Origin of the sequence: Bartonella sp. HY406 (genome assembly GCF_025449315.1) — a bacterium.
Lineage (GTDB): Bacteria > Pseudomonadota > Alphaproteobacteria > Rhizobiales > Rhizobiaceae > HY038.
Map to the genome: position 1 here is coordinate 288,357 of NZ_CP104893.1, position 115,343 is coordinate 403,699.

General features: G+C 40.6%; 95 protein-coding genes, 1 tRNA gene and 2 pseudogenes (2 of these 98 cut by a window edge). 50 read left to right on the top strand and 48 right to left on the bottom strand.

Annotated elements, in window-relative coordinates:
• The 7 genes and pseudogenes from N6B01_RS01135 to N6B01_RS01165 all read right to left on the bottom strand — a co-directional run.
• Nucleotides 1–321, bottom strand: partial view of a methionine ABC transporter ATP-binding protein gene (locus N6B01_RS01135; protein WP_262079519.1) — the 5' end (the start) only. Its footprint begins 714 nt before the window's first position; the window shows 321 of its 1,035 coding nt (coding positions 1–321); the start codon lies at nucleotides 319–321; its stop codon lies off the left edge, out of view.
• The gene (locus tag N6B01_RS01140) at nucleotides 321–1,142 is read right to left on the bottom strand and encodes a MetQ/NlpA family ABC transporter substrate-binding protein (protein WP_371739674.1); all 822 of its coding nucleotides are present in this window, start codon (nucleotides 1,140–1,142) and stop codon (nucleotides 321–323) included. Before N6B01_RS01140 ends, N6B01_RS01135 begins: the two co-directional genes overlap by 1 nt.
• A gap of 256 nt (nucleotides 1,143–1,398) precedes the next feature.
• Entirely contained in the window at nucleotides 1,399–1,776 is a 378-nt protein-coding gene (locus N6B01_RS01145) for a DUF6867 family protein (protein ID WP_262079520.1), read from the bottom strand.
• Nucleotides 1,777–1,839: 63 nt separating this feature from the next.
• On the bottom strand, nucleotides 1,840–2,589 hold the full coding sequence (locus tag N6B01_RS01150) for an ABC transporter ATP-binding protein (RefSeq protein ID WP_262079521.1): 750 nt from the start codon (nucleotides 2,587–2,589) through the stop codon (nucleotides 1,840–1,842).
• A 29-nt stretch (nucleotides 2,590–2,618) separates the two neighbouring features.
• Nucleotides 2,619–3,527 (bottom strand): annotated as a pseudogene (locus N6B01_RS01155) (ABC transporter ATP-binding protein); the annotation flags it as partial.
• Between the two features lie 14 nt (nucleotides 3,528–3,541).
• On the bottom strand, nucleotides 3,542–5,146 hold the full coding sequence (locus N6B01_RS15195; protein WP_410007219.1) for an ABC transporter permease subunit: 1,605 nt from the start codon (nucleotides 5,144–5,146) through the stop codon (nucleotides 3,542–3,544).
• 1 nt (nucleotide 5,147) lies between these two features.
• Entirely contained in the window at nucleotides 5,148–6,062 is a 915-nt protein-coding gene (locus tag N6B01_RS01165) for a branched-chain amino acid ABC transporter permease (RefSeq protein ID WP_262080534.1), read from the bottom strand.
• Nucleotides 6,063–6,457: 395 nt separating this feature from the next.
• Between N6B01_RS01165 and N6B01_RS01170 the strand changes: the two genes are divergently transcribed.
• Both N6B01_RS01170 and N6B01_RS01175 read left to right on the top strand, forming a co-directional pair.
• Nucleotides 6,458–6,748: a hypothetical protein gene (locus tag N6B01_RS01170; RefSeq protein ID WP_182418519.1), complete on the top strand. Its 291-nt coding sequence runs from the start codon at nucleotides 6,458–6,460 to the stop codon at nucleotides 6,746–6,748.
• A 288-nt stretch (nucleotides 6,749–7,036) separates the two neighbouring features.
• Nucleotides 7,037–7,318 carry a DUF6694 family lipoprotein gene (locus N6B01_RS01175; protein WP_182418520.1) on the top strand — a complete coding sequence of 94 codons (282 nt, stop codon included), beginning with the start codon at nucleotides 7,037–7,039 and terminating at the stop codon, nucleotides 7,316–7,318.
• 134 nt (nucleotides 7,319–7,452) lie between these two features.
• Here the strand turns inward: N6B01_RS01175 and N6B01_RS01180 are convergent, their stop codons facing one another.
• Nucleotides 7,453–9,501, bottom strand: coding sequence for a M3 family metallopeptidase (locus tag N6B01_RS01180; RefSeq protein ID WP_262079523.1), 2,049 nt, complete (start codon nucleotides 9,499–9,501; stop codon nucleotides 7,453–7,455).
• A 342-nt stretch (nucleotides 9,502–9,843) separates the two neighbouring features.
• Here N6B01_RS01180 and mgtE point away from each other — a divergent pair, with 342 nt between their 5' ends.
• Nucleotides 9,844–11,223 carry a magnesium transporter gene (gene mgtE / locus N6B01_RS01185; protein WP_246708101.1) on the top strand — a complete coding sequence of 460 codons (1,380 nt, stop codon included), beginning with the start codon at nucleotides 9,844–9,846 and terminating at the stop codon, nucleotides 11,221–11,223.
• A gap of 77 nt (nucleotides 11,224–11,300) precedes the next feature.
• Here the strand turns inward: mgtE and N6B01_RS01190 are convergent, their stop codons facing one another.
• The 4 genes from N6B01_RS01190 to N6B01_RS01205 form a co-directional block, all read right to left on the bottom strand.
• Complete coding sequence (locus tag N6B01_RS01190; RefSeq protein ID WP_262079524.1) at nucleotides 11,301–12,122, bottom strand: ankyrin repeat domain-containing protein; 822 nt, start codon at nucleotides 12,120–12,122, stop codon at nucleotides 11,301–11,303.
• Between the two features lie 100 nt (nucleotides 12,123–12,222).
• Nucleotides 12,223–13,371 carry a hypothetical protein gene (locus N6B01_RS01195; protein ID WP_262079525.1) on the bottom strand — a complete coding sequence of 383 codons (1,149 nt, stop codon included), beginning with the start codon at nucleotides 13,369–13,371 and terminating at the stop codon, nucleotides 12,223–12,225.
• Between the two features lie 203 nt (nucleotides 13,372–13,574).
• The gene (gene pyk / locus N6B01_RS01200) at nucleotides 13,575–15,005 is read right to left on the bottom strand and encodes a pyruvate kinase (protein WP_182418524.1); all 1,431 of its coding nucleotides are present in this window, start codon (nucleotides 15,003–15,005) and stop codon (nucleotides 13,575–13,577) included.
• Nucleotides 15,002–15,469: a DUF1036 domain-containing protein gene (locus N6B01_RS01205; RefSeq protein WP_182418525.1), complete on the bottom strand. Its 468-nt coding sequence runs from the start codon at nucleotides 15,467–15,469 to the stop codon at nucleotides 15,002–15,004. The genes pyk and N6B01_RS01205 overlap by 4 nt, the downstream gene beginning before the upstream one ends.
• 1,285 nt (nucleotides 15,470–16,754) lie before the next feature.
• Between N6B01_RS01205 and efeU the strand changes: the two genes are divergently transcribed.
• The 4 genes from efeU to efeO (N6B01_RS01225) all read left to right on the top strand — a co-directional run bounded on the left by efeU (nucleotide 16,755) and on the right by efeO (N6B01_RS01225) (nucleotide 21,382).
• Nucleotides 16,755–17,594 carry an iron uptake transporter permease EfeU gene (gene efeU, locus N6B01_RS01210; RefSeq protein WP_262079526.1) on the top strand — a complete coding sequence of 280 codons (840 nt, stop codon included), beginning with the start codon at nucleotides 16,755–16,757 and terminating at the stop codon, nucleotides 17,592–17,594.
• An 87-nt stretch (nucleotides 17,595–17,681) separates the two neighbouring features.
• On the top strand, nucleotides 17,682–18,842 hold the full coding sequence (gene efeO, locus N6B01_RS01215; protein ID WP_262079528.1) for an iron uptake system protein EfeO: 1,161 nt from the start codon (nucleotides 17,682–17,684) through the stop codon (nucleotides 18,840–18,842).
• Nucleotides 18,843–18,973: 131 nt separating this feature from the next.
• Nucleotides 18,974–20,293, top strand: coding sequence for an iron uptake transporter deferrochelatase/peroxidase subunit (gene efeB / locus N6B01_RS01220; protein ID WP_262079530.1), 1,320 nt, complete (start codon nucleotides 18,974–18,976; stop codon nucleotides 20,291–20,293).
• Nucleotides 20,294–20,536: 243 nt separating this feature from the next.
• The gene (gene efeO, locus N6B01_RS01225; RefSeq protein WP_410007220.1) at nucleotides 20,537–21,382 is read left to right on the top strand and encodes an iron uptake system protein EfeO; all 846 of its coding nucleotides are present in this window, start codon (nucleotides 20,537–20,539) and stop codon (nucleotides 21,380–21,382) included.
• 96 nt (nucleotides 21,383–21,478) lie between these two features.
• Here efeO (N6B01_RS01225) and N6B01_RS01230 read toward each other — a convergent pair whose 3' ends face one another.
• The 4 genes from N6B01_RS01230 to grxC form a co-directional block, all read right to left on the bottom strand.
• Entirely contained in the window at nucleotides 21,479–21,787 is a 309-nt protein-coding gene (locus N6B01_RS01230; protein WP_262079532.1) for a hypothetical protein, read from the bottom strand.
• 41 nt (nucleotides 21,788–21,828) lie between these two features.
• Entirely contained in the window at nucleotides 21,829–22,701 is an 873-nt protein-coding gene (locus N6B01_RS01235) for a 3-hydroxybutyryl-CoA dehydrogenase (RefSeq protein WP_182418530.1), read from the bottom strand.
• 100 nt (nucleotides 22,702–22,801) lie between these two features.
• Nucleotides 22,802–23,230: a DUF1178 family protein gene (locus N6B01_RS01240; RefSeq protein ID WP_182418531.1), complete on the bottom strand. Its 429-nt coding sequence runs from the start codon at nucleotides 23,228–23,230 to the stop codon at nucleotides 22,802–22,804.
• A gap of 3 nt (nucleotides 23,231–23,233) precedes the next feature.
• Nucleotides 23,234–23,503, bottom strand: a complete 270-nt coding sequence (gene grxC / locus N6B01_RS01245; protein WP_262079534.1) for a glutaredoxin 3 — start codon at nucleotides 23,501–23,503, stop codon at nucleotides 23,234–23,236.
• Nucleotides 23,504–23,844: 341 nt separating this feature from the next.
• Between grxC and N6B01_RS01250 the strand changes: the two genes are divergently transcribed.
• From N6B01_RS01250 to N6B01_RS01260, 3 genes are all read left to right on the top strand, one after another.
• Nucleotides 23,845–25,014, top strand: coding sequence for a phosphoserine transaminase (locus N6B01_RS01250; RefSeq protein WP_262079536.1), 1,170 nt, complete (start codon nucleotides 23,845–23,847; stop codon nucleotides 25,012–25,014).
• Nucleotides 25,015–25,241: 227 nt separating this feature from the next.
• On the top strand, nucleotides 25,242–26,846 hold the full coding sequence (gene serA / locus N6B01_RS01255; protein ID WP_262079538.1) for a phosphoglycerate dehydrogenase: 1,605 nt from the start codon (nucleotides 25,242–25,244) through the stop codon (nucleotides 26,844–26,846).
• Nucleotides 26,846–27,343 carry a GNAT family N-acetyltransferase gene (locus N6B01_RS01260; protein ID WP_182418535.1) on the top strand — a complete coding sequence of 166 codons (498 nt, stop codon included), beginning with the start codon at nucleotides 26,846–26,848 and terminating at the stop codon, nucleotides 27,341–27,343. Before serA ends, N6B01_RS01260 begins: the two co-directional genes overlap by 1 nt.
• Nucleotides 27,344–27,459: 116 nt before the next feature.
• Here N6B01_RS01260 and N6B01_RS01265 read toward each other — a convergent pair whose 3' ends face one another.
• A complete protein-coding gene (locus tag N6B01_RS01265) occupies nucleotides 27,460–28,767 on the bottom strand; it encodes an MFS transporter (RefSeq protein ID WP_182418536.1) in 1,308 nt (435 codons plus the stop codon).
• A 200-nt stretch (nucleotides 28,768–28,967) separates the two neighbouring features.
• On the opposite strand from N6B01_RS01265, the gene N6B01_RS01270 reads away from it, so the two are divergent.
• Nucleotides 28,968–29,180, top strand: a complete 213-nt coding sequence (locus N6B01_RS01270) for a heavy-metal-associated domain-containing protein (protein ID WP_262079541.1) — start codon at nucleotides 28,968–28,970, stop codon at nucleotides 29,178–29,180.
• 442 nt (nucleotides 29,181–29,622) lie between these two features.
• Here N6B01_RS01270 and N6B01_RS01275 read toward each other — a convergent pair whose 3' ends face one another.
• Complete coding sequence (locus tag N6B01_RS01275) at nucleotides 29,623–30,126, bottom strand: hypothetical protein (RefSeq protein ID WP_262079543.1); 504 nt, start codon at nucleotides 30,124–30,126, stop codon at nucleotides 29,623–29,625.
• 691 nt (nucleotides 30,127–30,817) lie between these two features.
• Here N6B01_RS01275 and N6B01_RS01280 point away from each other — a divergent pair.
• Nucleotides 30,818–31,324 carry a tyrosine-type recombinase/integrase gene (locus tag N6B01_RS01280; protein ID WP_410007245.1) on the top strand — a complete coding sequence of 169 codons (507 nt, stop codon included), beginning with the start codon at nucleotides 30,818–30,820 and terminating at the stop codon, nucleotides 31,322–31,324.
• A gap of 69 nt (nucleotides 31,325–31,393) precedes the next feature.
• Here N6B01_RS01280 and N6B01_RS01285 read toward each other — a convergent pair.
• The 3 genes from N6B01_RS01285 to N6B01_RS01295 form a co-directional block, all read right to left on the bottom strand.
• Nucleotides 31,394–31,469, bottom strand: a tRNA-Phe gene (locus N6B01_RS01285).
• 207 nt (nucleotides 31,470–31,676) lie between these two features.
• Entirely contained in the window at nucleotides 31,677–32,678 is a 1,002-nt protein-coding gene (locus tag N6B01_RS01290) for a sensor histidine kinase (protein WP_262079544.1), read from the bottom strand.
• A gap of 270 nt (nucleotides 32,679–32,948) precedes the next feature.
• On the bottom strand, nucleotides 32,949–33,740 hold the full coding sequence (locus N6B01_RS01295; RefSeq protein WP_262079545.1) for a response regulator: 792 nt from the start codon (nucleotides 33,738–33,740) through the stop codon (nucleotides 32,949–32,951).
• 237 nt (nucleotides 33,741–33,977) lie between these two features.
• On the opposite strand from N6B01_RS01295, the gene N6B01_RS01300 reads away from it, so the two are divergent.
• Both N6B01_RS01300 and N6B01_RS01305 read left to right on the top strand, forming a co-directional pair.
• The gene (locus N6B01_RS01300; RefSeq protein ID WP_182418550.1) at nucleotides 33,978–34,184 is read left to right on the top strand and encodes a NepR family anti-sigma factor; all 207 of its coding nucleotides are present in this window, start codon (nucleotides 33,978–33,980) and stop codon (nucleotides 34,182–34,184) included.
• A gap of 1 nt (nucleotide 34,185) precedes the next feature.
• Nucleotides 34,186–34,740: an RNA polymerase sigma factor gene (locus tag N6B01_RS01305; RefSeq protein ID WP_182418551.1), complete on the top strand. Its 555-nt coding sequence runs from the start codon at nucleotides 34,186–34,188 to the stop codon at nucleotides 34,738–34,740.
• A gap of 256 nt (nucleotides 34,741–34,996) precedes the next feature.
• Here N6B01_RS01305 and yacG read toward each other — a convergent pair whose 3' ends face one another.
• Together yacG and N6B01_RS01315 are read right to left on the bottom strand one after the other, a co-directional pair.
• A complete protein-coding gene (gene yacG, locus N6B01_RS01310; protein ID WP_262079548.1) occupies nucleotides 34,997–35,197 on the bottom strand; it encodes a DNA gyrase inhibitor YacG in 201 nt (66 codons plus the stop codon).
• A 231-nt stretch (nucleotides 35,198–35,428) separates the two neighbouring features.
• On the bottom strand, nucleotides 35,429–36,442 hold the full coding sequence (locus N6B01_RS01315) for an HWE histidine kinase domain-containing protein (RefSeq protein WP_262079550.1): 1,014 nt from the start codon (nucleotides 36,440–36,442) through the stop codon (nucleotides 35,429–35,431).
• Nucleotides 36,443–36,916: 474 nt separating this feature from the next.
• Between N6B01_RS01315 and N6B01_RS01320 the strand changes: the two genes are divergently transcribed.
• Both N6B01_RS01320 and N6B01_RS01325 read left to right on the top strand, forming a co-directional pair.
• Nucleotides 36,917–37,873, top strand: coding sequence for a PAS domain-containing protein (locus tag N6B01_RS01320; protein WP_262079552.1), 957 nt, complete (start codon nucleotides 36,917–36,919; stop codon nucleotides 37,871–37,873).
• A gap of 451 nt (nucleotides 37,874–38,324) precedes the next feature.
• Nucleotides 38,325–39,296: a PAS domain-containing protein gene (locus tag N6B01_RS01325; RefSeq protein WP_262079553.1), complete on the top strand. Its 972-nt coding sequence runs from the start codon at nucleotides 38,325–38,327 to the stop codon at nucleotides 39,294–39,296.
• A 211-nt stretch (nucleotides 39,297–39,507) separates the two neighbouring features.
• Here N6B01_RS01325 and N6B01_RS01330 read toward each other — a convergent pair whose 3' ends face one another.
• The 3 genes from N6B01_RS01330 to N6B01_RS01340 form a co-directional block, all read right to left on the bottom strand.
• Nucleotides 39,508–40,539 carry an aspartate-semialdehyde dehydrogenase gene (locus N6B01_RS01330; protein ID WP_262079554.1) on the bottom strand — a complete coding sequence of 344 codons (1,032 nt, stop codon included), beginning with the start codon at nucleotides 40,537–40,539 and terminating at the stop codon, nucleotides 39,508–39,510.
• A 399-nt stretch (nucleotides 40,540–40,938) separates the two neighbouring features.
• A complete protein-coding gene (purH, locus tag N6B01_RS01335) occupies nucleotides 40,939–42,555 on the bottom strand; it encodes a bifunctional phosphoribosylaminoimidazolecarboxamide formyltransferase/IMP cyclohydrolase (protein WP_182418557.1) in 1,617 nt (538 codons plus the stop codon).
• Between the two features lie 114 nt (nucleotides 42,556–42,669).
• Nucleotides 42,670–42,840: a hypothetical protein gene (locus N6B01_RS01340; RefSeq protein WP_262079555.1), complete on the bottom strand. Its 171-nt coding sequence runs from the start codon at nucleotides 42,838–42,840 to the stop codon at nucleotides 42,670–42,672.
• A gap of 1,026 nt (nucleotides 42,841–43,866) precedes the next feature.
• Between N6B01_RS01340 and N6B01_RS01345 the strand changes: the two genes are divergently transcribed.
• Together N6B01_RS01345 and N6B01_RS01350 are read left to right on the top strand one after the other, a co-directional pair.
• Complete coding sequence (locus N6B01_RS01345; protein WP_262079556.1) at nucleotides 43,867–45,294, top strand: aldehyde dehydrogenase family protein; 1,428 nt, start codon at nucleotides 43,867–43,869, stop codon at nucleotides 45,292–45,294.
• Between the two features lie 848 nt (nucleotides 45,295–46,142).
• A complete protein-coding gene (locus N6B01_RS01350) occupies nucleotides 46,143–49,499 on the top strand; it encodes an autotransporter outer membrane beta-barrel domain-containing protein (RefSeq protein ID WP_262079558.1) in 3,357 nt (1,118 codons plus the stop codon).
• A gap of 419 nt (nucleotides 49,500–49,918) precedes the next feature.
• Here the strand turns inward: N6B01_RS01350 and N6B01_RS01355 are convergent, their stop codons facing one another.
• Nucleotides 49,919–51,310, bottom strand: coding sequence for an L-serine ammonia-lyase (locus N6B01_RS01355; protein WP_262079560.1), 1,392 nt, complete (start codon nucleotides 51,308–51,310; stop codon nucleotides 49,919–49,921).
• Between the two features lie 346 nt (nucleotides 51,311–51,656).
• A complete protein-coding gene (locus tag N6B01_RS01360; protein ID WP_182419590.1) occupies nucleotides 51,657–52,196 on the bottom strand; it encodes a peroxiredoxin in 540 nt (179 codons plus the stop codon).
• 508 nt (nucleotides 52,197–52,704) lie between these two features.
• Between N6B01_RS01360 and N6B01_RS01365 the strand changes: the two genes are divergently transcribed.
• The 6 genes from N6B01_RS01365 (at nucleotide 52,705) to N6B01_RS01390 (ending at nucleotide 59,056) form a co-directional block, all read left to right on the top strand.
• On the top strand, nucleotides 52,705–54,333 hold the full coding sequence (locus tag N6B01_RS01365) for an alpha-D-glucose phosphate-specific phosphoglucomutase (protein WP_262079562.1): 1,629 nt from the start codon (nucleotides 52,705–52,707) through the stop codon (nucleotides 54,331–54,333).
• Between the two features lie 322 nt (nucleotides 54,334–54,655).
• Nucleotides 54,656–55,543, top strand: a complete 888-nt coding sequence (gene fabI / locus N6B01_RS01370) for an enoyl-ACP reductase FabI (RefSeq protein WP_182418563.1) — start codon at nucleotides 54,656–54,658, stop codon at nucleotides 55,541–55,543.
• 79 nt (nucleotides 55,544–55,622) lie between these two features.
• Nucleotides 55,623–56,204: a histidine phosphatase family protein gene (locus tag N6B01_RS01375; protein ID WP_262079564.1), complete on the top strand. Its 582-nt coding sequence runs from the start codon at nucleotides 55,623–55,625 to the stop codon at nucleotides 56,202–56,204.
• Nucleotides 56,205–56,439: 235 nt separating this feature from the next.
• Complete coding sequence (gene lptM, locus N6B01_RS01380) at nucleotides 56,440–56,622, top strand: LPS translocon maturation chaperone LptM (RefSeq protein ID WP_182418565.1); 183 nt, start codon at nucleotides 56,440–56,442, stop codon at nucleotides 56,620–56,622.
• Nucleotides 56,623–56,635: 13 nt separating this feature from the next.
• Nucleotides 56,636–57,907: a diaminopimelate decarboxylase gene (gene lysA / locus N6B01_RS01385; protein ID WP_262079567.1), complete on the top strand. Its 1,272-nt coding sequence runs from the start codon at nucleotides 56,636–56,638 to the stop codon at nucleotides 57,905–57,907.
• A 306-nt stretch (nucleotides 57,908–58,213) separates the two neighbouring features.
• Nucleotides 58,214–59,056 carry a bifunctional allantoicase/(S)-ureidoglycine aminohydrolase gene (locus N6B01_RS01390; RefSeq protein ID WP_262079569.1) on the top strand — a complete coding sequence of 281 codons (843 nt, stop codon included), beginning with the start codon at nucleotides 58,214–58,216 and terminating at the stop codon, nucleotides 59,054–59,056.
• Nucleotides 59,057–59,116: 60 nt separating this feature from the next.
• Here the strand turns inward: N6B01_RS01390 and N6B01_RS01395 are convergent, their stop codons facing one another.
• Nucleotides 59,117–60,427 (bottom strand): UDP-glucose dehydrogenase family protein, encoded by a 1,311-nt coding sequence (locus tag N6B01_RS01395; RefSeq protein ID WP_262079571.1) that lies wholly within the window; start codon nucleotides 60,425–60,427, stop codon nucleotides 59,117–59,119.
• A gap of 382 nt (nucleotides 60,428–60,809) precedes the next feature.
• Entirely contained in the window at nucleotides 60,810–61,835 is a 1,026-nt protein-coding gene (locus N6B01_RS01400) for a glycosyltransferase family 4 protein (protein WP_262079573.1), read from the bottom strand.
• Nucleotides 61,836–62,372: 537 nt separating this feature from the next.
• Here N6B01_RS01400 and glpD point away from each other — a divergent pair.
• From glpD to glpK, 3 genes are all read left to right on the top strand, one after another.
• A complete protein-coding gene (gene glpD, locus N6B01_RS01405) occupies nucleotides 62,373–63,875 on the top strand; it encodes a glycerol-3-phosphate dehydrogenase (RefSeq protein WP_262079574.1) in 1,503 nt (500 codons plus the stop codon).
• Between the two features lie 93 nt (nucleotides 63,876–63,968).
• The gene (locus tag N6B01_RS01410; protein WP_262079576.1) at nucleotides 63,969–64,736 is read left to right on the top strand and encodes an MIP/aquaporin family protein; all 768 of its coding nucleotides are present in this window, start codon (nucleotides 63,969–63,971) and stop codon (nucleotides 64,734–64,736) included.
• 12 nt (nucleotides 64,737–64,748) lie between these two features.
• On the top strand, nucleotides 64,749–66,266 hold the full coding sequence (glpK, locus tag N6B01_RS01415; protein WP_262079578.1) for a glycerol kinase GlpK: 1,518 nt from the start codon (nucleotides 64,749–64,751) through the stop codon (nucleotides 66,264–66,266).
• A gap of 113 nt (nucleotides 66,267–66,379) precedes the next feature.
• Here glpK and N6B01_RS01420 read toward each other — a convergent pair whose 3' ends face one another.
• The 3 genes from N6B01_RS01420 to N6B01_RS01430 form a co-directional block, all read right to left on the bottom strand.
• On the bottom strand, nucleotides 66,380–67,399 hold the full coding sequence (locus tag N6B01_RS01420) for an ABC transporter substrate-binding protein (RefSeq protein ID WP_262079579.1): 1,020 nt from the start codon (nucleotides 67,397–67,399) through the stop codon (nucleotides 66,380–66,382).
• 58 nt (nucleotides 67,400–67,457) lie between these two features.
• Entirely contained in the window at nucleotides 67,458–68,324 is an 867-nt protein-coding gene (locus N6B01_RS01425; protein ID WP_262079581.1) for an ABC transporter permease, read from the bottom strand.
• A 176-nt stretch (nucleotides 68,325–68,500) separates the two neighbouring features.
• A complete protein-coding gene (locus N6B01_RS01430) occupies nucleotides 68,501–69,271 on the bottom strand; it encodes an ABC transporter ATP-binding protein (protein WP_182418575.1) in 771 nt (256 codons plus the stop codon).
• Between the two features lie 107 nt (nucleotides 69,272–69,378).
• Between N6B01_RS01430 and N6B01_RS01435 the strand changes: the two genes are divergently transcribed.
• From N6B01_RS01435 to N6B01_RS01450, 4 genes are all read left to right on the top strand, one after another.
• Nucleotides 69,379–70,053 carry a response regulator transcription factor gene (locus N6B01_RS01435; RefSeq protein WP_262079582.1) on the top strand — a complete coding sequence of 225 codons (675 nt, stop codon included), beginning with the start codon at nucleotides 69,379–69,381 and terminating at the stop codon, nucleotides 70,051–70,053.
• Between the two features lie 25 nt (nucleotides 70,054–70,078).
• The gene (locus N6B01_RS01440) at nucleotides 70,079–71,410 is read left to right on the top strand and encodes a sensor histidine kinase (protein ID WP_262079583.1); all 1,332 of its coding nucleotides are present in this window, start codon (nucleotides 70,079–70,081) and stop codon (nucleotides 71,408–71,410) included.
• Between the two features lie 320 nt (nucleotides 71,411–71,730).
• Nucleotides 71,731–71,985, top strand: coding sequence for a hypothetical protein (locus tag N6B01_RS01445; RefSeq protein ID WP_262079584.1), 255 nt, complete (start codon nucleotides 71,731–71,733; stop codon nucleotides 71,983–71,985).
• 53 nt (nucleotides 71,986–72,038) lie between these two features.
• Entirely contained in the window at nucleotides 72,039–72,800 is a 762-nt protein-coding gene (locus N6B01_RS01450; protein ID WP_262079585.1) for a hypothetical protein, read from the top strand.
• A gap of 145 nt (nucleotides 72,801–72,945) precedes the next feature.
• Here the strand turns inward: N6B01_RS01450 and N6B01_RS01455 are convergent, their stop codons facing one another.
• Nucleotides 72,946–73,503: a hypothetical protein gene (locus N6B01_RS01455; RefSeq protein WP_262079586.1), complete on the bottom strand. Its 558-nt coding sequence runs from the start codon at nucleotides 73,501–73,503 to the stop codon at nucleotides 72,946–72,948.
• Nucleotides 73,504–73,667: 164 nt separating this feature from the next.
• Here N6B01_RS01455 and N6B01_RS01460 point away from each other — a divergent pair, with 164 nt between their 5' ends.
• Nucleotides 73,668–74,693 carry a threonine aldolase family protein gene (locus N6B01_RS01460; protein WP_262079588.1) on the top strand — a complete coding sequence of 342 codons (1,026 nt, stop codon included), beginning with the start codon at nucleotides 73,668–73,670 and terminating at the stop codon, nucleotides 74,691–74,693.
• 67 nt (nucleotides 74,694–74,760) lie between these two features.
• Here N6B01_RS01460 and N6B01_RS01465 read toward each other — a convergent pair whose 3' ends face one another.
• Nucleotides 74,761–75,819 carry a 2,3-butanediol dehydrogenase gene (locus N6B01_RS01465; RefSeq protein WP_262079590.1) on the bottom strand — a complete coding sequence of 353 codons (1,059 nt, stop codon included), beginning with the start codon at nucleotides 75,817–75,819 and terminating at the stop codon, nucleotides 74,761–74,763.
• Nucleotides 75,820–76,543: 724 nt separating this feature from the next.
• On the opposite strand from N6B01_RS01465, the gene carB reads away from it, so the two are divergent.
• The gene (gene carB, locus N6B01_RS01470) at nucleotides 76,544–80,032 is read left to right on the top strand and encodes a carbamoyl-phosphate synthase large subunit (protein ID WP_262079592.1); all 3,489 of its coding nucleotides are present in this window, start codon (nucleotides 76,544–76,546) and stop codon (nucleotides 80,030–80,032) included.
• Between the two features lie 244 nt (nucleotides 80,033–80,276).
• Nucleotides 80,277–80,810, top strand: a complete 534-nt coding sequence (locus N6B01_RS01475) for an O-acetyl-ADP-ribose deacetylase (protein WP_262079594.1) — start codon at nucleotides 80,277–80,279, stop codon at nucleotides 80,808–80,810.
• A gap of 66 nt (nucleotides 80,811–80,876) precedes the next feature.
• On the opposite strand, the gene N6B01_RS01480 is transcribed toward N6B01_RS01475, so the two are convergent.
• Complete coding sequence (locus tag N6B01_RS01480) at nucleotides 80,877–81,587, bottom strand: RlmE family RNA methyltransferase (RefSeq protein WP_182418583.1); 711 nt, start codon at nucleotides 81,585–81,587, stop codon at nucleotides 80,877–80,879.
• Nucleotides 81,584–83,317 (bottom strand): Ppx/GppA phosphatase family protein, encoded by a 1,734-nt coding sequence (locus N6B01_RS01485; protein ID WP_262079596.1) that lies wholly within the window; start codon nucleotides 83,315–83,317, stop codon nucleotides 81,584–81,586. The genes N6B01_RS01480 and N6B01_RS01485 overlap by 4 nt, the downstream gene beginning before the upstream one ends.
• Nucleotides 83,318–83,835: 518 nt before the next feature.
• Between N6B01_RS01485 and N6B01_RS01490 the strand changes: the two genes are divergently transcribed.
• The 3 genes from N6B01_RS01490 (at nucleotide 83,836) to N6B01_RS01500 (ending at nucleotide 84,997) form a co-directional block, all read left to right on the top strand.
• On the top strand, nucleotides 83,836–84,402 hold the full coding sequence (locus tag N6B01_RS01490) for an HdeD family acid-resistance protein (RefSeq protein WP_262079598.1): 567 nt from the start codon (nucleotides 83,836–83,838) through the stop codon (nucleotides 84,400–84,402).
• Nucleotides 84,403–84,564: 162 nt separating this feature from the next.
• The gene (locus N6B01_RS01495) at nucleotides 84,565–84,762 is read left to right on the top strand and encodes a hypothetical protein (protein ID WP_182418584.1); all 198 of its coding nucleotides are present in this window, start codon (nucleotides 84,565–84,567) and stop codon (nucleotides 84,760–84,762) included.
• A complete protein-coding gene (locus N6B01_RS01500; RefSeq protein ID WP_262079601.1) occupies nucleotides 84,752–84,997 on the top strand; it encodes a hypothetical protein in 246 nt (81 codons plus the stop codon). Before N6B01_RS01495 ends, N6B01_RS01500 begins: the two co-directional genes overlap by 11 nt.
• A gap of 17 nt (nucleotides 84,998–85,014) precedes the next feature.
• On the opposite strand, the gene N6B01_RS01505 is transcribed toward N6B01_RS01500, so the two are convergent.
• From N6B01_RS01505 to tolQ, 4 genes and pseudogenes are all read right to left on the bottom strand, one after another.
• Entirely contained in the window at nucleotides 85,015–85,548 is a 534-nt protein-coding gene (locus N6B01_RS01505; RefSeq protein ID WP_262079603.1) for a cell envelope integrity protein TolA, read from the bottom strand.
• Nucleotides 85,549–85,635: 87 nt separating this feature from the next.
• Nucleotides 85,636–86,946: a cell envelope integrity protein TolA gene (locus N6B01_RS01510; RefSeq protein ID WP_262079605.1), complete on the bottom strand. Its 1,311-nt coding sequence runs from the start codon at nucleotides 86,944–86,946 to the stop codon at nucleotides 85,636–85,638.
• A gap of 62 nt (nucleotides 86,947–87,008) precedes the next feature.
• Nucleotides 87,009–87,476, bottom strand: coding sequence for an ExbD/TolR family protein (locus N6B01_RS01515; RefSeq protein ID WP_262079606.1), 468 nt, complete (start codon nucleotides 87,474–87,476; stop codon nucleotides 87,009–87,011).
• 194 nt (nucleotides 87,477–87,670) lie between these two features.
• Nucleotides 87,671–88,366 (bottom strand): annotated as a pseudogene (gene tolQ / locus N6B01_RS01520) (protein TolQ); the annotation flags it as partial.
• Between the two features lie 763 nt (nucleotides 88,367–89,129).
• Between tolQ and N6B01_RS01525 the strand changes: the two are divergent.
• The gene (locus N6B01_RS01525) at nucleotides 89,130–90,608 is read left to right on the top strand and encodes a tryptophan 7-halogenase (RefSeq protein ID WP_182418590.1); all 1,479 of its coding nucleotides are present in this window, start codon (nucleotides 89,130–89,132) and stop codon (nucleotides 90,606–90,608) included.
• A gap of 67 nt (nucleotides 90,609–90,675) precedes the next feature.
• Complete coding sequence (locus N6B01_RS01530) at nucleotides 90,676–92,175, top strand: tryptophan 7-halogenase (RefSeq protein WP_262079607.1); 1,500 nt, start codon at nucleotides 90,676–90,678, stop codon at nucleotides 92,173–92,175.
• A 168-nt stretch (nucleotides 92,176–92,343) separates the two neighbouring features.
• On the opposite strand, the gene N6B01_RS01535 is transcribed toward N6B01_RS01530, so the two are convergent.
• The 3 genes from N6B01_RS01535 to N6B01_RS01545 all read right to left on the bottom strand — a co-directional run bounded on the left by N6B01_RS01535 (nucleotide 92,344) and on the right by N6B01_RS01545 (nucleotide 94,837).
• Entirely contained in the window at nucleotides 92,344–92,577 is a 234-nt protein-coding gene (locus tag N6B01_RS01535; RefSeq protein WP_262079608.1) for a sulfurtransferase TusA family protein, read from the bottom strand.
• Nucleotides 92,553–93,746: a murein L,D-transpeptidase family protein gene (locus tag N6B01_RS01540; RefSeq protein ID WP_315973320.1), complete on the bottom strand. Its 1,194-nt coding sequence runs from the start codon at nucleotides 93,744–93,746 to the stop codon at nucleotides 92,553–92,555. The genes N6B01_RS01535 and N6B01_RS01540 overlap by 25 nt, the downstream gene beginning before the upstream one ends.
• A gap of 281 nt (nucleotides 93,747–94,027) precedes the next feature.
• Entirely contained in the window at nucleotides 94,028–94,837 is an 810-nt protein-coding gene (locus N6B01_RS01545; protein WP_262079609.1) for a L,D-transpeptidase family protein, read from the bottom strand.
• A gap of 195 nt (nucleotides 94,838–95,032) precedes the next feature.
• Between N6B01_RS01545 and N6B01_RS01550 the strand changes: the two genes are divergently transcribed.
• A complete protein-coding gene (locus N6B01_RS01550; protein ID WP_262079611.1) occupies nucleotides 95,033–95,917 on the top strand; it encodes an arginase family protein in 885 nt (294 codons plus the stop codon).
• Nucleotides 95,918–96,041: 124 nt separating this feature from the next.
• Nucleotides 96,042–99,671 carry an acyl-[ACP]--phospholipid O-acyltransferase gene (locus tag N6B01_RS01555; RefSeq protein WP_262079613.1) on the top strand — a complete coding sequence of 1,210 codons (3,630 nt, stop codon included), beginning with the start codon at nucleotides 96,042–96,044 and terminating at the stop codon, nucleotides 99,669–99,671.
• 187 nt (nucleotides 99,672–99,858) lie between these two features.
• On the opposite strand, the gene N6B01_RS01560 is transcribed toward N6B01_RS01555, so the two are convergent.
• The 4 genes from N6B01_RS01560 to ybgF all read right to left on the bottom strand — a co-directional run bounded on the left by N6B01_RS01560 (nucleotide 99,859) and on the right by ybgF (nucleotide 104,945).
• Nucleotides 99,859–100,248 carry a hypothetical protein gene (locus tag N6B01_RS01560; protein WP_262079614.1) on the bottom strand — a complete coding sequence of 130 codons (390 nt, stop codon included), beginning with the start codon at nucleotides 100,246–100,248 and terminating at the stop codon, nucleotides 99,859–99,861.
• A 174-nt stretch (nucleotides 100,249–100,422) separates the two neighbouring features.
• Nucleotides 100,423–102,384 carry an ATP-dependent zinc metalloprotease FtsH gene (gene ftsH, locus N6B01_RS01565; RefSeq protein ID WP_262079615.1) on the bottom strand — a complete coding sequence of 654 codons (1,962 nt, stop codon included), beginning with the start codon at nucleotides 102,382–102,384 and terminating at the stop codon, nucleotides 100,423–100,425.
• Nucleotides 102,385–102,582: 198 nt separating this feature from the next.
• Nucleotides 102,583–103,977 carry a tRNA lysidine(34) synthetase TilS gene (tilS, locus tag N6B01_RS01570; protein ID WP_262079616.1) on the bottom strand — a complete coding sequence of 465 codons (1,395 nt, stop codon included), beginning with the start codon at nucleotides 103,975–103,977 and terminating at the stop codon, nucleotides 102,583–102,585.
• Nucleotides 103,974–104,945: a tol-pal system protein YbgF gene (gene ybgF / locus N6B01_RS01575; protein WP_262079617.1), complete on the bottom strand. Its 972-nt coding sequence runs from the start codon at nucleotides 104,943–104,945 to the stop codon at nucleotides 103,974–103,976. The genes tilS and ybgF overlap by 4 nt, the downstream gene beginning before the upstream one ends.
• A gap of 572 nt (nucleotides 104,946–105,517) precedes the next feature.
• Between ybgF and cysK the strand changes: the two genes are divergently transcribed.
• From cysK to cyoD, 9 genes are all read left to right on the top strand, one after another.
• Nucleotides 105,518–106,504 (top strand): cysteine synthase A, encoded by a 987-nt coding sequence (cysK, locus tag N6B01_RS01580; RefSeq protein WP_262079619.1) that lies wholly within the window; start codon nucleotides 105,518–105,520, stop codon nucleotides 106,502–106,504.
• 404 nt (nucleotides 106,505–106,908) lie between these two features.
• Nucleotides 106,909–108,030, top strand: a complete 1,122-nt coding sequence (gene dnaN, locus N6B01_RS01585) for a DNA polymerase III subunit beta (RefSeq protein WP_182418600.1) — start codon at nucleotides 106,909–106,911, stop codon at nucleotides 108,028–108,030.
• 123 nt (nucleotides 108,031–108,153) lie between these two features.
• Nucleotides 108,154–109,296, top strand: coding sequence for a DNA replication/repair protein RecF (recF, locus tag N6B01_RS01590; protein ID WP_262080537.1), 1,143 nt, complete (start codon nucleotides 108,154–108,156; stop codon nucleotides 109,294–109,296).
• A gap of 230 nt (nucleotides 109,297–109,526) precedes the next feature.
• Nucleotides 109,527–109,970: a hypothetical protein gene (locus N6B01_RS01595; protein ID WP_262079620.1), complete on the top strand. Its 444-nt coding sequence runs from the start codon at nucleotides 109,527–109,529 to the stop codon at nucleotides 109,968–109,970.
• 256 nt (nucleotides 109,971–110,226) lie between these two features.
• Nucleotides 110,227–110,676: a type II 3-dehydroquinate dehydratase gene (gene aroQ / locus N6B01_RS01600; RefSeq protein ID WP_262079622.1), complete on the top strand. Its 450-nt coding sequence runs from the start codon at nucleotides 110,227–110,229 to the stop codon at nucleotides 110,674–110,676.
• A gap of 551 nt (nucleotides 110,677–111,227) precedes the next feature.
• Nucleotides 111,228–112,232 carry a ubiquinol oxidase subunit II gene (cyoA, locus tag N6B01_RS01605; protein ID WP_182418603.1) on the top strand — a complete coding sequence of 335 codons (1,005 nt, stop codon included), beginning with the start codon at nucleotides 111,228–111,230 and terminating at the stop codon, nucleotides 112,230–112,232.
• Nucleotides 112,233–112,305: 73 nt separating this feature from the next.
• Complete coding sequence (gene cyoB / locus N6B01_RS01610; protein WP_262079624.1) at nucleotides 112,306–114,336, top strand: cytochrome o ubiquinol oxidase subunit I; 2,031 nt, start codon at nucleotides 112,306–112,308, stop codon at nucleotides 114,334–114,336.
• Nucleotides 114,333–114,947 carry a cytochrome o ubiquinol oxidase subunit III gene (gene cyoC / locus N6B01_RS01615; protein ID WP_182418605.1) on the top strand — a complete coding sequence of 205 codons (615 nt, stop codon included), beginning with the start codon at nucleotides 114,333–114,335 and terminating at the stop codon, nucleotides 114,945–114,947. Before cyoB ends, cyoC begins: the two co-directional genes overlap by 4 nt.
• Nucleotides 114,947–115,343, top strand: the 5' portion of a protein-coding gene (cyoD, locus tag N6B01_RS01620) for a cytochrome o ubiquinol oxidase subunit IV (protein ID WP_262079625.1). 56 nt of this gene lie beyond the right edge of the window; the window shows 397 of its 453 coding nt (coding positions 1–397); its start codon is at nucleotides 114,947–114,949; the stop codon falls past the right edge of the window. Before cyoC ends, cyoD begins: the two co-directional genes overlap by 1 nt.

Here is a 115,343-nt window from a genome sequence, read left to right on the forward strand (position 1 = left end):
CGCAACATTTTCAATAATTGTCTTGGAAGATAATAAATTAAAATGTTGAAAAATCATGCCGATTTTTTGGCGAATTTTACGCCATTCATTGTCGCTCAATTTGGAAATATCTTGCCCTTCAAAATAGATATGCCCTTGATCAATGGTCTCAAGACCATTGAAACAACGAATAAGGGTTGATTTTCCAGCGCCACTACGGCCAATTATACCAAGGATTTCGCCTCTATTAACTGTCAATGAAATATCATCAACCGCCGCCGTTTGTGCAAAATGGCGACGGATGTGCTTCAGTTCTAAAACTGGGGTTGTTTGTAATGTCATTACCACGTCGTTGCGTAATTGATACCAAAGATGCGCTTAAGTTCAGCGCGCGCTTGTTCGCTGTGATAAGCAGCGACTAGTTTTTTAACCCAAGGTTCATCCTTATCGGCAGTGCGTACAACAATAATATTGGTATATGGATTATTTTCTGGCTTCTCCCACGCAATACCATCCTTTGCGCCATCAAGACCAGACACCAAAGCCCAATTTGTGTTAACTACTGCAATATCTAAATCTGCGATAGAACGGCCAAGCATACCAGCATCCATCTCAACAAATTTCAATTTTTTTGGATTGTCTTTGATGTTGTTTGGCGTTGCTAAAATATTTTTAGGGTCATCAAGAGTAATCAAGCCATGTTGGGCAAGCACGAGTAACGCACGCCCCTCATTTGATGGGTCATCAGGAATACCAACGCTGGCACCTTCCTTTAATTCGTCAAGGTTTTTGATCTTGCGCGAATATACACCCATTGGAAATAAAGCAGTATCACCAGCGATAGTTAGTTTATAGCCGCGTTGCGCAATCTGCGCGTCAAGGTAAGGCGTATGTTGAAACGCATTGGCATCTAAATCACCGCCATTAACGGCTTCATTTGGAATAGCATAATCATCAAACATAACAAGCTCGATATTAAGACCATCTTTTTTAGCAACTTCAGCAGCAACTTTCCAAACATCTGCTTCTTGACCATCCATCACGCCAAGCTTGATGGTGGTTTTATCTTCAGCATGAAGCGAAGACATGGTCGTTCCAACCATACCTAGTGACAATATCATTGCTAAAAGTGTACGGCGTTTAAGTGCAGTAAAGAATGCCATGGAAATGCTCCTTTGTAATGGCCGGTCATCATTGCCGGATTTATCTGCATAATTGTGCGGCTATAGCAAAAAACCAAGAAAGAAAAAACGATAAATCTGTTATTTTGCAATAAGATTTTACAATTAATCGCTTTTATCGATAGTTTTTTTCTAATCTATGGTTAAAAAACAATATTGCTATTAAAAATGATAAAAATATTGCCAAAATAAGACTCGCTTCACATTTCAACAAATGGTTTGTTTAATAGTTCAGTTGTCACTTTTCACTATAGGAAAGTGGGGAAGTTTTTTTATAAAGCCAACTATATTGGCGCACCATTTGATTTACTCGTGTATGGCGATAGCCAAGGGCACAAAAAATCAGCATAACCACAAGGTCAACTAAATAATAATGCAGCGATAAAAATGTTGCATGATAAGTGATATTTCCATTATCGGCTTCGTAGTACGGAATGACATAATGCAAAAAACGAATGGCTACAGCCAATAAAACCATATAGGCAAGTGCAATGCTAATATTGCGCCAAGTAAGGGCGCAAGCACGTCCAGTCATCCACGCTGCACCGCCACCTAATATTACTGTAATGATGAGAAAATAAACTATCGAGGATTGCTCGAATAAAATGCCTCTCATTTGTTTTCTCCTTATGCTTGTCTTTGGTATTTTACTATTTTTCGCAAATTTAAATTGGCAAATCTAATGATGGCCGCCTTCCAAATACGCAGCGCGCACTTGTGGGTCTTCTAATAATTCACGGCCACTGCCACTCATCGTAATAACACCATTGACCATAACATAGGCGCGGTCAGCAAGACGCAGCGCACTAAAAGCATTTTGTTCAACCAAAAACACTGTAAGACCAGTTGTCTTGTTTAAATCCTTAATGGCAGCGAAAATTTGCTTGGCAATAAGTGGTGCAAGCCCAAGCGAGGGTTCGTCAAGTAAAAGAAGGCGCGGCCTTGCCATTAATGCACGTGCAATTGCCAACATTTGTTGCTCGCCGCCCGAAAGTGTACCGCCGCGTTGGTGCAAGCGCTCTTTAAGGCGGGGAAATAGTGCAAACATTTTTTCGACATCTTCATCAAAATAAGCCATATTATCAAGGCTTGCACCCATTTGCAGGTTTTCCATTACGCTCATGCGTTGGAAAATACGCCGTCCTTCAGGGGATTGCGCGATGCGTAAACGCGCAATTTCATGAGATGGCAATTTTGTAATATCTTTACCATCAAATATAATACTACCACTGCGAGCTTTGGGCGCACCAAATATAGTCATCATCAAAGTTGATTTACCAGCGCCATTAGCACCAATAAGGGTGGCAATTTCACCTTCATGCACTTCAATGTTAACATTTTTTAAGGCTTGGATAGAGCCATAAAAAGTTTCAACATTATTGACCTTGAGCAGCAGTTTCTTATCATTCGTTACTTGACTATCTTTCATCGTGCTGCGTCTTTCGTGGTCTCGTCAGTTTCTTCAATCAGCTTATGAACGAGTTCATCGGTTTTATCACCACTGTGTGTATCTTGTTCATCAATCCACAAATCTTCAATTTCTTCATCATCAACACCAAGATAGGCGGCGATAACTTTAGGATCGTTTTGGACCTCCAGTGGTTTTCCATCCGAAATTTTCGAACCATATTCAAGAACGATAACATGGTCGGATATTTCCATAACCACGGACATGTCATGTTCAATAAGCAAAATGCTGGTGTTGTAGTCTTTTCTTATTGAAAGCAGCAATTTATTAAGTTCAAGCGACTCACGCGGATTTAATCCTGCAGCAGGCTCATCAAGACATAAAAGCTCGGGATCTGTACACATGGCGCGAGCAATTTCCAAGCGCCTTTGGTCGCCATAAGGCAAATCACCTGCAGGATCATCAGCGCGGTCAATAAGGTCAATTTTTTCAAGCCATTGTGCGGCTTTATCAAGGGCGTGTTTTGCTGCCGTTTTATAAGATTTAAGGCCTAATAGGCCAGAAAGGCTAAAGCCAGAGGCTTGCATTAAAGTATTATGCTGCGCAACAAGCAGGTTTTCAAGTACGGTCAGCCCAGTAAAAAGTCTTATATTTTGAAATGTGCGGGCAACCTTTGCCTTTTTGGTTATTTCAAAATCAGCAAGACGTTCCAATTTTAGTGTCTTGCCGCTTTTTTGCCGCATCGACACCATACCACCCGTTGGGCGGTAGAACCCAGTAATACAGTTAAAAACGGTTGTTTTTCCTGCGCCATTAGGTCCAATCACTGCTGTGATTTCACCACGTTTTGCACTAAAGCTTAAATCATCAATGGCGATAATACCGCCAAATACCATGCGTAAATGTTGGACATCAAGAATGATATCATCTTGATTAATTGTCTTTTCTTGTTGGGACATTGTTAGATTTTTCATCAACCATTTCCCTCTTTGGTAAAATTACCAGAAATATTTTTCTTTTCTTTTAAGTAGGCACTCGGTTCGCGTCCACTTACAAAGCCACGTGGCCGCCAAATCATAATAAAGACCATAGCAAGACCAAACCACAACATACGATATTGAGTAGGATCAAAACCGGGACCAAATACCATTTGTACCGATGGAATACTGCGCAAAGCTTCTGCGCCGCCAACCATAATAATAGCAGCGATTGCAATGCCCTTTAGCGAGCCCATGCCACCAAGGACAACAATGGCAAGAATAATGATCGATTCTAAGAAATTGAAGCTCGTATAATCAATCATGCCTTGACGTTGCGCAAAAAATGCACCGGCAATGCCACCGAAAAAAGCGCCTGTGGCAAAAGCAGATAATTTGGTTGTAACTAGATTTATACCAAGTGAACGGCAGGCTATTTCATCTTCACGCAAAGCTTCCCAGGCTCGTCCAATAGGTAATTTCTTTAAGCGAGTGATAAAAATAGCCATTGCGATGACAAAAAATAGCACAAGATAATAAAGGAAAATTTTAAAATAAATTTGGCTATTTATGAGACCAAAAATATCGGCGAAGCTTTCCTTGCCACGAGCAAAAGAAATACCAAAAAAAGTAGCTTGCGATTGCACCTTAACGCTATTGCTGCCGCCGGTAACGGGTTCCCAGTTTTGTAAAACAATACGGATAATTTCGCCAAAAGCTAATGTAACAATTGCTAGATAGTCGCCGCGCAGCCGTAAAACAGGAAAGCCAAGCATCATACCCCAAAGAGCAGCCAAAATACCTGCAAGGGGAAGACACAGCCAGAAAGAAAACCCGAAGTGATTGCCAAGCAATGTCACCGTATAGGCGCCAACAGCATAAAATGCGACATATCCAAGGTCAAGCAATCCAGCTAAGCCAACAACGATATTAAGCCCCCAAGCCAATATCACATAGATGAGGATATAAATACCGTAATTATCGATAAAAAACGATGATTTTTTAAAAATATCAGCTAGTTTTGGCTCACTTGTCGAAGATAAATAAGCAAATATATAAACAAGGAAAATAACTAAAATTGGATAGAGAATAAGCAGAACAGAAACTGATTTTCCTCCTGCTTTGGAAAGGCCGTTAGATATAAATCTCAATACCTGATCAGTCGATTTTTGCCCAAATCTTGAAGACGATCGTATTATGTTTAGAAAAATCAATAGAACAGCAAGTATTATAGCAATTATGGCTAATTGATTTATTTGGGCTGAAAAATCGTAAAGACCTTCTTGGCTTGCAGTTACATACCAAAGCCAAGCACGATACCCAATAAACAATGCAAGAACTGGTATGATTGCAGCATATGTCCCACGTGACCCGCCGCCAAATAGCACCCACGTAAAGCGTCCAATAGCTGCAATAGCGATATAATTGACCAAATAGCCAATTTGTGGGGTTAAAACCAGTTGGTTTTCAAGATCATAATCGGCATTAAAACCAATAATGAATAGAAATAGAATAAAGGCAATACCGCCAGTTAATAAACCTTGCTTTAAAGCATTGGAAAAGCGTTCTGATAACATATTTTGATTGGATAGGTCTGACATGTTAGACTTTCTCCACTTCTGGACGACCAAGAAGCCCAGTGGGCAGGAAAATCAACACTATGATCAAAATCATAAATGTGGCGGCATCCTTATAAGCAGGGTCAACATAGGCTTGCCAAAATACTTCAATGAACGCAATTAAAATGCCACCTAAAACAGCACCTGGCAAAGAGCCGATACCGCCTAAAACAGCTGCAGTAAAAGCTTTGATGCCGACAATGAATCCTTCGGTAAAGGAAATCGTACTATAGTAGATTAGGAAAATAACACCGGCAACGCCAGCAAGTGCGCCGCCCATAATAAAGGTTATTGAAATTGTACGATCCACGTTAATACCGAGCAGAGACGCCATTTTTGCATCTTGAGCGCAAGCTCTTTGAGCGCGCCCTAGCGAAGTTTTGGCAACTATAAACGAAAAAATTGAAAGCAATATAATTGTAGTTGCGACAACAAGAATTTGTTTATATTGCAGGGTAACGGTTGTTCCAGGGATAAGAAAACCACCTGAAATTTCACCGGTAAAGGTTTTGGGCCGCAAACCTTGGAATACTGGTACAAAATTTTGCAGTACAATTGACATACCAATAGCGGTAATAAGCGGAGCTAGGCGAAAAGATCCACGTAATGGGCGGTAGGCCACTCGTTCAATTGTCCAGCTCCAAGCTGCTGTAAAAAACATCGTGACTAGCAACACAACCACCAACGCAAAAGCCACGGGCAATGCTGTGGGTAGCAAGGCAAGCAGCATAAACGAAATTAAAGCAATAAAACCGCTCACCATGAATACATCACCATGGGAAAAATTGATCATTCCTAAGATGCCGTAAACCATCGTATAGCCAATAGCTATCAAGCCATAAATTGCACCAAGAGCAAGCCCTTGTATCAAAGCTTGAAGGAAGTAATTATAATCCATAATATCAATTTCCTGATTGCTTAAATAGTTCATCAGTGTCTTGGAGCTTATTTGGCTCGCTCATTTAAGCATATAGCATTTTTTCATTTGCTGTTTATACGTCATTGTTGGGCGATGTTCATAACAGATACGCCGTTTCAATCAATAAGTTTGCACTATTTTCATGTTAAAAAATACAAAAATATCCGTAATTAGGTAGGATTTTTTGCAAAATAGCTAAATTTATGCCTCATTTTGAGAGAAAATTACACAAAATAGGCATTTTAGCTAATTTTCTACGAGTCGGTTAACCGGTAACCATTTTGTTATTGTTTGCTGTTTCAACAGCTCTTGTCAAATCCCTTGTGCTTTCCCAAATATATATAAGGTTAAAAATTTTATTTTAGGAGTTTGCAATGAGTATTTTTGAGCGTGAGCAATCCGAAGTTGAAAAACTAAAAAAGCATATTACAAATTTGCGCGAAGAGCTTAATGCTCTCACTCAAAAATCTAAAGATATGCATCTTCTTGATGATGCCCATGAGCTTGGAGAGCGCTTGCGTCAGCATGGCCGCAGGGCAGCCCACGAAGTAGCTGATCAGGCTATGATTGTGCGTGATAAGGTGAAAGAAAATCCCAAAACAACACTTGCTGTTGTTGCAGCGATAGGGTTTTTGGCCGGTGCTTTTTTCTGGACACGTAGATAAAGTTTTTTTTAAGCGAATTAGGTTGGGTTTTTAAATTTAACCGCTTTATTATTTAAAAAAGCTTATAGATTGCCTTTTCAATCTATAGGCTTTTTTTAATGATGCAATTAAAAAATGTTTTTTTGCAAAATAGATAATGGGAATTTATTAGAATAATTTAAAAATATTCTATTTATATTTGAAATATAAAAATAATTGTTCATTATATTTATTCTCACTTGAAAAAAGAAAAAAATTCAACCTTATTGATGAGGTGTGATTAAATCCTTTATTGAAGAGATTAAAAGAATGAAAAAATTTTTAGGTCTATTAGCCGTTGCTTTGATGGTAAGTGCATGTGGTAGCGAGCCTACCATTGATATGAGTGACGCAACAAAAGCAACTGAATCAACTCAAAAAGTTGTCGAAAAACTTTCTGCAGAAGACAAGGTTAAGTTTCAGCAAGCAGTAGCAAAAATTATGGCTGACATTATTGCAACTGGTGAAACAGACCAAGCTAAAATGGAAGCTGCCTTAAAAGATAAGATTCAAGGTAAAACAGGTAAACAAATTATTGAAATGAATAAATAATATTTTCTAACTTATAGGCCCTGTTAAATCAAACAGGGCCTATAAATAGTTTTATCGGGCGATAATTAGTTGAAAATTTAATTACCTTTGGTGTTTTAAATTATTTTCTTTGCAAGAAAACTATGATGATACGTTTATAATCCCCGATCACGCATCATCGCATCAGGCGTTGGCATGCGCCCACGAAACTCTTTATAAAGAGTTTCAGGATCTTTGCTACCGCCAGCCGAATAGATATATTTTTTCAAGCGGGCAGCAAGCTCACTGTTAAAAGCATCGCCTGTTTCTTCAAAAGCTTCAAAAGCATCGGCATCCAAAACTTCTGACCACATATAGGAATAATAGCCGGCACTATAGCCATCACCTGCAAAAATATGTGCAAAATGGGGTGGACAATGGCGCAGCCCAATAGCTTTTGGTTGACCCGTGGCAATAAGTTGCTCTTGCTCAAATGCGGATGGGTCATTTACCTCGCCGCCCTTATGGAAAGCCATATCAATCAAGGCTGATGAAGTGTATTCCACGGTTTCAAAACCTGCATTGAAGGTGCGCGAAGCAAGCACTTTTTTCAATAATGCATCGGGGATGATTTCACCAGTCTTATAATGGCGGGCAAATTTTTCTAGAACTTGCGGCACCGTCAACCAATGTTCATAAAGCTGTGAGGGAAGCTCAACGAAATCACGCGATACTGATGTTCCGGAAACCGATGGCCAAGTGACATCTGACAAAAGCCCATGCAATGCATGACCAAATTCATGGAAGAGGGTGCGGGCATCATCTAAAGATAAAAGAGCTGTCTCACCTTCTGGGGGACGCGCGAAGTTCATCACATTATAGATAATTGGCTTTTCACCACCAGCTAGCTTATGCTGGGATTGTAAGGCGCTCATCCATGCGCCAGAACGCTTGCTAGAGCGCGCAAAATAATCGCCAATGAAAAGACCTTTATCGGCGCCATTTTCATCGCGAACAATAAATAGCCGCGCGTCCTTATGCCAGAGCGGCACGCCTTTCTTTTCTTCAAATTGTAAGCCAAAGAGGCGATTGGCTGTATAAAATGCAGCATTGATGATTTCATCAAGTTGCAAATAAGGTTTAAGTTCAGCCTCGTCAAAGGCAAATTTTTGCGCCTTTAATTGTTCAGCATAATAGCGCCAATCAGAGGCTTTGATTTCACCATTATCGCCTTGTGATGCAGCTAAATCTTGCAGCTCACTATATTCTTCTTCAGCCTTAGCTTTTGCTTTTTGCCAAACAGGTAATAAAAGATCCATAACATGCTGCGGCGTTTTGGCCATGGTATTATCAAGCTTATAATCAGCAAAGGATTGATAGCCTAAAAGCTTTGCCTTTTCATCACGCAGCTTTACCGTTTCGCGAATATTGGCGCGATTATCATGATCACCATTATTTTCACCGCGTTTTATCCACGCTTCATGGGCTTTTTCACGCAGATGGGCAACTTTTGAAAAAGTTAAAAATGGATCGATAATGGCACGGGATAAGGTAAGGGCATAGGCATTATCTTTACCGCGTTCTTTGGCGGCTTCGCGCATTGCGGCACGTAAATCATCTGGTAGTCCAGCAAGGTCGTTGTCACTTTCAAGGAAAAGCACCCATTCAGCTTCATCATGTAGAATATTTTGGCCAAATTGTGCGCCAAGCATAGCGAGCCGCTCGTTGATTTTGGCAAGATGTTTTTTGTCTTCACTGCCAAGGCGAGCGCCATTGCGTGTAAAGCCTTTCCAAGACTCCTCAATAACCCGTTTGGTTTCTTCATCTAGACCCAAATTTTCGCGATTTTGATAAAGATGGTCAATTTTTTTAAAAATGCGCTCATCCATTAAAATATGCGATGAAAAGCGCGATAATCTTGGAGCAAAGTCTTGCTCTAATGCGCGGGTAATTTCATTGGAATGCGCGCCAGAACGCATCCAAAAAATAGAAGAAACGCGGTCAAGCATATCGCCTGATAGTTGAAAAGGAATAAGAAAATTTTCAACGGTTGCCACATCATCGTTTTCAGCGATGGCTTCAATTTCTGCTTCTGCCTTTGTTAAAGCAAGGTCAAAAGCTGGTTTAAAATCATCATCACTAAAGCTTGAAAAATCAGGAAGCCCCTGAAAGCCCTGCCATTGGCTAAGAGCTTTCAAACCATGATCATTTAAATCTTTTGTCATTGTAATCGCTTTTCTATATCAATAATTTCTGTATTGGTTAATTTTATCAAAGATATGCGTTTGTTTATATCAAGTCCTATCGAATATAAGAAAAAAAATTATGATTAAAAGCATATATATTGATAAAACCAAACTTGTTGAAATCTTGCCGTCATTTTTTAGTGGGATTTTGATAAATACGGCTGTTTTCACCAAAGCTTTTATTGACTTGTCTAAAAAACACAGACAAATCATCAAATAAGCTATTCGATGAATTTAATGTTAATATATTGAAAAAGCGTGGAAAATATAAAAGACATTTAGTGATAATATTCATGCAGATGAAATGAGAGGTATATTAAAGTGACAGAGCCTACCAATAAAACCGATTCCATTGCCTCTCTCGCGCCTAAAGTTATTGCAACTGAGCTTGTACGGCTGCGTTATGCTGACGCAATTGATGTTATCAATAGTTTAGAAATAGATGAGGCGGTTGAGGTATTTATCCACTTACCGCTTGATTACGCTGTTGACCTTTTTGACATGCATGAATTGCAGCGCGCCAGTGAAATTATGGAAGCGCTGCCAACCAATTTAGCAGTTGATATTTTAGATGGCATGTCTGCCGATGAGGCGACTGACGTTTTCCAAGACATGGATGAAGAGGTCCGCAAACGGCTATTTTCCATGTTGGAGCCGGTGACGCGTCATGAATTGAAAACGCTGACCCTTTATCCAGAAAATACTGCTGGTGCTTTAATGACCACAGAATTTATTTCCGTTCCAGCCACCTGGACGGTGGAACGCAGCCTTAATTTTATCCGTGAAGTTGAGCGCACCCGTGAAACAGTTTACACAACTTATGTTATTGATCCTGAAAGTGGTATTTTATTGCGCGATGTGTCATTGCGTGATCTCGTCTTAGCAAAACCATCAGAATTAATCCTTGAGGCGGGCCGCCATCAGGAGCCAGTTACTATTTCGCCATTAACCGAGCGCGATGATGTGGCAAGGCTTTTCCGCCGCTATGATTTATTGTCAGTACCGGTGGTTGATGATGAAAAACATGTTATTGGTATTGTCACAGTTGATGACGTTCTTGACGTTATGGTCGATGATATGAGTGAAGATACCCAAAAGTTTGGTGGTATGGAGGCGATCGAAGAGCCTTACATGCAAACCAGCATGTGGGAAATGTTTACAAAACGTGGCGGTTGGCTTGCTGTTCTTTTTATTGGCGAAATGTTTACTGCAACAGCCATGCAATTTTTTGAACATGAATTAGAAAAGGCAATTGTTCTATCCCTTTTTGTGCCGTTGATTATCAGTTCCGGCGGTAACTCCGGCTCGCAAGCAACCTCGCTGATTATTCGTGCCTTGGCGTTACGTGAAGTAACTTTACGCGATTGGTGGAAGGTTTTCTTGCGGGAACTGCCAACAGGGCTTATTCTTGGAACGTTGCTTGGTTCCATTGGCTTTGTGCGAATTCTTGTTTGGGAATTTTCTGGTTTCTATGATTATGGTCCGCATTGGTTGCTCATTGCATTTACTATTTTTTGTACGCTGGTGGCGATTGTTACCTTTGGTTCGCTCATCGGTTCCTTATTGCCGTTCATGTTAAAACGCCTTGGTTTTGATCCAGCAAGTGCTTCTGCACCACTTGTTGCCACCCTTGTCGATGTTTCTGGTATTGTGATTTATTTTTCCATTGCCGCGCTTATTTTATCGGGTACATTGCTTTAGTTAAAGGCAGTATGAGGGTTTGGATAGTTTGTCTAAACCCTCACATAAAGCTTAGCTATCCTAAACATCTAATATCTTCATTCATTTAAAGCTTTAATTTCAAACCATGGAATTTCGCCGCCAAATAGCCTTGTAGTAAATTGATCATCTTGATATTCGGGATAGCGTTTTAATATTCTCATCGCTAAGTTAAGATTTCTGATGCTGCGCTCATCACCGCGCTGAGTATATCCTGAAAGGTAATTGATAGTACCGATAATATTACTCATTTGGACATCGTCTAGAAGCCCGTGATCAACAAACCGCAATAATGTATTATATCCTGCCGGCGTCATAGCTAAATATTCAACTAAATTAGTTTGGCTCCCATCTTTTTGCCAAATATTTGCGCCAGCCTTAACAAGAATATCAACGCCTTCAAAATTTTGTGCAATAGCAACATCTAAAACCAGTGGTGTATTATTACTGTTTGTTTGTATATAATTGGGATCGCCACCGGTTTTAAGATAAATTTTTATAAGTTCATTGTTGAATATTAAATCGTCAGTCTCATCATCGCCACTACCCGGCATTCCTAAGTAATTCATAAAAGTCATCGGGTGACGCTTTGTTGGTCTATCGACCATAGTTATGTCCGCGCCATTACCAATCAACGTATCAATTGCTTGTATATTGCGTTGCGACAAGGCATGGAAAAGCAAAGTTATTTCTTGTCCATAACGTTGATTTATCGCTCCCTGCGGAAGTTTTGCAAAATCACTTTCGCCGATATCTTGATGTCTTTCGATTTTTTGTGCCAAATGATAGACATTTTTGTCATATTCACTAAATAAAAGATCTGATTGTGGCGTTGGCATCAAGGCCATATGGCGATAGGTTTGATATCCAATAAAAATCAATAAAATTATCACGCCACAGGGTATTAATAATTTAAATTTTTTCACGTGTTGATATCCTATGATAGGCGGCGATGCTTCGAGATCCTTAAACGGCAAGCCTTTATTTAAAAAATTGCTTATCGTCTATAAGCGCACAGTTCCATGCTGGTCCCTCGCTTTCTACCGCGCTTTCTTCACGCCATTTTTCTAGCCTATAAGAAAAATATTGTCGCTTGCACAAGTTGTCTTGTTCCCAACGGGCTAGCAGTAAGTTTGAATCTTGCCGCATAATAAGCTGTAGATTTGTGTATTGAGCACCTAAGGGAAATTTATCAATTTTGCCTGTTTGAAAATTATGGGAATAAATATCATGATTGCTAGGGGCAAAGTAAATAAATCCAAAACCATATTGTCCGGCAAATATTGGTATATCAGATTTAGAAAAGCTTTCAGTCAGTGCCGTTCGATAACGCTTATATTGGCTATTGGCACCGTTAAAACTAGGGTCTTTTTTGGGACCATTATAGATCTTTGAAACAAAGTAATCTTTGGCTTTCAAGATCTTAAATGCTTTGGCTTGGTTTTCCTTTGGCTCTAGCCAGTCCAGTAAAGGTAAATTTTCTAAACCCTCCACTTTTTCAGTTTTGGCGATATAATCTAAATCAGTTAGGGCGATGGCTTGTAATTTTGCGTTGTTATCCCAAGCATATTCTTCCTTTTTGTTATAAAAAGCGGAGGGTTGGAAAAATATTATTTTATTCGTGCCCATAACCGGAGTTGTCGTTACATAGCTATCTTTATTGAAAATAAAACTTATTACGACAGTGTTGTCCATTTTGTCAGCATTGGTTATTCTATAGTTGAGATAAGTTCTTGGCGCATTAAAGTCAGAAAAACTAGATAAAAAATGTATTCTTTGATTGTTAGAATTATTTAAAAGGAAGTTTTTATTAATAAAAATATCTTTGTAGCGCGTTTTTTTTAATTCGAAATTTGAGAAAATGCCTGTATCGCCCTTAGTATGCGCAATTTTTAAGATTTTTACTATCTTTCCGGTATTTCGATTAATCGTGACTTTGAGGTTCTTGTCAGAAAAAATATTTATCGGAAAACGAGATTTAACCATTGTAGGTTTTAAATTTGGATAGTTCTCTAAAACCGACTGATCGTCCCCTATTCGCAAACCATCAATAGACTGTGCCTTTGCCTGTAACTGTACTTGGGCAAGCGATACGATAGTCATTAAAATAAAAGCCAAATAAAATCGCATAAGCCCCCCAATTATTTAAATAAATACTTGCATCCAATTCATTAGTACCAAGCAGTTTCTAACACCATTATCAAACAATTAACGGCGAAAATAAGATTAAACAAAAAAGGCATTTCTCTATCTTTCGATAAAAGAAATGCCTTTTATAATAAATCTATAATTAGGTTATTATTCGCTTGATAAAACTAAGTTTAAGTAGATATTCAATTCTTATGTTCTTCATTAACAACGGCAATACGCAGCATATTGGTTGAGCCTGGTGTACCAAAAGGAACGCCAGCGGTAATGATGATGCGCTCTCCAGTTTTACAAAAACCCTCGTGGCAAGCAATTTTTGCCGCGCGATCTACTACCTCATCAAGGTCTTTTGCGTCTTCCGTGACAACACAGTGCAAGCCCCAACCTATAGCAAGGCGGCGTGCCGTTTCAACCTTAGGTGATAAAAGAATGATAGGTGTGCGCGGACGCTCACGCGAGGTTCTAATGCCCGTTGTGCCCGTTGTTGTATAGGCAACAATGGCAGCAAGGTTAAGTGTTTCAGCAATTTGTCTGGTGGCAAGAGCGATAGCGTCTGCACTTGTTGCCATTGGCTTTGGATGTTGAGCATTGATCATGCCACTATAGAAAATATCGCGTTCAATTTTTTGCGCAATGCGATCCATAGTCTGTACCGCTTCAATCGGATATTGGCCGGAAGCTGATTCTGCTGAAAGCATAATTGCATCAGCACCCTCATAAACCGCTGTTGCAACATCAGATACTTCTGCGCGTGTTGGAACAGGGGCGCTAATCATTGATTCAAGCATTTGCGTTGCAACCACAACTGGCTTACCTGCATTGCGGCAAGCTTGAATAAGCCGCATTTGGGTACCGGGGACACTTTCAAGCGGCATTTCAACGCCAAGGTCGCCACGTGCTACCATGATCGCATCAGATTGATCGATGATTTCCTCAATGCGCAGCAAGGCTTGCGGTTTTTCGATTTTTGACAGGATCGACATGCGACCCTTGACAATTTTGCGTGCTTCGGCAATGTCATCGGGACGTTGAATAAAGGATAATGCAATCCAGTCGACATCTTCCTCCACGATAGCTGCAAGGTCGCGATGATCTTTTTCAGTCATCGCGCCAACTGCCAATAATGTATCAGGTAGGCTTACACCTTTACGATCAGAAATTTTGGTACCAGCCACCACGCGACACTCAATCTTATCAAGGTCGCATTGAATGATAACCAGTTCAAGCCGACCATCATCAATAAGTAAGCGGTCTCCGGGCTTTACAGCCGCAAAGATTTCAGGATGAGGCAAATAAACCCGATTAGTGTCGCCAGGTGCCTCATTACGGTCAAGTGTAAAATTTTGCCCTTGCTTTAATTCTACGGCGCGGTCAGCAAATGCGCCTACACGCAGTTTAGGGCCTTGTAAATCACAAAGAATGCCGATTGGGCGACCTTGCTTTTTTTCAACATTTCGAATGCGTTGCACAAGTGCGCGCATTGTATCATGGTCGGCATGGCTCATATTAATGCGGAAAACATCGGCACCTGCTACGAAAAGCCGCTCAATCACGGTCTCGTCAAAAGATGCAGGCCCAAGGGTGGCTAGAATTTTCACATTACGGTTGCGTCTCACGGATTTTGACTCCCTGTCACCAATGAATTATTTATTGCAGGATTTGTTGTAACTGGTTCAGTTAATTGCACCATCCAGTTTTTTTGGTTTTGTGTATCAATTTCCTGAAAACCAAAACGCTGGAAGCCACGGGCAAAACAATCATTAGTTCCCGGAATTTTAAATTCGGCTTCGGTGCCACACATGGTAACAGGACCATCCCAGCGGCTTTTACCGCTTTCATCTTCGGCATATAGATAATAGAAGCGTGAAGAAAGCGAACCAACAATAACTGTTTCACAGCTTGCCTTATTAATGCGCCACCAACCTTCGCTAACCCAACCTTCATCAGAGCGATATCCAACAGCAACTCCAACAATATCTTGGGTTGTATTACAAACGCGTAAATCTGCCATCGCCGAATTGACAGAAATCAGAAATAGGAAACCGGCAAAAAACCATTTCACTATAGATCTCAATTGCATTGGCGATACTCCATTAAAGCGCTGACCTTTCTTTATGCCAATTTAAATATTCATTCTACCATTAATTGATGCCATGAATGGTGCAAAAGCACAAATGCTATTGTTCATTCATATATCTCTCTATCGCGTTTTTTAAACCTTTTTATCTCAACGAAGCAAAATATTCCCAATTGATTGTGCCAAGAACTGGTGGTTGTGCCAAGAACTGGCTTGGTAATAAAGGGATTTTGGCATTTTGCTGCATAATTGCAATGGCAAAGAGGCTAAATAACAAAGAAATATTGGTGTTAAATCTGTGGTAAAATGATGATCCTTTTTAAATTAATCATAAATAATCGGTGTTTGGTGAAAAAGTAGAATCGCTTCTGCTTTTCCAATATGAACTTATTCAGTGCTTTCATAACAAAGTGATCTTTAAATCGATATATCTTATTCACTTTGGTACTATCGTAATATTCAATTTGGCTTTCATGAATGAAAATTAGGCGAAATCTTGATCGCACATTTAGAACCATAGTTAAAAACCAAAAACAACATTACTCGAACACTTGACTTATTAGGTGAAGTTTTAATAGCAGAATTGTGACATAAGTGTTAAAATTTTTAGCATTTCATAAATTATCTTGCAATGAAGCTAACGGATGGGATTAAAAATCTTAAAATACTCAATTGTGAAATGGCTTATTGGTTAGGAAAGCTAGAATGTTTTGAATGTTGGACATCGTTAGAAAATGTTTAGGTTTTAATTGTTTTACTAATGATTTTGTGATTTTGAACTTGTTTGTCGGTATTATTGGTTGTGTGGCGTTATGGTGAGTCATTTTCTGATTAAAAATAGCTATAGTTTTGCTGTTGTTAGTTTTGGTGTAATTAGCGTATAATAGGTTTTAAAATAATGGGATTATGTTTTTAATAATATAGATTATAATAGTTCTAAATTGATTAGTAAAATTTTGGTGTAATGTTACAATTATTTGCAGTATTTTCTGTTTAATACTTAAGTTTAATTTTAATATGTGTTATGAAGATAACGTTATTAGTATTATCGTTTTACGTGTTTTGGCATATGTAAAAAGCCCGATGAAGTGAGAGGTTGGTTGGAAGCTAGCATGTCTTATTGTCGTTGGGTTAATAAAGTATGACTAAGCATTGTGATTGCATATGGTGCAAATTTATCAATATACACCAAAATACTCTAATTTAATAATAAATGAAAATACCACATTCGATATAAGCAGGATATATTGGATGCTTATATGAAAATTGGTTTTAGAAAGTTTATTTAATGTTTGCTGCTTTTCTTATTATGTTGCGTGAAGGACTTGAGGCGGTTTTAATTGTTGCTATTATTTCAGGCTATTTGACACGCACGGGGCGCCGTGAATGGTTGCCAGCCATTTGGGTTGGTATTTTTTTAGCTATCGCGCTTTCACTTTTTGTTGCAGCAATGATATTGGCATTACGTGCTGAATTTCCGCAAAGACAGCAGGAGATGTTTGAAGCCTTTGTGGGCTTTTTGGCGGTTGGCGTGCTCACCTGGGTTGTATTATGGATGAAAAAGGCCGCATCAAGTGTTGGTCGTGAATTAAAGGAATCGGTTGAAGCTGCTTTTTCGCAAGATAAATCAGGCTCAAAAGGCACAACCCTTGCTCTTGTCGGTATGGCTTTCTTAGCTGTTGCGCGTGAAGGTTTGGAAGCGGTGTTTTTTTTGCTTGCTATTCTTCAGCAAGGCAATGAAACCAATACTCTATGGGGCGCGCTGTTGGGTGTTCTCTTAGCCAGTGCTATTGGCTTTTTGCTATATAAAGGTAGTATCTCGCTTAATTTACGGGTTTTCTTCCGTTGGACTGGTGTTCTTATCATTTTCGTTGCAGCCGGTCTTGCTGCAAGTTCGCTCAATAAGTTGCATGAAGCAGGTATCTGGAATAGTTTGCAAGACATTGCCTTCAATATTCAGCATATCCTTTCCGATCATAGCACTTTAGGTACATTTTTAGCAGGTCTCTTTGGCTATAATCCCGCCCCAACCATTGGTGAGGTGGTGATTTACGTTATCTATTTGGTGCCTGTTCTTGGTTTTTATATTTACGAAAGCAAGCAGCCTATAAAGCCAGTAGGCGCTTAATATCTAGCCATTGCAAGATGAATGAGGTGCTTTGATGGTAAAGTACCTTAAAAAACGAAATAGTGTTTATTAAAGAAAGTAAGTTTCATGACATCGCCAAAAACAAATAAGACCCCTATGGTGATTGCTCTTGTCGGCTCATGTGTTTTGGCTGTTGCTGCGGCGGGAACAATGTGGTGGGCAAGCAGCAATCATACAGATGATACCGACGTTAATGATATCATTGCGGTTAAAGTGGGCAGCGATAGCTGCGATCCGATGAATTTGACTGTACCTGCTGGCAAGCGTTTTTTTGAAATTGAAAACACATCAGAGCGTGCGGTTGAATGGGAGATTTTATCGGGCGTTATGGTGCTTGCAGAGCGTGAAAATATTTTACCCGGATTTAAATCGCGTCTATCGGCAACGCTTGCACCTGGTGAATATGAAATTACTTGCGGTTTGCTAACCAATCCGCGCGGCAAAATGGTTGTCACGTCAAGTGATGAGTGGAAAAATGCCGTTGCAGCCCAGCCGGGTAATCGCGAATTCTTAAAGCCTTTATCCGAGTATCGCGTCTATCTCATTTTAGAAGCAAAGCGCATGTCTACAGCGCTTCAATCACTTAAAACAGCCATTGATGCCAATGATGTTGATGCGGCCAAAAAAGCATGGCTTGATGCCCGTCTTCACTATCGCAAGCTTGATACATTTTCTGGGCGTTTTTCTGATCTTGAAGCCAAAATGAATCCGCAAGCGCAATATCTTGCTAATCGTGAAAATGACAAAGCTTTTGTTGGCTTCCATCGCATTGAATATGGTCTATGGGGGCAAAATTCTACTGCAGGACTTGCACCATTTATGGCCGATTTAGAAACTGCGGCCAATGATCTTTCCCAGCGCATCAAGGATAATCAGGTTGCACCGGTTGAAATGCTGACAAGTGCTGAAAATATCACCCAAAAGCTGATTGATATGTTGACAAGCGATCATGGTGTTAATGCTTGGGCTAAGGGTGAAGTGAGCGAAATGGCGGCCAGTATTGATGGTATAAAAAAGACCGCATCGCTCATGGCTGAAGTTGCACAGCATTCTGCACCGCAATTGCAAACCGAGATCAATCAAAATCTGGATGCTTTAAGCACGATTTTCAAAGATGGTGTAAATGAAACCGGTGAACTTGTGGCAGATAAAAAGCAAGTTCTTTTAGCTGATTTGAAAAAGCTTTCGGAGCAGCTAACGCAGTTACAAGCAAAATTAGGGTTTTAGTGCGGCTAATACTGCACTAAACCCCTTGAAATAAGTGGTTTTACCATGCGCAAGCAATAAAGAACCGCTGTGAAATGAAGAGATTGGGTGATGGATAAAATCTGTCACTTGATCCAATGGAGTAGAAGATAATGACCAAAAGTGGATCAAGCCCTTTTAATCGTCGTTCGTTTTTAAAAACCGCCTCTGCAACGGCGTTAGTCACACCGACCTTGGTGGCTGGCAATGAGGCCTTTGCCCAAGATAATGCAAAAGCCACGCATATGGCGCAAAGTGGTGCGGTGACAGCTGCACCAACGGGCAATGATAATTTATCAGATGTTGTTGCTTTTTATGGCGAGCATCAGGCAGGTATTTTAACCCCGCGACCGGCAACTGGTCTTGTGGCGGCATTAAATGTTGTTGTTAGCAAACCTGAGCAATTAGAAGACTTGTTTCGCCGTCTTACCGACCGTATCCGTTTTTTAACCAAGGGTGGCAGCTATCCAGAGCGTGATGATAAATTACCGCCTTATGATTCTGGTATTTTGGGGCCAGAAATCACACCGAATGGTCTTACGGTAACTGTTGCGCTCGGCAATTCGCTCTTTGAAAAATTTGATTGGCTAAAGGCTCATAAGCCTGCGGAGCTTGAACAAATGACCGGCTTTCATAATGATGCTTTGGTTGCGAGCCGTTGTCATGGAGATATTTCAATACAAATTTGTGCCAATGATATTGATACAGTTATTCACGCATTGCGTGACATTAATAAAAATCTATCAAACCTATTGGTGATGAAATGGATGCAAGAAGGGAGTGTTCCAGTCATTGCCCCATTGCCAAATGGCGAAGTCGAAAATGCCCGTAATTTCTTAGGCTTCCGTGATGGTTCTGCCAATCCTGATACCAATGATAGCGCGTTGATGGATCGTATTTTGTGGGTTAATGACAGCCGCAAAAATGAACCAGAATGGGCCCGTGGTGGCTCCTATCAAGCCGTGCGCATTATCCGCAATTTTGTTGAGCGCTGGGATCGCACTCCCTTGCAAGAGCAAGAGCGCATTTTTGGCCGCAAGCGTGATAGTGGTGCGCCGATGGATGGCAAGAAAGAATCTGATGTTCCAGATTATACCAAGGATCCCGATGGCAAAGTAACATTGCTTGATGCCCATATTCGCCTCGCTAATCCAAGAACGGCAGACTCAGAAAAACATCAAATTTTGCGCCGGCCTTTTAATTATTCCAACGGCGTAACCAAGTCTGGCCAATTAGATCAAGGCCTATTGTTTATTTGTTATCAAGCTAGCCTTCATGATGGTTTTATCCATGTGCAAAGTCAACTTGATGGCGAACCGCTAGAAGAATATTTGAAGCCAGAAGGTGGTGGGTATTTCTTCACGCTTCCCGGTGTTCAAAATGATGAAGATTGGCTAGGCCGTTCGCTTATGGAAGCGGTAAAGGCTAGCTAATAAATTAAGATGAATAAAAAAGGTAACTGCTTTAATAGTATGGTTTTCTTGACCACTGCGTTAAACGCCTTTTCATTCATGCGCAAATTTTCGATACCAATTTCAAATTGGTATCGTCATAAATACAAGTGATGATTGATTTTTTAGCTGATATGCTTGGATTTTTCATCACTGTATCAAAGGTGGTGGATTATACTAAATCGCCGCCGTTTTCGTTGAACAGCTATAGAAAAGGAAATAGCGATGTTTTTGAAAGCACTTCCGATGCGGACAATGGCTTTAAAGGCTGTGGCAATTGCTGGTCTTATGTCATTGATGACACCTGCTTTTGCGGCAAATGAGCCAGAGCTTGATCTTGTTGCGCCGATTGCCGAATATAAGATTTATGTTAGCGAAAAAGTTGATAAGCTTGTCGAAGACACCGAAAAATTTACCGCAGCGATTAAGGCTGGCAAAGTAGACGAAGCTAAAGCACTATTTGCACCAACCCGCATCAGCTATGAAGCTATTGAACCAATCGCTGAACTCTTTGCTGATCTTGATAAGTCAATTGATGCCCGCGCTGATGATTTTGAAAAAGAAGAAAAAGATCCTAATTTCACGGGCTTTCACCGCATTGAATATTCTTTGTGGGAAACCAAAAGCACTGACGATATCCAAGGCACAGCTGACAAGCTTTTAACGGACGTTAAAGACTTGCAAGCACGTATTTCTGATCTTGCTTTCCCACCAGAAACCGTTGTTGGCGGTGCTGCTGCCTTGATGGAAGAAGTTGCAGCAACCAAGATTTCAGGTGAAGAAGACCGTTATAGCCACACGGACCTTTGGGATTTCCGTGGTAATTTTGATGGTTCACGTAAGATTTTTGATCTTTTCAAGGGCTTCCTTGGTAAGGATGATGCAGCTTTCGTAACTAAGGTTACTGAAAACTTTGATACTGTTGATGAAATTCTCAGCAAATACAAAGAAGGTGAAGGCTATGTAAGCTATGAAAAGCTTACTGATGATGACCGCAACACGCTGTCAGCAGCTGTAAATACTCTTGCAGAAGACCTTTCAGAACTTCGCGGTAAGCTTGGTCTTGAGTAGGCTTTAATAATTAAGCGATAATTTGCTTTAAATAAAAGGCATATTTATATCATTGTGATATGAATATGCCTTTTTATTTTTATGTTAATCGTGACTTTAGTCACAAACAAAATATAAGCTGTTGCCATTTTTCGTGGCTGTTTCTAATAGGGTAAGCCACCTTGATTTTTCTGCCTTATCAATGGAAGCATTTTTAATATTTTCAATAAATTCTTCAATCATCGAAATGTTCATTATAAAATCTTCAAAATAGGAAAACTCTATATTAAAAGCCTTGTTCAGTTTTTGTATCGCTAAATCTACTTTAAAAAAATCTTCCAGATCGATGTTCGAGACTAGATTTAAACTATTGTTATTGAAGTTGTCCAATTTGAAGTCGCAGCTTACTTCAAAAATATCAAGCATTGCGAACTCTTTTCACTTTATCGCTAAAACTATTCACCTTATCAGCGACTTGGTATCGGTATTTCACCACGATAGTCATAAAAACCGCGTCCACTTTTACGACCGAGCCATCCAGCCTCAACATATTTGATTAAAAGCGGGCAGGGGCGATATTTAGAATCTGATAGGCCATCATGCAAAACTTGCATAATAGAAAGGCATGTGTCTAATCCTATAAAGTCAGCAAGTTGCAGCGGTCCCATGGGGTGGTTAGCACCAAGACGTAAGGCACTATCAATGGCTTCAACGCTAGCAACCCCCTCATAAAGGGTATAAATTGCTTCATTAATCATCGGCAGTAAAACACGGTTGACCACAAAGGCTGGAAAATCTTGCGTTACAACTGATGTTTTACCAAGGCTTGCGATGAATTGAGCTGCTGCATTGAAAGTTTTGTCGTCAGTCGCAATGCCGCGCACGATTTCCACAAGATTCATCAAAGGCACGGGATTCATAAAATGAAGACCAATGAATCGCTCGGGCCTATCGGTTGTAGCAGCTAGCCTTGTAATCGAAATAGTGGAGGTATTGGTGGCAATGATTGCTTGTGGGTTTAGAAATTGACATAGATCATGAAAAATATCCTGTTTGGTTTTTTCATTTTCAAAAGCTGTTTCAATAACTAGGTCAGCAGATCCAAGCTGTTCTTTATGATCCAAAACTTTGATGAAAGATAGCGCATGCTGTCTTTGTTGTTCTGATAGTTTATTAAGTGCTACTTGTCTTGCTAAATTGCCATTGATGGTTGCAAGAGCGGCTTCTGCCTTTTCTTGTGAAAGGTCATGAAGCAACACAAATTTTCCTGCCAATGCACAAGCATGAGCAATACCATTGCCCATTTGTCCAGCGCCAATAATGCCTATTGTTTGAATCATACCATCCTCACCCCATCAAAGCATTTTGCAAAAGACATGTATAGTTTTTATAAATTTGCAGATATATTATGAGGACTATAATATTGCTTTTAGCCGAAAACTAGTTTTTCTTTTCAGGAAGCGTTGGTAAGGGGAGCAAGTCTATACCTTCCTCCACCAGCGATTTCACTTCCTCGCCATCGGCTTCGCCATAAATTGTTCGTTCAAGTGCCTCGCCATAATGAATTTTTCGGGCTTCTTCGGCAAATTTTTCACCAACATAATCGCCTTCCTCACGGATTTTTTCAGACACTTTACGCCATTGCGCTAGTAAATCGCGTTCTTGTGAAGAAAGCGCATTGCCAACCATTTTTTCTTTTTTGCGCGAAGTTGAAATGGCAGGCGCCATAAGATCCTTGGCAATTTTTATTGATTCGCATTGTGGGCACGAAACCCAACCTCGTGCACATTGCATGTCAAAATCATCATTGGAGCGAAACCAAGCATCAAAATGGTGGCCACCGTCGCAGTGAAGATTAAAGCGAATCATTGGTTAGTTCCCTTTTTTGTAGGGCTGTAAAAGTTCATTCAGCCTGCCAGTTTCTTCCAATGCAAAAAGATCGTCGCAACCACCGACATGGATATCGCCAATAAATATTTGCGGAAATGTATTGCGCCCATTTGCACGCTCACGCATTTGCGCCCGCACTTGTGGATCGCTTGCAGCTTCAATTGCGGTAAATTCAACATCCTTTTGTTCAAGCAAAGCTAGTGCCTTCGCGCAATAAGGGCAGCCCGGTTTAATGTAAATTGTAATAGCCACGTATTTTCTCCTTAATTTTCTTATATAGTGGCAAAATATAGCAATGCCAAGCACTAGCTATTTTTTCGATTGCGAATATTGGTCGCAGTAAAGTATAATTGAACACCATAAGTATCGGCCCAAAAGGCCAAAAACATACTGTACTAATCGCGATGGTCAGTTAATAAGTATATATTTATTTTTCCTAATAAATTTGTGTATTTTTTTGCAAGCTTGAAATAAAAATAAAATAATTTTGAATTATAAAAAATCTGGTTGCTTTTTAATTAAAGTTGAAATAGACAGGTCAACGGGCCACCTCTCCCCACCGAGAGGCGAGCTATCTGAGAGGATAGAATAAAATGACTAATATTAATGAGCCGGGTAATCGCCCGAATAATCCTAATTTTTCTTCTGGCCCTTGTGCCAAGCGTCCAGGTTGGACAACACAAGCACTAAATGATGCACCGTTAGGTCGCTCTCATCGTGCAAAAATTGGCAAGGCCAAATTGGCAGAAGCCATCGATCTCACCCGTGAAATTTTAGAAGTTCCTGCTGATTATCGCATTGGTATTGTACCTGCATCAGATACTGGTGCTGTTGAAATGGCATTATGGTCATTGCTTGGTGCGCGCGGTGTTGATATGTTGGCTTGGGAAAGCTTCGGCTCAGGTTGGGTCACAGATGTGGTCAAACAATTGAAGCTAAAAGATGCCCGCATTTTTGATGCTCCATATGGCGAATTGCCAGATTTTTCACAAGTAGATTTTAATCGTGACGTTGTCTTTACATGGAATGGTACAACATCAGGTGTGCGTGTTCCCAATGTTGGCTTTATTCCAGATAATCGTGAAGGTTTAACCATTTGCGATGCAACATCCGCGGCTTTTGCGCAAAATTTAGATTTTGCTAAGCTTGATGTTGTTACATTTTCATGGCAAAAAGTTCTTGGTGGTGAAGGTGCCCACGGTATTCTTATCCTTAGCCCACGCGCAGTAGAGCGCTTGGAAAGCTATGTGCCACAATGGCCATTGCCAAAAATTTTCCGCATGACCAAGGGTGGCAAGCTTATTGAAGGTATTTTCAAAGGCGAAACTATTAATACGCCATCAATGCTCTGTGTTGAAGATTATCTTGATGCGTTAAAATGGGCTAAATCTCTTGGTGGTTTAAAAGCTTTGCGTCAACGTGCTGATAATAATTTTGCTGTTCTTGATGCTTTTGTTGAAAAATCAACATGGCTTGCAAATCTTGCTGTTGATCCAACAACCCGTTCTAATACATCCGTGTGCTTAACCATTATTGATGAAGATATCAAAAAGTTGAGTGCGGACGATCAGGCAGCTTTTGCAAAAGCAATTGTAACTCGTCTTGATAAGGCTGGTGTTGCTTATGATATTGGTGCTTATCGCGATGCCCCATCGGGTTTACGCATTTGGGCCGGTGCGACGGTAGAGGCTGATGATTTAGCTGCTTTAACGCAGTGGTTAGACTGGGCTTTTGCTTGCGAAAAGGCTGCGTTGGGCGCCTAATATTCGCTTATAGTTAAACATATAGAGTGGTTAAAGCCACTCTATTTCAATCTCAAATTTCTTGAAGTTTTAGTTTTGCCTTGCAATTAGTTGTTAAGGCATAAGGTTTTCTTTCACCTTTTTTATGGATGAAGTTAAACTAAAATGAAAAATTATGAAATGCGCATGGTGGTAAAAGCGCTTTTATAATTATCCTTTGCAGTATTTTGACAATTATGGAGGCCATAATGGCACCTCGCGTATTAGTATCTGATAAACTTTCTCCAACCGCAGTACAAATCTTTAAAGATCGCGGCGTTGATGTTGATTATTTGCCTGATCTTGGCAAGGATAAAGACAAGTTACTTGAAATTATTGGTCAATATGATGGGCTTGCCATTCGTTCTGCAACGAAGGTAACCCAAGCGGTTATTGACGCAGCAACTAAGCTTAAAGTGGTTGGTCGTGCTGGTATTGGCGTTGATAATGTTGATATTCCAGCAGCTTCACGCCGTGGTATTATTGTGATGAATACGCCTTTTGGTAATTCTATCACTACGGCTGAACATGCCATTGCCATGATGTTTGCTGTTGCGCGTGAATTACCTGAAGCTGATGCTTCAACTCGCGCCGGCAAATGGGAAAAAAACCGTTTCATGGGTGTTGAAGTAACCGGTAAAACCCTTGGTATTATTGGTTGCGGTAATATTGGTGCGATTGTTGCAGCGCGCGGCATTGGTCTTAAAATGCATGTTATTGCTTTTGATCCCTTCCTTTCTGAAGCGCGTGCCGAAGAATTGGGCGTTGAAAAAGTTGAGCTTGATGATTTGCTACGCCGCGCTGATTTCATCACCTTGCATACGCCACTTACTGACAAAACCCGCAATATTATTGATGCAGAAGCCATTGCTAAAATGAAAAAAGGCGTGCGCATTATCAATTGTGCTCGTGGTGGTCTGGTTGTTGAAAAAGATTTGGTGGAAGCGTTAAAATCTGGCCAAGTTGCAGGGGCTGGTATTGATGTGTTCGAGCAAGAGCCGCCAGCAGCTGATAATCCACTTTTTGCGTTAAACAATACCGTTTGCACGCCGCATCTTGGTGCTTCAACCTCAGAAGCACAGGAAAATGTTGCTATTCAAGTGGCTGAGCAAATGGCTGATTACCTTGTTAAAGGTGCAGTAAGTAATGCCATCAATATGCCAGCCATTACCGCGGAAGAAGCGCCGCGTCTAAAACCATTTGTCAAGCTTGCCGAAGTGCTTGGTAGTTATGTTGGACAATCCACAGAAGAAGACATTCAGGAAGTTGAAATTCTTTTTGATGGTTCAACTGCAACTATGAATACTCGTGCTTTGATTAGTGCAGCCCTTGCTGGTTTAGTGCGTCCACAAATGGCCGACATTAACATGGTTTCAGCACCTGTCGTGGTTAAAGAGCGTGGCATCATCGTTTCTGAAATTAAGCGCGATAAATCAGGTGTTTTTGATGGTTATATCAAGTTAACTGTGCGCACATCGAAGCGTACCCGATCAATTGCCGGCACTTGTTTTGTTGATGGCAAGCCACGCTTCATCCAGATTAAGGATATTAATCTTGATGCAGAAGTTGGTGCGCATATGCTTTATATCACCAATAGCGATACACCGGGCATTATTGGTACAATTGGTTTGATTTGTGGTAAGCATGGCGTTAATATTGCAAACTTCGCCCTTGGCCGTAATAAGCCAGGCGGTGATGCCATTGCATTGCTTTATCTTGATGCGCCAATTCCAGCGGCAGTACGCGAAGAATTGCAAAATGTTGCAGGTATTAAGCGCGTTCAACCGTTGGAATTTAACACTATTGAGGCATAATGTCGATTAATTGGCGTTTTATGAATAAAAGCGATCTTGCAGCTATCTGCGAGGTCGCCTCCATTTGTCATCCTGATTATCCAGAAGATGAAGCGGTTTTGGCGCAAAAGCAAGCATTGGCGCCGCAAAGCTGTTATATTTTGGAAAAGGATAGTAAGCCAAGCGGTTATATTTTAGCTCATCCTTGGAAGGCGCATAATATTCCGCCACTCAATCAATTATTAGATGGCTTACCGCAAGATGCAGATACGCTTTATTTGCATGATATTGCAATTTTACCTGATGCACGTATTGGCGGTGTTGGTTCGTTAGGCTTAAAAAACCTATACCAACAGGCAAAAGCATTGGGTTATAGCTCTATGTCATTGGTGGCAGTCAATAACTCGTCGCCTTTTTGGCTAAAGCAAGGATTTGTAACCCAAGTGGTGAACAGCACTTTGCAGCAAAAGCTTCTAACCTATAGTGAAGATGCACTTTATATGATGAAGACTTTATAGGTTTTGATTAAGGCACTTATGGGGGCCTTGTTCATATGTAGATTTTTTTAAAAAAGCGGATAATAGATTATTTATTATCCGCTTTTGTTTTGCTATCAGTTGGAAGAAAACGGTGATTATTGTGGTTTTTCTTCAACGCCAATTTCAAATTCGCGGGCTTGACCACGGCATAGTAAATAAATCCCAAGGCCGCTGGCCAGCATACCAATAGCAATCAAATACCAGACATGTCCCATTGGGGTTAAGCGGTTAAAGAGAGAAATAACAACCGGTATGGTTCCACCTAAAATTGCATAAGAAATATTATAGGAAAAAGCAAGGCCGGAAAAACGCACGGCTGCAGGAAACGCCTTAACCATGACATAGGCAACCGCACCAACATAGCCAGCAAAAAAGCCTAAAAATGCCGATAGAATAAAGAGTGAAGTGGTTGAGCTGTCGGCATAATTATAAAATACATAAGCGGTTATGGCAAAACAAATACCACCACCAATGAAAAAGCGCCCACTGCCAATGCGATCACATAAAATACCAGCTATTGGCGTTGCGATAATCAAAAATAATGAAGTGACGCAATTAGCTGCAAGGGCTATATCACCGCTATAATTATAGGGTGGGTGTTGTAAGAAATTGGGTGTCATTAAGGTTGAGATAACAATAGTTGCTGATAATGCCCAAGTCAGCAATATCGCAATAAGAACGCTTTCACCATGTTTTTTAAGAACAATTTTAAGCGGCACTTCTTTGGTTAAGCTACGTGCTTTTTGCATTTGCTTAAAAATAGGAGTTTCATCAAGCCATTGTCGTAACCAAACCGCTAACAAACCAAATATGCCGCCAAGGATAAACGCCCCGCGCCAGCCATAATCGGTTACAAATTGTGGTGTAAAGAGGTGATTAACAAGAGTTGCAACTAATGAGCCTAGCAATATGCCTAATGATAGGCCAGAGGTTAAAAAGCCGGTTGCAAAACCGACATAACGCGAGGGCACATGTTCGGACACAAAGGTCCATGCGCCAGGAATTTCGCCGCCAATTGCAATACCTTGCAAAACGCGCAGAATTGCAAGCAAGATGGGGGCAGCAACACCAATGCTGGCATAGGATGGGATAAGAGCCATGCAGAGGGTAGATACAGCCATAAGTAGAATAGAAAAAGCAAAAACTTTTTTGCGGCCTAATTTGTCGCCAAGATGCGCCATAATGATACCGCCAAGGGGACGGGCCAAATAACCAGCGGCAAAAATACTATAGGTGAGTAGGGTGGTTAGCCATTCCGCCATTTCTGGATTAAAAAATACGGTACTTATGATTTTGGCAAAAAAGACAAAAATGATAAAGTCATAAAATTCGAGAGCCCCGCCCAACGAGGATAAGCCCAAGGTTTTCATATCAGAACGCGTCAACATTCGCGGTTCGCTCATTTTGCCTCTCCTAAATATATGTCCAATTGTCTTCCCATTTAAGATTTAAGTCTGTTTAAAAGGGTAAATTGGTAATAAGCCTATTTATAAGATTAGTGCAATGCACATTATATGAAATTATTAATCCTTTTGATTTTTCTTCTTGACCTTGCCGCGTTGGAAGGTCGCATATAGACCCATATGAATAAAAGGAGAATAAAATGAGTGAAAATGCTGATATTGTATTTCGTGTTGCTGATATGACCTGCGGCCATTGCGTTAAGTCGGTTACAAATGCCATTGTTGAGGCTTTGCCAAATGCAATAGTAAAAGCTGATGTTGCAAGCCATCTTGTAACGGTTAGTGGAACTCGAGATGCAGCTAAAGTAAAGCAAGCTATTATTGATGCTGATTATACGCCTGAAGCCGTGTAAATAAGTTTTTTTAAAGCATGTAATTTTTGCTTTATGAAACTTGCTAAAGATGAGGATTTCAAGGTCTAGGGCTATTTATATAAAATTGTTTACGAAATAATTTTACGTATATTCAAGCTCAATATAGTCTTTAATTATAATTTACTGATTAAAAATAACGCCGCCCATTAAGGTGGCGTTATCGATTATTGTTGAGTGTGCGAGGCATTCTCGATTTTTGTTAAGGATAATAGCTGAAATAATTACAAGCTTAGTGATTATCTGGCGGGCAAATTACCAAGGCGAAGAAATACCAACATTATCTTTTTCGCAAATATTATTTGTAATCTGCGTAGACGTAAAAATATCAACGGTTGAGCTTTTTTAGCTATCTATGCCAGCCCCATAATTTTTATTTCAAAACCAACTAAATGATGGCTATATCTAGTGAAGTTTAAATATTTCAAATTGATTTTTGAGGAATAAAACCTTCAGGGCACACATAGATGAATTCATAACGTCCCCGTTCAGGAACATCTCCATCATTGGTGATGTCACATTTTTCTCGCCCATGCTCGTTGAGATATTTCCTTGCTGCTGCCTTATAGTTTATTTTTGGTGCATCCGTATTTACTAGTCCATACGTTATGTTTTTTAGTAAGTCTTTTGGTATGTAATTACCAAGACTAGATACAACAATTATTTTGTTACTATTTTTTGATTCAAAGACACGATATTTGTCATCTGGCATTTGTACGTAATTTGTTTTATTGCTATACAAAGTAACCTCTCGTTGACTGACGCAACCAGTCATAAGCGTAAGGAGTAAAATAGTAAAAGTGGTTATTATTTTATTCAATATTTTTTCCTCAAATCTAATTAATTTTGTGAGCATATAGACAATAGAAATTTTTTCTTTCTGTATATGGCCATTGATTAGCTTTAAATTGCATCTAGCAATTGCCATGTCTTCCAAATAACCAATCTTGGAATAATTCATGCCATAGACATATTATTCCGAGAATATAAAGCATAAGCAAACTTAGGCAGGTTTGCACTAATGTTTCATAAAAAACAATAGTAAAAAGTAGCTAGAAAAGTTTTTGTGTTATCGCTTCGTGCGGATTTGCAGAGCGATCAACAGTTTTATATGTTGTCAATTGAATAATTATTCCGCACTTACAATCATCATTATGTATGCTGATATGCTATGCATAAAGTTTAAATATAAAAGTAGAGTGATTTAAATGGAATGATGTTTCCTGTCGTTTGAATTGATAATTTATCAAGAGCGTGTTTATTGATAAAGCAGGGAGTGTTTTAATTTTTTATTTTTATAAGGCACATGACGCAAAAGCAAATTTTTTCAAAAATAGGATTTTCTATCTTTGAATGCACTTGAAAGGCGGCAGTAAGTAAACATTGTTGCTACCATAGGAACGAGGTTGGGATAATTTTATGGGATTGTGTCAATAAATATCACGCAAGCGCAAAACATTTAGGGATGGCTGAGGGATCTAGGTAGCTTTGTAAAAGCTATGTCTGGTTTGTTTAAATGGGCTGTAGAATATTAATATATAAGCGAAAATTCATGTATAGGTGTAAAAGCCTCAAAGATATAAAACCAAGACGGCTTTGAAGCGTGGAATGAAAATGACATTGATGCCTATTGTGCAAAATGGCCGATAGGAACTAAAGAGCGCGTTTGGCTTGATGTTCTGCTATATACTGGCTTGCGCCGTGGTGACGCTGTGCGAATAGGCAAGCAACATATTCGCGATGGTGTAGCAACCATTAAAACGGAAAAAAGCGGCTATAAAACCGAAGTGACATTGCCCATTTTACCAGTGTTGCAGGAAACGCTAGAAGCTGGCCCAACAAGTGACTTAGCTTTTATTTGTGGAGCCAACAAACAACCATTGACCAAAGAATCTTTTGGCAACCAATTTAGAAAAGCATGTAGAGCCGCAGGGATTGAAAAATCAGCTCATGGGGTAAGAAAGATAAGCGCAACCCGTGCCGCTAATGCTGGGGCAACTGTAGCGCAATTAAAAGCATTATTTGGCTGGGAAGCTGACAAGATGGCTTCACTATACACCAAGAGCGCAGATCACCAACAATTGGCAAAACAGATTATTGATAAGCTAGATAATCGGAACAAATGAAAAACTTCTTTGCCCTAACCTAAAATAAAAACCAATAAAATCGATAATTTATAGGGTAAAAAAAGGCAATGGTGCCCAGACGCGGATTCGAACCACGGACACGCGGATTTTCAATCCGCTGCTCTACCAACTGAGCTATCTGGGCATCTGCTTCAACATGGTGAAGTGGTTTGCGTTATAGCATTAAATTTCATTCTGTCTATAGGCAATTGCAATTTTTTTAAAGTTTTTCCAATAAATAATTGAATTTTATTTTTAAAAAAAATACCATTATAGAATTAATATAAAAAAACCAACATGTTACTATTTAAATGGGCTTTTTGAAGTAGCTGGAAGTGATATGAATGAAAAATTATAAATCATAGTTCGCAGCAGGTACATTAAGCAAATAATTGACCTTGCCATTTTTAATATAATATTCTGCTTTACCATCCACTGATGCTGGAACGATTCTTTCAAGGACTGTTGAACCAAAGCGTGCATTTCCTGCATTGGTGAGATTGGTCGGGTTGAAGACTTCTTGCCACGTAATTTGGATGAAATTACTATTATCTTCATTGGTTTTTAAAATACAGTCGATTTTGACAACGCCGCAGTCGCTTGCCAGTGCACCATAAGAAGACGAATTGATGATAAGCTCATGAAAGGCAAGTCCTATATGCAATGCAGCGCTTGGAAAAAGGTAGGGATTTTCACCATGAATGATAAAGCGTCCGCTAGAATGCTCGGTATAACCCGTAGCTTGCGAGCTAATAAGATCCTTTAACAAGGCACCACGCCAGTTTGAATCCGTAACTAGGTCTTGAGAATGAGAAAGGGATTGGATACGCCCTTGATATTTTTTTAAAAAATCAGCAACAGAATCACTAAACCTAGCCGTTTGCGATGCAATACTTTGCATGATTGCTAATAAGTTCTTGGAACGGTGACTGACTTCACGCAATAGTATTTTTAAAACTTGTTCACGTTGCCTTAATTCTGAAACATTAACGCCAGTGGTTATTAAGCCAATAATTTCATCCTTATCGTTGCGGTGGCAATCGATTGAGAATTTAAGCCATGAAGGTTTAGCACCGTCGCCAATTTTTACCTCTACGGTATCGCCAGTACCGTTTTCGAGAACGGATTTTTTAGCCTTAACCATGAGAGAACTTGTTTCAGCATCAAATAAATCTCCGTCAAGGCAATGGGGTTTCCATAATGTTTCTAACTGCGGAGGTAAATTTTTTGCCCATTGAAAGATTAAGTCAGGAGTTTGGTAAAAAACACAAATATCTGCATTGTGGATCGCTTGAATAAGGCCATCAATTTGTTCTTGATCAGTATTTGTTGTTTTTAGAACCTCTATGGCCATGCTGCTCGCCTATATTTTGTACAAACCTACATCTTCATGCATGTTCGATAAGCTTCATATTATGCTAAATTAAAGTATTGATAATATCATCTAACGAAATTAGCCTTCTGTTGAAGCTTATTTTTAATAATCAATATTAATCTATACCCTTTTTGGTTTATTTAAAAGGGTATAGCTATTCTTTTATATTTATACTGTTTGGTTAAAACCTAAAATAAAGTAAGATAATCTTGATTTTATCAGAAGGGTTTTTAAAAAATTAAGCAATCATTACCCATTATGGGCGTTTTCCTGAAAAAACAAAGCTTGGCTTATAAGTGCCTTAACCATATCAGGATTAAATGGCTTGGTTACAAGAAATGTTGGCTCAGGACGCAAGCCTGTCAATAGTCGCTCTGGAAAAGCGGTTATAAAAATGACTGGCAAGGCGTTATCGGCGAGTATATCATTTACTGCGTCTATTCCTGAGCTTCCGTCAGCAAGCTGAATGTCAGCAAGAACCATACCGGGCTTTGATTCGTTAAATAGCTTGACTGCCTCGTCACGAGTGCGGGCAATACCGACAACATCATGCCCCAAGCCTTCAACCAATTGCTCAATATCCATGGCGATGAGGGGTTCGTCCTCAATTATGAGGATTGTTGTTGCTACCTGCTCAGAAATGTCTTTTGATGCTTCACCCAGAAGATCAAGAAATTTGCCTTCGCTAACGCCTAAAACTTCACTGGCTTCCTTTTCATTAAACCCTTCAACCGCAACCAGCAAAAATGCTTGCCGTGCGCGCGGTGTAAGGTAAGATAATTTGGCATCGGGATGGGCAAATTTGTCAATTTGTGGCATTGGCTCAGGAATATTTGAAGATGTTTGGTCAAAAAGCCCACAAAACAAATGATAGACACTAATACGATCACTAGTTGATTTTGGAAAAATCGATATATCTGCTATCAATGCACCAAGCATTGAAGCAACATAAGCATCCCCTGACTGCTGGGAACCTGTAACTGCGCGTGCAAAGCGTCTTAAATAGGGAAGATGCGGTGCAATCCGTGTGGAAAGGGACATGCCATTTAGCTCCTTTTGGCCCTAAAAAATACAACTTTAGGGTATAATGCCTGATGAGGAAAAAAGTTTCATACAATTCGGAACTTTTTTTATTTTTACATGTTCAACTATAGATGATAAAAAACATATATCACTTATCATCTATAGGTGGTAAAGAACATATACCACTTATCATCTTTTGATGATAAAGAACATACATCACTTATATTTGTGGTTAAAGTTAAAAGGTTAGAAAAAATGCAAAATAAAGAAGACAAAGGTGAAAATCGGGGTCAGCCTGTGTCTGATGAGTTATTTGGTTCTAACAGCCAAATCGCAAATCAGTTGCGTGCCTTTTATACTTCGATTCAAGAAGAAGAGATTCCAGATCGATTTTTGGATCTTCTCGAACAACTTGACGAAATAGAAATGAGTGGGCAAGCGAAAGGCTTTAAGGGGGAATAAAGTGACTGGTGAAGCAAACGATTTTCGACGAAATATGTTGGCAACTTTGCCGCAATTGCGCGCATTTGCTGTATCATTAACCGGTGCTTATGATCGGGCTGATGATCTTGTACAAGATACCATCATGAAAGCATGGGGCAAGCAAGATAGTTTTGAGGCGGGTACAAATATAAAGGCTTGGCTTTTTACTATTTTGCGTAATGAATTTTTTAGCAAAATGCGCAAACGTGGGCGTGAAGTTCAAGACCCAGATAATGTCTTTACCGATAATATGGCTGTGCATCCTTCACAATATGGTGCTTTAGATTTACAAGATTTCAAAAAAGCTTTGGAACAATTGCCAGCCGATCAGCGTGAAGCAATTATTCTTATCGGCGCTTCAGGTTTCTCTTATGAAGAAGCGGCGGAGATTAGCGGTTGTGCGGTTGGTACGGTTAAAAGTCGCGTTAGTCGCGCCCGTATTCGATTGCAAGAGCTTTTAGGTGTTGATGGCGAATCTGATTATGGACCGGATGCAGATTCTGCCGGTGCAACCATGCGCTCATTTAGTGTATAAATTTTGATAAGCCATGCGGGGGCTTATCCATAAATAAATTTTCTTACATATTAATTAAGCAAGTCCATTCAATCAATAATACTTATATTTGCTAAAATAATTTAATTGTATATTTAGTAATATTTAATTTGCGTATTTTATTACTTAACAATCAGACCATCTAATTGATTTAAAAGTAAAAAATCAATTAATATGTTGATTGGCGAAGCTAGTGATTAAAGCTTTCACAAAATCTCAATAAAAAGAAATGCAAAAATCAATTTTCATTCTCATCATTTATTGGTTTACCAGGTAAGACATAACGACCTGATAGCCAACGGTTAAGATCCATTGATCTACAGCCTGAAGAGCAAAATGGATAAGTGCTGCGGCTAGACAGTTTTCCACATTCTGGGCAGGGTACAGGTGGGCGCAATGGTGTTACATTGTCGCTTGAAGCATTATTTTTATCAGTCATTTTTATCTACTTGTCGTGATGTGCAGCTGAGCTAGTTAACATGGAGCCTTTTAAAAGCCTTATAGCCCTAGTTCAAGCAAATTTAGTGGCGAAAACACAAAATTTGCCTATAATTATCGAGTGAAAAAAAATGCCAAGACAGCTCTGCGTTAGTTAAAGACAATGAATATCCTATTTGTTTTTAGCCATAAATCTAAACGCTTATTGCTGTTGAGTACTGCGCAAAAACTTCTAGTCATCCAGATAAAGTTTGATATAACAGCTAAATCCATCAGGCTTATAATTAGTTGAGATTTTATTGCGTACATCAATGCCAAGACTGCGTTGTATAAGTTTTGAGCCGAAGCCGTCTCTCCCTTTTTTAAACGGCTTAGAAGAATTGTCTTCCTGCTTTATATTATTATTTGTAAATTTTTCTTCCCATAAAATATCGATTGCACCATCTTTTTGTAGTTGCCAATGAATTGACAATGCTCCATCCGGCACCGCTAATGCTCCATATTTCAATGCATTGGTTGCCAACTCATGCAAGGTCAGACTTAACGGTAAACAATAGCGTTTTGGTAAATTTACAGAAGGGCCTTCAATTGTAATATTGGGAAAAGTTTCAAGGCTTGTTGCAATAGAATCTTTAATAATATTGCGTAGATCAAGCTTCAATATGCTTTCACCAGCAATGGCATTTTGAGCTGAATTTAATATTTCAAGTCGATTGTAAATTTTTTGTCGGGCGCTGCTAATATCATCACTTGTTTTAAGGGTTTGCAATACAATTGCTTTGGCAACTGAAATAATGTTCTTAATACGATGAATCGATTCGCCATTTAACAGCTTTACTTCTTCTTCATATTCACGCCGTTTAGTGACATCTACTCCTTGCACATAGATCCCAATCATTTCACCGCTGGCGGATCGCAATGGTTGGTGAATCATATCCACATAACGGGTAACGGGGTGATCACTACCTGGAGGCTGTACCAAAATTGGTATGTCATTACCAATATAGGGCTCGCCGGTTTCCCAAACTCTATCAAGCTTTTCGCGCACTGCATCACGAGCAAATTCAGGTACAATTTCATCAACTGTATGGCCGATAAGATCAGTTTGCCAAACAAGCTCTTCTAGGGCCTTATTGGTTATATATATCTCATGTTGCCGGTGAAGATACACAATAACAAAGCCGGGAGCCTGTGCGATAAGCTCCCTTAAAAAATTGATGTCGGAAATAACTTTTTCCTTTACCATCGCAAATGCCCAACCCCATTAACATTTCATAAGACAGAATCAATTTTATATATAAAAAATCACGATAGCATCATTTGGACTCAGGAAATAATATTTAAACATTTAACAGCTTTTCGCTTTCAATTATCTCATTTAGTTGGACAGAAGTTTGAATAAAAATTGTCAAAGCGGTTCTGTAAGATATTTTGCCAATTAGCGTATCGTTAAACTTCAATCAAAAAATTTTTACAAAAATTAACCGAGCAAACCTTACAATTGTCTTTAACTGCCATAACTAACGAATTTAGGCGCAGCATTGTAGTATTTTTCAAAGCTAGGAAATAAAAAAGGCTTAAATTTGACTGTTATCAAAGCAAAAGAATATTTGTAATTTATTGATCTTTCTATTTTTCAATATTCAATTTCATTTTTGCTGCATCTTTAAGACTAGATTTAAAATTTATGAGGTAATATTGAGTGTATGCAAAGGAAATTTTGTCTGAGCTCGATTTTTTAAGGCAAGTCGTCGCGCAGGCTCCAGGTTTTGTTACTGTATTTTTGGGTCGTGAATATCGCTATGCTTTTATGAATAGAGGCATGGAAGTGATGCTGCGCGGACGCAATGTTATCGGCCAAACCGTTTTTGAAACCTTGCCCGCTGATCTTTGTCATGAAATTACAAATCGACTTGACCGCGTTTGGAAAACCGGAAAACCTTTCATGGCCAAAGCCTTAGCTTATCGAACTTACGATAAGAATAAGAATGATATTATTGTGCGTTATGGTGACTTTTTGCATCAACCGATTAAAAACCATGATGGCAAAATGGTTGGCATCTATGTGCAAGGGATTGATGTTACCGATCGAAAAATTGCACAAGAAAATTTGGCGTTTTTAAAGCATCAGTCTATAAGCCTTATGCGTGCAATTATAATCATGATCGAAAACTCGGTTGATCATGCATTAGAAACAGCTGATAATCTGGATAGTGCTTATAACGACGTGCAACGTCGCTTTGATTTATTGGCAGAGTTACAGGCAAGTTTTTTAAGCAATACGAATGGCAATAGAAGTCTACACAGCATTATCCGAAGCGCGATATCGCTAATAATGCCTAATGCGCAAGCTATAGAAATTAGTGGGCAACCAATTGAACTAGACCGCAATTACCAATCAGCTTTGGTGTTGTTGATGCAAGACATGGCACGCAATGCTATTAAAAACGGGGTAGCGCCTGAAAAAATCCATATAAGTTGGAAGCGAAACGGCCAAAATAAGATAAATATAGCTTGGCAAGAAAAAGCGATCGAAACGGATAAGTGTCAATTATCAAGCCTTGATAGCAGTGTTGTAAATAGATTAATGACGCTGAACCAGAAAAATAAGATAAAATCGTCAAGACGTTCGCAAAATATTGAATATGTAATTGACCTATGTCTTGAAGATGCATGAGCATAGGGAGATATTATCATCTTACTGTTTAACTGTGGAAATTAATAGCAATGTTTAACCAGGCATTCTATTGCAGGTGCAATAAGTTATAGTGGTCATTTACTTAACATGATTATTTATGGCCCGCGCGCTTAGAGCATATTAATTCAGTTTTAATTGTAGTTTTCATATAAACAATCGCTTAAAATTAAAACTTTGCTCTATTTATTGGCTCCTTAAAATCTATTTGCTTTGATAAAAGTCACTCAAGCGCGCAACCAATTATTAGCTTTATGCGTTGTTACCATATCGATCATGACTTACTGTGGAATGCGCTTATTTTTTAAGTGATCTATTTACCTTCTAATTAATCAATTAGATGAATTCCCTTCAAAAGTCACACCTATTTTCCTGCATTGCTCAGCAAATTTTCGCTTGGCTTAAGATGCGTTGTTTGAATTGGATATTTATTTTGACTAATGTTAAAAAACTTCCAGAATTGGCATTTTTACAGGATTTGCTCGCGCAAGCCCCAGGGTTTGTGATGATTTTTTTAGGAGAAGATTACCGGTTCGCTTTTACAAATAAGGAAGTTGAAGTGATGCTTGGTGGTATGGATGTAATCGGTTTAAGCATTAAAGAACTTGCACCTGAACCATTACGAAAGGATATAGTCGGCCGTTTAGATTCAGTTTGGAAAACTGGAAAACCATTTATGGCGCGTGAGCTGCCTTATCGTGCTTTTATCAATAACGGTCCAGACTTTAAAATTCGCTATGCCGATTTTTTGCATCATCCTATTCGCGACAAGGAAGGCGAGATTATTGGTATTTATGTGCAGGGAACAGATGTAACAGAACGTAAGCATTTTCATGAAAATCTTGCTTTATTGAAACAACAATCGGTAAGCGTGGTTCGTGATATAATCAAAATGATTGAGCGTTCAGTTGATGAAGTATTAAGCCGTGAAAGTGATACAGTAAGCGCTGAAATGGAATTACAACGCCGCTTTGATCTCTTGGTTGAAGTTCAAGCATCTTTTATTGATATGCAGGGCTTATCTAAGGATATTGAGGAAACTATCAGGAATGCATTATCATTAATGGTGGCTGATATCAGCGCTATTTCTATTAAGGGCGATCGTGTTGCTTTGAGTGCGCTTTACCAACCTCCTTTGATACTTTTAATACAAGGGCTCATTCACGATGCGATTGACAATAATGTTGAGCTTGAAAATATAAGCATATATTGGCGCGTCTTGGATAACAATATGTTGAATATTGTTTGGCGAGAACAAAGGCTCAATCCACTCCATGATACTAATGGCGATATTGACAATAGCCTTATTTATCGTTTGATTAATATTAATCCTAACAATAATCTTTCCACACTTCAGGAAGATGGCGTTTTGGAATATAATATTGATATATGTCTTGATGTTTGAGGCAAGCATTTTAGAAAAAGTGCGTAGCGGTTTTTCGTTGAAAAATGCGTAGAAAAAAGCATTTTAGAAAAAGGTGCATGCGGTTTTTCGTCATACCATGTGATGCTTAGCTCATTGGATGATAACCTTTAGGGATAATGATGAGATCTCGTTAAGCACCTATAAAAATCCCCAAAATGGGTATTCCATTTTGGGGATAGATTGTCGTCATTTATGCGGCTGATTTAGGTGTCAATAGACCCTTGGCAACGAGAAGTTCAGCAATTTGTACTGCGTTTAGGGCAGCGCCCTTGCGCAAATTATCAGCAACCACCCAGAAAGATAAGCCGTTTTCAACGGTGATATCTTCGCGGATACGGCTAACAAAAGTATCATCTTCGCCTGCAGCTTCATGGGGTGTGACATAACCACCATCTTCGTGCTTATCAACTACCTGAACACCTGGAGCGTCACGCAATAATTCGCGGGCTTCTTCAGCGCTAATTGGCTTGTCAAATTCAACATTAACCGCTTCACCATGGCCAATAAAGACAGGAACACGCACAGCTGTTGCGGTCATCTTGATCTTTGGATCAAGCATCTTTTTGGTTTCGGCTACCATTTTCCATTCTTCCTTGGTGTAGCCATCTTCCATAAAGACATCAATATGAGGAATAACGTTAAAAGCAATGCGCTTGGTAAACTTTTTAACCGTGATTGGATCACCAACGAAAACGCCGCGTGCTTGTTCAAAAAGTTCGTCCATGCCTTCCTTACCTGCACCAGATACGGATTGGTAGGTGGATACAACAACGCGCTTGATGGTCGCTGCATCATGTAAAGGCTTTAACACGACTAAAAGCTGTGCAGTTGAGCAATTTGGATTGGCAATAATATTGCGCTTTTTAAAATCATTAATCGCATCGGGATTAACTTCAGGTACAATCAAAGGCACATCAGAATTATAACGCCATGCCGAGGAATTGTCGATAACGACACAGCCCTGTGCGGCAATCTTAGGTGACCATTCTTTTGAAATAGTACCACCAGCCGACATAAGGCAAATATCAGTATCGGAAAAATCATAATTATCAAGGGCGCGAACTTTAAGCGTTCTGTCACCATAGGAAACTTCTGTTCCTAAACTGCGTCTTGAAGCAAGAGGAATAATTTCATCTGCAGGAAAGCCGCGTTCTTCTAAGATGTTAAGCATTTCACGGCCAACATTGCCTGTCGCGCCTACAATTGCAACCTTATAACCCATTTTGTCACTCCTGTCCCTCTCCGCTTTTCACGAGAACCCGGCGGCCACACCAGGCTTTCTCCCCGGGCCTTGACCCGGGAGAGGGGCGAGTTGGCCAAGGGACATTAAACCGTTTTGGTTGTCGTTTTCTTGAGGCCAGATTTTAGAGTTGACGAGCGCGCAGCAAGGCTTACACCAAAATGGTGTGTAAATTGAGCCAAATTTTCCGATAACTTGCGCATTTTCGAAAACTCCTATGGGATTTGTTTTTAGCGTTTTTTTGCCATAAGTCAATTATCTATTCTGTTTCACTCAAAAAATATTGGTATGGGACAAGTAAAAGTAAAAATTTATGCGTCCAATACAAAAGCAAAATCCGCCCAATGACATATTGAGCGGATTTAAATATTGTAGGTAAAATTAATGGCGGAAATGACGCATACCAGTAAACACCATGGCAACATCATGTTCGTTAGCCGCGGCAATTACTTCATCATCGCGGATAGAGCCACCTGGTTGAATAACTGCGGTAGCACCTGCTTCAATCGCTGATAATAAACCATCAGCAAATGGGAAAAATGCGTCTGATGCAACAACAGAGCCTCTGGTTTGCGGCTCGCTCAAGCCTTGGGCATTGGCTGCATCGATGGCTTTTTGTGCAGCAATACGGGCGCTATCCACACGGCTCATTTGGCCAGCACCAATGCCGACGGTTGCACTATTTTTAGCATAAACTATGGCATTTGATTTTACATGTTTTGCAACACGGAAAGCAAATTTCATGTCATTTAATTCGCGCTCAGTTGGTTGGCGCTCAGTTACCACTTGTAAATCACAGGCATCAACAATGCCATTATCACGACTTTGCACCAAAAGGCCACCCGCGACACTGCGATAGGTAATGCCTGCAGCTTTAGGGTCAGGTAAACCACCGGCAATGAGCAAGCGCAAGTTTTTCTTGGCGGCGATGATTTCGCGCGCTGCTGGGGTTGCATCGGGTGCAATAATAACTTCGGTGAAGATTTTTACGATTTCTTCTGCAGCGTCTTCATCAAGAATGCGATTTAATGCCACAATGCCACCAAAGGCTGAAACAGGATCACAGGATAGGGCTTGTAAATAAGCGTCCTTTAAGCTTGTGCCTTGCGCTACACCGCAAGGATTAGCATGCTTGATAATTGCAACCGCGGCTTGTTTTTCTGGCGAAAATTCGGCAACTAATTCAAAGGCTGCATCGGTATCATTGATGTTATTATAAGAAAGCTGTTTGCCCTGCACAACTTGCGCTGTTGCAACACCAAAACGTTTTTCACCATTGACATAAAAGCCAGCTTGTTGATGTGGGTTTTCTCCATAGCGCATAACAGTGTGCAATTTACCTGCTGTTGCGCGCCAAGTTGGTGTATCAATTTCTAATGTTTTGGCAAACCAATTAGAAATAGCCGCATCGTAAGACGCAGTGCGAGCAAAAGCACGAGCCGCTAATTTGCGGCGAAACTCAAGGTTGAGGCTACCTTCATATTTATCAAGATTAGCAAGAACTTGGTCATAATCATCAGGATCAGTGACGATGGCGGTATAGGCATGGTTTTTAGCCGATGCCCTAATCATAGCAGGCCCGCCAATGTCGATATTTTCAACAATGGTGTCATTGTCAGCATCAGAGGCGACAACTTCTTCAAAAGGGTAAAGATTAACAACCACAAGATCAATACCAACAATGCCATGATCTTGCATAGCTTTGGCATGTTCTGGGTCGTCACGCACGGCTAATAATGCACCATGGACCGATGGATGCAAGGTCTTTACACGGCCATCCATAATTTCGGGAAAGCCAGTAATTTCTGACACATCGCGCACTTTCAAGCCTGCTTCACTAATTGCTTTGGCTGTGCCGCCTGTTGAAATAAGTTCAACCCCGTGAGCAGTGAGCTTAGTTGCAAAATCAATCAAACCGCGTTTATCAGAAACAGAAAGCAAAGCGCGGCGCACCCGATGTAAATCAGGAGCGGGAACATGTTTAGAAATGACAGCCATGAGAATTACCCTATTTGAAGATGGAGGGAAAGAATGGCTATGCCATAGCATAGACAAACAAAAATTCCTATAGTGACATTATGAATTCATTATAGGAATAACCCTGCTTTACGACTATTTGCTGTTGCCATAGAAAATACCTTGCGTTTGGTATAAATGAAGGACGCGTTTAGCTAATTGGGGGTCAGTTAAGTCATCCATAGTTATGTCTAATTTATTTTTTTGTGGATCATTAATAAGATCAACGAAAATTCGTTCACAAAATCGCTGGTCTGAAGTCATCATGTCTTGAAGCCTTTTAAGGGAACTATCGACAGGAAGCTTTGCCATTTTGATTAAGCAAAGCATGTTTGTAATATCTATTTTTTGTATTGAGAGTTCTTTGAATAGAGGGTCTTTTGTTATTTCGCCAAAAAATACAGTTAATTGTTCATCGCTAGCATTGGCAGGATTTTTTTGCAGCCAAAAACAAAATTACAAAGCAGGGCTAAAATGACAAATTTTAGCAGTAAATATTTTGGTTTATTTTTCAATTGTTTTTCTTTTTATACATTTTTAGCGTATTTTTTGCCTATTATACGAAATATGCCATATTATAAATTAAAAACCTTACATAATTTGATCAAAATATGTACGTATTTTATCAAATTATGGTATTTTCTATTTCAAAAAGCGAATGTTTCATTGTATTATGGCTAAGGATCTTGAAAACCTGCGTTAACACAAAGGAGTATTTAGGGTCAGGACCTATTAATTTTAACAAAATGGTATGAGGAAATTTTTGTGAGAATGAGGAGAAAAGCCGCTAGAAATATGAATATTTTCAAGGCTCTTTGACAAAGTTATGGCAAAAATTTACCATATCCTAAAAGGACACAAAAACAGCCGTAATCTACCGCGTCGTAAAGCTCAACTGTGTATACCACACACTTTTCGCCTTACTCCTCGTATATTTTTGCTGTTTATTGTGCCATTTCATTTAAATTAATGGGTCCTACCCCTAGGTAATGCCATGAGACGGGAATATTTTGATCCAATGCATGTTAAGATATATGCGTAAAATAAATATTTTATCGTTGAAACTTTAAGTGGATATTGTTTCGTTAGGTATTTTAATAATAGCATAAATATTCCTAAAATTCATGGATAAATTTTTTGTAATTTGCCAGTTCGTATATGGGAAAGCCTAAAGAACTGTAATATAAACAGCCAATAAAAGTTGTATTTAGATATTATGAAATAATTCTGGGGTAATCGCATTGCTCCATTGTCGTGAAAACACTTTAATCAATAAACTATGGGAGATAGAATATGATTGAGAAACGCCAATTTTATATTGATGGCAAATGGGTTAATCCAATTCAAAATAATGACTTAAGCGTTATTGATCCATCAAGCGAAGAAGCCTATGCGGTTATTTCTATTGGTGGTATAGAAGACACCAATAATGCTGTCGCAGCAGCTAAAAAGGCCTTTCCAACATGGTCGCAAACAACACCAGAGGAACGGCTTGATTATGTGGAACGTATTTTGGCTGTTTATAATCGCCGTATCAGTGAAATGGCTGAAGCTATTACCTATGAAATGGGTGCGCCAAGCGACATGGCTTTGTCTCAACAAGCAGAGGCTGGAAAATGCCATATTGAAGATTTTATTGCTGCTTTTAAAAAATTCAAATTTGTACGCCCCCTTAACGAAGAAAATGAGGGCGCACTTGTTTATGATGCCATTGGTGTCGTTGGTTTGATTACGCCGTGGAACTGGCCGATGAACCAAGTTACTTTGAAAGTCATACCGGCCCTTCTTGCTGGTTGTACCATGGTGCTTAAACCATCGGAAATTGCGCCAATGTCATCATTGCTCATGGCAGAATTCATTGATGAAGCTGGTGTTCCTGCAGGCGTTTTCAATTTGGTTAATGGTGATGGCGCTGGTGTTGGCACTTGTCTTTCTGGTCACCCTGATGTGGAAATGATTAGCTTTACCGGTTCAACTCGCGCTGGCAAGGCAATATCTGAAAATGCGGCTAAATCCTTAAAGCGGGTTGCACTTGAGCTTGGTGGTAAAGGTGCTAATATCATTTTTGCTGATGCAGATGAAGATGCGGTAAAGCGCGGTATTTTACATTGCTTTAATAATAGCGGTCAAAGCTGTAATGCGCCAACCCGTATGATGGTTGAACGTCCACTTTATGCAAAAGCAGTTGAATTTGCGAAAAGTTTTGGTGCAAGCGTTAAAGTTGGCAATCCAAAGGAAGCAGGCAATCATATTGGCCCTGTTGTGTCTAAAGCACAATTTGACAAGATTGAAGACCTTATTCAAGTTGGTATAGATGAAGGGGCAACTTTGCTCTGTGGCGGTGTTGGTCGTCCCGATCATTTGTCAAAAGGCTATTATGTGCGCCCCACTATTTTTGCTGATGTGCGTGATGATATGCGCATTTATCGCGAAGAAATTTTTGGCCCTGTTTTGTCAATTATGCCCTTTGATAGCGAGGAAGAAGCAATAAAACTTGCCAATGATACGGAATATGGTTTGACCAATTATATCCAATCACAAGACGCAGAAAAATGTCGCCGCGTTGCGCGTGTTTTGCGCTCTGGCATGGTGGCCGTCAATGGTAAGGGCTTGCCACGCCAATGCTTCTTTGGCGGTGTTAAAAGCTCCGGTCGCGCAAGAGAAGGTGGAATTTGGGGGATTGAAGAATTCCTTGATAGCAAAGCCGTCTCACAGTGGTAGTTTTATACATTGGTAGTCTTATAAAGCAAAAAGGCAGCGTCACCGCTGCCTTTTTTATGGGTTGTCGATTAAAAACCTTATCGTGGCAAAAGATTTTCGTCGCCTGCAAGATTAAGGTTAGGACCTATTAATTGAAATGAAATGGCACAATAAAAAGCAAAAATATACAAGGAGGAGAGCGAAAAGTGGGTGGTATACCCATTTGAACCTTACGATGCAGTAGATTACAGCTGTTTTTGTGTCCTTTCATGATACAAGTAAATTTTCGCGATAACTTTGTCGAAGACCCTTGAAAATATCCATATTTCCTGTGGATCTTCTCACCTTTAATCTTTGGGTTCTCACAAAAAATTCCTCAAACCATTTTGTTCAAATTAATAGGTCCTGACCCTAGGGGCAACACGCTAATGCAAGCAAAGGCGGATCGGTTTTAAAATCGCCATAGGCTCTTATTTTTAAGCACCGAATTTAAAAAATGTGCTTCTAGCAGGCTGCCTAATTTTAAAATTGGCGGTCTAGCAACCCATCATTTCTTTAAATAATCCAATTTTTGAGTTATCTTTCTTTTTAATCAATAGGATACTGCTTTTCAGATAACGCTTATTGAATCAATATTCGTACGACTAAAAAGAGAATTGCATTCTTATAATTAACCTGCGATCGAACTATGGTATTTTAATAGAGTATATCCTCTATTTGTTAAATGACGTTACATGAAAATCCATTTAACTATATGAGGTTATACCATTTAGTAATTTTAAAGAGGCAATTTATACATATTTTAAATTGAAATACATGATATAGAATGATAGTTAGCAATTTAGAATTTAATTCTGAGGGATATTTTTATGGCTTTAGGTTTGCAGTTTAAACGCTCAGTATCAATTTTTGCTTTAGCAACGACACTTGGAGCAACAGGGGTAATTCTACAATCAGTTTTAGCACCAGTTATGGCAGCAGACATAGAATATGGCGGTGTTAATGATATCAGTTTATTGCAAATTGACCCAATGGGAAATGGTTATAATTACCAAAGCCTTTATCCAAATGCCAATGCAACACAATCTGCCAATAAAATAACAGTTACGGGAAACACATCAAGCGTAAATGCAGTGAATGGCAAAGATGTTTGGAATACAGATGCTAGTGACGGCAAAATTGTTGTAGCACCCTATGTTGTTTATGGCGGTATTGATATTGGTGCTAATGGTACAAGCGGTGATAATGCAAATGGAGCGAGCGGGGCAAACGTCTCTGAAAATAGTGTTACGATAAAAGATATTCAATATGATTGGACAGGTCATAATGCAGTTAACAATAGCTCGGATAGAAGTTATGGCCCTTTTGGTGGTGGCAGCATAATAGGCGGTGTTAGCATTGGTGGCAATGGAGCATTCGGTGCGCTATCTGGAAATGGCGGCGCAGTAACCAAAAACTCTGTTGCTCTAACAAATGTAGACATTAGCGGCGGTATTGGCACCCAAGGCGGCGGCCTTGTACTTGGCGGATTGAGCATTGGTGGTTCAGCCTCTTCAGCTTTTAATGACCGAAATACTCACGCGAATGGTGGTCTTGTCGGTGAGAACCTTGTGACCCTTGCTCATGTTAGATTAACCGGTGCGGAGACAACAAGACCAACCTTTTCCCTCAGTGGTACCCAAGGAGGCTTCGGCGGTGGTTCAGTTATTGGCGGTGTGAGTATTGCAGGAACAGCCGGCGCAGGCGGCACAGTTCATGGCAATATTATTACCCTAACCGATGTCCAACTGATTGGCGCAAAAGGCGGTGATGGATTGCGTGGTTCTGGCGGCGGGGGCCACGGCGGCATTGGTGGCGGTTCAGTGTTTGGCGGCATTAGCTATGGTGGCACTGCAATTGGCGCGAGCTTTGGCGCTGGCGCTGGCGGTGAAGTGCGTGATAATCGCTTGCTAATCACCAATGCGACATTAACTGGAGCAGATGGCGGTCGTGGTAATAATGGTGGCGGCGGTGGTGGTGGTCACGGCGGTGCTGGTGGCGGCCTTATTGTTGGTGGTGCAAGTTTTGGTGGCTCTGGTATTGGCGATAATATTGGCGGAGGCAAAGGCGGTGCCGTCACCTCAAACCAGGTCGTATTAACCAATATTACATTGATAGGGGCAGATGGTGGCACTGGCTCTGATGCCACCGGTGGTGGTGGCCATGGTGGTATTGGTGGCGGTTCTGTCATTGGCGGATTAAGTGTTGGTGGATCTTCTGGCTATGATGATGGCTTGGATACAAATGGTACCGGTATAGGTGGCTTTGGTGGACTTGTTAGCCAAAACGAAGTTATTGTAAAAGATGTAACCTTGATAGGCGCTAAAGGCGGTTTGGGTGGTGAAGGTGAAATAGCTGGCCATGGCAGTCAAGGCGTTGATGGAGGTTCAATCTTTGGTGGATTGAGCATTGGTGGCACTGGCGGCTTTAGCAATGGTGGCAATGGTGGCGATGTTACTGGCAACAAGATTATTATTTCTGGCAAATCACTCATTTGGGGTAATGTCTATGGCGGTTATAGCATGGGAGGGGCAGCCGACCCGATAGAAGACAGCGGTATTGGTGGTGCGACAATCAATAATATTGTTACCCTTGAAGGAACCGACATAAAGATCGGCAATCGCGATGAGAATAATAATCTTACATCTTACGGTGCAATTTATGGTGGTTATAGTCTCAATGGTGATGGCAGCGTTAATAGCGCTTTTGATAAGGTTGCCGCTGGGAATACGTTAAATCTCAATGGTTATCGTGGCACACTATCAGGTATTTATAATTTTGAAAATTATAATTGGTTATTGCCAAGCAATGTCTTTAACGGCGACACAATGGTGACTATTGCAGAAAATGGTACACCAGTTGACCTTACAAATACAAAACATAGTATCGCTATGTATAATGATGGTTCGCGTTTAAATGTTGGTGATCGGGTAAATTTGATTGATAAAACCCAAGGATCATGGACAGCTTCTGGTCTCTATACAATTCAGCAAGGCAGCTTTATCATTTATGAAGCAAGCTTAGCCCAACAAGCTAATGATAATCATGCACTTGTGCTGACCATTAATGATAAAGCAGATTCAGCTTCTGGCAATTCTGGTGGCAGTAGTTCTAACGCTAATAATAACGCTTGGGGAGGAACTACAAGCACAGGGCAATCGGCCGCACGGCTTAATCCGCAGTCAAAATCCTATGCCGAAGGTCGCGCAGCTGCATTGGCATTTGCCAATCAAGGCAATGATCTAATAGGTTCAAGTATTAATATCATCCGTACACAAGCTTTTTCACAAGGGGCAGAAACGAAAAATGCATTAGTACCTTTCGTACTTATGAATGGTTCATCGCAGCGCTATGAAACCGGCAGCCATGCTGATATGAAGGGCTTTAATATGGCTCTTGGTTTAGCACTTGGCTTTGATTTTAATTGCGGCCATAAAGGAACAGTCGGTGCTTTCTTTGAATATGGACGTGGTACTTATGATACCTATAATAGCTTTACTAATTACGCTGCCGTTTATGGCGATGGTAACAGCAATTATAAGGGCGGCGGCATTTTGGGCCGTATTGATTTTGTGGGTAGTGGTCTTGGCAAAGTCAATACTATTGCGGCAGATCAAGCCGATGGGCTTTATGCTGAGGTATCATTGCGTGCTGGTCGCTCCACGAATAAGTTTGATGTGGGGCAGACCTTTGGCGGTCTTTCTTTCTTAAACGGTAATTATAGCGGTTCTTATGAGAGCAACTCAACCTATTATGGTGGACATTTAGCTGGCGGTTATGTGTTTAATTTTGATGAAAAACAATCGCTTGATGTATATGGTCGCTATTTATGGACACATATGGATAGCGATACAGTGACAATTGGCTATGAACGTTTGCATTTTGATAGTTCAAAAAGTTCACGCCTGCAAATTGGTGGTCGCTATGGCTATAACTATAATGACCAGTTGAAACCTTATATCGGTGCAACTTATGAGCATGAGTTTGATGGCGATATTTCAGCAAAGGCTTATGAGTTTAATTTGGATAAGCCATCATTAAAAGGTGATAGCGGTATTTTTGAAGCAGGTTTCAATGTGCAGCCAATATCAACTAATAAAGCACTAAGTATTGATGTTAATGGCCAAGGCTATGTCGGCGAGCGTCAAGGCGGCGGCGGCGGTGTAAAAGTTAAATATCAATTCTAACTATTTGAAATATTTTACATTGGCATAATCAATAATACAACGTGCCTCAATAAACAAAAGCCAGCACAGATTTATTTTGTGCTGGCTTTTATATCTAAAATGAAAAAAATAATGTCTTTGAAAAAAACGCTGTATTCAGCAATAATTCTTTAAGAGTAAAATTCTTCTTATTATTGTAATTCATCAAAAAAAATTATCAATATGTATCGAAATTATTACAAAATATGTTTTATATTGGTAAGTATTCTATAGTTTGCGCGATAAAAGCTGATGAAAAATTTATAATATTCTATGTTGTTAATATCAATTAAATCGTCGACTGTCGCAATAAAAAATGGTTTGAAATGAGATGTATTGCAATTGTAATGAAAGCATCATGATTGGAAACCAACGTGATGGTGCACGATCTGTATATAGAATTAACATTCTGGCACATTGACAGCAAGACCGCCTTGGCTTGTTTCCTTAAACTTCAAATTCATGTCTTCGCCGGTTTGGCGCATGGCTTCAATACAATTATCAAGTGGCATAAAATGGGTGCCATCACCGCGTAAGGCAAGCGATGCCGCCGCAACGGCTTTGGTTGCGCCTAGGCCATTGCGCTCAATACATGGCACTTGCACAAGACCTGCAACGGGGTCGCATGTCATGCCTAAATGATGCTCAAGCGCAATTTCGGCTGCATTTTCTATTTGCATTGGCGTACCGCCTAAAGCTGCGCAAAGACCTGCTGCCGCCATAGCTGATGCTGATCCAACTTCACCTTGACAGCCTGCCTCTGCACCAGAGATGGACGCGTTATGTTTGATCAGTCCACCAATTGCGGCGGCAGTTAGTAAGAAATCTGCAATTTTTTCCTTTGTCGCACCATGGCAATGGTCAAGATAATAACGCAAAACTGCCGGTACTACACCGGCTGCGCCATTGGTTGGAGCTGTTACCACACGGCCGCCTGCAGCATTTTCTTCATTAACCGCCATAGCATAAACAATTAACCAATCGGTGGCGGCGTGGGGCTGCATTAAATTGCTTTGTTTTTCAGCGATTAATTGCTGATAGATCCTTTTTGCGCGTCGCTTTACGCGTAAGCCACCCGGTAATTCGCCATCATGTTCAAGCCCGTTATCAATGCAATTATTCATAACCGCCCATAATTGGTCGATACCCTCATCAAAATCACTTAATGAGCGGCGGCAAAGTTCATTTTCGCGCTTCATTTGGGCAATAGATAGGCCACTCTCGCGTGCCATGGTTAGCATTTCTAAAGCATTTTCAAAGGGGTAAGGGAATACCGTGGCATCGCTATTACGCTCAATATTATGCTTTTGGTCTTCTAATTGCGCGGCAGTTAATACAAAGCCCCCACCGATTGAATAATAGGTTTCTTGTAAAAGTTCGGTGCATTTCTCATCAAAAACTCGGAATATAATGCCATTAGCATGGCCGGGCAAAGGCGGGCCATAATCAAAAATAATATCTTTTTGCGGATCAAATCGCATTTTGGGCAGCCCAAGCGGTCTTATCTGCTTTTGTTGTTCCAATGCTAAAAGCTCGGCTTCGGCTTGGTTAGAATCTAGTGTTGCAGGTAAAAAGCCTAATAATCCTAAAGCAATTGCTCGGTCGCTAGCATGTCCTTTACCGGTAAAGGCGAGTGATCCATAAAGCGTTGCGCTAATTGCATGAATTTCGTTGTTTTTACGATAGTTTCTTAAATAATCTAAAAAAAGGGAAGCCGCACTCATTGGTCCCATTGTATGGGATGATGATGGACCAATGCCAATTTTAAAAATTTCAAAAATACTCAAAAACATTAGCAGCCTCGTTAAATAAATGTGAAACCGCATTTAAGCTATAAAACTTCACCTATCAATCTTGATAATATCATGACAGTTTAGAGTTTTTCAAGCTTTGTTAAAAGCAACTTGCTGTTTATTGAGTTTGTTTTTTAAACCAAAAGTGCTTGTTCTTAAGATTGGGGGGGTAATTTTATTGCATTTTCAGCATAAATTAAGTGAGCTTTTGGTTCAGATAATTCGTTAAATTAACCAGATTTCGATGGGGTATTATTGAAATCAAAATAAAAAAGCGCTTGCAGAATTAATATGCAAACGCTTTTTATATATTTAAATAGTAAAAATCATTTATAATCTATTGAAATTAGGCAGCCTTGGCTTCAGCTTTTAAAACTTCCAAAATATTCTGTGGTGATGATGCGCCATAAGGATCGCTATCACAATTGTCGCTCAAGCCTTCTTCTTCAAACCATTGCTCAATAGTGCCATTATTAATAACGGCGGCATAACGCCATGAGCGTAGGCCAAAGCCTACATTATCTTTACGCACCAACATGCCCATTCTACGGGTAAACTCACCAGAGCCATCTGGAATAAGCTTAATGTTCTGAACACCTTGCTGCTTGCCCCATGCATTCATAACAAAAGCATCATTAACCGATAAGCAATAAATGTCATCAATGCCTAGAGCTTGAAATTCTGGAAAAAGTTTTTCAAAGTCTGGTAGCTGAAATGTTGAACAGGTAGGCGTAAATGCACCTGGCAATGAGAAAAGAATAACCCGCTTATTGGCAAAATAATCAGCTGATGTCACATCTTCCCAACGGTAAGGGTTTGAGCCCCCGATTGATTCATCACGAATACGCGTGCGGAATGTAACATCAGGAACTTTTCTACCGATCATCATATTAAATTACTCCTAAAAATGAACAAATAAAACAGCCTTACCTGCATAGCAGAAAGGAACATAGTCATGATAAGGCTATTTGGAAAAGGTAATTCTAATGTTGGTGACAGTAACGAATTTTTTGAAAATAGTCAAAGGATTTTAGCATCTTTAGAATAAATTTAAATCGTAGAAACCATTAAGAAAATGCCAATAAACTGGGGTTATTGCGCTAATAAGAAAAACATATGGCGATGCTTTATGGTGTAGATTACATTTGTCTTACAAATAAGTTATTTGCTCGTTTTTTATTTAAAATGAGAGGTCTCACTCTAGGCTTATAGCTTCGCATTTCTTTTAAAATAGAAATATGATTTTTAATATAAGCTTACCGAAATAACCGCGAAAAAAGCTAAACATCTTGATAAAAGGGCTAAAAATTTTTGCTTTTAAAGATCTATCTTGGTGTTTTTTCAAGCTTCGGTTATTATGGTATTAGATTAAATTTTAAAAACTGGATAATTTTATGATAAAGCATATTAAAACAGAGCCATTTTCTGATCAGAACCCCGGCACATCAGGGCTTCGCAAGAAGGTCAGCGTGTTCCAAAGTAAAAATTATGCAGAAAATTTTATCCAGTCAATTTTTGACTGTGTGGGCGAGAAAGCCGGAGCCTTGCTCATTGTTGGCGGAGACGGGCGCTATTATAATCGCGAAGTTATCCAAAAGTTGATTAAAATGGCTGCTGCTAATGGTTTTGAAAAGTTGATGATTGGCCGTGGCGGCATTTTATCAACACCAGCAGCGTCCCATCTTATTCGTAAGTTTAAGGCGCTTGGCGGTATTATTTTGTCAGCTAGCCATAATATGGGTGGTCCAAATGGTGATTTTGGCATTAAATATAATATTGCCAATGGTGGGCCAGCGCCTGAAAAAGTCACCAATGCTATTTTTGCTCGCTCAAAAGTTATTGATGAATATCTGATTGAAGAAAGCGAAGATATCGACCTTGATGTTACTGGGCATTATCTTATTGGTGATATGGTGGTTGAAATCATTGATCCAGTTAAGGATTATGCAGATCTTATGGAAGAACTCTTTGACTTTAATTTGATTAAAGCCAAAGTTAGCGAAGGGCTAACCATTCGCTTTGATGCTATGCATGCGGTTACCGGTCCTTATGGTCTTGAAATTTTTGAAAACCGCTTAGGCTTTGCCAAAGGCAGTGTAGTTAATGCCGTGCCGCTGCCTGATTTTGGCGGCCATCATCCCGATCCCAATCTTGTACATGCCCATGATCTTTATGAATTAATGCTTTCACCGCAAGCGCCAGATATTGGCGCAGCATCTGATGGTGATGGCGACCGCAATCTTATTATTGGCCGCGATATATTTATAACGCCATCTGATTCTTTGGCTGTTATTGCTGCAAATGCCAATCTTGTAAAAGCCTATAAGGATAAGGTAACAGGCATTGCACGCTCCATGCCAACCAGCGAAGCGGCTGATCGTGTTGCGGAAAATCTTAAAATTAATATGTTTGAAACGCCGACAGGATGGAAATTTTTTGGTAATCTGCTCGATGCTGATAAGGTGACTTTTTGCGGTGAAGAAAGCTTTGGCACAGGCTCAAATCATGTGCGTGAAAAAGATGGTCTATGGGCGGTGTTATTCTGGCTTAATATTCTTGCAGCAAGTCAAAAAAGCGTCAAGGATATAATCAATGCTCATTGGTCGCGTTTTGGTCGCAATTATTATTCGCGCCATGATTATGAGGAAGTGGATACAAAAGCTGCTCAAGACCTCATGGATACGTTGCGCAATAGTCTTCCCGCGATCATTGGTAAAGAGTTTGATGGCCTAACTATTAGTAAGGCAGATGACTTTTCCTATCATGATACAATTGATGGCTCAGTGAGTGCTCATCAAGGTATTCGTATTTTCTTTGATGGCGGTGCACGTATTGTGTTTCGTTTATCGGGTACAGGTACACAAGGAGCAACTTTGCGCCTTTATATGGAGCATTATGAGCGTGATCCACAAAACCACAATCTTGATACGCAAGTCGCATTGGCAAGGCTTATCACCATTGCTAATCAGCTTACCGATTTGCAAACCAAGCTTGGCCGCGATAAGCCAAGTGTTATTACTTAATCAAACGTTAAAGTGTTGTTAGGTAATAAAGCCTTGGCTGTTTAATAAAGTTAATTAGAATAAAATGATGTAAAAATTTAAGCTTTTCAATAGCATAAATAGTCAAAGTTTCTGCTGCGTCATAAATAGCGCAGCAGAGAAATATTATGACCAAAGTCTTTAAATATTCAAGTTTAAACCTGTGGGAATTAGTAAAGGTAATCATAATTTTGTTATGGATACGTTATTTTGCGATAAAATTTTTGCCATTTGCTTGAAGAAAAGTTAAAGCTGTGCCATAGGCTCAAGATAATATTGCATTTTAAAATACAGGAACTTGTCAATGACCATAAATGGTATTGCGACAAATGAAAGAGTTGGGGCAAACAAGAACGTGACGACAACAGAAAATCAAAATAAGACTAAGGGCTTGTTGAGTGGAAAACGCGGCTTAGTATTTGGTCTTGCAAATAACCGCTCAATTGCTTGGGGTATTGCCAAGGCTGCTCATGATGCAGGTGCCGAGCTCGCTTTCACCTATCAAGGTGATGCTATGAAAAAGCGGGTTGAGCCGCTTGCAAAAGAGTTAGGCGCATTGGTGTGCGGTAATTGTGATGTTTCCGATCCTGCTACCATTGATGCCGTTTTTGACGTCATTGCTGAAAAATGGGGCAAAATTGATTTTGTTATCCATGCTATTGGCTTTTCAGATAAGGACGAGCTTACTGGCCGTTATGTTGATACTAGCGAAGCAAATTTTGCTATGACCATGAATATTTCGGTTTACTCGCTAACGGCTATTGCCCAGCGTGCAGAAAAATTGATGAATGATGGTGGTTCAATTATAACACTTACCTATTATGGTGCTGAAAAAGTTATGCCTAACTATAATGTTATGGGCGTTGCAAAAGCTGCACTTGAAGCAAGTGTGAAATATTTGGCTGTTGATCTTGGTCCTAAAAATATTCGCGTAAATGCGATTTCTGCAGGCCCTATCAAAACCCTTGCTGCATCAGGTATTGGTGATTTCCGCTATATCTTGAAATGGAACGAGTATAATTCGCCATTGCGCCGTACAGTCACTATTGAAGAAGTGGGCGATGTTGGTGTCTATTTCATTTCTGACCTGTCGCGTTCGGTAACCGGTGAAGTTCACCACGCAGATTCTGGATATCATGTCATTGGTATGAAAGCCGTTGATGCACCAGATATTTCAGTCATCAAAGACTAAAATTTTAAATTTCCTCTATACTGCATGCGCCTTAGTCTATAAAGTCGCATGCAGAGCTATAAAGAGGAGATTTTTAGCCATGCTTATCTATTTTTCACGACACGGACAAACTGACTGGAATGTGTCGGGCCGTATTCAAGGGCAAGTAGATCAGCCGATCAACGATATAGGTCGCGCACAAGCCAAGGGCAATGGTAAAAAACTCTATAATCTTATTGGTGATGGTGAAGGATTTGATTTTGTTGCAAGTCCGCTTGGTCGCACGCGTGAGACTATGGAGCTTATCCGCAGCGCGATGGGGATTGATCCTAAAGCCTACCGCCTTGATGATCTATTGATGGAACTTAATTTTGGTGACTGGCAAGGTTTTACGGAAAGCGAAATTGGGGTTGAACATTCAGAACTTTTAGCTGCCCGAGCCAAAGATAAATGGAATTTTTTACCCCCCGGTCAACACGCAGAAAGCTATGCTATGCTGCGCAACCGTATTGAACAATTTATGTCCAATGTGCGTGATAAAAGCGTTGTGGTAACCCATGGTGGCTGTATTCGCTCGCTATTTAATATTTATGGCGGTTTAAGTGAAAAAGAGGCGTCCAATGATTCTGTACCGCAAGACCATATTTTACGCTTTGAAGATGGTAAACTTGATTGGGTATAATGCTCGAATATCAAGACAAGTTTATATCGGTTAAGGTTTTTAAAAACCTTTTGCATTTTATCGCAAAGATTACGCTGGTAAACTGCGCATCGTCTTGCAAAACAATGCACTAAAAGCTAAATGTGCAGGATAAGAATTTTTTCATGGATAAATACTATCTTATTTTAATAAAGATAGTTGTTCCTTTGGTTGGTAATATTTATCAATAATTGCTTATTTGATTGGAATTTTTGGGATGACGAAACGCCTTCTCGCCTTATCACTCGTAACCGCCTTTTGTGGGTTGGCTTTAGCAGGTTGTGGTCGTAAAGGGCCGCTGGAACCACCGCCATCTTCAATAATTGAAAATGCTAATGGTGAAAAAGTACAAAAGCCAAGGGAAGATAAGCCTTTTATTCTTGATGGTTTGATTAAGTAGTCGGATTTTAAGCGTGGATTATTTCAAATATAAAGACGGTAAGCTTCATGCTGAAGATTTGCCACTGGAAACGATTGCTGCCAAGGTTGGCACGCCATTTTATTGCTATTCGGCTAATAGTCTGCGTAAAAATTATCGCGATTATGTAAAGAGTTTTGCTGGCTGCAATGCGTTAATAGCCTTTGCTTTAAAAGCCAACTCCAATCAGGCAATTTTAAAATTGCTTGCCAATGAAGGGGCAGGGGCTGATGTTGTTTCCCAAGGCGAGTTACGCCGAGCATTGGCGGCTGGTATTATCCCGCAAAAAATTGTTTATTCTGGCGTTGGTAAAACCATTGAAGAAATGGATTATGCGCTATCGCAAGGCATTTATTGCTTTAATGTCGAGTCTGAACCAGAGCTTATACAGCTATCGCAGCGCGCGACTGCCATGGGTAAGGTTGCTCCTGTTTCAATTCGTATCAATCCCGATGTTGATGCAAAAACCCATAAGAAAATTTCGACTGGTAAATCAGAAAATAAATTTGGTATTCCGCTAAAAAATGCGCGTGAAACTTATAATATGGCATCAAGCCTACAAGGCTTAGTCATTCGCGGTGTTGATGTGCATATTGGCAGCCAGATTTGTGATCTTGAACCTTTTGATAGTGCCTTTGCAATTACTGCCGATCTTGTTCGCCAGTTAAAAAATGATGGTCATGATTTACATCATGTTGATGTTGGCGGTGGTCTTGGCATTTCTTATCGTTTTGATAATGATCCACCACCATCAACCGATGATTATGCGACTATTGTAAAAAAACATATTGCGCCACTTGGCGTAAAAATTATTTGCGAACCCGGTCGCCATATTGCCGGCAATGCTGGTATGTTAGTAACTTCGGTTATTTATTTAAAAGAAGGCGATGGTCGCAATTTTCTCATTGTTGACGGCGCAATGAATGATCTTATTCGTCCAACACTTTATGATGCATGGCATATGATTATGCCAGTTAATCAACCAAAGCCAAGCGATGAATTTATTCGTGCTGATATTGTTGGACCCGTTTGTGAAACCGGCGATTATTTAGGGCTTGATCGTATTGTACCAAAATTAGGCCCTCATGATCTTTTGGCGGTTGCAGGTGCTGGTGCTTATGGCGCCGCGATGTCTAGCACATATAATACTAGACTCTTGGTGCCAGAAGTTTTGGTGAATGACAATGAATTTGCGATTATTCGTCGTCGTCCTACTTATGAAGAATTGCTAGCGCTTGATAACGTGCCTGATTATTTAAATATTTAAAAATCGTCTTTTGACCATCGAACTTCTTATTCATATAAAGCCCACCATTTGGCACTGAAATTTTACAACGTGGTAGGTGAAATATATGTGCTATAGTAAAACCTATTCAATTTGACGCGTTGAAATGGGTTTTGTGTTCGGTCAAGATAGTATTAATTTGCGATGATTGTGTCGTAGAGCCTCAAAGATATTGATGTTTTGAGGCTTTTCTATTCGTTTTTCAAATTAGTTTTCGCAAATTTTGATTCATTAATCAGCTTGACCATCACAAAAGCCTTGATAGTAGTATTATGGGAGGAGATAGTCATGACTAAGACAACTTATGCGGCGCCTCATGGCGGTGTTGCACCACAAAGCCAATTATTAACCGGACGCGCAGTTTTTAAAGACGCCTATGCCTTTATACCAAAAGGTGTAATGTGCGATACTGTCATCAGCTTGTTACCATTTTGGGAAAATACCCGCTGCTGGATTATTTCGCGGCCAATGAGTGGCTTTTCAGAGACGTTTTCCCATTATATAATGGAAGTTGGACCAAATGGTGGTAGTGAGCGGCCAGAGCTTGATAGCCGTGCGCAAAGCGCCTTATTTTGCCTTGAGGGCGCTTTTACCATTATCGCTGATGGTCAAGAATATAAAATGCGTGAAGGTAGTTTTGCTTATATTCCGGCGGGTACAAAATGGCAGCTAAAAAATGAGAACGACCAAGCGGCTCGTTTTAATTGGATACGCAAATTTTATATTGCGGTTGAAGGAATTGAAAAACCGCCGATTTTAATTATTAATGAACAGAATATAACTCCCGATGCTATGCCTAATGCCAATGGTACTTGGGCAACGACCCGCTTTGTTGATGTGAATGATATGCGCCATGACATGCATATTACCATTGTAACCTTACAGCCGGGCGCAGTGATACCCTTCTTGGAAACCCATATTATGGAACACGGGCTTTATGTGTTGCAGGGTAAAGGCGTTTATAGATTAAATGAAGATTGGGTGGAGGTAGAGGCTGGCGATTATATGTGGCTACGTGCTTTTTGCCCGCAAGCTTGCTATGCTGGCGGTTCACAGCCATTTCGCTATTTGCTTTATAAAGATGTTAATCGCCATCCTTATCTTGGTGCATCGGCTTTTCCGCGTATATAAATACCAAAACCCTTTGCAAGTGGGTGAATTTATCCACTTGCAAGCGTGTTTTTCATTCACTTAATGAATAAGAGGACGGCCGATAGACACATATTCAATTTCAATATCTTGAATGTCTTCGCTTTTATAAATATTGCGCATATCAATTAAAACATTACCAGTCATTAGCTGTAATATTTGCTTAAGGTCTAAAGCGCGATATTCGTTCCATTCGGTCAAAATAACGGCAATGCCGCAATCCTTCGCTGCTTCATAAGGCGATTGGCACCATTCAACATTTGCAAGCTTATCTTTTGCCTGATCCATAGCTTCAGGGTCGTGGGCTTTAATCAAAAGACCTGCCTTTTGTAATAGCGGAATAATATCAAGGGCAGGGGCTTCACGTATATCATCCGTGTTTGGTTTAAAGGCCACGCCCAAAATAGCAATTTTAGTTACGTTGTTTTTTTGGGCTATGTCAATGATACGCTCAGCCATTTGGGCTTTTCGTTGTTCATTTATGTCAATGACCGTTTCAATAAGTTTTTGCGGTGCATTATAACGTTTACCAGTTGCGGCAAAGGCACGAGTATCTTTAGGAAAACATGAGCCGCCAAAACCTGGGCCTGCATGTAAGAATTTGGAACCGATGCGTTTATCCATACCCATGGCACTAGCCACATCTTGAATATTGCCACCTGTCTTTTCACATAGATCAGCAAGTTGGTTGGCAAAGGTTACTTTCATCGCTAAAAACGCATTGGCTGCATATTTTATAAGCTCGGCATTTTCAAGAGATGTGAATACTACCGGTGTTTCACGTAAAGATAATGGGCGGTAAATACGGCGCATAGCTTCACGTCCATTTTCATCAAGAACACCAACCACGACACGGTCAGGGTGTAAAAAGTCTTCAATAGCAGAGCCTTCGCGCAAAAATTCAGGATTGGATACCATTGAAAATTCAATATTGGGACGCTGCTTTTTCATGCGTTCATAAATAATACGATTGGTACCAACAACAACGGTTGACTTGATAACAATAACAGCGCCTTTTTTCATGTATTGAGCAATTTCGTCTGAGGCGGCTTCAATATATTGTAAATCAGCCTCACCATCGCCACGCCGTGATGGTGTACCAACTGCAATGAAAACAACATCAGCATCTTTTACATGATGGGCTAAATCGGTTGAGAATGTTAAGCGTCCAGCATTGACATTACGTTCAAGAATTTCTTTAAGGCCGGGTTCAAAAATTGGAATTTCACCCTTTTTAAGTCGCGCTATAATCGCTTCATTCTTATCAATGCAGGTAACATTAAAGCCAAATTCGGCAAAACAAACACCAGAAACAAGTCCGACATAACCTGTGCCTATCATAACAATTTTCATAAAATTACCTTATAATCTTCTTTGTTTTGGTATCATGCAAAAACAAAATGCATGTTATTTTGTGTTGATGCCATTCTTATACAATGTCAAAAATCTCACATCAACAAATCTTTGGTTATTATAATCAAGTGTTGGTTAAAAAGCCTTTTAAACCATTTGCAAATTATGTAAAATTTTAGGGGTGGAAGAATAATCAATGGTATTGTAATCGCTTGCTTTGCAGTTTTGTGTGCTACTGCCTGATAAGCTTATAAAATAGCCGATAATGATTACGCAAATAGCTGTGTAAGATCGAATAGATTTTTTTATACTACTGCCAAAAGCAATGATATATTTTCGTGAAGGCTTTTTGATGGTATTTCAATGTAAATGAAATAACACTTTATTGTTGGGGGATGAAATTATTGGTTTGAAAGCAAGGTACAAGGCTTTCAGCAAAAATATCAACGCAATGCTCCCAAGTGAAGTTACCTAAGGCGCGTTCAGGATCCATTTTACCCATATTAAGTGCTTGCAAGGCAGCTTGTTGCAAATTTTCAGATAATACCCCAGCTTTTGTGCCTTTTACCACGTCAAGGGCGCCAGAAACTGGAAAGGCGGCAACGGGTAAGCCGCTTGCAATGGCTTCCAGCAATACAAGACCAAATGTATCGGTGCGCGATGGAAAAACAAAAACATCAGAACCGGCATAATAACGAGCAAGATCTTTGCCATGCTTCTTACCAACAAAGACCGCATCTTGATATTTGGCTCTAAGGTTTGAGAGCGCTGGGCCATCGCCAACAATTAATTTTGTGCCGGGTAAATCAAGCGACAAAAAAGCCTCCAAATTTTTTTCAACTGAAACTCGACCAACATTTAAAAAAATAGGTTTTGGTAAGCCAAGGTCTATTTCCGGCATTGGGTGATATAGTGCGCGATCAACACCGCGAGACCATATTTTAAGATTGCTAAAACCGCGCTTAGCCAAAATATCATAAATGGAACGGGTGGGTACCAGTGTTAGGGCGGCCTTGTTATGGAAGCGCCGCATCATAGCATAGGTAAGTGATAAGGGGACAGGAAATCTTTCAGCCACATATTCAGGAAAGCGGGTATGAAAACTCGTGGTAAATTTCCACCCATTCCAAAGGCAAATGAAACGAGCAAGTAAACCCAATGGCCCTTCAGTAGCAATATGGATGGCATCGGCATCCATGGCCTTTAAACGGCGAGATAAACCAATAGGTGAGGGCAGCGCTAAACGTATTTCAGAATAGGTTGGACAAGACATAGAATAATAGTCAGAAGGAGCGATTATTTCGGTAACTATTCCTTTTTGAGAAAGACCAGAAATAACATTTTCAAGAGTGCGAACAACGCCATTTACCTGTGGCAACCATGCATCTGTAACCAATGCTAATTTCATGTTACCGCCTTATTTAGAAAATTAGCATTTCGCCAATTTTGCGCATTTAAAAATAAAGAAAATTAATATGTTAAAAACATATTAAATATGGGTTTGCATGGTTAGAACCATATTACCCTAGTAAATCTTTTTACTGTCACCATTGATATTACCTATGCATCAAAAGGGTAGATTTGATTTTTTTAAAATCAAATAGGCTCATTGTATAATACTTAAAATGGCAGATTTACTTGACATAAGCCTTACAGTTTCATGATGTTTTTATGACATTTGGTTTAAGGTTTTTATTATGTGCTTTGAATGGGAAGCGTATATATTCTTGTCCATTAAAGTATTATTAAACCCAATTTCGGTTTAGGTATTGACCCTAAGTTATTTAAAGATCAATTAAATATAATCATGCCAAAAAAAAGATTTATCAGCTCATAATTACAGCCGTAAATAAAATTTTGATAATTTTTAATTTAGTTGGTGATAAATACTTTTTATAATGTAATATAACAATAAATCCATGAAGCCTATCGGGAGTGTCGAATTATGCATTATGATGTTTTTATCATTGGCGGCGGCGTAAATGGCTGCGGTGTTGCTCGCGATGCTGCCGGTCGCGGGTTTAAGGTTGGGCTTGCTGAGATGAATGACATTGCCTCGGGCACGTCATCAGCATCAACCAAGCTTATTCATGGTGGGCTGCGCTATCTTGAACAATATGCTTTTCGTCTTGTTCGTGAAGCTTTGATGGAACGCGAAGTTATTTGGCACATTGCACCGCATATTGTGCGACCATTGCGCTTTATTTTACCTTATCATAAGGGCTTGCGGCCAAAATGGATGCTGCGCTTTGGTCTTTTTATCTATGATCATTTGGGCGGCAGCAAAGAACTCAAAAAAACTACTGTGGTTGATTTTGCAAAAGAAACAGAAGATCCACTAAAAGCAGGTTATAAGCAGGGATTTGAATATTCTGACGAGCAGGTTGATGATGCTCGCCTTGTGGTTTTAAATGCTCGCCACGCCAAAGAGCTTGGTGCGGATATTATGGTACGCACAAAGGTTTTATCAGCCAAAATTATTGATAAAAAATGGCATATTGAATTAAAAAATACTCTAACCGGTGAAGAAAAAACGATAACCGCTTCATTCTTGGCCAATATGGCAGGGCCGTGGATTGATCATATATTGAAAGATGTTGCCGAAATAAGTGGTCACCCACAAATAAGGCTTGTTCAAGGTTCGCATATCGTTGTACCGAAATTATACAATCACGATCGCGCCTATATTTTTCAAAATCCAGATGGGCGCATCATTTTCGCAATTCCCTATCAAGAAGATTTCACCCTGATTGGCACAACAGATCGCGACTATCATGATGATCCAAAGGATGTAAAAATTTCTGATGAGGAAATTGAATATCTTTGCAACGCATCAAGTGAGTATTTTGCACAAAAAATTACCCGAGATATGATCGTTTGGAGCTATTCAGGGGTGCGCTCACTTTATGATAACGGTGCTGCTAGCGCGCAGAAAACCACTCGTGATTTTGTGTTAAAACTTGCTGATGAAAATGCTGACGCGCCACTTTTATCTTCTTATGGCGGTAAGATAACCACCTATCGTAAATTATCAGAAGATGTCATGGAATATGTAGAAAAATATCTTGGAACACGAAAAGCGGCATGGACGGGGGCAATACCTTTGCCGGGGGGTAATTTTCCTCATGGACGGTTAGATCTTATTCAAGATGGTATAAAGAAAGTTTTGCCGGATCTAGATGATTTTACTATTCGTCGTTTGGCGCGAAGCTATGGTACCGATGCGCTTGTTATATTTGAGCAGGGCGATAAGCCTTTAGGTCGTCATTTTGGTCACGGCTTATATGAGGCGGAAGTTGATTGGTTAATCAAAGAAGAATGGGCAATTGATTGGCAAGATATTTTATGGCGGCGTTCAAAACTTGGACTTTGGTTTAAGGATAATGAAATTGAACCTTTGAAAACTTATCTGGAACAAAGGAATATTAGCGCTAGTAAAGGGGCTTAAGCTTTTCTGATAATATTTAAATTTCGCAGCAAAACTGGTTTAAAAGGTAAATTGTTGGCTTGAGAATTTTTCTTGGGGAGTAGGGAGAAGGTTATGAAATATTCGCAGCTAAGAAATGAATGTATCGCCGAATTTATCGGAACTTTTTTATTCATTGCTATAGGTATTGGTTCTGTTGCAGGATTGGTACTTGCTGGGGCTAGTTACGGCCAGTGGGAAATTAGTATCATATGGGGACTTGGTGTCGCTATTGCTGTTTATGTCACTGGCGGCGTATCAGGCGCTCATCTTAGTCCATCGGTTACTATTGCTTTGGCAGTTTTTGGTGGTTTTCCCAAATCTAAGATTATACCCTTTATATTATCACAGTTGGCGGGTGCCTTTATGGGGGCGGCGGTCGTTTATTTGCTCTATCATAATTTGTTTGCCGTTAAAGATATGAGCAATGCGGGAGTATTTACTACCTTTCCCAATGCGAAAATAACCATTTTGCAAGCCTTTATGACGGAGTTCTTTATAACCGCACTTTTATTGATGGCTATTTTGGCGCTTACCGATAATGATAATGGCGCGCCGCGCGGTGCCATGGCACCATTTTTAATTGGTGTTGTTGTTGCAATTATTGGTGGCTCTTTTGGCCCATTAACTGGTTTTTCGATGAATGCTGCGCGCGATTTTGGCCCAAGACTATTTGCTTTTTTGGCTGGCTGGGGCCCAGATATCATGACAGGTGGACGCTCAATCCCTTATTTCCTCATTCCCCTTACTGCCCCAATATTAGGTGGGCTTGCGGGTTCATTTCTTTATAAACGTTTTATTGGCAAAGCATTGAAACAAATGAAGGCTGGCAACAGCAATTAACGGGAGCATATCATGGCGGAGAAAAAATATATCGTTGCTTTGGATCAAGGCACAACCAGTTCTAGAACCTTGGTTTTGAATAAACAGGCTGAAGTTGTCAGCGTTGCTCAGCGTGAATTTACCCAAATATATCCCCATCCAGGTTGGGTTGAACATGACCCGCGTGAAATTTGGGCAACTCAAAGCTCAACCCTAACGGAAGCTTTAGCAAAAGCTGGCATTAGCACCGATGAAATTGCTGGTATTGGTATTACCAATCAACGTGAAACGACTATTGTTTGGGAAAAAGCAACTGGAAAGCCAGTTTATAATGCCATTGTTTGGCAATGTCGTCGCACCACTGAAATCTGCGCAAGACTTAAAAAAGCTGGTCTTGAAGATCATGTCCGCAATAATACAGGTCTTGTCATTGATCCTTATTTTTCAGGCACCAAAATTGCATGGATTTTGGAAAATGTTGAAGGCGCACGCGAAAAGGCAGACCGTGGTGAACTGCTTTTTGGGACAGTTGATACATGGCTTATTTGGAATATGACGCAAGGTCGCGTGCATGTGACAGAATATACCAATGCGTCACGCACGATGATCTTTAATATCCATACGCTAGATTGGGATGATGAGATGCTAAAAGCACTCAATATTCCACGCTCTATGCTGCCTGAGGTGAAGCGCTCATCAGAAATTTATGGACAAACCAATCTTGGTGGTCGTGGTGGTACACGTATTCCTATTGCTGGTGCGGCTGGTGATCAGCAGGCGGCGCTTTTTGGTCATATCTGCGTCAATGAGGGGGAAGCCAAAAATACTTATGGTACAGGTTGCTTTATGTTGATGAATACTGGCAAAAAGGCCGTCACATCGCATAAGGGCTTGATTACTACCATCGCATGTGATGAAAACGGCGGCCCAGCCTATGCGCTTGAAGGCTCTATTTTCGTGGCTGGTGCGGCGATCCAATGGCTGCGCGATGAATTGAAGTTCTTTACCGACGCGGAAGATTCTGAATATTTTGCTGATAAAGTTGGTACTGCCAATGGTGTTTATGTGGTGCCAGCCTTTACAGGTCTTGGCGCTCCTTATTGGGATCCATTTGCACGCGGTGCCATTATGGGTATTACACGCGGTGTTAATCGCAACCATATTACTCGTGCAACATTGGAAGCTATTGCTTATCAAACTAAGGATGTGCTTGACGCAATGCTTGATGATGCAGACACGGATATGAAAGCCTTGCGCGTTGATGGTGGTGCGGTTGCCAATAATTTCTTGATGCAATTTCAAGCTGACATTTTGCAAAAACCAGTCGAGCGTCCGGTCATTCTTGAAGTGACAGCCTTTGGTGCTGCCTATCTTGCTGGTCTTGCGGTTGGCTTTTGGAAGAGCCTTGATGAAGTGCGGCAAGTGTCCAGCGTTGAAAAATTATTTAGTCCATCGGACGATGTGGCAAAACAGCAAAAACGCTATAAGGGTTGGAAAAAAGCCGTTCAGCGCGTCCGCGATTGGGACATCGAAGACGCAGAGGGTGAATAAAATAAAAACCATCAAGCAAAGTTATTAAAGTTACTTTGATTGATGGTCTAGCTTCATTAAATAGCCAAATGCCCCAAGCTAAAATTTGAAGAATTAGCTTGGGGCTTTTTTATTTAGCTTCCATCGCGTTCATGTAAATATGGAACAAATAGATCTTTCCAGTCATTTGGTTTTGTTTTTATTGTACCTGAAAGGCCTAAAAACTCAGCAAAGTTCATAACATTAACTGGTGTTGTCGAAAATTTGGTATCCGGATCATTAATAATTGCGAGTATTTCATCCTTATCAATTTTTACTTTTGAACTATTGACAAAAATTTCCGCAGCAAGCTCTTTATTTTCTGCGATAAATTTATTGGTTTCGTCTAATGCGTCGATAAAGGCTTTGGTTGTTTGCGGATTTGCATCAACAAAGCGTTTAGGTGCATAGGTTACGTCGAGAGTGAGGTTGCCTACATAATCAACTGAGTTAACCACCCGATGAATATGGTCTGATTTGATTTCAACTTGTTGGAATGGTGGTGAGGTGAAATGGGCAACAATTTCTGTCTTCCCAGCGATTAATGCAGCCACAGCCTCAGGGTGGGGAAGTGCAACGGTTAATGGATCAAGTTTTGCATAATTATCATGGCCAAATTCTTTTGCTGCAATCATCTGTAAGACTACTGCTGCAAGCGATGTCTTTATGCCTGGAATGGCAATTTTATCTCCTGACTTAAAATCGCTTAAGGTTTTGATATGATCACGATTGGTATTTAACCAAAGCGAGGTCGCACTCAAAGCACTTAAGCCAATTACCTCAACATTAGGAATACCACGAGCTTTTGACCAAAGGGTAATAAAACCCGGCGCGCCTGTGCCTGCAATGTCAATAGATCCTGCCATCATAGCGTCATTAATGACATTGCCGCCATCAAGAATAACCCATTTAACGTTTAAATCACCAAGACCTTCTTCCTTAGCCTTTTTTTCAAATATTTTTTGGTCTTGCATTACAATCAATGGCAGATATAAAATTCCATAGCCACGTGAAACACGCACTTCGTTTACTTCTGCTTGTGCCTTGGTAAGGCTGAATGCAATTATTAGAATAAATAAAAGCGATTTTGCCAATAATTTTATATTTTTATTCATGGTTTCCTCCCATTTTAAAATTATCGAAAATTAGATTAAAGCTTAATCAAAGCCAAACTTAATGTTGCATACCCCAGCGGCGAATAGTTTTACGTTCAATCCATGCGAAAATAATATTTTCAACAATGAGGCCAATGATAATCACCGTAAAAAGACCGGCAAACACGTTTGCTGTTTCAAGCTGGTTGCGGTTTTCGTAAATAAACCACCCCAATCCGCCAGATCCCGAAGAAGCACCAAACACCAACTCGGCTGCAATTAATGTGCGCCAAGCAAACGCCCAACCTACTTTTAATCCAGTTAAAATAGATGGAAAAGCCGCAGGTATAAGGATTAAACGCACCAATTTTAAACCTTTAAGCCCATAATTCATGCCAACCATCTTGAGCGTTGTGGAAACAGAGCGAAAGCCTGCATGGGTATTTAGGGCAATTGCCCATAAAACTGAATGAACCAAGACAAAAACAATACTGCCTGTACCAAGACCAAACCAGATAAGCGCTAGGGGTAAAAGCGCAATGGCTGGAAGTGGGTTAAACATTGAAGTCAGTGTTTCCAATAGGTCCGAGCCGATACGCGAGCCAATTGCTAATGTGGTTAATAAAGCGGCTAATATAATACCTATACCGTAGCCAATCACTAATGTTTGCAAAGATGACCAGGTGCGTGCTGGGATTATGCCGTTCATAATATTTTCAATGAAAGCATGTACCGTATCAATAAAGGTCGGGAATAAAAGTGGATTATTCAGCCATATGCCATAGGCTTGCCAGATAGCCGCTAAAATGACCAAAATAAAGGCTTTTCTAACCGCACTTATTTTATAAAGTTTTTCAAATAATGATAATTGTTTTTCAACTTCGGGAATACCTACCGGTAATTCCGTTTCTATTCGTTCAGGGCGTATTAAGATGGAATTAGACATAAATTTCCTCCCAAAGCAATGCAGATGCTAGAGTATTTCCTGTGAAAGTTGGGTCAACTTTTGCGTTGGACAATGCGACAAAATAATTAGAGCACGATATTGCCTCAACAATAAATAGACGTCCTCTAGTACCAAATGAAACCTATTTGATCGTGCGGTTAACTTTAATATTTTAGCTAATGCACAAAAAGCATATCATTGATACGCGCTTCTAGTTTTCCTTGTTCATCTGTTCCTAGTAATTCTGCCGGAATGCTATTTAACTCAGCTTTTACTTGGCCAGGATGAGCGGAAAGAAGTAGGATACGTGTGCCAATGCGGATTGCTTCCTCGATTGAATGGGTAACAAAAAGCACAGTAAATTTTGTGTCTTCCCAAAGGCGCAGTAATTCATCTTGCATTTTACGCCGTGTTAATGCGTCAAGGGCCGCAAATGGTTCATCCATCAGCAAAATTGCAGGTTCCATTGCCATGCCGCGTGCAATAGCAACGCGTTGTTTCATGCCGCCTGACAATGTATGAGGATAGGAGTCGATGAATTTATAAAGACCAACTTTTTCAATGTAAGAAGTGGCGCGTTCGTCAGCTTCCTTGTCATTCAATTTGCCACTTGCCGTGAGTGCAAATTTAACATTTTCTCGTACTGTTTTCCAAGGCAATAATTGGTCAAATTCTTGAAAAACCATCATTCTTTCAGGGCCGGGGCCGGTTATTAATTGGTTGTTGAGCTTAATTTTCCCCTCTGTTGGTTTAATATAGCCGCCAACAGCTTTTAACAATGTTGATTTGCCGCAACCTGATGGTCCTAATAGAATAAATCTATCTGCATTAAAAATATCAAAGCTTACTTTCCAAGTCGCTGTAACCAGTGTGTCAGGCGTCTTATATTGTAAAGTTACCCCGTCAACCGACAATAGCGGTTGCAGCGCTTGCGCGTTATTTGACATTGAATTCTCCTCCTCCGATAAGCGTTGACCACTATTGCAAGGCCATGTTATCGAATTAAAGAGCATAAATTAGAATACTGACTCTAACCTGACATTGAGGTTCAAGCGTGCGACTTTTGGTTGTCGAGGATGTTAGCGATATTGCCATTGCTGTTCAAAAGCATTTTCAATTGAGCGGCCATGCCGTTGATCTGGCATACAATGGCAATATTGCATGGGATTATCTTTGTGTTCAAACTTATGATCTTGTTATTCTTGATGTTAATCTTCCAGAGTTGAATGGTTTTGAATTATTGAAACGTTTACGCAGCCAAGGTAATTCCACACCTGTTTTAATGCTTACGGCTCGCTCCGCCATTGGTGATAGGGTGAGTGCTTTGGATCTTGGTGCTGATGATTATTTGGTAAAGCCATTTGATTATCTTGAGTTAGAGGCGCGGGCGCGGGCATTATTGCGCCGTGCTAAAGGACAAAGTCAAAATCTTGTTCGCTTTGGAGCCTTAGCAATTGATACAGTTGGGCGCATTGCAACGATTGATGACATTCCTTTAGAACTCACGAGCCGTGAACTGACTATATTAGAAATATTGGCAATTAGAAATGGTCGCTTTATTTCTAAAGAGGAACTTTTGGAGCAAATGTTTGGTTTTGACCGCACACCACAAATAAACGCAATTGAACAGTTTATCCGGCGTTTGCGGTTAAAATTGGCCGATAGTTGTATAGAGATAAAAACTACACGGGGATTGGGGTATCAACTTGCGCATATTCAAGCACTTTAATTCGCTAAAGTTACGATTTTTAGGTGTGCTAATATGCATTGTCATAGTTGTAACCGCTTGTATTTGCTTTTTTACTTGGCAGTTTGCTTTTGTTACATCAAAACAAGCTTTTGACCGTATTTTAACCAATGCAGCAATTCAAATTGCCGAAAATATTTATACTCAAGGCAAAGTAATAACGCTTGATCCGCCTGCCGCAGCGCTTGGATCTTTGTCGCGCAATGATTTGGTGTTTTATAAGGTTGTCGATGCACGTGGTATAACCGTTGCAGGCAGTGCTGATTTACCGCGCGCTGGTACGCTTGATGATATCCAAAAATCCGTGGTGTTAAAAGATGGCCAATTCGATAATATGGCGATACGCATTGCGTCTATTGGCAAGCGCCTGACAATTGATGGCATACCACAATGGGCTGAAATTACCGTTGGCCAAACCACCCATGAAAGAGATGAGCTTGCATCATCCATGGCGACCAAAGCCTTTATCATTATTTTTATTATGAGCTTTTTGATCATTTGCATGAGCTATTTAGCTATTAGTTATGCATTGTCACCTTTGACAAAAATCGGCAATGAAATACGAAATCGTCTACCTGAAGATATGAGCGCCATTAAATTTGATCTGCCGATAGAGGTTAAGCCTTTTACGCAAGCTTTAAACGATTTTTTTCAACGGCTTTCCAAGCGCATGGTGCGAATGCAGCGCTTTATTGCCGATGCTGCCCATCAGATAAAAACCCCATTAACCAGTTTGGATGCTCATGCAGAAATGCTGTTGCGAAAAAATACTTCGCCAGAACTTCAAACAGATTTAAGGGAAATGCGGGTTAAAATAAAAGCTCTTTCAAGGCTATGTCACCAAATGTTGGGACGAGCAATGGTCACCCATCGCTCGCAAAATCAAAGTTTTAGCGAGTGCGATCTTGTTGCGCTTTGCAAAACAACTTTGGTGCAAACCGTTCCTCTTACATTAGAACGTGAGGTTGCAACGGCTGTTTATCATAATGGTTTTAAGCAGTTAAAAATTCTATGTGACCCAATCACACTTTGCGAGGCTATATCCAATCTAATTGATAATGCGCTAAAGCATGGGGCACATACTCGCTTAATTCTGACAATTGGTAGTGATGAGGAGGGGGCATGGATACGTGTTTCTGACGATGGACACGGTATTTTTGAAGGCGATTACGAACGCTTATGCTTACCTTTTCAAAAGGGAGGCGATCATTTTGGTAATACTGGTCTTGGGTTGACGATCGTACGCGATGTTGTTGAAGCGCATCATGGGCGATTGCAGTTTTCTTCCAGTGATGGCATGTTTCATGTTGCAATTAATGGGTTAAAACTAGCTAGTTAAATGTAATAATCTGTAATACTCTTCGATTAAATTGATAGATTTAAATGAAGAGTGAAGTGATTTATAGCGAATCGACAATAATAGCATACCTACGTACAGTTAATTAGGAATTATCACTTGGTATCAATGGTGTTAAGAGCAACTTTGTTGAAATATTTCATAAATGGAACCATCTTATATTGCAAAGTAAGAGATTTATTTTATGAAGTTATAAAATTCAAAAGCTGTTGTTTAGCGATTAATGGTGATATTAATAAGCCAATTCCATTAAAAATATGGGTTGATGATCCAAATTGGCGCCTAGAAAATTGGAGTGGAAAATGGATAGAATAAGCCTTATCACAAGACGCCAAGCAATTTTAAGTGGGCTTTCAATTGTATTTTTAGCAGGCACGGCAAAATTACTACCTGCTGCAAAAGTCGAGCAAAGTGAGCTTGATCTTATATTAAAACAATGGGTCTATTGCCTTTATCAGAAAAGTGATTTTGGTGCATTAAAAGCCAATTTTTATGAACAGCAGTTTATTGAAAAATCTGCATTATTGAGCGCAGTCAAAGATCCCCTTTTGTCGTGATATGTGTGATTTTACTATGTGGGCATCACAAATAATAAAATAGGAGCATGCGCATGACGAAAGGCATAATCACATTCAAAACGGCCCTATTACAATCGGGGCATGATTTTTTAGCTTTAAATAATTTAACACAAGATAGCTGGACAAATAAGCGTTATGCTTTAAGGGGTGATGATGCGGTTATGGATAATAATTCCGCACCGCTTGCTTATTCTGCCAATATTAACAATGAAGACGATCCTTCAGGCTATGCAGTTGAATTACTTGATTTGAATATCGTTTCATTACCAGCTGGCCGTTTGTGTTTTTTTATGATGATCGGAGCACGAATTTCATCAATTTCTTTAACATTACCGTTAGAACCATTATCCTTTGACGAGATGAAAATTATGGCTGCCGCTATTGATCAATCTTTTGAGCAGGCTGGTTATCTTTTTTTACGCGGCAATAGGGAGATGACAGAAAGCAGCTTTGGTGATAATCGGCGACAAAAACTCGATACTTATGCAGAATGGCGCATCCCAGGTAAAGAAGATCAATTTGAATATTCCTTGCAAATTAATGCTTATGACTCTTATTCCTCGGTTGCTATTACAACGCCGCTTGGTCCCGCGCCCAGCCTTGAAGATAGAAGAAAATACCTCATTAAATTTTATGCTTCAGTTAAAGGTGATGCAAGTCGTGAACAATTTGCTTTAAGGGACGCTCGCCGATTAGCCATCAATGGCGATATAAACAAGCCAATTCCATTAAAAATATGGCTTGATGATCCAAATTGGCGCCCAGAAAACTGGAGTGGAAAATGGATAAAATAAGCCTTATCACAAGACGCCAAGCAATTTTAGGCGGGTTTTTGTAACCTTAAATTTTTAAGCGAAATGCCGTGATAGAGAAACATAAAGCATTAAAACGCCACATGTTTCGAAAGGTTAAATGGTCTCAATACCATTCATATGATGTTTAATGTGTTTTTTCACGCGCAAAGTTCAGCACTGTTTCAAATGGTTTTGGTAATTTAACACGTTTTGGCATAACAAAATCTCCATTGATGCGAATGGCATATCGTGTCGATAGTTCCTCAATTACGTCTTGGGTTAGTTGTTTGTAGGTGGATAAAACTTGCGCAAAAAAAATATCTTTTTCAGCAAGAATAGAAAAATCACTACTTTTATAAATGCACTTGTCTACTTCAATAAGGCAACGCTCTAAAAGGGGGGCACAAATATCTTCGTAATTGTAAACCATATTACGATATTGCTCCTTGATGGGATAAAAATCATAATCGGCTAATGGGTAATCCATGCGTATATTGCCAAGGTAATTTTTAATAAAGGCAAGTTTTTGTTTGGTTTTTTCATCAAGTTCCTCGCTCACTGCATCGCCAAAAGCTGCAATTTGGCTTGGTCTTTTATTAGGAAAGTAAATTCCACCTTTTGGCGAAAAATTATAATTGCCAACTTTATAAGCGTCGAAAAATAGCTCAATATCTTTTACAACTTGTTTTAATAAAATAGTCATGCTGAGCACCATCTTGACAAGGGGTTTTATTTTTTATTTCTGTTATTATAATAGTGACCAAGAATATTATAGTGTCAATTGATATTGATGAATTCGTGCTTAGATGGTTGCTTGGCTGTTGGGATCTTTTCACTTTGCTCTTAACCAAATTTATAGGTAAAATAATGCTCAATTTTAGCTCTGATTATTTAGAAGGCGCTCATCCGCTTATTTTAGAAAACCTTATGAAAACTAATATGGAAAAAACGCCCGGTTATGGCCTTGATCCCTATAGTGAAAAGGCAAAGCAAAAAATTAGAGACATTTGCAAAAAGCCTGATGCAGAAGTTCATTTTCTTGTTGGTGGTACGCAAACCAATGCAACAGTGATTAAGGGTATTTTGCATTATTGTGAAGGGGTTATTGCGGCTGAAACAGGCCATATTGCAACCCATGAAGCTGGTGCTATTGAAGCTGGCGGCCATAAGATTTTAACTTTGCCCCATGAAAATGGTAAAATCAGTGCAAAATCCGTCAGTGATTTTATCGATATTTTCAATAAGGATGGCAATAATGCCCATATGGTACAACCCGGTATGGTTTATATTTCTCATCCGACCGAATATGGCGCTCTTTATAGCGCCCAAGAGTTGCAAGATCTGCATGATATCTGCAAAAAGCATAATATTCCGCTTTTTCTTGATGGCGCACGCTTAGGCTATGGGCTAGCTGCAAGAAATACCGATGTTACCTTAGAAGTAATTGCTGAAAATTGTGATGTCTTTTATATTGGTGGTACTAAGGTAGGTGCATTATTTGGTGAAGCCATTATTATTCCGCAAAAAGGTTTGGTCAGCCACTTCTTCACCTTTATTAAGCAACAAGGAGCATTGCTTGCCAAAGGGCGTATTCTCGGTATCCAGTTTGATACATTGTTTAGCGATAATCTTTATTTAAATATTGCCAAGCATGCGATCGATATGGCGGAAAAAATCAAAAAAGGTTTTGCTGACAAAAATTATCGCTTTTTCTATCAATCGCCTACCAATCAGCAATTCATTATTCTTGAAAATGAAAAAATGGCGGAGTTAGCTCAAAAAGTGATCTTTAGTTTTTGGGAAACTTATGATGATAATCATACTGTCGTGCGCTTTGCCACCAGTTGGGCAACAAACGAAGCCGATATTGATCAATTACTCGCTATTATCTAAGTAACTTGGCTAAAAAGCGGACGCTGTCGTAAAGACAGCCTCCGCTTAAATAAACTACTTGTTTTTATTATGCTCTTGGTGCTTCAACCAAAATTTTAATCTGAGTTTTTTCCTTGACCAAGGTTTCAAAACCTTCCGTCACAATATCATCAATCTGGATTTTTTTGGTAATCAACTTGTCGGCGGCAAAATAGCCTTGCGTCATCAGTTCCATAGTAGCTGGAAAAACATCGCGATAAGCAATAGTGCCTTTCATGGTACGTTCTTTCAGTACAAGTGTATTGGGCTGAATCGCAGCATCTTTTTCCCAAATGGAAACAACGATAACCTCACCCTCATAGCGCACACAATCGATATTTTGTTGCAAAACGCTTGGCACGCCGGTTACTTCAAAGGCAACTTCAACACCTCCGCCCGATAATTCGCTGATACGCTCGGTTACATTTTCAGTCGCTGGATTAATTGCATGGCTCGCACCAAGCTCCAAAGCTTTTTTGCTGCGCTGCTCAGATAATTCTACAACGTAAATTTGCGCAGCGCCAGCAGCGCGTAAGGCTTCAACCACCAAAAGACCAATTGGCCCTGCACCAAAAACTACCGCCTTATCGCCAGCTCGCAATTTGCTGATACGCACCGCGTGAAGGGCAACCGCGGCGGGTTCTACCAACGCGCCTTGCTCCAATGATAGACTATCAGGCATTTTATGCACCATATGTTCGGCTACAACTGTGTAGCTCGCAAAACCGCCGCCACCACCGGAAAGTCCGTGAAAGCCCAATTCATCACAAAGATTATATTTGCCATGCCGGCAAGCATCACAATTGCCACAAGATAAGATAGGCTCAACTACAACACGGTCTCCCACTTTAACGCGGGTAACACCTTCGCCAATCTCGCTAACAACACCAGAAAATTCGTGCCCCATAATAATAGGAGCTTGTTCACCACTAATTGCATGGGGTTTATCAACCGGAATAAAAATTGGCCCAGCAATATATTCATGTAAGTCACTGCCACAAATACCAGTCCAAGCCACATTGATTTTGACTTTGCCAGCACTTACCTGCGGTTCGCTCACTTCTTCAACTCTAATATCCCCTGCTTTATACCAACGTGCAGCTTTCATTTTGTTTTCCTTTCAAGGTCAAACAACAACCTACTCAAATGGTTCATATGTTGAAACCAATGGGTGCGTATGGGAATTTAAATTGATTCTAATACCAATTTTATGAATGTCCAGCATAATCTTGCAACATATTTCTATTGGAAGTAATGGTAATAAAATACCCATGATAAAAGGGATAAATGTCGCCAAAGTCACTTGCTCAAAGCTTGAAGCATTGTAGCTTTTGGCTCTGCCCATCTTTGTTCATATGCGGAAAAGCCAGCATTTATAAAGAATCTTTGCTTGAATCATGAATTTAAATTGACTTAAGAACAAAAAGAGAACATAAATAATACAAATAATGAATATATGGAGAATCGAATGTCAGACCTTATCTATGATATGATTTCATTTGTATCTATTATGCTTTTTGTTGCCACCATTGGAATTTGGATGGTTGCTATATAAAAGTAACATATTTTGTGTTTTATGCGGGTGGGGAAAGGCCATATGCAATATGCATATGGCCGTGTTAGAGCCGTAATTTTCACAAATTGGAAATATACTCAATAATTTAGCATTTTACATTGATGTGATTTAAGCGGGGAAAAAAAGCAAGATTGCATTTTGGGGGTTACTTTTCATGAGCAATTGGCATATAAAACACACTTAGCCTTATATGTTAGAAATTTATCAACCCGACGGTATTAAAGCCGCTCGGGCGTTTGCCACAGGAAGAAGCGCCATGCCAAAACGTTCTGATATCAAATCCATTCTTATTATTGGTGCGGGTCCCATTATTATTGGACAGGCTTGTGAATTTGACTATTCCGGTACGCAGGCATGTAAGGCTTTGAAGGAAGAAGGTTACCGTGTTATTTTGGTAAATTCCAATCCTGCGACAATCATGACTGATCCAGATCTTGCTGATGCAACTTATATTGAGCCAATCACACCAGAAGTGGTTGCCAAAATCATTGCTAAAGAGCGGCCAGATGCGCTTTTACCAACCATGGGTGGGCAAACTGCATTAAATACAGCGCTTTCACTCAAGCGTATGGGGGTTCTTGATCGCTATAATGTTGAAATGATTGGTGCTAATGCTGAAGCCATTGATAAGGCGGAAGATCGTGCGCTGTTTCGTGAAGCGATGAAGAAAATTGGTCTTGAAACACCGCGCTCAATGCTTGCCAATGCAACGGAAATCAAAGAAGAAGATCGCGCTATCCATGAGGCTGAGCGCGCGCGTTTACGCAGTGAATTATCGGGCGATGCGCTTGATAAGGCTTTAGATGAATTAGAGACAAAATGGCAGCTAGGTTCGGCTGCGCGCAAACAGCGCTATATTGCCCATGGTATGGGTAAAGCTGGTCAAGCTTTGGATCATGTGGGTTTGCCAGCAATTATTCGCCCATCCTTTACCCTTGGTGGTACAGGCGGTGGTATTGCTTATAACCGTACTCAGTTTTATGAAATTGTTGAAGGTGGGCTTGATGCCTCGCCAACTACGGAAGTTTTAATTGAAGAAAGCGTTCTTGGTTGGAAAGAATATGAAATGGAAGTGGTGCGTGACCGCAAGGATAATTGCATCATCATCTGCTCAATTGAAAATATTGATCCAATGGGCGTGCATACTGGCGACTCAATTACCGTTGCGCCAGCATTAACCTTGACCGACAAAGAATATCAAATCATGCGTAATGCCTCTATCGCAGTCTTGCGCGAAATTGGTGTTGAAACCGGTGGTTCCAACGTGCAATTTGCTGTTGATCCAGCAACTGGCCGCTTGATTGTTATTGAAATGAATCCGCGCGTATCGCGCTCTTCGGCGCTTGCTTCTAAAGCAACTGGTTTTCCCATTGCAAAAATTGCAGCTAAGCTTGCCATTGGTTATACTTTGGACGAGCTTGAAAATGATATTACGGGCGGTGCAACGCCTGCATCATTTGAACCATCCATTGATTATGTGGTTACTAAAATTCCGCGTTTTGCTTTTGAAAAATTTCATGGTTCGTCAAATGTCTTAACCACTGCTATGAAATCGGTGGGTGAAGTTATGGCCATTGGTCGTACTTTCAACGAGTCTTTGCAAAAAGCTTTACGTGGTTTAGAAACAGGCCTTACTGGGCTTGATGAAATTTTAGTACCAGAGCATGAAGAGGGCGATGAGAAAAATGCCATTCGTGCCGCTATTGGTACGCCAACGCCAGATCGTTTGCGCTATGTTGCCCAAGCCATGCGTATGGGTTTAACTTTGGCAGAAATTCACCAAATTAGTCGTATTGATCCTTGGTTCTTGGAGCAAATTTACGCCATTGTTCAAATGGAAGAGCGTATTCGCGTTAATGGATTGCCAGAAGATCAAGAAAATTTGCGTATGCTTAAGTCCATGGGCTTTTCAGATGCGCGCCTTGGTACACTTATTGGCAAAAATGCTGATTTCGTTGCCAATTTGCGTAAAAATTTGGATGTTAAGCCAGTATTTAAGCGTATTGATACCTGCGCGGCAGAATTTGCTTCGCCAACCGCCTATATGTATTCAACTTATGAAGTGCCATTTGCCGGCAGCATTCGTTCAGAAGCGCAAGTATCAAGCCGTAAAAAGGTGGTTATTCTTGGTGGTGGGCCAAACCGTATTGGGCAAGGCATCGAATTCGATTATTGCTGCTGTCATGCCGCCTTTGCGCTTCGTGATGCTGGTTATGAAGCGATTATGATCAATTGTAACCCTGAAACTGTTTCAACCGATTATGATACATCAGACCGCCTTTACTTTGAGCCATTAACCGCTGAAGATGTGCTATCTATCCTCGAAGCAGAAAAAGAAAAAGGCGAGCTTGTCGGTGTTATCGTTCAGTTTGGTGGTCAAACGCCACTGAAATTGGCAGCAGCGCTTGAAAAGGCTGGTATTCCGATCCTTGGCACATCACCCGATGCAATTGACTTAGCCGAAGATCGTGATCGCTTCCAAAAGCTTTTGGTAAAGCTTGATTTAACCCAACCTAAAAACGGTATTGCTTATTCGGTTGAGCAAGCGCGACTTATTGCAACAGAACTTGGTTTCCCATTGGTTGTGCGTCCATCATATGTCTTGGGCGGCCGCGCTATGCAAATTATTAATGATGAACGTAATTTGCAAAACTATCTTCTTGATACAGTTCCAGAATTGGTACCTGAAGATATTAAAGCGCGTTATCCAAATGATAAGACTGGGCAAATCAATACTTTGCTTGGCAAAAACCCATTGCTTTTCGACACCTATTTGACCAATGCTATTGAGGTTGATGTTGATTGCCTATGCGATGGCACCAATACGACAGTTGTTGGTATTATGGAGCACATCGAAGAAGCTGGTATCCACTCGGGCGATTCAGCTTGTTCACTTCCAGTCCACACTTTGTCTGCTGAAATTGTTGTAGAATTAGAACGCCAAACGGCAGCACTTGCTAAGGCATTGCATGTTGGTGGTCTGATGAATGTGCAATATGCGATTAAAGATGGCGTCATTTATGTGCTTGAGGTTAATCCTCGTGCATCACGCACCGTGCCATTCGTTGCAAAAGCTATTGGTCGACCTGTTGCAAAAATCGCTGCCCGCATTATGGCAGGTGAACAATTGGATGGTGCTTATAATCAATATGGTGGCAAGCCGATTGAACCAAAGCGCCAACATATTGCAGTTAAAGAAGCAGTATTTCCATTTGCGCGTTTCCCCGGTGTTGACACTTTGCTTGGGCCAGAAATGCGCTCAACTGGTGAGGTTATGGGGCTTGATTATGATTTTGCTATGGCTTTTGCCAAAGCACAGCTAGGTGCTGGTGTAGATCTTCCTCGCTCTGGTACTTTGTTTGTTTCTGTGCGTGATAGCGATAAGGCGCGGGTACTAAAACCAGTCAAGCAATTGGCAGCTCTTGGTTTTTCTATTCTTGCTTCAAGCGGTACGCAAAAATTCTTGAGCGAAAATGGTGTGGAAGCTACCAAAATCAATAAGGTTTTAGAAGGCCATCCGCATATTGAAGATGCCATTCGCAACCGTCAGGTGCATATTATCTTTAATACAACCGATAGCCCAAGTGCGGTATCCGATTCCAAATCGCTTCGTCTTGCTGCGTTGTTGCAAAAAGTACCTTATTACACCACCATATCTGGTGCTGAATCAGTGGCTGAAGCAATTGAAGCCTTAAATGCTGGCTCACTTGAAGTGCGCGCATTGCAAGAATATTTTGTTGCATAAGCTTTATTTCAGCTAGGGGGTAGCTTCCTAGCTTTGATTTGCAACTAAAAGAGCCAAGCATTTGTTCATCGCAAATGCTTGGTTTTTTATTTTGGTCTTTTTATGTTTGGCGTGTATGTTATAGGCAAGAGTTTTTAGTAATGACTTTTTGACATAATAATTGGTTGTTGCAATTAAAGCGCCTTTAAAGTCAAAATGATGCGGCAGCTTTGCGATAAACAGAAAATGCAATGGAGAAATGAAAATGGTGGCAGATTTAAAAAAGCGGATTGAAATTTGTGTTGCTAATATTACGACATTGAAAGTTGATGCGATTGTAAATGCTGCCAATAGCTCATTATTGGGAGGTGGCGGCGTTGATGGCGCAATTCATCGCGCTGCCGGGCCTGACCTTGCGCTTGAATGTCGTATGTTAAATGGCTGTAAAACGGGGCAAGCAAAAATCACTAAAGCCTATAAATTGCCTGCACAATTTGTGATCCATACGGTTGGGCCGGTTTGGCAAGATGGTAATCATGATGAGCCAAAATTGCTGAGGGATTGTTATCAAAATTCATTTTTGCTTGCTGAAAAACACCAATGCCAAATAATTGCGTTTCCGGCAATTTCAACCGGAATCTATCGCTTTCCAGTCTTGGCTGCTTCTAAAATTGCTATTGAGACAATAGGCAATTTGATGCAAGATCATGAAACACCACAAAAGGTTATTTTTTGTTGTTTTTCAAATGAGGTGGCACAATTATATGATCAAGCTTTGGAAGATTATTTGAAAAACTAACCTGCAATAAAAAGATCGCTTTAAAAGGCGATCTCTTTTTTAATTGGATAGATGTAATTTAAAAAATCAGCCTTTAAAGTCACGAGCGAGCAAATAAAGCTCCACCGACTCGGCACGTGATGCTGGTGGCTTAACATGGTGGACAGATTTAAAGTTTTTCTTCAACATGGTAAGCAACTCATTTTCAGTGCCACCTTGGAAGGTCTTGGTTAGAAAGTGGCCGCCCGGCCTTAGCACTGAAATAGCAAAATCAGCCGCAACTTCACAAAGATGGGTTGTCCGCAAATGGTCGGTGCGGCGATGCCCAGTGGTTGGCGCTGCCATATCTGATATGACAAGGTCTGGTTTACTGCCAAGCGCATCAAGTAGTTTTTGCGGTGCATCATCATCAAGAAAATCCATTTCCAGCAAAATAACTCCGCTTAATGGATCAACATGCAGATAATCGATACCAACAACACTCGGCGCTTCTTCGGTGGAGCCCACAAGATCGGCTGCAACTTGACACCAACCACCTGGTGCTGCGCCAAGATCAATAACTTTCTGGCCTTTTTTAAGTAGTTTATAACGGTCGTTAATTTCGATCAGCTTATAAGCCGCACGTGAGCGATAGCCATCAATTTTGGATTGATGCACGTAAGGATCATTAAGATGGCGTTCAAGCCAACGGCGTGATGATTCCTTGATCGTGCCGGCTTTCTTTTTAACGCGATTAAATAATTGCCGACTACCGGCACCACCTCTACCACCGGTTGTTGTTGGTTTGCTCTTTTTCATTTGTTATTTACCTTATCATAATGGTTTTGTCGGCGCGCAAATCGGCTTTTGCGCCATGCGCCGCTATGCGACATAAGTTCGGTTAAAATGCCCTCACGCAAACCGCGATCGGCAACGCGAAGGCGGCCACTTGGCCAAATATCGCGAATGGCTTCAAGAATGGCGCAGCCTGCCAAAACAAGATCGGCACGATCTGCACCAATGCAAGGATTGGCAACCCGTTCGCTCATATTCCATGATAGAAGCTTTTCAGTCATTCTATCAACCTCATTGCTTTGCATCCACATGCCGTCAATACGGCGGCGATCATAGCGCTCAAGTTTAAGATGAATGCCAGCAAGCGTGGTAACAGTGCCAGAGGTGCCGAGTAAATGGAAGCCTTGACTATTGACCAATGCACCAAGCTTTTCGCGCTCATTGAAATTGGCAAGCAAATCAGTGACATGTTTTTTCATGGCATTAAAATCATCGGCGGTTACCGTTTCACCACCAAAAAGCTCGGCAAGAGTAACAACACCAACCGGCAGTGATGTCCAAGCAATAATATGATCGGCAAGGCGCGGTGAGCGGCGATGCGAGACATCAATCAACGCAATTTCAGACGAGCCACCACCTATGTCAAAGAGCACTATGGCTTCTGTTTCAGGTTCCACCAAAGTGCCACAGCCTGATACGGCAAGTCGTGCCTCAGTTTCACGGTTAACAATTTCAAGCGCAAGTCCTGTCTCACTTTTAACGCGGGCAATAAATTCTTCACCATTTTGCGCAGAGCGACAAGCTTCGGTTGCAATAAGCCGTTGATGGCTAATATTGCATTGTGATAATTTATTGGCACAAATTTTTAAAGCTTCAATGGCACGGTTCATTGCCGTTTCGCTTAGATTATTGTGGCGGCTTAGACCCTCACCAAGGCGTACAATACGCGAAAATGCATCAATAACTCGAAAATAGCCTGGGCGCGTTGGCGAGGCAATCAGCAGGCGGCAATTATTGGTGCCAAGATCAAGCGCCGCATAAAGACCATTATTGCGCGTTGGTTTGTCATAGTGAGTATGGTTGGGTAAGTCCTCTTTGAGTTTGGTAAAAGTTTGATTGTCAGCACCTGCAAGCCCAACTTGCTTTTCAAAGCTACGATTGTTTTTTGTGTTATTGCTTTGCCTGCCACCATGGCGCCTTAAATGAAACTTACGATAGCGGCGCTCAGGTATTGGATCTTTTTCGCTGTTTTCGATCGTTTTAGCGCTAAAGGGCAAAACAGCACTATTGCTTTTATTTTTAGCGCAAGGCTTATCAGCCTGTCGATCCTGACTATCCACATGCGTGATAGGTGGCTGTAGAGATTGATTAGCGCGCGCAATAGTCGAACGTCTACGCCGGCGCTTTTTATTGGGCGTAGCAGTCGTTTTACCTTCTTGCGCCATTTTGGTCGCAAAGGGCCTATTGGTATTATTCGTTATAGGACTATTGGTATCTGCCACTTTACTGCTAGCAGCCGTGACACCATTACCTTGTAGGTTTTGGCCATTTAAGTTGGCATTACGCGATTTTTGTCGCCTTCTTGCCCGCTTTTTTGTCTTAAAAGGGCGTACACCATCATGAGATGATTGCTGCGTAGTTAAACGCGAGCTATCATCATTTAAAGTATTGACGATAGCTTTTTTATCAGCTTCCATATCGTCACCAGCCCCCCGTACCGGCTTTTTATAGCCTTCATGTAGCGGAGTCATCATCTATTCCTTGTGAGCGCTACACAATCATTTAAGCATTCTCAATCGGGCTAGATTAAAGCCTTGAATAACAATTGCTTAATATAAGGCACAATTTTAAATGGATAAAATTGAGCTTGAGAGGAGCACTTAATATTTTACGTTGCCATTAATGTAACAGTGCTTTGACAATTTACCAATAGGTAAATGACATAATCTTGATTTTTTTGGCCGCAAACTGTGCGTTTTTTGATTTTGACGCAACAATAGCTGTCTAAATAGCAAATTTCAGCAAAATAACCAACAAATGATAAGACCATTATCAGGTTACCGCTTGATTTAGTTTGATAGCGAAATTGTGATAAGTGAGAGGCTTTTGTTTCAGCCGTTTTATTACTATATATTGAATATAAATAGAATTGTGGGAGCAATATTTATAACTAACCTAGAACAAAATTAAAAAATTTATTTAACTGAAAAAGAAAATTTAAAATGCTTGTGATGATTAGTTATTATTACATGCTAATAAGAAGGAAAAATCCATGTCTTCATTTAATTCAAGAAATAACATGCCTCCCCTTCCTAATATTGGTATTAAATGGGGCTGGTTTTTAGCGCTTGGTATTGCGCTTTTAGTGATAGGTTTCATTGCAGGTGTTTATACTTTGGCAGCATCCGTTGTTGCAGCCTTTTATATTGGTGCTTTAATGATATTTGGCGGTGTCGCCCAAATTTTCCAAGCTTTTAGTGTTAAGGGTTGGGGGCAGTTCCTGTTGTGGTTGATTGCCGGTATCATTTATTTGCTTGCTGGGTTTGTTTGTTTTTATAATCCTCTTGAAGCTGTTGTTGTGTTGACCTTTGTGCTTGGCTTCTTCCTTATCTTATCTGGGGCTTTGCGTATTGTGATTGGTTTCCAAAATAATGGCATTACTGGATCTGGTTGGATTATTCTAGCCGGTGTGCTTTCTGCGCTTTTGGGTCTTATGATTCTTATTGGTTGGCCTGCCAATTCATTTTATATTATTGGTATTTTTATTGCCATTGATCTTATTTTCCAAGGATGGGGCTGTATTGCATTTGCGCTTGGTTTAAAAGCTATTCAGAAATAAGAGCTTTTTAAAAAGACAGGTTTAAAGCAGGGCTTGAAGTAGGATTTTAAATCCATTCAGCTCTGCTTTTTTATTTTAATCATCTTCACATTATAGCCAAACTGCATTACCTTAGAACTACAATAAATATAGGTAATTGCAATAAATATGGGGAAGGCTTTTATGAAAATTACAATTGAACTTGATGATATGAGTGCAAATGGCTTAAGAGCATTTAATGATAAGGAATGTAAGGGTTGCTCAATCGAAATGGCAGCAAGCCAACTCCTAGCTAAGACTTTAAAAGAACTGGGCTATGTTACCGATATTGCTCAAACAGGAACATTGCCGGAGAATTTGAATTCATCGAATGACGATTGATCATAAAAACCAAAAAAGCACTGGACAGCAAAATTTGGAAAATGCTGGCCAAAGCCATAAAGATATCGCGCAATTGCCAATCAAGCAGGTAAAAAGACGCTTTTTTTTACTGCTTACATTGGCATTGGTTCTTATCGCCGTATTGGTGTGGTTAACGCTTGCGGTGTTAGAGGCTAATAATATTGAACCGTTCGGCGAATTAGCAATATTGCTAACTTCATTTATAGTTGTTTGATTATTAGAATTTTTATTTTACCTTTTAGGTGCAATTAAGTTTAATAAAATCTTGCGCCAGTTATCATAATGTTCAACTGGTAATCCTTTAAAAGGTGAACAGCGATTTAAAGCGGCTTTTGCAGTTGTCGCCATAATTTTTTGTTGTTTTTCATCGCCGCCAATTGGCGTTATTTTTGCTTCACCCATAATCGCACCATCGCGATCAAGCTCCATTTCTACTTGAACACTTAAACGCTCAATACCATCACTGCCAAAGCCTACTGGTAGGCTCCATATATGGGACATACAGCCTTGAATAATTGATCCAACGGTTTGAGCAAGATTGGCTTTGTTATTGCTATTAATCTGCTCACCAAAGCCTTGTTTAATCACATCTTGCATTGTATTTGGCGGTTCTGGATAAATTGGACGCTTTGAAATATTGTCTTTCAAAGGCAAAGAATCTGCAACCAGATATGATGGGGTTGACGCTGATTTTTCAGCATATGCAGCAGGTTGAAAAATTATGAGCGTAAAAAGCACATAGGGAAAATGTTTCTTAAAAACCAAAACTCAACCTCCAATCTCGATCATATTTTTTCCAACATCACAAAACAAATGGTACTTGAATTTTTTTGTTTTAGAAAGCCATCAAATTTATTGTTTCGATGGATAAAGATTAAGAGTAATTAGACGCCATTGTGCATAGGATTCGGCAGGTAGCCCTTTAAATGGTGAGCATCTTTTCAAAGCAGCTAGCCCTGTCGTTGCCATAATTCTTTGGGCATTTGGATCGCCGCCAATAGGTGTCAATTGTGGCTCACCTATAATATCACCATTAGGTCCCAATTCAAAAACAGCTTTTACCATTAATTCTTGACTACCACCGGCGGCACTGATAGGCGGTTGCCATACATTGGACATACAGCCTTGGATTATAGAACCAACAGTCTGCGCTAGTGTTGGCTGATCACCAATATTTTGCGAGCCACCAAAGCTAGCCTCACCGTCACTGCGTTTAGCACCGCCACCTTGGGTTCGCGTTCTATCAATCATTGCAGTCTGTGGGTTATTATTGATTATATCTGCAACGTCTTCACCCGCGGCAGAGCTTGCTGAAGGCTTTGGTGTCTCCGTTGGCGTACGTTCGGTGGTTTTGGCTGTTGCTTGCGGGCGTGCACCGGGGATCGGTGCATTTGTGGTTGGCAATTGCGGTACCGGTTCGACTTGCGTTGTTTCTTGTGGTTTTACAGCTTCTACTGGTTTTGAAACTGTTGGTTGTGGCTCAACTGGCTTTGGTTCTTGCGGCTTTGGCTCCATAGGTTTTGGTTGAAGCTCATCTTGTGTTGCGGCTTGTGTTGGAATCTCTTGTGGCTCTGGCTTTTGCTGTTCTGGCTTTACGGGCTCTGGCTTCGGCTCAACCGGCTTTGGTTCTTGCGGTTTTGGCTCCACTGGCTTTGGCTCTATTGGCTTTACGGGCTCTGGCTTGACAGTATTTGGCTTGTTTTGATTTTCAACAATTTGTGGTGTTGGTGGCTCAGCCTTTGCCGTTACCTGTGTTGCATCCATTGCACCACTATCGGGCTTTGTTTCAATTGGTTTATCCTGCGGTGGTACAATATCAGGTTTAGCGTCAGGCTTGCCTGCGGTTGGCTGGTTTGCATTGACATCGCGCGGCTTTTCTTTAGGTTTTAACGGTGTAGCAACATCAACCTCGCCATCGCCGACATTTTCTGCAGCCGGCTTAACTGCGGGTTTTGTGGTTGGCTTAGGAGCAGGTTTTTCGGATAGAGGCGAAGTTTTATCACCCTCGCGTATTGATGCTTTATCGCTAATTGGCACCAGCGTAATCGGCAATGCTTCCGTCAATGTATTTTCAAGCGGCTTTGGTACCGCATTAAAACTAATAAATGCGATAGCAAGTGCGAGTGCGTGTAACCCAACCGATGATAAAAAACCTGACTTCATATTTTTCTACTTATGACTCTTGGTTGTAATTGTTAATTCTTGGCTATAATTGACTGCTACCATCATCGACCATTATTTGAAGGTGAGCTAGCAAGGGCAATATTACTAAAGCCAGCTTTTTGAATAAGATCAATAAGATCAAGAACTGTTTCATAATTGGCACTGCGTTCCCCTTGAACAACAACACGCTGTCCAAGCCCTTCTGAACTTAAAGCACCTACAGCTTTAAGATGAGGAACGATTTCATCACGCGGATAAAACTCTTTTTTTATCGCATAACGCCCATCGGCGGTAACCGACACGGTTAAAGGTTCCTTTTGCGCCGAAATAGGCCCAGCACCCGATTTTGGCAAATCCATAGGTACGCCATTAATTAAAAGAGGTGCAGAAACCATGAAAATAATCAATAGAACCAACATAACATCCACCATCGGCGTCACGTTAATCTCACTCATTAAAGCGCGTTTGCCGCCTCTACGCCGTCCGCGCCGTCCATGGCCACTTCCTGATCCACCAACCGACATCGCCATGATTAAAACATGCCTCCATTATTATTGCGCCGATCAAAAGAACCGCGATCTTGGCTTGTACGATCAAAAGAATCGCGATTAGGCGATACTGGATCGGGTGCAAGGCGATCGCTATTATTGCGTTCTTCTACGGTGGTAGCACGTGGGGCTGCTGCTTGCTGTTGGGCAAATTGATTGGTTTGCTGTACAGGGCGCTGCGGATTAGATCTTTCATCAATCTGGCGCGAAAGAATGCCAGAAAACTCGTCTGCAAAACCTTCAAGTTGCCCACCAATGCGTGCAGCATCAGCGCTTAATTTATTATAGGCAATAACCGCAGGAATAGCGGCAAGCAAGCCAATGGCGGTTGCAAGCAAAGCTTCGGCAATACCGGGAGCCACAATAGCAAGACTAGTATTTTGTGATTGGGCAATGGCCTGAAACGAGGTCATAATACCAATAACAGTACCAAAAAGACCGATAAAGGGTGAAGCAGAACCAATGGTTGCCAAAAGCCCAAGGCGCGATTCCAATCGGTCCGTTTCACGAGCAAGCGCCACATCCATTGCTTTATCAATACGCATTTGCAAGCCAAAGGGAGAGCGGGCGCCTTTTTCAAAGGATTTTTTCCATTCACGCATTGCGGCCATAAAGACTGTGCCCATGCCGGTTACACGGCGCTCATCAAGGTTGCGATAAAGATCTTCCAAAGATTGGCCAGACCAAAACACTTGTTCAAAGCGCTTTATGGCACGGCGCGCATTGGCAAAAGCAATCATTTTATCAAAAATAACTGCCCAACTCCAGATTGAAGCGATCATCAAACCGAGCATAACTAGCTTGACAATCCAATTGGCCTGCATGAAAAGGCCTAAAAGTGTAACATCCGCAACAGGAGCTATCGCGTCCATAATTATCTATCCTTAAAATGTCTACCCTTACACATAAGGGCTTCCTTCGTTTTCGCTCATAGTTTTGATGCGATATTTTACTTTTTGATTTAGTAAAAACGTCAATCTGCACCGCATTTTTGTTGATGATTTGCTAAAGGTTATATGGCTAAAAGCCTCACCAGTTCTACTAATCACATGTTGATGTATAAGCTTGAAAGATTTACGCATATTTAATTGCAAGCAATCTTTTACATCTTTTATTTTTGGCTGCTAAATTTGGTGAAACAAAGGCTGAAACTGGCCATCAATTAGGTATTTTAGCGGCTTTGTCAGCGTCGTTTGCTTTTAAAGTTGTAAAATTGGAAAATTATGGGCATTGCCAATCCAATGTGATCTTTCAAAAATAATGCTTTGCTATAAATGTATTGTTTTTCATATGGTAAGGGAGGTAGGTTTTTCAAGTTTTAAATATATTGCGATGATCATGGTTGGGGAGACACGAAATTGCAATATTAATGGCGCATTTTTAATTTTATAGCCTAATTCTTGATGTTGTCGTGAGCTGTTCCATATAAATATCTCATTAATGCGCAAAATGAGAAGATATAATATTAGCATTTAGTGGAAAATATCGCTTCTATTTGTAATTTAAGTGGTTTTAATTTAAGTATATTTAATATATTTAAACCTACATCTTTAAAAAAATCAAAAATGATGAAACGTTTAAAAAATAGAAAAATTTGAGCAGATAGAAATCGGCTAAAAATCGAGGAAAATACAGATGATAAACCTCAGAAACGCCAAGCGTATTGCAATCATTGGTGGCACAATGGAAGCTTGGTTTGCAGCCCTTACCTTTCGGCGGATATCAAGCACAGAGGTAGAGGTTATTGTTTATGATGACGAGCAAAAAATTAGTCAGGGCTTAGGTGCAGGTAGCTTACCGGTTCTAAGTGCGGCTTTACAAGCCAATCAAATCAATATTGATGAATTTGCCTTTGCAACAGATTTGACCATTAAACTAGGTTCATCGTTTGAAAATTGGCGCCATAGCGGTGACAATGATGTTTTTTTTCATCTGTTTCATGGATTTAATCAAGGCGTAGAAGAGCTTGATGTTATTGCTAATCGTACCTATCCATTTTTGGCAGGGCGGATTGCAAAAAACATGGATTTGGTGGGCTTTTATCCTGGTTTTTCCATGTTTACCCAAAATGTTCCGCAAGTTCAAGCTAATCTAATTTTAGGCGCTCGCAAAAGCGGTTTAATACCATCTTACCATTTTGATGTGCAAAAATGCCTCACCTATTTAAAAAATGTTGCGATTGGTCGCGGTGTTAAACATCAGGTTATGAAAGTACACAAACTTGTTTTAGATGATGAGGGTAATACAACTGCTCTTAATACCGACCTTGGTGATATTAAGGTGGATTTTGTTGTTGATGCGGCAGATACAAAGCGTTTAAGTCTTGGTAAAGCTTATCAAAGCAAATGGCACTCACTTAAAGAACAATTTGCCGTTGATCGTGTTTTACAATTTAATGTAGAGGCAGCCTTAGTAAATCCACGGCTTTTCACCCGTTCCATTGCAATGAAATGCGGTTGGTTACAGTTAGTGCCACTAAAAAATCATATTAGTGCTAGTTACTTCCTTGCTTCTAAATATACGAGTGATGAAGCCGCATTGAAAGAAGCGGCAGATCTACTTGAGCAAAAGATTACTTTTGCAAATCCTGTGGATCTTGATCAAGGATATTTTGAAAGCAATTGGCATAAAAATACTCTTGCTGTAGGTCCTGCTGTCGGCTTTATTGAGCCATTGGTATCAGCCAATCTTGCCCAGTTTTTCTCACTTATTTATAAGGTTGAGCAAGCGGTGATTGAAGGGCATGGTATTATTGGTGAAACAACCATTAAAGCCATTAATAAGGATCACGCAAAAACTTTTAATGAAATTGTTGATTTTACCCGATTGCATTATGAAACACAGCGCAAGGATAGTTCTTTCTGGCGCGATGTTAAAAAACTTACCCGCTCCAAAACCTATCAAGAATTGCGCAAAGTATTTGCTGAGCGTTTCCCGCGCGCTGTAGATTTGGAAAACTATTGTGGCTTTGGTTGGCCGCCCTTGTTTGCACCCCTAGACTGGATCACTGTTGCGAGCGCTATGGGAATTATTACACCACAAACGGCGCTAAGTGAATTGGACGTTATGCCAAGGGAAATTTTTGAGCAGGTTGAACGATATCTGCAAGGATAAAGCTGTTTTTCAATGCATGCAAATTATACTGCGCCAATGCGCACTGACTTATTGTTAAGGGTCAATCATGATTAATCTTAGAAATGCTAAACGTATTGTTATTATTGGCGGTGGAATCGCAGGTTGGTTTTCCGCGCTTAGTTTTCGCCGCATCGCGGCTCCTGAAGTCGAAGTACTATTATTGGAAGAAGGCGCAGATGACAATAAGAATGCTATTAAGGGCGGTTTTTCAAATCTGGTTTTTGGACTGCAAAAAAACGGCATTAATATTGAGGAATTTATAAATGCGACCAAGGCTACCGTAAAGTTTGGTTCTTCCTTCGAGGGTTGGCGTAACAGTAGCTTCAATGATATCTATTTTCATTTATTCCATAGTCTTAACGGTGGCAGTGAAGAGTTGGAGGGAACAACCAATCGAACCTATCCACTGCTTGCAGGACGTATTGCCGCCGGTCTTGATATGTTCAGTTATTTTGCTGGTTTCTCGTTGATTAATAATAATGCAACACAAGCGCAAGCTCATATTGCGCTTGCCTCTAATCGGACTGGATTATGGCCATCTTTCCACTTTGATGGAAACAAGATGGCTGATTTTTTAAAAACTGTTGCTAAAGCAAGAGGTATTAAACACAAGCATTTAAAAGTTGAAAAACTTATTCTTGATAAGGATGGTAAGACAACGGCTCTAAAAACGCCGGAAGGTAATTTGGATGTTGACTTTGTTATTGATGCTTCAGGTCTGCGCCGTATCGGTATTGGTGAAACCTATAAGCAAAAATGGCAGTCTTTCAGCAAAGAACTGATTTTGGATCGCATTTTGCCTTTTACCATCAAGCAGCCTAATGCAAATCCTGCGCTTTATACACGTTCTATTGCTATGCAAGCTGGCTGGATGTGGCAAATTCCACTTAACGATAAAATCGGTGCTGGCTATGTGTTCTCTAGCAAACACAGTGATGAACATGCCGCAATTAAAGAAGTTGAAGCCTATATTAGACATGCAATTGAACCGCAGGCGGTAATGCAATTTGATCCGGGGCATTATGAAAATGTCTGGTGTAAAAATGTCTTGGCTGTTGGCTTGTCATCTGGATTTATTGAACCCCTAGAGGCGACATCCATCGGCCACATGCTGCGAGTTCTTGAACGATTTGAAAATATTGTAAATGATGGCCATGGTATTATTGGTGAAAACACCATAGATACCTTCAATCAAGATAATCAAGCAGGTTGGGGTGAAATGAAAGATTTCCTTCGCCTGCATTATGATACCAGCCGGGAAGATACGCCCTTTTGGCAGGACGCTAAAAATGCAAAGCGTTCAACAGAATATCAGGATCTTTGCGAAGTCTTGAAAACACGTATGCCGCGATTTGTTGATCTTGAAGCCTATGCCGATTTTGCTTGGCAACCAATGTTCAATACAACCAGTTGGATTATGGTTGGTGCGGCACTTGGTGTTATCCCGCAGCAAGCTGCCTATGATGAACTTGCAACCCTACCAAAACCTATTTTTGATGAGGTACAGCAATATCTCATGCGGCAAAAGCAATTATTATCGCAATAACCCAATCTATAAAAATCTATTTAATCAAAAGGCTGTGATGAGGAATTTAATTCATCACAGCCTTATTTTTATCATTGCTGCGATTATCCGAATATTCATAGCGCGCGTTTATGGGTCTACTATAAATTTTATAGTAGGTTGAATAAGCCTTTTAATGATCTAAAAAGTTTAAGAGACAATAATTGTAAAAGCGATGTGACCTGTTCGGTGATGATAATCAAACTTTAAATGATATTTGCAGCAAAGGTCTTTGAAGTCTTGTTCAGCCAATGGATCATCGCTTAAAATTGTTAGCCTATCACCCGATGCTAAATTTTTTAACCGCCGCGCGGTTTTTAAAATGGGCATCGGGCATTTAAGGCCACGCAGATCATAGATTATCGGCTTAAGAAACCCAGCCATGACTTTTTCTTATTTTCTTGTACAGGTACTAAGGCAGCCGTTTGCTGATCTGATGAATTTTGAACGGCACTACTTTGTTGCGTCTGTTCAGTTGTTGGCTTTGCAGCAGGTGCACTTGCATTCGTTGGCAATGTCGTATTTGCTGAGGCTGGAACAATATCTGGCGCGCCACTACGTTCAGTAGATGCAGAACTCAAAGATGGTGGGGTACGACTTACCTTTTCACCCCTTGCGCGCCGGGCGCTCCAATCAGCAACAAGACGTGCTTCTTCAAGGCCGGCAATGGATGGTGAAGCAGGTTTTTTTGATTTCTTGTTTATTGCCTCTGAAAATGCCGAATTGTATTCAGCTTGGTAGGCGGCATAGGCGACAGGCAAACTCTGTGTTGGGGCAGGGCATGCGCCAGCTGGCGACAAGGGCTGACCGCTTGTGCTTCTGCGATTAAAGACATAACGCTTCTCACAAACATCAACTTGCGGTGGCTTTTTGGTCGCTTCAAAAATGTCATAACCTTCCTTTAGCATGCGCCAAAAGGAATAATTGGCGTCATTGCGATAACGCGCCATATTGGCAGCGGTCATGCGAAATGGAAATGCTTGTACTTGGAATTCATGTTGGCCGCCCCTAAAGGAATCGCGCCCAAAAGCATAAATTTCAGCAATGCTTTCATCGGTCATTGAATAGCAACCAGATGACGAACAAGCGCCATGTACCATTAAATGGCGCCCTGTACGACCATTGACAGCATCATAGGCATTAGGAAAACCAATGTTAAAAGCAAGATAATAATTAGAGTTTGGATTCATTTGGGTTGGGCGAACTGTATAGAAACCTTCTGGTGCTTGACGGTCTCCTTCAATGAATTTAGGTCCTAATTTACCTGACCATTGGCAAATCTCATAAGTTGCAATTAAGCCATATTGTCCATTTGATTTTTGTTTCCAAACTTCTAAAGCGCTTTCTTCCTTGAAAACGCGAATGATAATAGGTGATGTTTTTGGCATGCCCATTGCTGCCATTTTTTGTTGGATTTTGGCTGGTAATTCGCGCTCCGCGCGGCCTGACATAGATAGACTACCTCCGCCACTACCACTCCCGCCTTGTTGACAGCCGACAAGTGCCATGCTTGAAACCATAAGCGCCGCAAAAATAGCAGTTTTTATTTTCATGGATAACTCCTGCATCCGTCAAAGCGTATCATATACGCTGCAAATAGGTGAAAGTTTTAAAAATCACCTTGGTTAAACAAAATCCAATATTCAACAGCTTTCATAAGCTATCATTTTTATCAGCGCTATTTTGATGAAGCCATTTGTGCTTTATCAAGCATAGCAATAAGCATGTATTGCGGTTTTGTTTATTTTAGCCAAATTATGCTTTATTTTCTAGCATAATAGTAAGTTAAGATAAATGCTTGGTTAATAATTAACCGCAATAGTTTTTAAAATAACTATAAGTTCTTCACTTGTGCACAGACCGTTCTTGCTGCATTTTTATTTTCTGCCGATGTTACAACATAATTCTTGCCGCAGGTGACAGTCCGCGCTGGAATATACTCGTTTTGAAAAAGGTCATAGGCTGGTTTTAATTGTTGCCAAAAGGCCATTTCAGGGTGGTCATCAAATTGGGCTAAATTGTCATCACTCATTTTAAATGGAAAAATATGCATTGGTATGGATTTAGCCCCACCCTTAAATGCTTCACGTAGCAAAGCGTAAATTTCTTCAATCCTGTCATCACCCATTGCTAGGCAACCAACCGATAAGCAGTTGCCATGCACCATGATAAGGCTGCCAGTATAATTATTATTACGATCGCGCAAATTAGGGTAACCAACATTAAAAGCAAGATGATAATTAGACTTTGGGTGGAGCTGCTCTTTAGTTAAACTATAAAAGCCTTCGGGCACTTGATAATCACCCTCTTGGCGCTTTTGGCCAAGTTTTCCCGATTGTTTGCAAATTGTATAAAAGGCAAGTGGTTTATAGGTACCTTCAGCACTTTGCTTCCACACTTCTAAGGTATTTTCCTGTTTGAAAACCCGAATATAGATTGGGCTATCAATTTTAAGATCAAGGCTTGCCATACGCGTGGACAAATAGTCAGGCAAAGGCTTACTTTCCTTGGCTATTGGACTTGCATTTACTGCATGATAAGCAAATACTATATTAAATGCGATTAAAAGAATGGCAACGGCAATTATTGATGCCAAATTATGGCACAAATGAATAGCGGCAAGTTTATAGCGCCAATCAATCATTGCATTGTCCTTTCTTTTAATGGCTTTATGATGATCAAGTTATGAGCTGTAGCATATTGCTTTTATTAAAGACCAATTTGAGATGAAATGGCGTTTTATTAATGGCGAATGACAGTTTTTTGTATTGGTGGTAAATAATTTGTTAATTTTGCCGGGCAGATTGATAGCAAAATGGCAGCGTTTTTGGGGGGTAGTATGAGCAAGCAAGAACAAACTGTGTTGAGATTGGTATTTCCTCAGTGGCAGGGCGGTAATAATCCGGCCTATCAGATGGGAAGTACTTTGCTAAATTTTTTAGCGCCACAGCCAAGTTTTGCGGTTGAGCGAGTTAATGTCGCTAGTGACAATGAACAATCGCCATTACAGCTTGAAAATGGAATTATCGGGCGCGAAGTTTTATTAAAACAAGCCGATGAAGCGCGCAAAAAAATAGACCAACATCAACCGAAAAAAATAGTTGTTCTTGGCGGGGACTGTTTGGTTGATCTGGTTCCTTTTGCATATTTGAACGAGATTTATAATGGTGATCTTGCGGTTCTTTGGCTTGATGCCCACCCTGATGTTATGACGCCAGATGTTTTTCACAATGCCCATGCTATGGTTCTTGGCAATCTTTTGGGTAAGGGTGATGAAGATTTTGTCAAACGTGTCAAGCAACCAATAAAGCCAGAAAATGTCATGTTTGCAGGTCTTGGTAAAACCCTGCCATTTGAAACGGATTTTATCCATCTGCATAGTTTAAAAATAGCGAGCGCCAGTGCTTTAAAAGCATCAAGTGACAGCGTGATTGATTGGCTAAGCTCGATTAACGCTAAATATTTAGCCGTTCATTTTGATCTTGATGTTTTGAATGTCAAAAAATTTTCTTCCTTGTATTTTGGTAATCCAAATGCTGCAAGCAATGATTTTGATGGTATAACACAAGGTGAAATGCATTTGGCGGATATAGTGCGGTTGTTAAGTGATGTCGCTGCAAAGGTGGATGTTGTTGGACTTGGTATTGCTGAATATTTGCCATGGGATGCTATTGCCCTTAAAGGTGCTTTGGAAAAACTACCCATTTTACGCGATGGTGGCTAGCGGGGTAATCTTTCATAAAAAAAACAATATCAAAAATAATTTTGAACGACGTTCATTTTTTTCTTGCTTAACAAAATAACCCAAGCTATAGTGAGCTAAGTTCATTTTAAGACGGGAGTTTAACATGACGAGCGTAAGCGACAAAGAAGGCTTAGGTGCTGCAGGTGGCGAACAGGGTAGCTCGCAAAAGGACACGGCTGAAACAACACTACAAGTAGAAAGTGTTGAGGCGGTCATGGTGCAGGGACAAGCGGAAGGCAACCCAAATGGCGATACCCACAAGGTTGCTCGTCAATCCTTTAGCCAAATAGAAGGTGAATTTTCTGATAATCCACCAATCGCCAACTTGTTAACATCCCGCCGGTTTGGGCCTTTATTTGGAGCGCAATTTTTCTCAGCCTTTAATGATAATTTTTTAAAATTCACTTTAGCCTTGGTTGTTACTGCAACTGTTAGCCAGGCTTCAAGCGAGTCGCTTAACACTTTAGGGGCAGCTATTTTCATGTTGCCTTTTTTATTGTTTTCAGCAACGGGCGGCGAATTAGCCGATCGCTTTGATAAAGCGCGTCTTGCGCGGTTTTATAAATTAATTGAAATATTTGTTGCCGCTGGCGCAGCATTGGGACTCATCTTAGGCTCCATCCCAATTTTAATGGTTGCCTTATTTATGTTTGGCGTTGGATCTGCTTTATTTGGTCCGATTAAATATGCGGTTTTGCCAGAGCAAATTGCCCGTACTGACTTACCCAAAGCGAATGGTTGGGTGGAGGCTGCAACCTTTATTGCAATTCTTTTAGGCTCGTTACTTGCCGATTATAGTTTTGCAGGTCATCATGGTCCATCATACCTCACCGCTATTTTAATCGTAGTTTTTGCACTCTTGGGTTGGGTATGCTGCTGTTTTATGCCTTACCATGGTGCGGCAAAAGCAGATCTTAAAATTGACAAAAATATTATTCGCACCACCGGCCGCCTATTACATGAAATCAGCCGTGAACGTAAATTATTCATCGTATCCTTGATGATTTCTTGGTTCTGGTTGGTTGGTGCTGTTTTGGTGCCTATGATTCCAGCATTTGGTAAGCAGCTTGGTCAATTTGCCCATAGCAGCTCCTTCTTTCTTGCGGTTTTCGCCATATCCATTGCTATTGGTTCAGCTATGGCTGTTTGGGCGTCCGCTGGTCGCATTGTTCTTTTGCAATCGGTGTTTGGCAGTATTGTTTGTGCTATTGCTCTTCTTGATGCTGGTTTTAATGTTAAATCCATGGGAACGGATCAAATCGTCCACACTTATGGTGAATTTTTAATGGTTCCTGGTACAATTCGGTTAATGATTGATCTGGCTTTTACCGCTATTGGTGGCGCATTCCTTGTCGTGCCGGGTTTTGCTGCCCTTCAAGCATGGAGCGCACCACAAAGTCGTGCCCGTGTCATTGCGGCTAACAATGTTTTAAATTCTGGTATCATGGTCATTGGTGCGCTGGTCATCGCTTTTGTACAAAGCGGCAAGGTATTTTCAGTGCAATTATTTAGCGGTGCATCCTTGCATAGCGTATTGATAGGCTTATCAATTGCCTCGTTTATCGCTTCATTTTTTATGTTGCGTTATTTGCCAACCAATCCATTTCGTGATTTTATCACTATTTTATTCCGTGCTTTTTTCCGTCTTGAAGTTAAGGGGCTTGAAAACCTCAAAAATGCCGGTGAAACACCTATTCTTGCCCTTAACCACGTATCATTTTTAGATGGTTTATTGGCACTTGCTATTACCGATAATACTATGCGCGCTCCAGCTTTCGCTATTAATTCGGTTATCGCACGCCGTTGGTGGATCCGCCCTTTCTTAAAATATATGAACGCATTTCCAATGGATCCAACCCGCCCCTTGGCAGCACGTAGCCTTATTCGTGCTGTTAAAAATGGCTCGCCGCTGGTTATTTTCCCTGAAGGCCGGATTACGGTTACCGGTAGTTTGATGAAAGTTTATGATGGCGCGGCAATGGTTGCAGACCGCACCAATGCCAAGGTTGTGCCGATTAAAATTGATGGATTGGAGCGCACATTCTTCTCACGCCTTTCTGGTATTGCTGTGCGCCGCCAATTTTTCCCTAAAGTGCGCGTGACTATTACTGCACCGGTTGAATTGGAACTTGATCCTAAGCTGAAATCTCGCGCTCGCCGTCATGCTGCCGGTAATGAATTATACCGCATCATGTCCGATCTTGTTTTTGCAACATCAGGTCATGATGGCACAGTTTTGGATGCTTTGGTAAAAGCTGGTAAAGATTATGGCATGAGCCATGATGCGATTGAAGACCCAATGCGGGGTTTGATGAGTTATGGTCGTATGCTTACCGCTATCCGTGCCCTTGCCAAACCCCTTGCCAAGCATTTGGCAAAAGATAGCAATGTTGGTTTAATGATGCCAAACTCCAATGCTGCAGCGATTACCTTTTTTGCCTTGCAATCTGCCGGTAAAGTGCCAGCAATGATGAATTTTTCAGCTGGTCTTTCAACTTTAACCTATGCAACAACGGCGGCTGAAATTAAAACAATCGTCACATCGCGGGTATTCTTACGCCAAGCACGCCTAGAAGAACTTGCTGAAAGCTTAAAAGCCGTCAATATCCGCTTTGTATTTTTGGAAGATATGGCGAAAGAAATCAACTATTTAGCAAAAATAACTGCTATGGTTATGAAAACACGTCCCTTGGTTAAAAACCGCCAGCATCACGATCCTGCAGCTATCCTTTATACATCAGGTTCTGAGGGTACACCAAAAGGTGTGGTATTATCTCATGGCAATATGTTATCGAATGTTGCACAAGCTGCAGCAAGGGTCGATTTTAACAGTGCTGATCGTCTTTTCAATGTTTTGCCAATGTTCCATTCTTTTGGTTTAACGGCAGGTACTGTCTTGCCATTAACATCGGGCGTGCCAGTTTACTTTTACCCATCACCCTTGCATTATCGCATCATTCCAGAAGCGATTTATTCATCTAATGCTACCATTATCTTTGGTACCGATACCTTCTTAAATGGTTATGGCCGCAATGCCCATCCTTATGATTTCCGCTCAATCCGTTATTGTTTTGCAGGTGCAGAGCCAGTAAAATCAACAACCCGCGAAATGATGATGAATAAATTTGGCATTCGTGTGCTTGAAGGTTACGGCGTTACTGAAACCTCACCTGTTTTAGCACTCAACACCCCCATGTATAATAAGCCAGGTACGGTTGGTAAATTATTGCCAGCAATCACTCCGCGCCTTGAAGCGGTTGAAGGTGTTGATAATGGCGGTCGATTATTTGTTTATGGCCCAAATGTCATGGCTGGCTATTTACGGGTGGAAAAGCCCGGTATTATTGAGCCACCTGTTGATGGTTGGCATGATACAGGTGATATCGTCAATATTGATGATGAAGGTTTTGTTACCATTCTTGGCCGCGCGAAACGTTTTGCAAAGGTAGGCGGCGAAATGGTGTCACTATCGGCGGTTGAAGCAATGGCCTCGCGTGCTTTCCCAGGCGTTATGTTGGGCGTTGTAACTCTAAGCGATCCTAAAAAAGGCGAGCGTATTGTGCTTATTAGTGAAGAAGAACAAGTAAATCGACCAGATTTATTAAAGCTTGCACGCGCTGAAGGTATCCCTGAACTCTTTGTGCCATCGCGAATTATTTATGGAAAATTACCCTTGCTGGGCACTGGTAAGATTGATTATCCAGCCTTAAAAAAACAAGTTGAAGAAGCTTAATAGAGCAATCACATTTGATTGGTATAAAGTTTGAAAAATGGCCGGCATCGGATTGTGGTGCTGGCCATTTTTATTTCATGCATTTTTAGCGCCGTTTAAAATAGCCGTGATGTAACCGCTATGAATCTTTTACTCATTTAAGGGGTATGCCTATCAGCATATGGTGTTAATTTCTTAGTTTGTGTGCTTATTTAAAATTTTGAAAGATTGCGGTGAGTTTTTTATCCTCATCAAAATAGAAGGATAAATCCTTAAAATTCCATCGCTCTTCATTGATTTTGGTGAATGGTAAATAATCCTCTATACATGCTTGGCTTTTGCCAAATAAATATAGGTCATCATTAAAGACATCTTTTAACGAGCTATTTGCATAAGGTTCCACTGAAAAGTAACTTAATGCATTTTTGTGGTAGCCAAATTCTAATTTGAACATTCCATCCCATAGAACGAGCAACGCCGTATCTTTTTTTAATATTGTTTCATTAATTGGAAAAAGTTGCATCACACTTTCAATCGAAAGCGCTTGCTTGAGCAGGTAACCTTTTTGGATCAGCATTGTTGTTTTTAAAACAGGCATTTTTAGCTCTTAATCGATTAAATCATACATGAATAATTTATAATGATAAAACTGCAATTTAAAATAACGGGTAAAAATATTGCGTGAAAAATACCCTATGGAAATTATTGGCAAAAAAAACGGGTATGATTTTCACCATACCCGTAAAACGCTTTTACTTATAATGCGCAAAGTTTATGATTTACTCTGAGGCGTTTCATCATTTTCAGCTTTGCTATCATCAGTAGGCTCGGATGATTTCATATCTTCGCCTTCAATTGGCTTTTCGATATCAAGCTTAACACTGCGGCCTGCCTTTGGCACACCGGAACTACGGCTTGTTTCATTACCAAGATTTCGTGATGGCTCTTTGCCTGCCATAACTTCGATAATTTCTTCGCCTGTTAAGGTTTCATATTCAAGTAAACCTTCAGCAAGGCGCACCCATTCATCTTTCTTTTCGAGTAGGATTCGTTTTGCTTCTTCATAAGCTTCATCAACGATTCGGCGCACTTCAGTATCAATAATTTGCGCTGTGTGCTCGGACATAGCTTCTTGTCGCGGCGGGCCATAACCTTCTTCTTGATTGCTACCATAAGCAACTTTACCAAGCTGATCAGAAAAGCCCCATTTGGTGACCATAGCACGAGCTAATTTGGTGGCTTGTTCAATGTCGGATGATGCACCAGAGGTGATATTTTCCTTGCCAAATTTCAATTCTTCAGCAATACGGCCACCCATTGTAATGGCAATGCGCGATACCATCCATTGATAGCTCATGGAATAACGGTCGCCTTCAGGCAATTGCATCACCATACCAAGGGCGCGACCACGCGGAATGATAGTTGCTTTATGGAGAGGATCGGCTTTAGCAACATTTAAAGCAACAACCGCATGGCCTGCTTCGTGATAGGCGGTTAATATTTTTTCGTCTTGTGTCATCGCGGTAGAGCGACGCTCTGCCCCCATTAATACTTTATCCTTTGCATCTTCAAATTCTTGCATGGTGACAAGGCGCTTATTGCGTCTTGCAGCCATAAGGGCTGCTTCATTGACAAGATTCATCAAATCCGCACCAGAAAAACCGGGTGTACCACGGGCAATAACTTTTAAATCAACATTGGGAGCTAGCGGTACATTGCGCACATGCACTTGCAAAATTTGTTCACGGCCAGCAACATCGGGATTTGGCACAACAACCTGACGATCAAAACGACCTGGACGAAGAAGCGCAGGATCAAGCACATCAGGACGGTTGGTCGCAGCAATGATGATGACATTTTCATTGGCTTCAAAGCCATCCATTTCAACCAATAACTGGTTTAATGTTTGCTCACGCTCATCATTACCGCCGCCAATGCCGGCGCCGCGATGACGACCTACGGCATCAATTTCGTCGATAAAGATAATACAAGGCGCATTCTTCTTGCCTTGCTCGAACATATCGCGGACGCGGCTTGCACCAACACCAACAAACATTTCAACAAAATCAGAACCAGAGATGGTGAAAAACGGTACATTTGCTTCGCCGGCAACTGCGCGGGCAAGCAAGGTTTTACCCGTTCCTGGAGGACCAACAAGTAAAACGCCGCGTGGAATACGTGCGCCAAGGCGTTGGAATTTTTGTGGGTCGCGTAAGAATTCAACCACTTCTTCCAAGTCATTCTTGGCCTCTTCAACACCTGCAACGTCATCAAAGGTAACTCTGCCATGCGCTTCGGTTAATAGCTTGGCCTTAGATTTACCAAAGCCCATAGCCCCGCGTGAACCGCCTTGCATTTGGCGCATGAAAAATACCCAAATAGCAATAAGAATAACAATGGGTATGATGGTGCCAAGAATGCTTACTAGTGGGCTTGAACCGGTACTTTCAGGTTTAACCTTGATGCCAATATTATTATCTTGAAAGGCTTTGTAATCTGGTTCCTTAGGGCCAACAGTTTTAATAAGCGTGCCATCGGTAGCAGTTGCAACGATATTTTGGCCGTCAATAGTAACTTCTTTAATTTGCTTATTATTAACACGCTCTAAAAATGTTGAATAATCAATCTCGCCACTTATTCCTCGTTGTCCAGTTCCCTGAAACATTGAAAATAGTGCAATAATAACAACTGCGATAATACCCCACAGGACAACGGAACGGTAATTCGGGTTCATATCAAATCCATATCTAAGCCAAAGGCACTTATAATTTTGTCAATTCTTTTGTATTCTTGTCATAGTTTTCACCGACAAAACCCCAACACAACATCTTGCGCGACATGTCGATTGTCAAATTCATTCATAAACAACTAAAAGTTGCTATAAATACTTCTCCGGCATATTCCCAGAAGAAGTTTTTTGTAACATATGTTTTCATTCTTCACTTGCCAAGGTGTAAGACGGTATTTCTGCAAGGTTTTTGTTAGCAACGTCATCTATTTTTATTTTTATCGCCATTCTTTGCTTAAAAAGTCGATATAATGGCGACAACATGGCGAAATCATGGCTAGATGCGAGCCAATGAAACGGCATTAAGACCGGAGTAATTTGATAATGGGGGCTGCAACAATCTAACTGGTCGATAAAGGGCAGTTCGCTGCCTGATTTTTTGTCAATTAAAGGCGAAGTTAATAAGGATGGTATATGAGGTTTAATCTTATTGGAATTGCGATTGCCGATTTTGTTTAACCTAGAATGTACCTCTGACAGTTTTGGCGCGCGTACAATAAATTCTTCTTGATTTTTATTCGTAAAGGCAAACCGCCCATCCCAGATTGCGGTTTCCTGAGCTTTCACAGTGATAGGCACTAAGTTGCGCAGTTCACGCCAAAGCCTTAATTCATAGGGATGATTTTCAATTATAGTGGCACTATGAGTTGCTTTTTTTGCCTCAGCCCCATATGCAAGAAATTCAATAAGTGCATGAGGCGCCGGTTTAACATATGCCTTGCCGCCAATAAGTCCTGCTAAAATTTCAATAAAATGAATAAATATAGGCTGTTGTCGCAGCGAATCATTAGCAATTTTAATTATAAGTTGTTCATCGCGCCAATGGGCATTGGTTTCTATAATGAGTTTGGCAATATGCTGTGCATTTTTTTCCCGTTGCAATCGTGCCGTTTCAAGTTGGGCGCAAATCTCATTCTCAATCGCTGGGGTAGGATTTTTGCGAATGCGTACCCGTTCATAATGCAAATTGTCATTGCTCGGATCATCCACCCAGTTAATATTTTTTGTTAGCAAATAGTTACGCAAATCGGCTCTTTTGCAATCGAGTAATGGGCGCAATAATCTGAACTCTTGTTGTAATAGTGCCTCTTTTGCCATGCCAGCGAGACCGCGCCCTTTATCAAGGCGCATTTGCCGCATGCGGAAGGTTTCAATTTGATCGTCAAATGTATGACCAGTTACAATAATATTGCTGTTATAATGGGCGGCAGCCTCGCATAAAAGATTATAGCGGGCAGTTCTTGCCTTGTCTGAAATGCCCACCTTGGGCTTGTCACCTTGCCAGACATAGATGGTGTGCCGGATATTATGTTGACGACAAATTTCTGCAACGCCTTGGGCTTCAACTAGGGATTCTGGTCGAAGACCATGATCAATTGTAACAGCAACAAGGCGATTATCTTGATCATGTTTTTGTAAAAACTCACGCAATAAGAATAGCAAAGCCAAAGAATCACTGCCCCCAGACACGGCGGCAATGATATTTTGGCTTTGCTCAAAATCTTCAATTAAAAAATTTGGTTTTAAATTTGCTATCACGGGTTACAATTAAGGCGCTTTTGTTCATCGACTACCCGCTTTAACACTGCAGGTTCTGCTTGTTTATATTCTTGTGGCACTTTTGCAAAGACCGCACAAGCAGTTTCATCGTCATTAAGTTCTGCCATTGTCATACCAAGTTTAAGCATATTTTCAGGCGCGCGCGGTGTCGAGTTATAATTCCTCTCAACATCCATATAGGCTGCGGCCGCTTCACGATAGCGCCCTTGACCATAAAGCGATTCTCCAAGCCAAAAGGAAGCATCGGCAATTAATGGGTCGCTTGGGTAGCGCTCTTGAAAGGCGCGAAATATCGGTTCTGCGGCGCGATAATCGCCGGCAAGAATTGATTGGTATCCAACCTGATAAAGCTCTTTTGAGCTTGAAGTTTGTGGCACAGAGCTAGTCTGGTTACCACCTGTTGGAACACTTGCCTGCGAATTTTTATCGCTCGTGCTTTCAATAATATTGCCGTCGCGGTCAAAATGAATGGAGCCTAAATTTTCTGTGCCACCATTGGTATTTGGTTTAGCTTGGGTACTTGACCCAACATTTTTGCTATTTTCCACGCTACTATTAGAGCTTGTATTTGCTATTGCGCGTGATGAATTATTAGCTATAGCAGGCTGAGAGCTAAGTGATGTTTGACGTTGCTGACGTTCGGCAATTGCTGCATTGCTTGGCTTTTTGCCTTCTAGGATATCAATACGGTTTTGCATTTCTAAAACCTGTATATTCAAGTTTTCAACTTTAGTGGTCAAATCACGCAAAGCTTGCTCTAGCTGAATGGTGCGCGTATCAATTTGTGGTGAGGCTTGTGCAACATTTTGGCTTTTATTGCCGCCAAGAACCCGTTCTAAAAAATTGGGGTTTTGTTGCGCCTGTGCCATTGGTACTTGCATTGCAGTCAAAGAAAGGACGGGGACAAATAGGGCCGTTGACAAAAACCTTTTTGTTGAGCGTTCCATAAATTACCTCAATTTCCATAACTTTGTTTTAAGCGTTTGTTTATTGCCGCTGTGCAGCAGCTATAATGATATATCCAGTTTTAATCTATTAGGCAGACAGCTTCACTTTTGATTTGCCTTAATGAATTTAGGCTATAAATGCCAAAACTATATAAGGTCGTCCAAGTAGCTTTTCAATTCGTTTGCTGTGTTGGCTTTAATCTGCCTTTTGACTTTGGTGAAATTTTGTTCAAGATGGTGATGAAATGTGATTGTTTCGTGATTTTTTGCGTCAAAATTTATAATGGTTCAAAATATTTTTTTGCATTTCAGTTGCAATATTTGCTCAATAAATTTTAGGGCAGTAAAATCCGGATTGAAGCATATATGTTCGGCGTTTTGGATAATTAGAAATAATTATCTAATATTAAAAGATATTTTAGAAAATAAATGCATTATTTTATGAAAAATTAATTCATCAGTTCTCTTTTGTTGGTTTGAAAAGGACTATCTTTATTTAAGAATTTTTTTAATGGCATATCGCTTTAAAATAGGCGGCTATTGCCTTTTAGCTTTAAATGATGGAGCTTTAAATGAGTGGCATAGAAAAAAACACAACAGCCAAATCCACTAAGGGGCGTGGCAAGGTTTATAATTCCATTTTGGAAACAATTGGCGATACACCGCTTGTTCGGGTTGATAAATTTGCCAAAGCTAAGGGTGTTGGTGCGAATTTACTTTTAAAGCTTGAATTTTTTAATCCTCTTGCAAGCGTCAAGGATCGCATTGGTTATGCAATGATTGATGCATTGGAAAGGGCGGGCAAAGCCGTGCCTGGTAAAACGGTATTTATTGAGCCAACTTCGGGTAATACTGGTATTGCTTTGGCCTTTGTTGCGGCATCAAAAGGCTATCGTATTATTTTAACTATGCCGGAAACCATGTCGGTTGAGCGACGTAAATTGCTTAAATATCTTGGTGCTGAACTGGTTTTGACAGAGGGCGCAAAGGGTATGAAAGGCGCTATTGCGAAAGCACAAGAATTAGCGCAAGAAATTCCCGATGCGATTATTCCCCAGCAATTTGAAAATCAAGCCAATCCTCAAATCCACCGCGAAACAACCGCCGAAGAAATCTGGAATGATACCGATGGTCATGTCGATTTCTTTATTTCCGGCATTGGTACTGGTGGTACAATCACTGGTGTGGGGCAAGTATTAAAAGAGCGTAATCCCGATGTTAAGATTATCGCAGTAGAACCAAAAGATTCTCCCGTTTTATCAGGTGGCAATCCCGGCCCACATAAGTTGCAAGGTATTGGCGCTGGCTTTGTGCCAGACACATTAGATACAAAGGTTTATGATGAAATCATCACCATTGCCAATGATGATGCCTTTGAAAATTCTCGCGCGCTTGCGCGTATTGAAGGTGTTCCAGTTGGTATATCGGCTGGTGCTGCTTTAACAGCGGCAATTGAAGTTGGTAAGCGTCCAGAAAATAATGGCAAGAACATTGTGGTTATTATTCCTTCCTTTGCAGAGCGCTATTTATCGACTGCGCTTTTTGAAGGGCTTGAATAGGATCTATGTCTCATAATTGACATAGTCTAATTGTGAATTTTGAATATAAAAAGCACCAATTGACAAGGTTCCATTGGTGCTTTTTTGCTTTAAATAATAATTATCCGCCCCAATTATTTTATTGAATAAACCTCATATAATATGTGGGTGATAGCTCGATGAGGGTTTATAAAAATCTTTACAATAATATTTACAAGCGTTTTTCATTATTTTATGACGCTGTGATTTATGGCTTTTGCCAAATTTATCCACACAAGTTGCAAGATGCTATTTTGTCAATTAAGCGATGTGGTTTATAAGAGATTAACGACAGAATCATTGCGCTGATTTTGATGCGAAGTGATTTGTCTATAAAGTTTGGTTTAGCGGTTAAATATCCGCAGTTTAGGAAGTGAGTTATAGATATGCGCATTACAGTTGATCGTGCCAATCTTCTCAAATCATTGGGTCGTGTTCATCGGGTCGTGGAGCGGCGCAATACCATCCCTATCCTGTCTAACGTATTGATTGAGGCTGATAATGGTCAAATGTTGCTTAAAGCAACTGATCTTGATATTGAAATAACCGAAACAACCACATCAACTATTGAGCAAGCAGGCGCTACAACCGTTCCAGCCCATCTTCTTTATGACATTGTTCGTAAACTTCCAGATGGTGGCGAAGTAAGTCTTTCGATGAATGGTGAAGGCAATGCGGTTGCCGTTGCTGCAGGCCGTGCTAGCTTTCGTTTGCAATGCTTACCAAAAACCGATTTTCCTGAATTGAGCACTGGCCAATTTAGCCATTCATTTGAAATCAAGGCTGAAGATTTAAAGCGCCTTGTTAATTCTACGCAATTTGCAATTTCCACCGAAGAAACTCGCTATTATTTGAATGGTATCTATTTCCATGTGGTGGAAAGTGATGGCGTATTAAAGCTGCGTGCCGTTGCAACTGATGGTCACCGTTTGGCGCAAGCAGAGCTTAATGCACCTCATGGCACCGAAGGCATGCCCGGCGTTATCATTCCGCGTAAAACCGTTGCTGAATTGCAAAAGCTGGTTGGTGATGACAATGAAGCTTTGGTAAAAATCGAATTATCGGATGCTAAAATTCGTTTTTCGGCAGGTTCTGTAGTTTTAACATCAAAACTCATTGATGGTACATTTCCTGAATATGGCCGGGTTATTCCACAAGGCAATGATAAAAAATTGATTATTGATCGCGCCGCCTTTGCAGCAGCAGTTGATCGCGTATCAACTATTTCAAGCGATCGCGGCCGCGCTGTTAAACTTACAATTGGTGATGGACAATTAAAGCTCACGGTTAATAATCCAGATTCTGGTAGTGCTGAAGATGAGTTAAGTGCAGATTATGAAGCTGATCCTTTGGAAATTGGCTTTAATTCTCGCTATTTAATGGATATTACTGGGCAATTGGCGGGCGATGAAGCAATATTCTTATTAGCTGATTCTGGTTCGCCAACTTTGATCCGTGACAGCAATGATGCTGATGCGCTTTATGTTTTGATGCCCATGAGAGTTTAGAAATTGAGAGTTTAGAATTTGCGAATGTAGATTCTGCGAGTTTAGATCTATTGGGCAGATTTAGATTTTTTGAGATAAGGTCAAATAATAGATTTGTCTGATATTCAATCCTATGGTGAAAAAATGCGGGTTCGCGGGCTTAGTCTCGCGGCTTTTCGCAATTATGAAAGCCTTAATTTGGCTTTTTCTGGCCAACATGTTGTGTTAACTGGCCATAATGGCGCCGGCAAAACCAATATATTGGAAGCCATATCGTTATTATCACCAGGCAAGGGTTTGCGCCGTGCCGGTTATAATGAGCTTATCCATGGCGCTTATGATAAAAATTTAGCCTCAAAACAAAACGGTTTTACAATCTTTGCTCGCCTTGAATGTGATATTTATGGCGAAGCGCAAATTGGTACCGGTATTAATGATAATGAAAGCACACGTAAAGTGCGCATCAATGGCGCAAATGCTTCGGCCGATAATTTGCTAGAATATAGCCGCATTAGTTGGCTAATTCCAGCAATGGATGGGCTTTTTACTGGTACTTTATCGGACAGGCGGCGTTTTCTTGATCGACTGGTTATGGGGCTTGATCCCCTGCATGGGCGGCGGGTTATCAATTTTGAAAAAGCCATGCGCTCACGCAATAAATTATTAAGTGACAATGTTGATGATGCCTATTGGATGAGTGCATTGGAAGCGCAAATGGCCGAACTTGGGGTGGCAATTGCTGCAGCGCGCAAGGAAATGGTGCGCCTTATGGGGGCAATGATTGAAAAAATGCTGTTAAACAGCTTGTTTCCCATGTCGGTTTTGAGTGCGACTGGTCTTTTGGAGGCTAAGCTTGATGAAGCTGCCGCGGTTGATGTCGAGGAAGATTACCGCGCGCTTTTAGAACAAAATCGCCCGCTTGATGCACGGGCAGGGCGTACGTTGGAAGGCCCTCATCGCAGTGATTTAGAGGTCAGCCATCTCATTAAATCCATGCCGGCGGCGCTTTGTTCAACCGGCGAACAAAAGGCATTGTTGACGGGGCTTATTTTATCCCATGCACGTCTCATTGGTGAGGTTTCAGGCATGACACCAATTCTACTTCTTGATGAGATTGCCGCCCATCTTGATCCTTTGCGGCGGATTGCACTTTTTGAAATTCTCGATCAATTGCAAGCCCAAGCCTTTATGACCGGAACGGATCACGCACTGTTTGTGGGGTTAGAGGGCAGGGCGCAATTCTTGTCAGTCAAAGAAAATCATGTTGAGGCTTATCATAATGCCTAATTCTACTTGTTAACTGATAAAAGAAACTATTTTTACATTATTTGCCATATGTAAGTCCTAATTTAAAATAATAATAATTATAAATTGAGCTTATTTTATTGTTAAAAATGAATATATTTTATGATACTATATTTAAATATCTTATGAAATGTATTAAGAGCATGCTTAATCAAAAATTTTGAATTCCAAGAATTTTAATAATTATTTTAAGTTATAAGGGGCTGCTTAAGATGGCTAATATCGTTGGCATTGAAAATATGAGTGTTGAAGAAATACGTGAGGAAGTGGCCAAAGGCGGTCGCTTTGTTCAGTATATTTGGTGTGTTTCTATTATTATTATGTCATTTAAAAATCCGACTGACATTTTCTTTGTGCGTAGTGATGAATCGGCAGCTAAAAAGGCTTTGCCTTATACGTTACTGACCCTGTTTTTGGGTTGGTGGGGCTTTCCTTGGGGGATTCTTTATAGTTTTCAATGTTTAGGTGTAAATACAAGTGGCGGTTATGATCTCACTGAAGAATTTATGCAAAGCATAAATGCTTCACTTCATGATGAAGCGATTGCAATGGATTATTCTGAGGCTGTTACAGAAAATGCCGACGCGGAACAGGATTTAAAGCCTAAGGATGATAATCGTCCCGTCAATCGTAGTGGTTCTGTTGTGCAGCGTTAAATATCAAAGAAATACCAAAGTTGCGGTGCTTTAGATAGGCTGTCTTAAGCACTGGTTGGTAACTGTCTTACTAATGCTGTAACGGGTTGCATGAGGATATATTTTAAATTGTTAAAAAAATAATTGCGGTTTTCTTGTGAAGCCAATAATGTAGATTTTTAGTGAATTTAATTTTCGTACATGGTCAATGCCATCGGGAGTTATTGACATTTATTGAAGGTCAGTTGCTTTAGCAATCACCAATGAAAGGCATGTCATGTCCGCAAAGTTGATTTATATCCTCAATGGTCCAAATCTTAATATGCTCGGCACGCGTGAACCAGAAATTTATGGTGCAGAAACCTTAAAAGATGTTGAGAAACTATGTGAAAAAGCAGCAAAATTGGCTGGTTTTGATATTCGCTTTTTACAAAGCAATCATGAAGGGCAATTGGTTGATTGGATACAAGAAGCGCGCGCAGAGGCCGCTGCCATTGTCATTAACCCAGCTGCCTATACCCATACATCGGTTGCCATCCTTGATGCCTTAAAAAGCTTTGATGGTTTGGTTGCTGAGGTGCATATTAGTAATGTTCATCAACGGGAAGCTTTCCGTCATCATTCTTTTGTGTCAACAAGGGCTGATTGTGTTATTGCTGGCTGCGGCACTCTTGGTTATCATTTTGCTATTGACTTTGTTGTAGGTAAATTAAAAACAACCAAATAATAGTGAAGTTATTAGTTACAGCTATAGGATCTTATTTTACCCTGCTTTTGCGCCTTTAAATTTATTAAAAATTCGGCTATCAACTTCACTTGGTCGTCAATTGTTAGGTTAGCCCATTTCTATTTGACGCAGCAATTTTATTTTTTAACGCCCCCTCTTATGATTTTCCATTTCTTTTGAGAATTCTGCGCTATAAAAAGTTTAAAATGCTTGCCGTGCTACAGGCAATAAGTGCATTATCCCCTTGATTAGACCAAGAATTTTATGAAAAAGGCAAATTTTCTGTAGAATATGCCCATAAGGTGCGCAATATTGCCGCAAGGCGCATAAAGAACTTTTCTAAATTGTTATCACGCGCTATTAGTTGCCTAGAATGCGCCACAATTATAGTTGTGGCAGATTCGCATTGATTTTTAATTTATTCAAAATGATAAAATTAATGGGAATAGAAATAACCAATGATGGCTTTTGATCCGTTGATTGGCCTTGAAAACAACATTAACTGGGACCCTCGCACAGAATATGCACTGCATATGGAGAGGCAGGTAAGAATGAAAAACTTAACAAAAATACTGGGCATAGTCGGTGTGTTTGCATCGATGTTATTGCTGTCTGGTTGCGATATTGTGGTATTAAATCCCGAAGGGTATGTGGCACAAAACCTGCGCGATGTTATTTTGATTGCAACAGGTGTTATGCTTTGTATCGTTATACCAGTTATGGCCGCTGTGGTCATTTTTGCGTATAAATATCGCTCAACCAATACCAAGGCTGAATATCTTCCTGATTGGGGCCATTCAACAAAAATTGAAATGTGGATGTGGGGCATTCCGATTGTGGTTGTTGCACTTCTTGCTATCTTGTTGGTTGCTTATACCAATAAATTTGAGCCATCTCATCCGCTTGATGAAAAAGTTGCAGGCAAGGTTGAAGATGCTTTGCAGATTGACGCGGTTGCCATGGATTGGAAGTGGCTCTTTATTTATCCGCAATATGGCGTTGCTTCTATCAACGAAATTTATGCGCCTGTAAAGAAACAAGTTTTCTTACAGCTTTCATCAGAACAATCGGTTAATGCATTTTGGGTCCCATCACTTGGTACTGTTCTTTATGCAATGCCGCAGATGAACGCCAAACTTCACCTTTATACTGAACATGAAAATGTTTATAAAGGTATGTCAGCCAATTATAGTGGCGATGGTTTTGCCAATATGCGTTTTGAGTGGCACTCAGTTTCTCAGCAAAAATTTGATGATTGGATCGCTAAGGCACGTGCAAGCAACCAAGCTCTTAATGCTGAGCGTTATGCAGAGCTTAAGAAAAATAAAAATAATCGTAACTTCCATGAGCCTGAATATTTCTCATCGGTACCAACGGATTTTTATTATCGCATCGTAAACCGTTGTGTTGATGGTTCAGCTTGTAACGAACAATTGATGGCAAAGGCTGCAGCCCAATCGCTTTGGGGTGAACTCTGCTCTGTTGTTGAACCTGAACTTGTCGTACAAGCGCGTGATACTTTGTCAAAAGAACCTGCTGAAGCTCCAGCACATTAATCTCCATAGATGGACGCGCGCGATCATAGTGCTGCTGCCCATCCATTTTGAAATCTAGAATTTGGGTTAAAAAATGTCATCATCATTTCTTTTCGGAAGACTGACTGACCCCTCAGCGGAAGCATTCCATGCGATAACGCATGAACCTATTGTGCTTTACACTGTTATTGCAATTGTTGTGCTCGGTGCCGCCGTGCTTGCAGCAATTACATTACTCGGTTGGTGGGGTATCTTATGGCGCAACTGGATAACAACAGTTGATCATAAGCGTATCGGAATTATGTATATCGTCCTTGCAATTGTTATGCTTGTGCGCGGCTTTGCCGATGCAGTTATGATGCGTACGCATCAGGCTTTTGCAGTTGGACAGTCAGGTGGGTATCTCCCTGCTGATCACTTTGACCAGATCTTTACTGCGCACGGCGTTATCATGATTTTCTTCATGGCAACCCCTTTGCTTTTTGGTATTTTCAATTATGTTATACCTTTGCAAATTGGTGCACGCGACGTAGCGTTTCCGTTCCTTAACAATCTTGGTTTTTGGATCACTTTTGCTGGTGCCATTCTTATCAACATATCACTGGCACTTGGTAACTTTGGCCGCGTTGGTTGGCTTGCCTATCCACCGCTTTCAGGTCTTGAGGGAAGTCCCGATACCGGGGTTGACTATTACCTATGGTCCTTGCAGCTATCGGGTATAGCGACGACCACGGGTGCGGTGAACTTTGTTGCAACTATCATCAAAATGCGTGCTCCTGGCATGACTATGATGAAGATGCCAGTTTTTATCTGGACCGCTCTTGTATCTAATATCTTGATCCTTTTGATCTATCCAGTGCTTACTGTTGCTTATGTGCTTCTTGCGCTTGAACGCTATTTGGGTTTCCCATTCTTTACCAATTATGGTGGCGGCAATCCAATGGTTTGGATCAACTATGTATGGATCTTCGGTCACCCTGAAGTTTACGTGCTTGTTGTGCCTGCTTTTGGTATACTTTCAGAAATCGTTCCGGTTTTCTCAAGTAAGCGCCTTTTTGGTTATACCTCGATGGTTTGGGCAGTGTTGGTTATCCTTCTTCTCTCCTTCCTCGTTTGGGCTCACCACTTCTTCACTATGGGTGGCGGTGTTGCCGTTAACAGCTTCTTTGGTATTGCTACCATGATTATTGCTGTGCCAACAGGTGTTAAAATCTTCAACTGGCTGTTCACCATGTATAAGGGTCGCATTCGCTTCGAGCCACCAATGCTTTGGTGCATGGGCATGATGTTTACCTTTGTTGGCGGTGGTTTGACTGGTGTTCTCTTGGCTATGGTTCCAGCTGATTGGCAGTTCCATAACAGCTTGTTCCTTGTTGCCCACTTCCATCACACAATTATTGGTGGTGTTGTATTCTCTTACCTTGGTGGTCTTGCTTTCTGGTTCCCGAAAGTATTCGGTATCAAGCCAAATCGCGCTCTTGGTATTGCGTCATTCTGGTGCTGGTTTGTTGGCTTCTATGTTGCCTTCTTCCCGATCTATGTTGTTGGTTTGCTCGGCGCAACTCGCCGCTTGCAACACTATGTCGATCAATCTTGGCAAATATATTTTATCATTGCGGCAATTGGTGCTTTAATCATTGCTCTTGGTATTTTGTGCTTCGTTGGCCAAGTCTTGCTTGCCATCTGGTATGGCATCAAACACAAAGGCAATTTGCCAATTACCCAAAACGATCCTTGGGGCGATGCTCGTACGCTTGAATGGTCAATTTCTTCACCTCCTCCTGCCTATAACTTCGCAACTGTACCACAGGTTCAAGCAGAAGATGCTTATTGGGATATGAAGGTGCGTGGCGAAAAACGCCCAACAACTGGCTTTACAAAGATCCACATGCCTGCAAATACTGCAGCTGGTTTTGTTATCGGTATTGCTATGCTTGCACTTGGCTTTGGACTTGTCTGGCACATTTGGTGGTTGGTTGCTCTTACATTTATCTTTACAATTGCAAGCGTAATCGTCCATTCATTCACAGCTGATCATAATGGCTATTATATCTCTGCTGAAGAGGTACAAAAGACCGAGGATCATTTTACTGCTGTTCTTGAAGGCAAAGGAGCAAGAGCATGAGTGCAACAGCTCTAAATAATAACCATGCAGACGATCACGGCCATGGCCATGAAGAAGTAGATTCTGTAAAAACCTTTGGTTTTTTCGTTTATATTCTTCAAGATTTGATCTTGTTTGCAACACTTTTCGCAAACTTTGCCGTTTTCTCTTCAGCTTATGCTGAAGGGATCGTCGGTAAGAGCGTGATTGATCTGAACTTTGTGGCAGTTGAAACTGCATTTCTTTTGCTTTCTTCTATCACTTATGGCTTTGCAATGATCCAATTGCATCGCAATAATATTTCCGGTGTACGCCTATGGCTCGGCATTACCTTTGTTTTTGGTATCGCCTTTATTGCTATGGAACTTTATGAGTTCGCTCATTTGTTCCATGAAGGTGCACAGCCTTGGACATCAGCTTACTGGGCATCGTTCTTTACCCTTGTGGGTACGCACGGTTTGCACGTTACTGCTGGTCTTATCTGGATGGCTGTCATGTTCGTGCATCTTGCTCGCACAGGTCTTTCATCACAAAATAAAACACGCCTTACCTGCCTTTCGTTATTTTGGCACTTCCTAGATATCGTTTGGGTTGGCGTATTTACCGTTGTCTATTTGTTGGGGGCTTTATAATGAGCGCACATACACAAGAAAACCACGACAACAGCACATCCAAATATATAACCGGTTTTATCATATCGGTTGTTTTGACAATCGCTTCTTTTGCTCCAATCATGGCCGGTTGGCTCGCTGAATGGTCAATTAGTGCGAAAGTTATCTATTTGCTTGGTCTTGCATTTATTCAAATGGCCGTGCAGATCGTTTTCTTCTTGCATTTGAGCGATGGACCTGATTCCAAGTGGAATATTACTTCCATGTGGATCACCGTTGTAGGCGTGCTTGTCATTATATTTGGCACATGGTGGACCATGTTCCATCTTAACTATAATATGATGGGTGGCTCTGGTCGTGTGATCCAGACCGATGTTATCTATCCTGCGACATCTGCTGCACCTGCAGCAATTGCGC

Bases quoted from the DNA above. Each gene is read 5' to 3' on its own strand.
- N6B01_RS01140 (WP_371739674.1), bottom strand. From the start codon at position 1,142: ATGGCATTCTTTACTGCACTTAAACGCCGTACACTTTTAGCAATGATA.
- N6B01_RS01145 (WP_262079520.1), bottom strand. From the start codon at position 1,776: ATGAGAGGCATTTTATTCGAGCAATCCTCGATAGTTTATTTTCTCATC.
- N6B01_RS01150 (WP_262079521.1), bottom strand. From the start codon at position 2,589: ATGAAAGATAGTCAAGTAACGAATGATAAGAAACTGCTGCTCAAGGTC.
- N6B01_RS15195 (WP_410007219.1), bottom strand. From the start codon at position 5,146: ATGTCAGACCTATCCAATCAAAATATGTTATCAGAACGCTTTTCCAAT.
- N6B01_RS01165 (WP_262080534.1), bottom strand. From the start codon at position 6,062: ATGGATTATAATTACTTCCTTCAAGCTTTGATACAAGGGCTTGCTCTT.
- N6B01_RS01170 (WP_182418519.1), top strand. From the start codon at position 6,458: ATGAGTATTTTTGAGCGTGAGCAATCCGAAGTTGAAAAACTAAAAAAG.
- N6B01_RS01175 (WP_182418520.1), top strand. From the start codon at position 7,037: ATGAAAAAATTTTTAGGTCTATTAGCCGTTGCTTTGATGGTAAGTGCA.
- N6B01_RS01180 (WP_262079523.1), bottom strand. From the start codon at position 9,501: ATGACAAAAGATTTAAATGATCATGGTTTGAAAGCTCTTAGCCAATGG.
- N6B01_RS01195 (WP_262079525.1), bottom strand. From the start codon at position 13,371: ATGCGATTTTATTTGGCTTTTATTTTAATGACTATCGTATCGCTTGCC.
- N6B01_RS01205 (WP_182418525.1), bottom strand. From the start codon at position 15,469: ATGCAATTGAGATCTATAGTGAAATGGTTTTTTGCCGGTTTCCTATTT.
- efeU (WP_262079526.1), top strand. From the start codon at position 16,755: ATGTTTGCTGCTTTTCTTATTATGTTGCGTGAAGGACTTGAGGCGGTT.
- efeO (WP_262079528.1), top strand. From the start codon at position 17,682: ATGACATCGCCAAAAACAAATAAGACCCCTATGGTGATTGCTCTTGTC.
- efeB (WP_262079530.1), top strand. From the start codon at position 18,974: ATGACCAAAAGTGGATCAAGCCCTTTTAATCGTCGTTCGTTTTTAAAA.
- efeO (WP_410007220.1), top strand. From the start codon at position 20,537: ATGTTTTTGAAAGCACTTCCGATGCGGACAATGGCTTTAAAGGCTGTG.
- N6B01_RS01230 (WP_262079532.1), bottom strand. From the start codon at position 21,787: ATGCTTGATATTTTTGAAGTAAGCTGCGACTTCAAATTGGACAACTTC.
- N6B01_RS01235 (WP_182418530.1), bottom strand. From the start codon at position 22,701: ATGATTCAAACAATAGGCATTATTGGCGCTGGACAAATGGGCAATGGT.
- N6B01_RS01240 (WP_182418531.1), bottom strand. From the start codon at position 23,230: ATGATTCGCTTTAATCTTCACTGCGACGGTGGCCACCATTTTGATGCT.
- N6B01_RS01250 (WP_262079536.1), top strand. From the start codon at position 23,845: ATGACTAATATTAATGAGCCGGGTAATCGCCCGAATAATCCTAATTTT.
- serA (WP_262079538.1), top strand. From the start codon at position 25,242: ATGGCACCTCGCGTATTAGTATCTGATAAACTTTCTCCAACCGCAGTA.
- N6B01_RS01260 (WP_182418535.1), top strand. From the start codon at position 26,846: ATGTCGATTAATTGGCGTTTTATGAATAAAAGCGATCTTGCAGCTATC.
- N6B01_RS01265 (WP_182418536.1), bottom strand. From the start codon at position 28,767: ATGAGCGAACCGCGAATGTTGACGCGTTCTGATATGAAAACCTTGGGC.
- N6B01_RS01270 (WP_262079541.1), top strand. From the start codon at position 28,968: ATGAGTGAAAATGCTGATATTGTATTTCGTGTTGCTGATATGACCTGC.
- N6B01_RS01275 (WP_262079543.1), bottom strand. From the start codon at position 30,126: ATGGCAATTGCTAGATGCAATTTAAAGCTAATCAATGGCCATATACAG.
- N6B01_RS01290 (WP_262079544.1), bottom strand. From the start codon at position 32,678: ATGGCCATAGAGGTTCTAAAAACAACAAATACTGATCAAGAACAAATT.
- N6B01_RS01295 (WP_262079545.1), bottom strand. From the start codon at position 33,740: ATGTCCCTTTCCACACGGATTGCACCGCATCTTCCCTATTTAAGACGC.
- N6B01_RS01300 (WP_182418550.1), top strand. From the start codon at position 33,978: ATGCAAAATAAAGAAGACAAAGGTGAAAATCGGGGTCAGCCTGTGTCT.
- yacG (WP_262079548.1), bottom strand. From the start codon at position 35,197: ATGACTGATAAAAATAATGCTTCAAGCGACAATGTAACACCATTGCGC.
- N6B01_RS01315 (WP_262079550.1), bottom strand. From the start codon at position 36,442: ATGGTAAAGGAAAAAGTTATTTCCGACATCAATTTTTTAAGGGAGCTT.
- N6B01_RS01330 (WP_262079554.1), bottom strand. From the start codon at position 40,539: ATGGGTTATAAGGTTGCAATTGTAGGCGCGACAGGCAATGTTGGCCGT.
- purH (WP_182418557.1), bottom strand. From the start codon at position 42,555: ATGGCTGTCATTTCTAAACATGTTCCCGCTCCTGATTTACATCGGGTG.
- N6B01_RS01340 (WP_262079555.1), bottom strand. From the start codon at position 42,840: ATGATGACTTCAGACCAGCGATTTTGTGAACGAATTTTCGTTGATCTT.
- N6B01_RS01345 (WP_262079556.1), top strand. From the start codon at position 43,867: ATGATTGAGAAACGCCAATTTTATATTGATGGCAAATGGGTTAATCCA.
- N6B01_RS01350 (WP_262079558.1), top strand. From the start codon at position 46,143: ATGGCTTTAGGTTTGCAGTTTAAACGCTCAGTATCAATTTTTGCTTTA.
- N6B01_RS01355 (WP_262079560.1), bottom strand. From the start codon at position 51,310: ATGTTTTTGAGTATTTTTGAAATTTTTAAAATTGGCATTGGTCCATCA.
- N6B01_RS01360 (WP_182419590.1), bottom strand. From the start codon at position 52,196: ATGATCGGTAGAAAAGTTCCTGATGTTACATTCCGCACGCGTATTCGT.
- N6B01_RS01365 (WP_262079562.1), top strand. From the start codon at position 52,705: ATGATAAAGCATATTAAAACAGAGCCATTTTCTGATCAGAACCCCGGC.
- fabI (WP_182418563.1), top strand. From the start codon at position 54,656: ATGACCATAAATGGTATTGCGACAAATGAAAGAGTTGGGGCAAACAAG.
- N6B01_RS01375 (WP_262079564.1), top strand. From the start codon at position 55,623: ATGCTTATCTATTTTTCACGACACGGACAAACTGACTGGAATGTGTCG.
- lptM (WP_182418565.1), top strand. From the start codon at position 56,440: ATGACGAAACGCCTTCTCGCCTTATCACTCGTAACCGCCTTTTGTGGG.
- N6B01_RS01390 (WP_262079569.1), top strand. From the start codon at position 58,214: ATGACTAAGACAACTTATGCGGCGCCTCATGGCGGTGTTGCACCACAA.
- N6B01_RS01395 (WP_262079571.1), bottom strand. From the start codon at position 60,427: ATGAAAATTGTTATGATAGGCACAGGTTATGTCGGACTTGTTTCTGGT.
- N6B01_RS01400 (WP_262079573.1), bottom strand. From the start codon at position 61,835: ATGAAATTAGCATTGGTTACAGATGCATGGTTGCCACAGGTAAATGGC.
- glpD (WP_262079574.1), top strand. From the start codon at position 62,373: ATGCATTATGATGTTTTTATCATTGGCGGCGGCGTAAATGGCTGCGGT.
- N6B01_RS01410 (WP_262079576.1), top strand. From the start codon at position 63,969: ATGAAATATTCGCAGCTAAGAAATGAATGTATCGCCGAATTTATCGGA.
- glpK (WP_262079578.1), top strand. From the start codon at position 64,749: ATGGCGGAGAAAAAATATATCGTTGCTTTGGATCAAGGCACAACCAGT.
- N6B01_RS01420 (WP_262079579.1), bottom strand. From the start codon at position 67,399: ATGAATAAAAATATAAAATTATTGGCAAAATCGCTTTTATTTATTCTA.
- N6B01_RS01425 (WP_262079581.1), bottom strand. From the start codon at position 68,324: ATGTCTAATTCCATCTTAATACGCCCTGAACGAATAGAAACGGAATTA.
- N6B01_RS01430 (WP_182418575.1), bottom strand. From the start codon at position 69,271: ATGTCAAATAACGCGCAAGCGCTGCAACCGCTATTGTCGGTTGACGGG.
- N6B01_RS01445 (WP_262079584.1), top strand. From the start codon at position 71,731: ATGGATAGAATAAGCCTTATCACAAGACGCCAAGCAATTTTAAGTGGG.
- N6B01_RS01450 (WP_262079585.1), top strand. From the start codon at position 72,039: ATGACGAAAGGCATAATCACATTCAAAACGGCCCTATTACAATCGGGG.
- N6B01_RS01455 (WP_262079586.1), bottom strand. From the start codon at position 73,503: ATGACTATTTTATTAAAACAAGTTGTAAAAGATATTGAGCTATTTTTC.
- N6B01_RS01460 (WP_262079588.1), top strand. From the start codon at position 73,668: ATGCTCAATTTTAGCTCTGATTATTTAGAAGGCGCTCATCCGCTTATT.
- N6B01_RS01465 (WP_262079590.1), bottom strand. From the start codon at position 75,819: ATGAAAGCTGCACGTTGGTATAAAGCAGGGGATATTAGAGTTGAAGAA.
- carB (WP_262079592.1), top strand. From the start codon at position 76,544: ATGCCAAAACGTTCTGATATCAAATCCATTCTTATTATTGGTGCGGGT.
- N6B01_RS01475 (WP_262079594.1), top strand. From the start codon at position 80,277: ATGGTGGCAGATTTAAAAAAGCGGATTGAAATTTGTGTTGCTAATATT.
- N6B01_RS01480 (WP_182418583.1), bottom strand. From the start codon at position 81,587: ATGAAAAAGAGCAAACCAACAACAACCGGTGGTAGAGGTGGTGCCGGT.
- N6B01_RS01485 (WP_262079596.1), bottom strand. From the start codon at position 83,317: ATGATGACTCCGCTACATGAAGGCTATAAAAAGCCGGTACGGGGGGCT.
- N6B01_RS01490 (WP_262079598.1), top strand. From the start codon at position 83,836: ATGTCTTCATTTAATTCAAGAAATAACATGCCTCCCCTTCCTAATATT.
- N6B01_RS01495 (WP_182418584.1), top strand. From the start codon at position 84,565: ATGAAAATTACAATTGAACTTGATGATATGAGTGCAAATGGCTTAAGA.
- N6B01_RS01500 (WP_262079601.1), top strand. From the start codon at position 84,752: ATGACGATTGATCATAAAAACCAAAAAAGCACTGGACAGCAAAATTTG.
- N6B01_RS01510 (WP_262079605.1), bottom strand. From the start codon at position 86,946: ATGAAGTCAGGTTTTTTATCATCGGTTGGGTTACACGCACTCGCACTT.
- N6B01_RS01515 (WP_262079606.1), bottom strand. From the start codon at position 87,476: ATGGCGATGTCGGTTGGTGGATCAGGAAGTGGCCATGGACGGCGCGGA.
- N6B01_RS01525 (WP_182418590.1), top strand. From the start codon at position 89,130: ATGATAAACCTCAGAAACGCCAAGCGTATTGCAATCATTGGTGGCACA.
- N6B01_RS01530 (WP_262079607.1), top strand. From the start codon at position 90,676: ATGATTAATCTTAGAAATGCTAAACGTATTGTTATTATTGGCGGTGGA.
- N6B01_RS01535 (WP_262079608.1), bottom strand. From the start codon at position 92,577: ATGGCTGGGTTTCTTAAGCCGATAATCTATGATCTGCGTGGCCTTAAA.
- N6B01_RS01540 (WP_315973320.1), bottom strand. From the start codon at position 93,746: ATGAAAATAAAAACTGCTATTTTTGCGGCGCTTATGGTTTCAAGCATG.
- N6B01_RS01545 (WP_262079609.1), bottom strand. From the start codon at position 94,837: ATGATTGATTGGCGCTATAAACTTGCCGCTATTCATTTGTGCCATAAT.
- N6B01_RS01550 (WP_262079611.1), top strand. From the start codon at position 95,033: ATGAGCAAGCAAGAACAAACTGTGTTGAGATTGGTATTTCCTCAGTGG.
- N6B01_RS01555 (WP_262079613.1), top strand. From the start codon at position 96,042: ATGACGAGCGTAAGCGACAAAGAAGGCTTAGGTGCTGCAGGTGGCGAA.
- N6B01_RS01560 (WP_262079614.1), bottom strand. From the start codon at position 100,248: ATGCCTGTTTTAAAAACAACAATGCTGATCCAAAAAGGTTACCTGCTC.
- ftsH (WP_262079615.1), bottom strand. From the start codon at position 102,384: ATGAACCCGAATTACCGTTCCGTTGTCCTGTGGGGTATTATCGCAGTT.
- ybgF (WP_262079617.1), bottom strand. From the start codon at position 104,945: ATGGAACGCTCAACAAAAAGGTTTTTGTCAACGGCCCTATTTGTCCCC.
- cysK (WP_262079619.1), top strand. From the start codon at position 105,518: ATGAGTGGCATAGAAAAAAACACAACAGCCAAATCCACTAAGGGGCGT.
- dnaN (WP_182418600.1), top strand. From the start codon at position 106,909: ATGCGCATTACAGTTGATCGTGCCAATCTTCTCAAATCATTGGGTCGT.
- recF (WP_262080537.1), top strand. From the start codon at position 108,154: ATGCGGGTTCGCGGGCTTAGTCTCGCGGCTTTTCGCAATTATGAAAGC.
- N6B01_RS01595 (WP_262079620.1), top strand. From the start codon at position 109,527: ATGGCTAATATCGTTGGCATTGAAAATATGAGTGTTGAAGAAATACGT.
- aroQ (WP_262079622.1), top strand. From the start codon at position 110,227: ATGTCCGCAAAGTTGATTTATATCCTCAATGGTCCAAATCTTAATATG.
- cyoA (WP_182418603.1), top strand. From the start codon at position 111,228: ATGAAAAACTTAACAAAAATACTGGGCATAGTCGGTGTGTTTGCATCG.
- cyoB (WP_262079624.1), top strand. From the start codon at position 112,306: ATGTCATCATCATTTCTTTTCGGAAGACTGACTGACCCCTCAGCGGAA.
- cyoC (WP_182418605.1), top strand. From the start codon at position 114,333: ATGAGTGCAACAGCTCTAAATAATAACCATGCAGACGATCACGGCCAT.